Origin of the sequence: Marinobacter halodurans (genome assembly GCF_004327985.1) — a bacterium.
Lineage (GTDB): Bacteria > Pseudomonadota > Gammaproteobacteria > Pseudomonadales > Oleiphilaceae > Marinobacter_A > Marinobacter_A halodurans.
This window is the reverse complement of the sequence record NZ_SJDL01000008.1, coordinates 55,865-155,102: the sequence shown is the minus strand read 5'-3', so window position 1 is coordinate 155,102 and position 99,238 is coordinate 55,865. Positions and strand designations below refer to the sequence as shown.

General features: G+C 52.5%; 95 protein-coding genes (1 of these 95 only partly in view). 33 read left to right on the top strand and 62 right to left on the bottom strand.

What is annotated here, in order from left to right:
* Together EZI54_RS07495 and EZI54_RS07490 are read right to left on the bottom strand one after the other, a co-directional pair.
* A partial coding sequence (locus tag EZI54_RS07495) for a hypothetical protein (RefSeq protein WP_131480610.1) occupies positions 1-1,162 on the bottom strand: 1,162 nt, incomplete at its 3' end.
* A 99-nt stretch (positions 1,163-1,261) separates the two neighbouring features.
* Complete coding sequence (locus EZI54_RS07490) at positions 1,262-2,605, bottom strand: hypothetical protein (RefSeq protein ID WP_131480608.1); 1,344 nt, start codon at positions 2,603-2,605, stop codon at positions 1,262-1,264.
* Between the two features lie 205 nt (positions 2,606-2,810).
* Between EZI54_RS07490 and EZI54_RS07485 the strand changes: the two genes are divergently transcribed.
* Positions 2,811-3,044 (top strand): hypothetical protein, encoded by a 234-nt coding sequence (locus EZI54_RS07485; protein ID WP_131480606.1) that lies wholly within the window; start codon positions 2,811-2,813, stop codon positions 3,042-3,044.
* On the opposite strand, the gene EZI54_RS07480 is transcribed toward EZI54_RS07485, so the two are convergent.
* Positions 3,041-4,075 (bottom strand): hypothetical protein, encoded by a 1,035-nt coding sequence (locus tag EZI54_RS07480; protein ID WP_131480604.1) that lies wholly within the window; start codon positions 4,073-4,075, stop codon positions 3,041-3,043. The genes EZI54_RS07485 and EZI54_RS07480 overlap by 4 nt on opposite strands.
* Positions 4,076-4,294: 219 nt before the next feature.
* Between EZI54_RS07480 and EZI54_RS07475 the strand changes: the two genes are divergently transcribed.
* On the top strand, positions 4,295-4,597 hold the full coding sequence (locus tag EZI54_RS07475) for a hypothetical protein (RefSeq protein WP_131480602.1): 303 nt from the start codon (positions 4,295-4,297) through the stop codon (positions 4,595-4,597).
* 34 nt (positions 4,598-4,631) lie between these two features.
* Here the strand turns inward: EZI54_RS07475 and EZI54_RS07470 are convergent, their stop codons facing one another.
* Positions 4,632-6,398, bottom strand: a complete 1,767-nt coding sequence (locus EZI54_RS07470; protein WP_131480600.1) for a hypothetical protein — start codon at positions 6,396-6,398, stop codon at positions 4,632-4,634.
* A 1,143-nt stretch (positions 6,399-7,541) separates the two neighbouring features.
* On the opposite strand from EZI54_RS07470, the gene EZI54_RS07465 reads away from it, so the two are divergent.
* From EZI54_RS07465 to EZI54_RS07450, 4 genes are all read left to right on the top strand, one after another.
* A complete protein-coding gene (locus tag EZI54_RS07465) occupies positions 7,542-8,102 on the top strand; it encodes a hypothetical protein (RefSeq protein ID WP_131480598.1) in 561 nt (186 codons plus the stop codon).
* A gap of 543 nt (positions 8,103-8,645) precedes the next feature.
* Positions 8,646-9,863, top strand: coding sequence for an AAA family ATPase (locus tag EZI54_RS07460; RefSeq protein WP_131480596.1), 1,218 nt, complete (start codon positions 8,646-8,648; stop codon positions 9,861-9,863).
* The gene (locus EZI54_RS07455; protein ID WP_165495713.1) at positions 9,856-10,860 is read left to right on the top strand and encodes a ParB/RepB/Spo0J family partition protein; all 1,005 of its coding nucleotides are present in this window, start codon (positions 9,856-9,858) and stop codon (positions 10,858-10,860) included. The genes EZI54_RS07460 and EZI54_RS07455 overlap by 8 nt, the downstream gene beginning before the upstream one ends.
* Before the next feature lie 623 nt (positions 10,861-11,483).
* Positions 11,484-12,311, top strand: coding sequence for a hypothetical protein (locus EZI54_RS07450; RefSeq protein WP_131480592.1), 828 nt, complete (start codon positions 11,484-11,486; stop codon positions 12,309-12,311).
* Here the strand turns inward: EZI54_RS07450 and EZI54_RS07445 are convergent.
* A complete protein-coding gene (locus EZI54_RS07445) occupies positions 12,299-12,850 on the bottom strand; it encodes a hypothetical protein (RefSeq protein ID WP_131480590.1) in 552 nt (183 codons plus the stop codon). The genes EZI54_RS07450 and EZI54_RS07445 overlap by 13 nt on opposite strands.
* A gap of 206 nt (positions 12,851-13,056) precedes the next feature.
* On the opposite strand from EZI54_RS07445, the gene EZI54_RS07440 reads away from it, so the two are divergent.
* Positions 13,057-13,899, top strand: a complete 843-nt coding sequence (locus EZI54_RS07440) for a DNA-directed RNA polymerase subunit alpha C-terminal domain-containing protein (RefSeq protein ID WP_165495712.1) — start codon at positions 13,057-13,059, stop codon at positions 13,897-13,899.
* A 45-nt stretch (positions 13,900-13,944) separates the two neighbouring features.
* Here the strand turns inward: EZI54_RS07440 and EZI54_RS07435 are convergent, their stop codons facing one another.
* Positions 13,945-14,514 (bottom strand): porin family protein, encoded by a 570-nt coding sequence (locus EZI54_RS07435; protein WP_131480586.1) that lies wholly within the window; start codon positions 14,512-14,514, stop codon positions 13,945-13,947.
* A 166-nt stretch (positions 14,515-14,680) separates the two neighbouring features.
* Between EZI54_RS07435 and EZI54_RS07430 the strand changes: the two genes are divergently transcribed.
* Positions 14,681-15,406 (top strand): hypothetical protein, encoded by a 726-nt coding sequence (locus EZI54_RS07430; RefSeq protein ID WP_131480584.1) that lies wholly within the window; start codon positions 14,681-14,683, stop codon positions 15,404-15,406.
* A gap of 99 nt (positions 15,407-15,505) precedes the next feature.
* On the opposite strand, the gene EZI54_RS07425 is transcribed toward EZI54_RS07430, so the two are convergent.
* The 7 genes from EZI54_RS07425 to EZI54_RS07395 all read right to left on the bottom strand — a co-directional run bounded on the left by EZI54_RS07425 (position 15,506) and on the right by EZI54_RS07395 (position 21,970).
* Positions 15,506-16,282 carry a PRTRC system ThiF family protein gene (locus tag EZI54_RS07425; protein WP_131480583.1) on the bottom strand — a complete coding sequence of 259 codons (777 nt, stop codon included), beginning with the start codon at positions 16,280-16,282 and terminating at the stop codon, positions 15,506-15,508.
* The gene (locus EZI54_RS07420; protein WP_131480581.1) at positions 16,279-16,953 is read right to left on the bottom strand and encodes a PRTRC system protein B; all 675 of its coding nucleotides are present in this window, start codon (positions 16,951-16,953) and stop codon (positions 16,279-16,281) included. The genes EZI54_RS07425 and EZI54_RS07420 overlap by 4 nt, the downstream gene beginning before the upstream one ends.
* A gap of 65 nt (positions 16,954-17,018) precedes the next feature.
* Positions 17,019-18,470: a hypothetical protein gene (locus EZI54_RS07415; RefSeq protein ID WP_131480579.1), complete on the bottom strand. Its 1,452-nt coding sequence runs from the start codon at positions 18,468-18,470 to the stop codon at positions 17,019-17,021.
* 110 nt (positions 18,471-18,580) lie between these two features.
* Positions 18,581-18,787 (bottom strand): PRTRC system protein C, encoded by a 207-nt coding sequence (locus EZI54_RS07410; protein ID WP_131480577.1) that lies wholly within the window; start codon positions 18,785-18,787, stop codon positions 18,581-18,583.
* A gap of 12 nt (positions 18,788-18,799) precedes the next feature.
* Positions 18,800-19,213: a hypothetical protein gene (locus tag EZI54_RS07405; RefSeq protein WP_131480575.1), complete on the bottom strand. Its 414-nt coding sequence runs from the start codon at positions 19,211-19,213 to the stop codon at positions 18,800-18,802.
* 165 nt (positions 19,214-19,378) lie between these two features.
* Entirely contained in the window at positions 19,379-21,169 is a 1,791-nt protein-coding gene (locus tag EZI54_RS07400) for a PRTRC system ParB family protein (protein ID WP_131480573.1), read from the bottom strand.
* Positions 21,170-21,454: 285 nt separating this feature from the next.
* A complete protein-coding gene (locus tag EZI54_RS07395) occupies positions 21,455-21,970 on the bottom strand; it encodes a thermonuclease family protein (protein ID WP_131480571.1) in 516 nt (171 codons plus the stop codon).
* 188 nt (positions 21,971-22,158) lie between these two features.
* On the opposite strand from EZI54_RS07395, the gene EZI54_RS07390 reads away from it, so the two are divergent.
* A complete protein-coding gene (locus tag EZI54_RS07390) occupies positions 22,159-23,196 on the top strand; it encodes a helix-hairpin-helix domain-containing protein (RefSeq protein ID WP_131480569.1) in 1,038 nt (345 codons plus the stop codon).
* A 3-nt stretch (positions 23,197-23,199) separates the two neighbouring features.
* Here the strand turns inward: EZI54_RS07390 and EZI54_RS07385 are convergent, their stop codons facing one another.
* Positions 23,200-23,805 carry a hypothetical protein gene (locus tag EZI54_RS07385; protein ID WP_131480566.1) on the bottom strand — a complete coding sequence of 202 codons (606 nt, stop codon included), beginning with the start codon at positions 23,803-23,805 and terminating at the stop codon, positions 23,200-23,202.
* 186 nt (positions 23,806-23,991) lie between these two features.
* Here EZI54_RS07385 and EZI54_RS07380 point away from each other — a divergent pair, with 186 nt between their 5' ends.
* Entirely contained in the window at positions 23,992-25,395 is a 1,404-nt protein-coding gene (locus EZI54_RS07380) for a hypothetical protein (RefSeq protein ID WP_131480565.1), read from the top strand.
* A 13-nt stretch (positions 25,396-25,408) separates the two neighbouring features.
* Entirely contained in the window at positions 25,409-26,452 is a 1,044-nt protein-coding gene (locus tag EZI54_RS07375; RefSeq protein ID WP_131480563.1) for a hypothetical protein, read from the top strand.
* Positions 26,453-26,942: 490 nt separating this feature from the next.
* Here EZI54_RS07375 and EZI54_RS07370 read toward each other — a convergent pair whose 3' ends face one another.
* Complete coding sequence (locus EZI54_RS07370) at positions 26,943-28,340, bottom strand: DNA cytosine methyltransferase (RefSeq protein ID WP_165495710.1); 1,398 nt, start codon at positions 28,338-28,340, stop codon at positions 26,943-26,945.
* 267 nt (positions 28,341-28,607) lie between these two features.
* On the opposite strand from EZI54_RS07370, the gene EZI54_RS07365 reads away from it, so the two are divergent.
* Complete coding sequence (locus EZI54_RS07365; RefSeq protein ID WP_131480559.1) at positions 28,608-29,249, top strand: hypothetical protein; 642 nt, start codon at positions 28,608-28,610, stop codon at positions 29,247-29,249.
* Between the two features lie 154 nt (positions 29,250-29,403).
* On the opposite strand, the gene EZI54_RS07360 is transcribed toward EZI54_RS07365, so the two are convergent.
* The 6 genes from EZI54_RS07360 to EZI54_RS07335 all read right to left on the bottom strand — a co-directional run bounded on the left by EZI54_RS07360 (position 29,404) and on the right by EZI54_RS07335 (position 33,623).
* Complete coding sequence (locus EZI54_RS07360; protein WP_131480557.1) at positions 29,404-29,946, bottom strand: hypothetical protein; 543 nt, start codon at positions 29,944-29,946, stop codon at positions 29,404-29,406.
* Positions 29,947-30,022: 76 nt separating this feature from the next.
* The gene (locus EZI54_RS07355; protein ID WP_131480555.1) at positions 30,023-30,532 is read right to left on the bottom strand and encodes a JAB domain-containing protein; all 510 of its coding nucleotides are present in this window, start codon (positions 30,530-30,532) and stop codon (positions 30,023-30,025) included.
* 30 nt (positions 30,533-30,562) lie between these two features.
* Positions 30,563-30,742 carry a hypothetical protein gene (locus EZI54_RS07350; RefSeq protein ID WP_131480553.1) on the bottom strand — a complete coding sequence of 60 codons (180 nt, stop codon included), beginning with the start codon at positions 30,740-30,742 and terminating at the stop codon, positions 30,563-30,565.
* Between the two features lie 239 nt (positions 30,743-30,981).
* Positions 30,982-31,185, bottom strand: coding sequence for a helix-turn-helix domain-containing protein (locus tag EZI54_RS25410; RefSeq protein WP_207389176.1), 204 nt, complete (start codon positions 31,183-31,185; stop codon positions 30,982-30,984).
* 60 nt (positions 31,186-31,245) lie between these two features.
* The gene (locus EZI54_RS07340; protein WP_131480549.1) at positions 31,246-32,283 is read right to left on the bottom strand and encodes an adenine nucleotide alpha hydrolase family protein; all 1,038 of its coding nucleotides are present in this window, start codon (positions 32,281-32,283) and stop codon (positions 31,246-31,248) included.
* Positions 32,284-32,570: 287 nt separating this feature from the next.
* A complete protein-coding gene (locus EZI54_RS07335; protein WP_131480547.1) occupies positions 32,571-33,623 on the bottom strand; it encodes a phosphoadenosine phosphosulfate reductase domain-containing protein in 1,053 nt (350 codons plus the stop codon).
* A 408-nt stretch (positions 33,624-34,031) separates the two neighbouring features.
* Between EZI54_RS07335 and EZI54_RS07330 the strand changes: the two genes are divergently transcribed.
* Complete coding sequence (locus EZI54_RS07330; RefSeq protein WP_131480545.1) at positions 34,032-34,736, top strand: hypothetical protein; 705 nt, start codon at positions 34,032-34,034, stop codon at positions 34,734-34,736.
* Entirely contained in the window at positions 34,733-35,503 is a 771-nt protein-coding gene (locus EZI54_RS07325; RefSeq protein WP_131480543.1) for a YHYH domain-containing protein, read from the top strand. Before EZI54_RS07330 ends, EZI54_RS07325 begins: the two co-directional genes overlap by 4 nt.
* A 30-nt stretch (positions 35,504-35,533) precedes the next feature.
* Here the strand turns inward: EZI54_RS07325 and EZI54_RS07320 are convergent, their stop codons facing one another.
* From EZI54_RS07320 to EZI54_RS07310, 3 genes are all read right to left on the bottom strand, one after another.
* Positions 35,534-35,998: a hypothetical protein gene (locus EZI54_RS07320; RefSeq protein ID WP_131480541.1), complete on the bottom strand. Its 465-nt coding sequence runs from the start codon at positions 35,996-35,998 to the stop codon at positions 35,534-35,536.
* 61 nt (positions 35,999-36,059) lie between these two features.
* The gene (locus EZI54_RS07315; protein ID WP_131480539.1) at positions 36,060-36,458 is read right to left on the bottom strand and encodes a DUF805 domain-containing protein; all 399 of its coding nucleotides are present in this window, start codon (positions 36,456-36,458) and stop codon (positions 36,060-36,062) included.
* Between the two features lie 577 nt (positions 36,459-37,035).
* Positions 37,036-38,064, bottom strand: a complete 1,029-nt coding sequence (locus EZI54_RS07310) for a hypothetical protein (RefSeq protein ID WP_131480537.1) — start codon at positions 38,062-38,064, stop codon at positions 37,036-37,038.
* A gap of 479 nt (positions 38,065-38,543) precedes the next feature.
* Between EZI54_RS07310 and EZI54_RS07305 the strand changes: the two genes are divergently transcribed.
* The 5 genes from EZI54_RS07305 to EZI54_RS07280 all read left to right on the top strand — a co-directional run bounded on the left by EZI54_RS07305 (position 38,544) and on the right by EZI54_RS07280 (position 43,071).
* Complete coding sequence (locus tag EZI54_RS07305) at positions 38,544-39,047, top strand: DotD/TraH family lipoprotein (RefSeq protein WP_242674374.1); 504 nt, start codon at positions 38,544-38,546, stop codon at positions 39,045-39,047.
* 16 nt (positions 39,048-39,063) lie between these two features.
* The gene (locus EZI54_RS07300; protein WP_131480535.1) at positions 39,064-39,975 is read left to right on the top strand and encodes a type IV secretory system conjugative DNA transfer family protein; all 912 of its coding nucleotides are present in this window, start codon (positions 39,064-39,066) and stop codon (positions 39,973-39,975) included.
* 3 nt (positions 39,976-39,978) lie between these two features.
* Entirely contained in the window at positions 39,979-41,118 is a 1,140-nt protein-coding gene (locus tag EZI54_RS07295) for a type IV pilus twitching motility protein PilT (RefSeq protein WP_131480533.1), read from the top strand.
* 341 nt (positions 41,119-41,459) lie between these two features.
* The gene (gene parM, locus EZI54_RS07285; protein WP_131480529.1) at positions 41,460-42,524 is read left to right on the top strand and encodes a ParM/StbA family protein; all 1,065 of its coding nucleotides are present in this window, start codon (positions 41,460-41,462) and stop codon (positions 42,522-42,524) included.
* Between the two features lie 7 nt (positions 42,525-42,531).
* Positions 42,532-43,071, top strand: a complete 540-nt coding sequence (locus EZI54_RS07280) for a hypothetical protein (protein WP_131480527.1) — start codon at positions 42,532-42,534, stop codon at positions 43,069-43,071.
* Between the two features lie 94 nt (positions 43,072-43,165).
* On the opposite strand, the gene EZI54_RS07275 is transcribed toward EZI54_RS07280, so the two are convergent.
* The 3 genes from EZI54_RS07275 to EZI54_RS07265 all read right to left on the bottom strand — a co-directional run bounded on the left by EZI54_RS07275 (position 43,166) and on the right by EZI54_RS07265 (position 47,121).
* Entirely contained in the window at positions 43,166-43,831 is a 666-nt protein-coding gene (locus EZI54_RS07275) for a hypothetical protein (protein WP_131480526.1), read from the bottom strand.
* Positions 43,832-44,011: 180 nt separating this feature from the next.
* On the bottom strand, positions 44,012-46,588 hold the full coding sequence (locus EZI54_RS07270) for a DotA/TraY family protein (protein WP_131480524.1): 2,577 nt from the start codon (positions 46,586-46,588) through the stop codon (positions 44,012-44,014).
* Positions 46,585-47,121, bottom strand: a complete 537-nt coding sequence (locus EZI54_RS07265) for a hypothetical protein (RefSeq protein WP_131480522.1) — start codon at positions 47,119-47,121, stop codon at positions 46,585-46,587. The genes EZI54_RS07270 and EZI54_RS07265 overlap by 4 nt, the downstream gene beginning before the upstream one ends.
* Positions 47,122-47,246: 125 nt before the next feature.
* Between EZI54_RS07265 and EZI54_RS07260 the strand changes: the two genes are divergently transcribed.
* Genes EZI54_RS07260 through EZI54_RS07235 form a run of 6 tightly spaced genes read left to right on the top strand, consistent with a single transcriptional unit; the run spans position 47,247 to position 51,890 of the window.
* The gene (locus EZI54_RS07260) at positions 47,247-47,792 is read left to right on the top strand and encodes a type IVB secretion system protein IcmW (RefSeq protein ID WP_423226991.1); all 546 of its coding nucleotides are present in this window, start codon (positions 47,247-47,249) and stop codon (positions 47,790-47,792) included.
* A 22-nt stretch (positions 47,793-47,814) separates the two neighbouring features.
* Positions 47,815-48,336, top strand: a complete 522-nt coding sequence (locus EZI54_RS07255; RefSeq protein WP_131480518.1) for a hypothetical protein — start codon at positions 47,815-47,817, stop codon at positions 48,334-48,336.
* Positions 48,333-48,749 carry a hypothetical protein gene (locus tag EZI54_RS07250; protein ID WP_131480516.1) on the top strand — a complete coding sequence of 139 codons (417 nt, stop codon included), beginning with the start codon at positions 48,333-48,335 and terminating at the stop codon, positions 48,747-48,749. Before EZI54_RS07255 ends, EZI54_RS07250 begins: the two co-directional genes overlap by 4 nt.
* Before the next feature lie 11 nt (positions 48,750-48,760).
* Complete coding sequence (locus EZI54_RS07245) at positions 48,761-49,858, top strand: hypothetical protein (RefSeq protein ID WP_131480514.1); 1,098 nt, start codon at positions 48,761-48,763, stop codon at positions 49,856-49,858.
* Positions 49,855-51,144 carry a hypothetical protein gene (locus EZI54_RS07240; RefSeq protein ID WP_131480512.1) on the top strand — a complete coding sequence of 430 codons (1,290 nt, stop codon included), beginning with the start codon at positions 49,855-49,857 and terminating at the stop codon, positions 51,142-51,144. Before EZI54_RS07245 ends, EZI54_RS07240 begins: the two co-directional genes overlap by 4 nt.
* Before the next feature lie 14 nt (positions 51,145-51,158).
* Complete coding sequence (locus EZI54_RS07235) at positions 51,159-51,890, top strand: hypothetical protein (protein WP_131480510.1); 732 nt, start codon at positions 51,159-51,161, stop codon at positions 51,888-51,890.
* A 39-nt stretch (positions 51,891-51,929) separates the two neighbouring features.
* Here EZI54_RS07235 and EZI54_RS07230 read toward each other — a convergent pair whose 3' ends face one another.
* The 11 genes from EZI54_RS07230 to EZI54_RS07180 all read right to left on the bottom strand — a co-directional run bounded on the left by EZI54_RS07230 (position 51,930) and on the right by EZI54_RS07180 (position 70,269).
* Positions 51,930-52,514, bottom strand: coding sequence for a hypothetical protein (locus EZI54_RS07230; protein ID WP_131480508.1), 585 nt, complete (start codon positions 52,512-52,514; stop codon positions 51,930-51,932).
* Between the two features lie 23 nt (positions 52,515-52,537).
* A complete protein-coding gene (locus EZI54_RS07225; RefSeq protein ID WP_131480506.1) occupies positions 52,538-52,861 on the bottom strand; it encodes a hypothetical protein in 324 nt (107 codons plus the stop codon).
* Positions 52,862-52,981: 120 nt separating this feature from the next.
* Positions 52,982-54,427 (bottom strand): YqaJ viral recombinase family protein, encoded by a 1,446-nt coding sequence (locus EZI54_RS07220; protein ID WP_131480504.1) that lies wholly within the window; start codon positions 54,425-54,427, stop codon positions 52,982-52,984.
* Between the two features lie 110 nt (positions 54,428-54,537).
* Positions 54,538-57,276 carry a TraM recognition domain-containing protein gene (locus EZI54_RS07215; protein WP_131480502.1) on the bottom strand — a complete coding sequence of 913 codons (2,739 nt, stop codon included), beginning with the start codon at positions 57,274-57,276 and terminating at the stop codon, positions 54,538-54,540.
* Positions 57,273-58,133, bottom strand: coding sequence for a hypothetical protein (locus tag EZI54_RS07210; RefSeq protein ID WP_131480500.1), 861 nt, complete (start codon positions 58,131-58,133; stop codon positions 57,273-57,275). The genes EZI54_RS07215 and EZI54_RS07210 overlap by 4 nt, the downstream gene beginning before the upstream one ends.
* 30 nt (positions 58,134-58,163) lie before the next feature.
* Entirely contained in the window at positions 58,164-59,513 is a 1,350-nt protein-coding gene (locus EZI54_RS07205) for a secretion/conjugation apparatus DotM-related subunit (RefSeq protein WP_131480498.1), read from the bottom strand.
* Entirely contained in the window at positions 59,503-59,985 is a 483-nt protein-coding gene (locus EZI54_RS07200; protein WP_131480496.1) for a lytic transglycosylase domain-containing protein, read from the bottom strand. Before EZI54_RS07200 ends, EZI54_RS07205 begins: the two co-directional genes overlap by 11 nt.
* A gap of 85 nt (positions 59,986-60,070) precedes the next feature.
* Positions 60,071-61,075, bottom strand: a complete 1,005-nt coding sequence (locus EZI54_RS07195) for a hypothetical protein (protein WP_131480494.1) — start codon at positions 61,073-61,075, stop codon at positions 60,071-60,073.
* 2 nt (positions 61,076-61,077) lie between these two features.
* Complete coding sequence (locus EZI54_RS07190) at positions 61,078-61,761, bottom strand: hypothetical protein (RefSeq protein ID WP_131480492.1); 684 nt, start codon at positions 61,759-61,761, stop codon at positions 61,078-61,080.
* Between the two features lie 112 nt (positions 61,762-61,873).
* On the bottom strand, positions 61,874-68,695 hold the full coding sequence (locus EZI54_RS07185) for a helicase-related protein (RefSeq protein WP_131480490.1): 6,822 nt from the start codon (positions 68,693-68,695) through the stop codon (positions 61,874-61,876).
* 89 nt (positions 68,696-68,784) lie between these two features.
* The gene (locus tag EZI54_RS07180) at positions 68,785-70,269 is read right to left on the bottom strand and encodes a hypothetical protein (RefSeq protein WP_131480488.1); all 1,485 of its coding nucleotides are present in this window, start codon (positions 70,267-70,269) and stop codon (positions 68,785-68,787) included.
* Positions 70,270-70,442: 173 nt separating this feature from the next.
* Here EZI54_RS07180 and EZI54_RS07175 point away from each other — a divergent pair, with 173 nt between their 5' ends.
* Positions 70,443-70,985, top strand: coding sequence for a hypothetical protein (locus EZI54_RS07175; RefSeq protein ID WP_131480486.1), 543 nt, complete (start codon positions 70,443-70,445; stop codon positions 70,983-70,985).
* A gap of 271 nt (positions 70,986-71,256) precedes the next feature.
* On the opposite strand, the gene EZI54_RS07170 is transcribed toward EZI54_RS07175, so the two are convergent.
* From EZI54_RS07170 to EZI54_RS07150, 5 genes are all read right to left on the bottom strand, one after another.
* On the bottom strand, positions 71,257-71,652 hold the full coding sequence (locus EZI54_RS07170) for a hypothetical protein (RefSeq protein WP_131480484.1): 396 nt from the start codon (positions 71,650-71,652) through the stop codon (positions 71,257-71,259).
* The gene (locus tag EZI54_RS07165) at positions 71,649-72,038 is read right to left on the bottom strand and encodes a hypothetical protein (protein WP_131480482.1); all 390 of its coding nucleotides are present in this window, start codon (positions 72,036-72,038) and stop codon (positions 71,649-71,651) included. The genes EZI54_RS07170 and EZI54_RS07165 overlap by 4 nt, the downstream gene beginning before the upstream one ends.
* A 239-nt stretch (positions 72,039-72,277) precedes the next feature.
* Positions 72,278-75,361, bottom strand: a complete 3,084-nt coding sequence (locus EZI54_RS07160; protein WP_131480480.1) for a type IV secretion protein IcmB — start codon at positions 75,359-75,361, stop codon at positions 72,278-72,280.
* A gap of 3 nt (positions 75,362-75,364) precedes the next feature.
* Positions 75,365-76,279: a recombination-associated protein RdgC gene (gene rdgC, locus EZI54_RS07155; protein ID WP_165495709.1), complete on the bottom strand. Its 915-nt coding sequence runs from the start codon at positions 76,277-76,279 to the stop codon at positions 75,365-75,367.
* Between the two features lie 28 nt (positions 76,280-76,307).
* Complete coding sequence (locus EZI54_RS07150; RefSeq protein ID WP_131480476.1) at positions 76,308-78,401, bottom strand: ATP-dependent helicase; 2,094 nt, start codon at positions 78,399-78,401, stop codon at positions 76,308-76,310.
* A 94-nt stretch (positions 78,402-78,495) separates the two neighbouring features.
* Here EZI54_RS07150 and EZI54_RS07145 point away from each other — a divergent pair, with 94 nt between their 5' ends.
* Positions 78,496-80,259, top strand: coding sequence for a CHC2 zinc finger domain-containing protein (locus EZI54_RS07145; RefSeq protein WP_131480474.1), 1,764 nt, complete (start codon positions 78,496-78,498; stop codon positions 80,257-80,259).
* Here the strand turns inward: EZI54_RS07145 and EZI54_RS07140 are convergent.
* Together EZI54_RS07140 and EZI54_RS07135 are read right to left on the bottom strand one after the other, a co-directional pair.
* A complete protein-coding gene (locus tag EZI54_RS07140) occupies positions 80,248-80,976 on the bottom strand; it encodes a hypothetical protein (RefSeq protein WP_131480472.1) in 729 nt (242 codons plus the stop codon). The two genes, EZI54_RS07145 and EZI54_RS07140, sit on opposite strands and share 12 nt — an antisense overlap.
* Before the next feature lie 80 nt (positions 80,977-81,056).
* Positions 81,057-84,551 carry an AAA domain-containing protein gene (locus EZI54_RS07135; RefSeq protein ID WP_131480470.1) on the bottom strand — a complete coding sequence of 1,165 codons (3,495 nt, stop codon included), beginning with the start codon at positions 84,549-84,551 and terminating at the stop codon, positions 81,057-81,059.
* A 283-nt stretch (positions 84,552-84,834) separates the two neighbouring features.
* Here EZI54_RS07135 and EZI54_RS07130 point away from each other — a divergent pair, with 283 nt between their 5' ends.
* From EZI54_RS07130 to EZI54_RS07105, 6 genes are all read left to right on the top strand, one after another.
* Positions 84,835-85,377 (top strand): hypothetical protein, encoded by a 543-nt coding sequence (locus EZI54_RS07130; RefSeq protein WP_131480468.1) that lies wholly within the window; start codon positions 84,835-84,837, stop codon positions 85,375-85,377.
* 14 nt (positions 85,378-85,391) lie between these two features.
* A complete protein-coding gene (locus EZI54_RS07125) occupies positions 85,392-86,249 on the top strand; it encodes a hypothetical protein (RefSeq protein WP_131480466.1) in 858 nt (285 codons plus the stop codon).
* 17 nt (positions 86,250-86,266) lie between these two features.
* Positions 86,267-87,844 carry a hypothetical protein gene (locus EZI54_RS07120; RefSeq protein WP_131480464.1) on the top strand — a complete coding sequence of 526 codons (1,578 nt, stop codon included), beginning with the start codon at positions 86,267-86,269 and terminating at the stop codon, positions 87,842-87,844.
* A gap of 323 nt (positions 87,845-88,167) precedes the next feature.
* The gene (locus EZI54_RS07115; protein ID WP_131480462.1) at positions 88,168-88,446 is read left to right on the top strand and encodes a hypothetical protein; all 279 of its coding nucleotides are present in this window, start codon (positions 88,168-88,170) and stop codon (positions 88,444-88,446) included.
* An 8-nt stretch (positions 88,447-88,454) separates the two neighbouring features.
* Positions 88,455-89,693, top strand: coding sequence for a tyrosine-type recombinase/integrase (locus tag EZI54_RS07110; protein ID WP_131480460.1), 1,239 nt, complete (start codon positions 88,455-88,457; stop codon positions 89,691-89,693).
* A 29-nt stretch (positions 89,694-89,722) separates the two neighbouring features.
* Positions 89,723-90,634 carry a hypothetical protein gene (locus tag EZI54_RS07105; protein ID WP_131480458.1) on the top strand — a complete coding sequence of 304 codons (912 nt, stop codon included), beginning with the start codon at positions 89,723-89,725 and terminating at the stop codon, positions 90,632-90,634.
* A gap of 8 nt (positions 90,635-90,642) precedes the next feature.
* Here EZI54_RS07105 and EZI54_RS07100 read toward each other — a convergent pair whose 3' ends face one another.
* The 17 genes from EZI54_RS07100 to EZI54_RS07035 all read right to left on the bottom strand — a co-directional run.
* Positions 90,643-91,014, bottom strand: coding sequence for a hypothetical protein (locus EZI54_RS07100; protein WP_131480456.1), 372 nt, complete (start codon positions 91,012-91,014; stop codon positions 90,643-90,645).
* 48 nt (positions 91,015-91,062) lie between these two features.
* On the bottom strand, positions 91,063-91,491 hold the full coding sequence (locus EZI54_RS07095; protein WP_131480454.1) for a hypothetical protein: 429 nt from the start codon (positions 91,489-91,491) through the stop codon (positions 91,063-91,065).
* A gap of 464 nt (positions 91,492-91,955) precedes the next feature.
* Positions 91,956-92,300, bottom strand: coding sequence for a hypothetical protein (locus tag EZI54_RS07090; protein WP_131480452.1), 345 nt, complete (start codon positions 92,298-92,300; stop codon positions 91,956-91,958).
* Between the two features lie 14 nt (positions 92,301-92,314).
* Entirely contained in the window at positions 92,315-92,476 is a 162-nt protein-coding gene (locus EZI54_RS24400; RefSeq protein WP_165495707.1) for a hypothetical protein, read from the bottom strand.
* A 184-nt stretch (positions 92,477-92,660) separates the two neighbouring features.
* Positions 92,661-92,969, bottom strand: a complete 309-nt coding sequence (locus EZI54_RS07085) for a hypothetical protein (protein WP_131480450.1) — start codon at positions 92,967-92,969, stop codon at positions 92,661-92,663.
* 15 nt (positions 92,970-92,984) lie between these two features.
* Complete coding sequence (locus EZI54_RS07080; RefSeq protein WP_131480448.1) at positions 92,985-93,242, bottom strand: hypothetical protein; 258 nt, start codon at positions 93,240-93,242, stop codon at positions 92,985-92,987.
* Between the two features lie 576 nt (positions 93,243-93,818).
* Positions 93,819-94,241, bottom strand: coding sequence for a hypothetical protein (locus EZI54_RS07075; protein ID WP_131480446.1), 423 nt, complete (start codon positions 94,239-94,241; stop codon positions 93,819-93,821).
* A gap of 236 nt (positions 94,242-94,477) precedes the next feature.
* Positions 94,478-94,873 (bottom strand): hypothetical protein, encoded by a 396-nt coding sequence (locus EZI54_RS24395; protein WP_165495700.1) that lies wholly within the window; start codon positions 94,871-94,873, stop codon positions 94,478-94,480.
* 300 nt (positions 94,874-95,173) lie between these two features.
* Positions 95,174-95,488: a hypothetical protein gene (locus EZI54_RS07070; RefSeq protein WP_131480444.1), complete on the bottom strand. Its 315-nt coding sequence runs from the start codon at positions 95,486-95,488 to the stop codon at positions 95,174-95,176.
* Positions 95,489-95,899: 411 nt separating this feature from the next.
* Entirely contained in the window at positions 95,900-96,115 is a 216-nt protein-coding gene (locus EZI54_RS07065; RefSeq protein ID WP_131480442.1) for a hypothetical protein, read from the bottom strand.
* 505 nt (positions 96,116-96,620) lie between these two features.
* Positions 96,621-96,845: a hypothetical protein gene (locus tag EZI54_RS07060; protein WP_131480440.1), complete on the bottom strand. Its 225-nt coding sequence runs from the start codon at positions 96,843-96,845 to the stop codon at positions 96,621-96,623.
* A 14-nt stretch (positions 96,846-96,859) separates the two neighbouring features.
* A complete protein-coding gene (locus EZI54_RS07055) occupies positions 96,860-97,096 on the bottom strand; it encodes a hypothetical protein (RefSeq protein WP_131480438.1) in 237 nt (78 codons plus the stop codon).
* A gap of 12 nt (positions 97,097-97,108) precedes the next feature.
* On the bottom strand, positions 97,109-97,480 hold the full coding sequence (locus tag EZI54_RS07050) for a hypothetical protein (protein WP_131480436.1): 372 nt from the start codon (positions 97,478-97,480) through the stop codon (positions 97,109-97,111).
* A gap of 16 nt (positions 97,481-97,496) precedes the next feature.
* The gene (locus EZI54_RS07045) at positions 97,497-97,895 is read right to left on the bottom strand and encodes a hypothetical protein (RefSeq protein WP_131480434.1); all 399 of its coding nucleotides are present in this window, start codon (positions 97,893-97,895) and stop codon (positions 97,497-97,499) included.
* 18 nt (positions 97,896-97,913) lie between these two features.
* Positions 97,914-98,285 (bottom strand): hypothetical protein, encoded by a 372-nt coding sequence (locus tag EZI54_RS07040; RefSeq protein WP_131480432.1) that lies wholly within the window; start codon positions 98,283-98,285, stop codon positions 97,914-97,916.
* 259 nt (positions 98,286-98,544) lie between these two features.
* On the bottom strand, positions 98,545-98,775 hold the full coding sequence (locus tag EZI54_RS24390) for a hypothetical protein (RefSeq protein WP_207389175.1): 231 nt from the start codon (positions 98,773-98,775) through the stop codon (positions 98,545-98,547).
* A 238-nt stretch (positions 98,776-99,013) separates the two neighbouring features.
* Positions 99,014-99,238, bottom strand: partial view of a queuosine salvage family protein gene (locus tag EZI54_RS07035; protein ID WP_131480430.1) — the final stretch only. It continues 681 nt past the right edge of the window; 225 of the gene's 906 nt are visible here — the last part of the coding sequence; its start codon lies beyond the right edge, outside the window; its stop codon occupies positions 99,014-99,016.

The window sequence follows — 99,238 nt, the reverse complement described above, 5'->3', positions numbered from 1 at the left end:
TGCTGATCCCTGAGGACGACGCCTTGAAACTCAAAACAAGCTCGCCCTCATCTTCCATTTTGGAGACGAAGGGGGATAGCGGATGAATACCTCTAATATGCTGGCTGGCCAGGCCAACCCTCAGATAATTGCGAATCTTACTCGGTGGATACTCGTCGGACTCCATGTGCTGTAGCGCAGCGCATGGAATGTCGGTAGGCAGTATGTCAGAGCGCCCTTCCACTTTAGTTGCTTCACCGCCTTCTGAGGCGGCTTCAGACGGCTTAACCGGTTCCGGCCCGACGTGATCCAATAGTTGGCTGGGAAATACTCTTATCACTTGCGGCATTGTCAAGCCGGAAACATAGTGAGGTCGATCGGGCAGCACCCAGATCGCATCTTCGGTTTCTCCGCTGTGCCGCTTCACGACGCCTTTCTTGATCGTGTTGCTACCGTCATCCCTCCAGCGAACTCGCTGGCCTATTTTCGGCAGACTGGATGCAGCAAGCTGAGTCGCAAGATTCGCGGGGCGAGCCGGCACCTCGTTTACGACCTCTCCGCGGTACTTGGCAAGTGTTGCTCGCCAATCAGCCAATTCAGGAGAAATCTCATCGCCCTGCCCCACTCTATCGATGGCCCAGCTTAACCCCAGCCCCACGATTGGTTCTGTTACAGGTTCCAGCTCGCCATCAAGAGCTTGACTGACCCATTGCTTCAACCGGTCTGGGTTTCGCCACTGTCCTTCGGAATATTGGGTTGCAATAGCCCTGACACCTTCGTCAGAGCTGCCCTCCAGTGACATGCGCACTTCTTGTGCTAGGGCTTGGCGGTTGTGACGCCACCACCAGGCAATACCCTGACGAATCTCATCTGGTAGCGGGCTTTCAAAAGGAGCGCCTGATTCGAGGACCACTGTGTGCTCGGGTCTCAATACTTCCATGGCCCCGCCGAGAAGACGACAAACGCTTTCCATCATCTGGGGTTCCATGGGGCGCGGGTAGAACAAACGCCCCTGCTTGCCAGGAACGAACCCATTTGATATCAATTTTTGATACTGGGACTCAGAGACCGCATCGTTCCGCCAGTAAATTGCAGCAAACCATGATGCACCTGAAGATATCGGCGCAATACGAATGTCCGGGTTGCGGATCAGTGGGAAAAATGCCGGTAATCGCTGACTCATGACCGCCTCATCAATTTGTCACTTTGGGTACTTTATTCCACACATTGTAGAGAAAATTAGCCCCAAGATATGGCAGTGATGTCGGACTTTTCTGACAAGCTACTGGTCAGCGTTTACCCAATACCGAATCCAATTTGCCCACTTTTCAGATCTTGAAGGATCCGGTGTTTCACTCGGAACCCTCATATATCGATCACCTTGATAGCTGTTCCCCTGCAGCTCCCCGGCTCTTGGAATCTTGCCATAATCACCAAACGCAACCTGACGCAATCCATCCCAGGCGTCCGCCAGCAACTTTCGCCGCTGGTCGCTAGTCTGGCTTCGATTGAGGTAAGGCATTATCCAGTTCATGCGACTGGGGCGTGGAGAATAAAGACTCATCAAAAGTCGGAACCTACCCCACGGATTAAGCGTTGGTGCTGACTGACATGGCTCAGTTGCATGGGGAAATCTGGCCTTGAAAGCTTTATATGCGAAATCGTCGGCCAGCACCTCTTTGGAGAGGTCCATTATTATCCATGGATCAGGGGTCGATTTTGGCAACTGGGCTCCGTTCAAATTCGAACGGTCCTGTTCGACAACATTCAAGATCCTTCGCTTCTCCTGCTCGGTATAAACTACAGAAGGCTGATCCGCATACTGGTTATTGGTTGGTGTGTTGCAGCTGTCGAGACTCGATGATCTTGAATGGCCTTCATTGCCTCGCCGGACTCCAGAAGCGACCACGGGGCTGGCTTCACAATGCCCTACTTCGTGCCAGAAGCTCATGGCATCCCCGTTAGCTTCCAACCATGCAAAATCCTCATCGGGCAACGTTTGCTGGAGCTCGTTCGGGAGTCCCCTTAAAAACTGACTGAAGGGAGCAGAATCAATGCCGACGAGACAATGATTCGTTAATCCGACTGAGAAATCTCTGGGTTGATTCGCCCCACGCATCGCAGTGATTCGGATTCTGTTCTTCCGATCACGACGTGGGTAAGGGTTATCGGGTGTGCTGGCTGCGTAATGTTGATCCAGGAAGCCGGCGCCGCTATACCCAATATTCAGTTCATTGAGTCGATCGAATAGGGCTTTTCCTGACTGGGAGAGCATCGTCACTCTTTGTGACGAGACGGTGGTCTTGGGCTTGAAAATTACAATGACTGGTATCGTGGTTTCTGCACTTGCTGCCAGGGTCAAGCAAGCTTCTTTCGGTCTGAGCTTTCCTAGTCTGTCCACCATTCCGAAACTTATCAGTGTGGTAATGCCCTCTTTGATGGATGCCTCAGTTGGGCGATGCCCCCCCTGCCCCAGGCGATTCTTCACGTTCACCGATTGCCTGCAGAATTTCGTCCAAGCCTCAACGGATTTTTCAACACTGGATTCCTGATCAGCATGGGCTGTCATAGCCATTGCAGAAAAAAGGATTGCGAAAACGGCTTTGCCTTTCTTTGATTTCACCATAGAACTCGCAGACTGGATGAACACGAAATGACTTTGAACGGCAGTCAACAGGTAGACGATGCTTGCATTTTACAGGAGAGAGTGAGGATCAAACTGCTCGTGCATAGGTTGGCAAGAATTCATCGGTACGCAATAGGTGCAACGAGATAATCATGGAGCGTTTGATGGCACAATGAATCAAGGAACGATTTACCTGGAGGTATTTATGGCACTCTTCATCGTAACCCGGACTCATCAATATGTTGTCGAGACCAGTGACTCTGACACTGCGGAAAGCACCGTCATAGACAGGGAGGGAGAGTTGATTGGCAACGAGAGAGGTATTCACACTACGACCCAGCTGGAGCAGGTGAACAGTCTGCACCAGCTGGACACAGAACTGGCTGACAAAGAGCCGGTTAACGGTGACGAGGAGCGACCCGTCAAAAGCTATTTTTAACTCCCCATGGAGGGCCCTGAAATCTGCTCATCCGGGTCCTCCATCATTATTCGGTCGTTTTCTTTCAATTCATATCGAGCATCCATTACACGGTTGAGCCGGCCCATTGCTTCCTGGCCAGGTATATCCATGCTTTTGACCTGCTGCTGCCAGGCAGATTCAATGATTCCATGAATGACAGCGGTACGCTCGGCATGTGTTTCCCCGAATGACTTATCCCGTCCGGCGCGAGAGATCCAGTCAACTGCTTTCATCAATTCTTTACCGCTGACTCCCACCTCTTGCTCCCAGTATCCAGCTAATTTCTCATGGAAGTCATCGTTCAAATTTGCACAGTCGGCAAGTTGGGCCCTGATGCTCTCGCTGGGAAGTATCTGTTTATTGGCCAAAGTGTGAACAGCAATTCTAAAGGCTGTAGGTTCGATAGGGCCTTGAGACATCGTAATTACGGTTGTTTTTCTGCGTTCGATCAACTCTCTTGCTGCTTGTATCTCAAGCTCAAGCCTCGTTGATGCACGTTCAGCGGCCGAAATGAACTCTTCATTCAGCTGTGCTGACCAAACGCGGGGAATACCCACGCCGTGATCAGTGTCACCGAAGACATTTCTAGGAATATGAATCGCCCGGCAGAATTTGGTGTCACGGTTACCAGCGATTCCTTTTGCCTGCTCAATGTTGAATAAGATGGAATCTGAAAAAGCCAGTATGGGCTCTTTCGGTTCAGACAATGATTCATCATCTTCGGCAAAAAGTTCGTTCATCCTGGTTCCCGCGCCCCAATGAGCTAGAGCGCAATTGGCAGCCGTATCACACATGTCAGCCATGTCTTCGTAGAGGATATCTGACGTCCGATTTGCACGAAGGTCGTCGAGAAGCTGCTCAGCGCGTTCTTGAGCTCGAGATAGGGAAATTCGGTTTTCATACGGCAACAATTCAGTGCGCTTACAGATGGCGTCCATTCCACTCAAGTATGCACTAATGCCGATCAGGAAAGGCGTAAGGTCTATTGATGTGTTCTGGTCAAGGGCCATGTCAACTCACCTGCGTGTCGAATATGCCCTCTAGGGTATGGCGATTTTTTACCCAATAAATGCCGGCATCTCTGGTTGTACAGTTAATCCTACACTCACGATTTCGGCATCGTATGGCTTTAAGCGTTTCAGAAATATCGATACTTAACCTATTACGGGTTGCCGAGCACGGCGTTAAGCGTTAACCTTCTTGCATCACGTAACCGGCAGGAGAATTTTATGTCTAACGTCGAGAAGGATGTTAAGCAGAAGCGTTTTGAGGTTTTTAAAGGGTCACTTGACCGGGTTGAAAAGGTTTACGGTCGCAATGTAACTGGTTACTTGTTCGGAGTAGGCGGAAAGACAGCCAGGTTTGAAATCGATCGTAAGGTTCGAGACCCCAGCATGGCTTCGGCTCGATTGCCAGGTCGATCCGATATTCTGGCGATTCAGTTGTTGGAGCTGCTTATTCGGGATGGTTACAAATTGGATGAGTTTGAATTTGACGATCAGGAGAGACTGATTCGGGCTCCAAGAAACTGATCGGTTCGTTCCATTGCGAAGTCGAGGATACCGCTCAAAGTTGAACGGTATCCTCTGAGCTCTTCGCCAGCATACGATTGTGATGGCTGCTGTTTCCGGAAATTGGATCTGCCAGATCCCTTGTGATACGAACGTAAAGCTGACCGTTCTGATCTTCTTTCTTGTAGAGATCAAATTTGAAGCCAAACATGCGGACTCTGTTCATCTGGAGGGTTTCATCAAACTGCCCTTTCGGGGTATGGCGCCGCAGCAAATCGATGAATCGGGCTTCAAAGCTCGAAAACTTTCTTTCAGGCCAAATTGTTTTATGTAGTTTTTCAAGCGGGCGATGGAATACCCGCTCTTGTTTCCCACGAAGAGATTGATTGGTCCTGCCCAGAATCATGTTCATGTAGTTGTAGATCGATTGAGCTATTCCGGATGATTCTTCAAGGATTTCCTTGTGAGCCCTGAAGTAAGCACGTTGTTCAGGATCCATTAAGCGATTAAACAGCTCATCGTTGAGCTTCAAGCGCCAAATTCTGTTCTTTTGTAAAACATCAGGCCGCCAGGCATCGACCATGAATTCATCGGACTGTTCTTCGTCGGGCTGCTCTTTCCAGAGTTCCTCCAGGTCCCCTTGGTAAAAGGTGTTCTGATATTGTGAATTCATCTCTGTAATTAGCCGGTGTTCGGTCTCCATATCCTCCAGGTTCAGCGTCTCCATCAGCTGTCTTTTGGCCTTTTCGTCAGGACCGGCGATAACTATCCGAAATTTGGTCTCGTGAAGTCTGCGCAGAGCTTGGTTGATCAGAGAGCGCGTCTGACCGGAGCTGGGGCGCTTGTAACCCATTCTTTTAGCCAAGCGTGTCACATCGATGTAGAACTGGTTGTCGATAGTCTGCGAGTCATCTGACGGGTCGTCAGTATTATCTTCGATGTCTAGCTCTAGTCCAGGAAAGTCCTGGTATCTTTTCTTAGACTCAATGTATCGGAGCCTTTCCATTGGATTTGATTGTGAAGCCGGCTTTTTACTTGGGTAGTTGCCATTTAAATTTTTGCCAATTTTTGACTCAATCTTCCCAACAATCTCGGTTAGCAAAGCTCGGATGACCCGCTGGTCTGATAGCGCAGCTAACTGTGATGAGGCGCCGGTTTCTGTGGTCGCTTGAATTAACATCTTGGCGTTGAGGTGAGTGATTCCGACCACGATCCTATTGTTCGGTATCACCTCCCGTGTAGAGAACCGCATTACTCGGTCGCAGATACCTGTGAACAAGGTCTCGGTAATTGGCGGCCTTGTGCGATCGAAGTCTGAAATCAGCTGCATATTTGATTCGCGTATTTGATTAAGCAGTCGCTTGGAGCTGTAGATAGATCGCTTCCGGCCGGATGTTAGCTGATTGACCTGCTGTTCATCTACTGAGTTAATGCCTTCCTCAAGAGGGTTTAGATAGAGAACCTTAAACGGCTTACCGCCTCGCGAAGAGTTGACTAACACCTCTCGAACAAGTCCCACCGAGATTAGCTTATTGGCGCGGTACTGAACGGTACTTCGGTTTCCTGACCCTCCCGATTTTGATGCATATTCTTGGATATCACGGAAGGTCACGGGGTAATACGGGATTGCCTGAAATTTCTCTTCTTTTAGCTGTTCCTGGATGCGTAGGGCTAGATCCAGGACATGGTTGAGATATTTTTTCAGGCTCGATCGTAAGTCACCTGACGTCGAAATATTTGCTCGAGCTTTTTCGATATTGGTGAGGGTCGCGTTCGATACGAGGAAGTGGCTCTCTTGGATTTGAGTAGCGTCATAGACCATTGCGTTCTTCTCGTGTTTGGGTGCGAGGCTCTATGGTCTCTAACGATACCAGAATTTTTGGTATTGGCGACCCATGAATGTGTAAAAGTTGGTATTGGCGAGCTGCGGAATCGGGATTTTTGCTATTGGCAGGCGGCCTGACCGTGTATCTAGGTATTGGTAAGGGAGGGAAGTCCTGTCTCTGGGATTGGCCCAGGTAAATTCGTTCGTATTTCTTGGTTCAAATAATCTCTTTCTAAACAATAAACAAACATCTAAACAATAAAGGGTCTATAGATCGCTGATTCATAATGGTTTTTTTGTTCAAAATTCGATGCCAAGACCATTAATAACGCTGCCAAGACCATTTTTAAGCGATGCCAAGACCACCTATTCCGATGCCAAGACCTCTTTATACGGTGCCAAGACCAAAGGCATCGTTCTTTTCCACAGAAAGCTCGATGCCAAGACCATTATTTTTGGTTTCATTAAAATTGATCGAATAGATTGTTTTAAAAGGCATTTTCCTGAGCCCTTCAATGTTGAAACCAGTGCCAAGACCAATGTTCCGGTGCCAAGACCATTCTAGATTTTGTGTTTATCCACAATGACTTCGGTGCCAAGACCAAATAATTTGCTACCTCATATTAATCTGAGACTGTTGCTGCTGGTATCACTTTAGAATGCTGTTTTAATTGAATTTTATAGATTTGTTGAAGCTCCAGGGTATCCTTCTCTAGCGATCGGGCATGACTCTGGCGATCGATGCCAAGACCAAAGTTTCGATGCCAAGACCACATTTTCGATACCAAGACCATTACCGGTTATTTCTTGGTACGGATTTTTGATTCGAAAGCCTAAGTTATAGAAAAGACACGTTAAAACGATATGAAATTATAATATGGCATATATCCTGTGAATAATTCGCTGCTATTATCAAGGCGTTGTTCACTCTGCAGGCTTCCTGTCTAGCACATGACAGTACCGGTATTTTTGGTATTGCCTGTGTGTGGCATGTCTGAGCTATCTTTGTTTTTGCTTCCCTTTTGCGAACACCTTGTAACACGTTGACAAGGAAATCCAGTCAGCCCATGCACCGAGTCATTCTGGCGCCCTGCAGAACTTATACTGTACCGGTGAACTTTCTCATGTGGAGTTATCTGAATGATTGAGGTTGGGCGAGCTCGATTTCTAATCGGTGTGCTGTTGATGGCAAATGCTTCTGGTAGTGCCTTTGCCGGTGTTTCTGGACAAACCGCCCCACCCTCCCCTCCGGATTTATCCTCACAGGAAGAAGCCTTAATTGCTGAGGGTGAACAGCAGCAATGCCAGGCTTATGCTTCGCTCTTGAAAATGTGGTTTGGCGGAGGTGTTCAAGGGATCTATACCCGTAATAAGCTGGACAACCCAGGTGTTGGCCGAAACCAACGAATTCAGCAGGTACAGCAATACAATCCCTTTGCAGGGGTTCGCGATCCTGCTACTTCTGATTTCCTGTCTAAAGAATTTCGCCTAATACGGGGCGCCCATAATGATGGCGATCCATTGGATCTTGACGGTTTTTATCGGCGCTGCCTTCAGTTTGTGAGTCGGCCAACTCGTGTTACCGGGTCAAACAATCAATCTGAATCACATGGACCTATTCCTGGTTCATCCAAGCCTCGAGCCAAAAGCAGATCTGGAGAGATGACTGGCAGTTCAGATCCATATGCCAGTCGACGGTAGCGGCGTAGGACGCGTCAATCCTTTTGTGGTTTTGGGCTACATCAACATTGACGCTAAAATTGTCATCACTCCGAGGTCGATACTTGGGAATCGGCCTCTCCCCTTACCTGCTCTTGCTTGACCTTTATTCAATCCTAGCCAGTAAAGCATTCTGACTTAGCCATCGAGCGTTTTCGGAGCATATTTTCTGATGACATGCGAGAGACGCGACCAAGTATGAGTAATGGTCTCGTGATTTGTCTGACACAATGATAGCGAATCCCCGAACGGTTAATTTTTGAACCAGATGCTCTACGTTTTCAATCGCCAGCCCCGATCCACCCCTTCTCCAGTTCCCCGTGCAAACCTTGCGTTTCTATAGAAACATCAACGCTGTTTCTATAGAAACATCAACGCTGTTTCTATAGAAACAACCTCAAGATCGGTAACGATTTCGTTAATAGATACAAAAAAATTTGGTTCGTTCCCTTGCCGGTTTCCAGTCATGGTGTATATTGTGGGTACTGATTGATTTGGCACCAATAGGACCAATTTGGAGGAGTTATGCAAAGTAGCGGCAGGTGGTTAGGGCCCGGCGAACGTTCTTACGAATACTTCTCTTCTCTGAACCAGAAGGGTTTGTCTGAGCTTGATGACATTCGAGACGAGATCAATAAAGAATATGGTGATGGTCACCATCGGCGTTTAAGGACTTGGGGGGCGCAGCAGGCAGCCGAAATGGTTGGCCGATCTACCCAGTGGCTCCGAGATTTTGACCCAGACGTATACAAAAATGAAGCGGGTCACGGTCGCTGGACCCTTGAGCGTATAGATCAGATCCGGGAACAGGCCGGGACTAAATACATTCGGCCGAAAGGCAGTCAGCCAATAACGATTGCCATGTCGAAATTCAAAGGCGGTGTTGGCAATACGACCAATGCTTGTCACGTCATTCATGCATTGGCCATGAAAGGTCTGAAGGTCCTGGCTGTCGACTTTGAGCCCCAAGCATCACTTACACAGATACTTGGCGGGATTGTCCCAGACTTGCACCTCGAGGATGAGGATTTGCCTGTTGAGGCGCTGCTGAAAGATCCTGAGCTCATCCTGGATCCCGATAGTCGAGCCGTTAGAGGGACATATTTTCACAACGTTGATTTGATGCCGGCAAACAGTTCATTCCAGGACTTCGAAATCCAGTTATTAAGCCAGCATTTTGGCAATGATGATTCAAACACCGATGTGTCACCTCAAAACCGGTTAGCTGCTGTGCTTGATCTCATCAAGGATAATTACGATGTGATCATCATTGATTGCCCGCCATCGCTTGGCCTCTTAACCATGAATGGCTTAGCAGCGGCTGACGGCATTATCACATCGCTAAAACCAGAACTCCTGGATAGGGCTTCTCTCGTCGCATATACGGACGCGCTCGCTGGTTATACCAGCATGTCCGAGAAAGAGTTTAAGTATTTTAGGCTTCTTATCAGTCAATACCAGGACAGCTCTGGTCAGGATCGGGTAACAAGTGGGTCAGGTCATCGTCGCAATGAAATTGCGGTTCGCCGCGTCTACGGTGACGCCGTTATGGACAACATCATGTACCACAGTCGAGCAATTGCTGATGCATCCACAAGTCTTTCCACGGTACTCGGTCTTGAGAAGCCTGTTGGATCACGCGGGGCGTACAAGCGTGCTGTAGGTGTTATTGCTTCTGTTTGTGATGAGATTTTTCAGGATCTCAATGACATTTGGACCATGGAGGCGGATGGAGATGAGTGAAAAGAAGCATGGCAAGGGCCTTTTTAATCCCAGCGCACCAGCAATGTCGGATGAGGGCAAGAAGCGCACTTTCGCAAAGCCTGCAAATTCGAAGTCTGCGAGGTCAGCTGCCGTTACTGAACCAGTTCCGGAAGTCACAGACGAGTACATTGAAATTCCTTCTAAGCTGGTGCGTAACTGGCGGTTCAAAGACCGTACTGCCGTAGAGCTTGAGGATGATCCTGAGTATTCCGCACTTGTTGATGAGATTAGAGAGCAGGGCGTTATTTCTCCCATCACTGTGCGTCCCATTGAGGGAGCATCCGCCGACGGGTTTCAATATGAGGAGGTTGTTGGCTTTAAGCGGCTTTCCGCTTGTAAAGCCCTTGGGATCGATGTACCCGCGCATGTAAGAGAGCTCTCTGATCTTGAGGCAGCCAGGCTGCAGAAAAGTGAGAATACGGGTAGGTCAGCACCATCGGCCTGGTCATTGGGTCAGCACTATAAGACGCTTCTCGAACAAGGGATGGCTGAAACTCAAACCCAGCTTGCAGCCTCTCTAGGGATAGATCGGGTTACTCTTACTAATCTTCTTCGAATCGCAAATAACATTCCGGATGACATTTCAAAATCGATAAAGCTTCATCGCCTCGGTTCGACAGCTCTACTTAAAATGGTCTCGTTATTAGGGGAGAAGGCCGGCCGGTCCTCTGAGGCCATGGTTGATCGAATAGTCGAATTCGCTGATGAGTTTAATGAGAAGCCGGAAAAGTCTTCAACTATCCTGGCTAAAATTGAAGCATCTTTTGATAGTTCCACGCAGAAGAGCCTGTCTGGTTCGACCTTCCGCTCCCAGAAAGGTAAAGCTCTGAGTGTGAAACCGGGCAAAGATAAGCTCTCGGTAACAATGCATGCGGCAGCGCTTTCCGTTGCTAGTCCAGAAGAAATAACTGAGGCTCTTACCAAGTTTCTTGAAGCCAAAGGTCTAACATTGGAAGAAGCCAAAAACTCTAAATAGCGTGTATCCAAATCTAACAACAGAAAGCCATCAGCTGAGGTTGATGGCTTTTTTTTGGCTAGTGTTTCTATAGAAACATTCACGTGTGATCTGTGCAGGGCAGCATGGTGGGGCGCAGCGATGTTTCTATAGAAACATTCAGTCTTGGGAGGCAAGAATTCAGCAATAAATCATCACCCGAGAACATGCTACGGAACCATTTGCACTTGCTTGTTTACCACGGGGGATAAAAAGACGATAGGGTGGGGCGGTCATCTTCCTGGTGCGGGTGAATCTGGCTCCGCGAATAAGTGACTCATTCTGCAGAAGGAATGGTGCTTCTCAAAGTTGAGTCTGAGGTCGGAATACGCTGATCTACTGGCCAGCGATTCTATCGCCCCAATTCGATTATCAAGTACATCCTATGTCACGAGAATTCTGATCCTAAAGCGCGGCCAACTTGGGGCTCCAGCTCCAGCTCCAGCACTCCAGTATCTATTTCGTGTTTCAGAAGCGCTATGAAGAATGGCGCACACAAACATTAACAATCTGTAACGGCTTGTAACTTAGTTGCCGGCAGTTCATGAAGTAGACTTCAACAAGTTATAAAATCGAATAGCTTATCTTTACAAAGGGCGGACAGTATGAATGCGGTATTGGGGGCAGCTGCTTTAGGATCAGTCAGACGGAAGGCTATATCAGATATCCCGAGCAGTGAGCAGGGACACCTGTTGGTGAAATCGTCCGCTCTTTGGAATAGCTATTTATCGAATAGCGCAACATCTTCTGAATTAATCGAGCTGGTAAGTAAGGACCTGGAAGTAGATGCGGCCGTAATCCGGGGGTGGATCAACTTATACGGCTGGCGGCGCCCTGAAGACGAAGTAGAGGGGAGCGCGGACGAATCATTATTCAGCGTGAAATCAGATACTGTTTACCACGTAGATGGAATAGACCGCACGATGGATCAGAACGCTCTCCGCGACATGGCCGTTGATCCTCTTTGCCCATTCTGGTCCAAATTGCGAGAAAAGCATCGTAGACCGGCAATGACCTGGCTATCCACCCTGAGCTTTCTCGCTCCCATTCGAATCGATTTCTCTCTTTTCCAGAATATGTTGGATCGCTTCTTCGTCACGATTGAGGATCTGGCATGTGTTTTCTGTGTCGAGCCGGGGTTGCTGAGACGATACTGTGATGCCCATGGAATTAAGCAACAGCAATACGCCGGCGTAAGCGATGTATCCATCGCGAAACTGGTCACTGACAACGACTGTCTTCAGCAGGTTCTTGTGCACTACGCCCAACAGCTCTATCGCGAAAGGGCTATCCCTATTCGCCGTGTCAGTCAGAATGTTGGCTTGCAATGGCAGGACGTATGGGCGATGGGTGTTCGCCATAACGGCTGGCAGCTGCCAACAACTGAGACGCTTAGTGAAATCGAGCGATCTGTGAGTAATCACGAAATATAGAAAAGGTCACTCGGATCAATACCGGTTAACGAAAGAACCTCGTCAGGGGATAATTCGGGCCAATAGGTTTCCGATACATAATGAGCTAATCCCCGGGCTATGGTCCTGAATTCGTCATTATCGATATTGGAATACGATAAGCTGATAGGGATGTTTGCGTCTACTTCCACTGATTTCAGTAGTGGTTCCAGCTGATCCATCAAGTTCTCGCCCGCCAGCCCAAATTGTTCAACCATAGCTCGATCAATGGCATTGAGAATTGCCGGTCCTTTGATGCGACTTAATTCACACCCAACTCCCGAATCCCTTTGCAGCTTCTTGATGGCCTGATGTGCGTCCAGGGCCTCGAATCCGGGCAAGTGTTGACAACACAGCTGGCCGAAACGATGTGCGAGCCTGTGTAGTCGAGGATTGCGAGGGGTTTGTATGGTTGCCTCAACGATTGAGTTGCGCGTAAAGCGTGCCCGACGACATTTTTCTCTATCGATTTCATCATCAATTCGGAATCCCTTCTCGCATACAGTTAGCTGTAATCTCATGACGCACCTCTGGTGATCTTTGCTAACCATAATATAACGCGTAAAGCGTTCTTATCAATATCAGGCGTCCATTTTTTTTGACAAGCGAGGCTCGGCGCTGAACTAGATAATTATCACTTTAATATGTTCGTTACATTCAACCGACTACATGGGGGCGCCAAATGTCTCGCTTTCCTCGGTTCCATCTGTATCAATGGGATCGCAGCTTGCTTCGATTCGAGCTTCATGAGATTGCCGACAACACTGAAGATCTCAAAAGGTGTGAGGGGATTATGCGCCCGGGTGTGACCCTGATTCTCCTTGCGGAAAAGCCAGAGCGTTATTGGGTGGCACGCTCCAGTATCGGATCAAATTATTCTGTCTCGAGTGGTCATGTTGTGCTGATGTGCCCTGGATCCTATGAGCTTGTTCATCGTGCGGGTATCTTTAGCAAACAGTTTCTGGCGCAATGCAGGCTTTATTCCCCAAGTGGTGATCTGATGAGGCTTGGAGCGACCGAGCCTGGTAAATCAGCAGCGCTGGAGGATCCTGCGCGGCCACAAAAGGATCATTCGTTGATCCCATGTTCGAATGCGAGCGATGCCTTTGTCTGGAATGTCCTGCAGGTAGAGTCATTGGCAAATCGGCTCATCCAGCATGATGTCTCTACATGGGAGGAATTTTGTCGTCGATATTTCGAGTTCGGTATGCCCACTGCAGTCGAGGTAGCCGCTGCCGTGAAGCAATCAGTGCAGCAATATGTGATTGGCGAGTGTCGGAATGGGGCAAGCGTGACGGTTATCGCTGACGGAATCATTAAGCTTGCTCAGGCCATGCCACCGTGGAACGTTGGTGACATCTCGATCGCCAACGTGCGAGTGGCCAATGCTTTGCAGATCGGCCAAATCCGAACGATCAAAGATTTGCAGTGGTGTAATCCAGTCAACCTCATCAAGTTGCCAAACTTTGGTGAGCGGTCACTTCGCCAGCTCTTGGATATTCTTATAGGGGAGACTTCTGGAGTAAAGGCAACTTCAAGTGAGGGCGGGGCCCGCGCAGCTGCAGGTTGAATCTGGCGAGCCCACACTGAAAGCTCGCCATAACCAGGGTGGGCTTTAAAACAAGCTGAAGTGGGATTGAATGCCAATGCTGACCATATCGGCCTTAAAGCTATCCCCATCTACCAGCTCACTGTACTCGATGGCCAGGCTCATCTTTTCGGTTGGGTGAGCCGCCAGCCCGAATCCGTAACTGAATCCGTTTTCACTGGTGCTGTTTTCGCCGGCACTGTCATGGACGTTGATCGAAGCATCCGCAAATCCAGCCTTGGCGTAGACGCTGGACTTTTCGCCAAGGGGCAAGTGCCCAACCAAAGATGCGTTCACATAATGATCCATTTCCACTTCCGTTCCCGGAGAAATGTCATCCCGATTAAATCCGGTACCAACCTCTACTTCAGCGGCTACCTGGTCAATCAAGAATGTGCCGGCACGAAAAGCAACGTGGTTGGGTTCTGCTCGACGGTCAGCAGAGTCTTTCACCGTGAAGATGCCGCCATAAAGACCAACATAGCCCTGGCCCTGCTGAATGGTGGCAATATCGGATGCGGCACTGGCCAAACCTGCAGCACCCATACTGGCCACGGCAACTGCCGCGCGCATTGAATTCTTTGTTTTCCTCGCCATCTCTGGCCCTCCGTTGTTCGTAGATCCGCTCAAAATGCCGTACCACAATATCAAAGCGGGATGGCCGTAAACGGGAGGTGCATTGGTTATGCCAGACTTGTTCAGTGGCGTTTGCAGAGGCTATAAGTCGATACAATGAGGCTCATTCACACATCAGACGCAAGGCATGATCATGACGGATATGGCTCTAATCGAGCGGTGCAATATGGCTGAAAGTCCGATTAACTGGTGCTGGCAGTTTCATGCCGTTCTCTCACCAGGCACATCACTTCAGACCTTGTGTCGCCATGGCGAGCGGATCCTGCCGGCCGAGAATTTCCAGCCACCATTTGCAATGCCAGCAGACCACTCGCCAGTTAGGGAAGGATTTTGGAGTATCGTCGATATCAACGATTCACACGACAGCGATCCCTTTGATCCTACCAATGTCAGTTGCGATCTGATCGATGGAGCCCACTGCACGACCTACGAGCGATACTATGATTTTCTGAAGGGGTTCCGGACGATCATTGAATCCTGGGAGCTGACCAATAGCCAGAAGCGTAAGGCACTCCAGGATTGGTTCGCTGAACAAGAATACCCGGACGTCATCTATACCCTGGGTGGACCTGAGAACATTCTGGATCGTTACTTTCCCTCTTATCTGCTCACCCTGAATGATCAGGGGCTGTCCCTCAAATCGTTGCAAGCCCTACGCCTTGCCGGCATCGATAGCCCTTATGCTTTGGCGCGTATCAGCGATTCCGAGCTGGCGAATGTGAATCAATTTGTAGCCAATGAATGGGCGTTACTGACATCCATCCGCGATCAAGTAAGGCAGGCCCAAACATGGACAGGCGAGGCTTCGGTTTCAGATCAGCTCAAAGATCCGTACGTCCAACTGATCTACTAACCGGGAAAGGGGATAGGCTTTAGCCTATCCCAAAGACTCAAGCTTTTAACAGAGTGGGGGGGGCAGTGCGGCGTGGACAGACCGCACTGGTTGGTGAATTCAGGCGGATTCTTCTAAGGGCATGAAAGGGATTGCCTGGGTCAGTCCTGTCCCGAGATCGATCATGGCTCCGTTATACGGCAAGTGACCCTTTCGAATTGCTTTCCACAGGAGGTTGGTAGCGCTGGCCGCAACCTGCTGGTTAATCATCAAGTCCTGTCGTGATAGGGACTCAGCGGCGCCACAAGAGGGTGTTTGTGGTTGTGACTCGTTGGTCATCATCGACGGGAAAAGCGCCGCTGCGTTCGGTACACGGGATTTGGTGGTGTTTCCCGACAATTCCCCGATAACCACTTGTCCCTGGTCCTGATCGCATCCCATATCGCACCACAGCGTCCTGCAACCAACAAAGGCTTCGGTCCCTTCCGTAGCAACCCATTGGCGAACTGCCAGATTATCAACGGCCGTGATAATCAGGTCGATCTGATGTAGTGGGAGCTTTTTGATGTCTGCTTCAGCGAGGTAGGAAGCGTGGGAAGACCAACTGGTCCCCATCAGCATGTTCGCTCGATGTATCAGGGCATCGGATTTCATCATGCCGATTTCGTGTGGATAGAAACGCTGGCGGACGATGTTTGAAGGTTCCACTTCATCCCCGTCGGCTACGGTCACGTTCAATCCATGGCCACCCAGGGCAATCATTGCCTGATGGATCCGCATGAGGCCGTCGACCATTTCCGATCCATTTCCGCCAGCACCAATGAGCAGAACATTTAGCTCACGTGAGCTCGTCATCCAGGTTTCTGGTAGGGCTCGAGTAGAGGCAGTGTTGCTCATTTGGTGATCCTCCTGATCCATTGCATGAGGGATACGTGACGCTCATTGAGTGTGTCGAACGGATATTCAGCGACTCCCTCAAGTTCCAGAAAGGTCTCGACCCAGTTTTCGCCGGTAACGTGGTCTGGCATGACTCGGTTTCCAGACGGGTGCGTGAAAGGGCTTTCAAAGAACATCGTCTCGATGTCCTCGATGTCCTTGTTGCGTGGCTGCTCAGGAATTTGGTTGCCGCCAGTACACCAGTGCCCGGAATCATTGATGTTCGGCAGACCACTGTGGCTAATACCGTCCGAAGGCTCTGGTCGCTGATCGCTCTCGAGGGCGCTCACCCAAAGGCCACCACGGTGGGCCACGAAGACCAGGGAGGGCATGGGGATGGTCACCTCTTGGGAGTGCAGTCGGATCATTGTCTGCGCTGCTGGCCGATACCATACAAGGGTTTGCGGGCTTTGCATCAGGGTTCGGGCGTTGATAAACCCGGCGCTGTCGTCCTGGAGATCGTCGTTAAGGGTGGCAACGATGTCTGCTTTAGCTGAGGCGTTCAGCGGGCGGCCGGGGCCGAGGCGGGGAATGTCACTGGCGGTGTCGACATCATGGACCACTACAGAAAGGTGGCTTTCGTGATTGTTGTTAACCTCGTGGATCAAGATTGCGGTGCTTGTCAGTTCCATGCTCTGCTCCAGCTGGCGATGTTTCCGACATAATAACGCGTAACGCGTTATTGTTCAATCTTGAATTACAGCTTTGCGATCAGTTGTGCGCCCTCCAGGAATCGCAGGCGCAGCGCCAAAAGCTCAGCCAGCGGAAGGTTCCAGTCCAGTTCTAAACGTCTCTCATCGGGGTCTGACATGACCATCTCGCTGAACCCATCCAGGTTGTCGCGAATAGGTGCCATGATCTCGGTTTCTTCCTCGTCGCTGGGCAGGAGCACCAGTGTTTCAGCCAGTTGGTTCGGCATGTCTGTCACATCAAGGATGGTGTTGTCTGATCCGTTGTACGGAGCCAACACTTCGGCTGTTTCCGCCAGCCATTCGAGAATCTTAGCTTGGTCCTCGCCTTCAGCCCCCAGCTTCTTCAGTCCCCCAACTTTTCGGCAGAAGCGAGAGATTGCGTTGTTTCCGTTCAAGGTCGCAACTTCGGGGACGCTCCAGTAGTCTTTAGCAACCCGCATATCGTCGTATAGCGATTGATAGAACAGCGCTGTTTCGGCATCACAGCACATCATGTAGTCGCCAGATTTCTCTATAGCTTCCTCGAGCTTGTCGAAGTTGGCCGCCTCCAGGTCCGTGACGTCCAGTTCTTCGTGTAACTGTTCAATCTCGGCCTCGATCTCATCGAAAGAAAATGCGGCGAACTCCAGCAAGTCTACCGGTGTTGAGCAGGGGCGCAGATAGAGGTTGATCAATTCCAGTGCCTGAAGAAATGCTTCGCGCTGCGCCGTGGTCAATTTACCGGTTATCGGCGTCATGCAATACGCAGTCATATCGTTTGGCTGAACGTAGCCGAAAGCGGATCGACTACTGGCAACCGGGTCATCCCTTATGAACGATCCTGGCCAGCTGGAGTCGATCCCAAGCAGCGAGCGAAAATTCACATCCAACTGGTTTACAGCAGGGTCGTCTGCCCCCGGTCCCGTCAGATGCTTGCAAAGGCTCTCAGCAGTTGTCTCAACGTGTTTCAAGATGCGGCGGGGTGGAACCGTGCTGGCTTGCTTTTCAACCGCATAGAGGTCGCATACGGCGATGTGGGTCGTTGACCGATCGGTGTATCCGACTTCAGCAAGCTCAATCGCATGAGAGGCTATGGCTCTCAGAGGGATTGTGGTGGTCCAGTCGACGCTGAACTCTGCCAGGGAAACTCGCTGTCCCCAGGTTGAAAGGTCGCGACACGTGCGTTGCCAGACAACTATCTCCTTCAGGCCGTCCTCGATGATGTTGTTGACGTTCTGAGTCGAGGTTGCCCCCAAAGCATGGCTGACCATCAGGGTGTTGGCCAAGCTGGCCCGATCTGGTCGGAAATATCGAAAGAGGTCAGAGGTTGCGGAGATAAAATCACTGCCGCGCTCAAAGCGAGGCAGTGTCAGCATAGTTAGCGCGGGATGAGGCTGTGCCTGGGCAAAGAAGCGGGTGCCGTCTTGGCGTTGAGAGCGATCCCTTTGAGCGTTTGCATCTGGCGCTGTGACAAGCATGGCTCGGTTTCCTCTTCTGTCCCGCTTGGTTTGGGTTGTGTAGCGCGGGCTTCATTGGCCCACGCCTTGAGAGTGTTCCAGTCCGGTTGTTGGCTCATCAGTCCACCTGTTCAGCCGTTGGCTTTGAATTGAGCCTCTTTCAGCACGTACACCAACCGGTCCCCCTCGCTTCCGTGTTCTTCAACCTTGCCGTAGCGAAGCTGAGGGTATTGAGTTGCGTAGTGCTCCAGGACAGCGGCTGGCGCAGCGTTCGGATCAGGGTCTGGCAGGTCAGTAGCACCCAGGCGGAAGACGCGTTGCATTTCAATCGTTGCCATGATGTTCGCTCCTTAAAGGCTGTTCAGTTCTTCGAGGTCAGACGCATTGTCGTCGTCCTGGTCGCGTGTTTGCTCGGCAGCCGGGGCCGCCGATGGGGTGGTGGTTGTTTTGCTGGTGTCTGAAGCAGCGTTGGCTGCGGCTTCAATCTGGAGAGCCCGTTCGCTCCAGTCGTCTCGGGTCGGGGCGGCTTTGGTGATTTCGGCCACCAACTCGCGCTCGATGTTGTCAGGCTCTGCGATCACCTTGAATGGCATGGACAGACCTGCCATCAGGTGCTGAAGTTCTTCGCTGGCATTGGCCGGAACCGGTGTCGTGATGGGCTTGGCAATAACGATCAGTTGGGTGTCGTCTTTCGCGCTGACTTCCAGCGTAACGCGAGTGGTTTTGCTACCAAGCAATGGGCGGAGTGCTGCGATCAGGCTCATGCGTTTGTTCCCCTGTGTGAGTGTATGGTTATAGTAAGGCGTAACGCGTTACGCGTCAACCACAAAACCAATTAAATATTGCTCTTTAAGACTCGAAACCGGCTTTGCGCGTTAGCGCGGTATGAAGGGAGGGCAGGCGCGGTGGGTCCACGCCTGCAGGTGACGTTATTGTTTATCAGTGTCCGTTGAGTGATCGGCTAAGGCCATGTTGTCGGGCACGAATCCGCTGAAAGAAAAGTCGCTCTTTTCAACAATGTCCAGGATGTCCGATTTCTTTTCTTTCAGAAGCTTGGCAAAGCTCGACTGGCCGTTAGCCGTGTCGTAGTAATGGTCGAATCCACTGGCCTGTAAAAGCGTCTTGATGACAGGCTTGGTGTGCGCGTCCAGGTATTCCCGATCCATTGTGAAATGGGAGGTGAGGTCGGCTCCATTGGTTCTGGCCAGCTCCGCCGCCAGGGCTCCATATGGATCATTTTCGCGCGATCCCAGGCCCGACATTTGCCGTGTTGATTCTGCAACCGTTTTGGAGGCAACGCTGGCGATCATGTCATCGATCAATGTGTCACTGGCACCTGCGAGGGACTTAACGATCATCGTCCGGGTTTTGGTGTCGCTGTCATAGAACGACAGTTCCTTCGCAACAGAGGGGTCAAAACCTTCCGGGACTTGTTTGCTCTGGACCATGAGTTCCGCCAGCGCAATAGCTTTTGCCTGGGTCGGTCGTGTTCTCACGGTTTCCGCGGCCGCGTGGCGGTGAACGCTGTGAATCCGCTCTCGAATCTTTTGCGGGGTAGCCGGTGCGCTCGCCTCAGCCTTGGGCTTGGTGGTTTTGCCTTTCGAGCCTTTGACCTTTGCACTGGTCGATCCACCGGCGTTGCCGGGCAAGGAGGTTGACGCCCCGCTGTCTGTTGCAATCAGCTCCTGGTAGCTGCTCACTTTGACCTTGTGGCATTTGAGGTCGAAACAAACATGGGGCTGGACATTGCCCGCTTGCCCTGGGCGCGTCTTCACCAAAGCGCCGTAGTGACTGCATGATTGGCAGGCGGAAAACTGATCGCGGCCAACGCCATTTTGCCCGCTGGTAGCAATGATGGTGGTTGCCCCCTCTGCAATGTCCCGGTCGAGTTCAACCCGGTTGAACGACTCACGCTGCGTGTCGCGGGTTTCCTCGAGAAATTCATCGGTTTTCTGCTCAAAGCATTGCTTGTTGAGGCACCGGCCTTCGTTGATCCCGGTATCAAACAGGTTGCTCTGCAACGATGAGTTGTGGGGGCAATTCTGGCAGTCCGTTTTGTCGAACGGTGCAATGTTGAGCTTGAGCGAAAGCGCCTCAATTTTCTCGCGCAGCGCATCGTGATGTAGGTTGTTCTTGAGGGTGATTTCCAGTGCCTTGCGCTGAGTGTCCTCGCGCAGCGTCGACAGGATTTCGGCGTGATTGATTGTGATCCTGTTGTCGGTCAGCGCTTGGCCAACTTCATCACAGCAATGGGTCAACTGGATTCGGTTTCTCAGCTTGCTCATCGACCAGCCGAGTCGCTTGCAGACCTCATCGCGATCATTGTTGTTCTCAGCGAGAAGTTCTTTGGCCTCGATGCCTTCATCCATTGGTGACATATCGTCCCGGTGAATGTTCTCGCTGAGCGCAGCGTCACGCGCCTCCCTTTCGGTCAGATTTTTGATCCGAGCCGGGACGGATGGGATTGCCAGTTCCAGAACGATTTCCATTCGGGTGTAACCGGCGACCAGCAGAAAATAGCCTTCGCGTTCGGGGTGTGGGCGCACCAGGACAGATTGGAGGACGCCCTGCTGGCGGATTGACTCGCGACGAGCTTTGTAGACCTCTGCTGAACGGAAGCGACGCGGGTTTCGCTCAGGGTCAACGATAATCCTGTTGGTCGGCAGTTCCCGGGCACCATCTTCTGTTGTTTGTTCAACCGTTGCTACTGAGTTCATCATTCCGCCTCTCCAGTTATCAGCGTTTATCGATATGATAACAATATAAGGCGTAACGCCTTTTTAGTCAACTTCTACGGGGTATTTAAAGTAAAAAAGCACCCGCATGGGGTGCTAAACGTCTACCTTCAGGGAGGAAGGTTTAAAAACAGTTAATCATAGCCGCCATTACGGCAAGAAAGATTGCTAATACGGGTGAGAACCCGTTAATTGACAATATAGTTCCTAATACAACGTTGAAGCCGATCAAAAGCCCGCAGGACCAGCGGACAACCTTGACTTGAGCGCTCACTTTTCGCGGTCCAGCCGGGTATACAGTTCGTGCAGGTAGGGATCGCGTCCATATTGGTCAATGTAGTCCGACAGATCGAGCTGGATCAGCCAAGCGCCCAGGTCCTGGTTGTTCTGACTGATATGGCAGATCACTCGCTTGTAGTAGCCCAGGTCGTAGCACTTATAGCCAACCCTGGCTCCTTGAAGTTTGCTGGCAACAATTGCGCTGGCACGGCGACCCTCAGCTGTATTTTTGGAGGCATCAGGGTGTTTTGATTCGGCAGTGTCTATCGATCCGAGTCTGACACGGATTGATGAGGATTCAGGCTGCATATACTGGTGTTCATTTGCGCCAACGGATTGGTAGATCGCATTGAATTTCTGCTGGCTGTCCAGTTGCAGGTCATAGGTGTCGCCGTCAACAACGTTAATAACGGTTGCCGTTCCTGATACAGGGGCGCTTGGAGACAAAGCGAATGCTGGGACCGGGGTTATAATAAGTGCAATAAATAGTGTGATGATGTGCTTCATAATTTTCTCCAGATATAAACGCTTGATAGTTCGAATTACATAAAATAGATATTTTTATTGGCTCGTAATAAAGGTAACGCGTAACGCGTTTTTTGTCAATCATGAAGCGGAAGTTTTCGGTGCCGTGAAACCTGCCGTGCTGGTGGTTTTTTAACCGGTACAATGGCCTGAGTCATCGAGGATTGGATATGGTTGATATTAACAGTTGGAGACACCCTGAAACGGGAAGGTTGCGCCTCTACCTGGGGCGATCTCTGAAAGAGGAGATTATTGGTCAGGCCGGACTTGATCTGGATTCGTTGGCTTTGAGTGTTTGGCTCCAGGAGTCAAATAAAGGGCCGCATCAATGGTCCCTGCTTGCCTTCAGGAAGCAGGGCGCGTTGGCTGGCAGTGTCTATGCGTCTCTGAAGCGGGAAGTGTTGAAATGTCTTGGTGTGGAAGCGTCTTGGGATTGGGAATCTGTTTGCCGTCAGCTAGATCAAGCGGAGCCCGGTGACGATACCGCGCCCCGGCCAGCTGCGGGACGAAAGCCGCCCCGTATTGATGATCCTATCCGGGTTACGATTGGCCCGGCACTCCATAACGACATCGGTAAGGCGCTGTCGAGCCATGAGCGAGTAGAGGTTCGAGAGAATCCAGAGCTGAAGGTTGACCTGAGTTATTTCAATTCTCGTGGCGACGAGTTGGTAATCAGACGTCTGCTGGCGGTCCAGGATGGAAATGCTGACGATCTTATTGAAGGTCAGGGCCTGCTTTTTGAAGCGACGGAGGCATTGAATTTTCAGGCCGCGAACACCGACCACAGGGTGATGGCCGTTGTCCTGATCCAATGCAATGTGTACGACATGCTTTCTTCGCAGATGACCAGGCGCCAGATCGACGGCGCTATAAGCTTTGTCACCGCCGTTGATCAAGTGTCAGTGTTTCCATGTGAGTCGGACGAGCGCGCGGTAGAGCTTATTTGGCAATTACTTGGACATTTCCAGCGAAGTGCAATTGTCAGATCTGAAACCCGGCCGGTGATTACTTTGCTCGATGAAAAGTGCGCTCTCCTGCAGACCATTCCCGGTATTAGCCGGTCACTCGCCGAGGCGATCCTTTATCGGTTTGGAACGATACAGGCCCTGGCAAACGCGCTGCCTTCAGAGATTGAGACTGTTGACGGTATTGGGCGGAGGCGAGCCCGAGCTATTGCGAGGGTGCTGCAACATGGGCTGGCGCTCTAAGGGCTACTCCATGCCCGCCAGCTTGACTCGGGTGTCGAACATGGTAATTGGGGTGATCTCAACAATGGCGTCCGGATTGGTGACGACAGCGGCCTGAGTCCAGCCGGTGGTAGTCTGAATCGGAAAGCCGATGACATTGAGCTTGTTGTAAGGCTCAATTTTGATCAATTCATCGAGCAGCTCCATATGAGGCGATGCTTTTCGCGGGAAATCATCTTGCGGGAGCCCTCTAAGGGCAAGCAGACGTTTCCAGTGTTCCGCAATGTCGTCCAGGACAGCCTGTTTTGCCCGATCAGGCACTTTGAGGAAATGGAGCAGGTCAAAGGTGTCAAAGCTTTGCTTCCGGTTGACCCACTGCCCAACGTTCACTTTCACGTCGACAATGCAGAGTTCTTCATCGCGTTCATGAGCCTGCATCAAAGCGCGGCCAAGAACACCTTGCGTGCGCCGGGTTCCATATAACAAAGTCTGTCCGCAGGTAGGGAGCGTAGTGTTGCTGTCCAGAGAGAAATCGGCCTGAGAAATCACTACCTCTTCTGGTGGTCGCTGACCTTTATAGGTAAAAAAAGTCTTCAGCGCGACCAGCGACGCGGGCGGTTTTTGTTCCATTGTGTCGTTGACCAATCGGTATAAAAAGTTTTGCGTACTTTAGCACAACACGATCCGAGAGGGTCCCAATTAGATAATTTTTGACAAAATAACCGCGTGTTTAACCGCCTGTGCCTGTTACCCGCCATTCTGTCATCATATGCATCTGATAAACTCACCTCACCAGTCGGATAACGGGGCATAGCAATGGCCGAACACCATATTGTTTTACAGCCAATTGACGGGTCAATCATCCAAAGATTGTACGCGCGATTGGAGGAGCAGTTTGCCAGTGGCGAGGGCATTAGAGGGTCGATCAAAGGCGTTGACCTGGCGATGCTGATGAATGTGCCGCCGACTCGTTTGAGCAGTCTGAAAAAGGCACAACCAGGTGGACTCCCGGAAGATGAACAGGATTCGACTCGCAGAACGATTAAGCCGAGTCAGGCCGTGCTGACCCGTTTGTTATTGCGGTATCCCCATTATGCGCCGCTGATTCCTATGCCTGATGCGAGAGAGGTATGGCGGCATGTGAAACCACTGATATCGACTGAATATTTCCCGGAATCGCGACGTGAAGCCAGTCAGATCATGTTTGCCCCGCTGTTTGGCCGTTCCTATCCCGCCAGCTATAAGCTTCTCTCTGGTGATGATGAGTCTGCGGGGACCGCCAGCGATCCGCCCAGCAACGTCCTTCGCCTTTTCACGCTCGTTATGGAAAAGCTGGCGGTGGTGTTCCGGGAAAGCCTGTTGCAGTACCTGGAGGAACATGCACCCGCCTCAGTCACTGAACAAGCGCGGAGACGAATGCCGCGAAATTGGCTGGCACTCAATGAAGAAGAGGATTTGATTCGGGACCTGGTGCCGAGTGCCTATCAGCAGACTTTCCGTATGCAGGTGCATGAGCGGAAAAAGGGGTGGTTTGAGCTTTATTTACAGGTACTCAGCGATGAAGCCGTATCCCGGAATCTGATTGAGCGCGATGCGATCACCCGGGGAGGCTGGCGGAACAATGATGAGTTGGCGCCTGAAAGCCTGTTTGACTTCAATATTCGGCAGCGCCCAATTGTTGGGGGAAGCGAGGATATCTTTCAAAGCCTGCGCAATATGGGTGGTGTGGATCTACTCAATCCGGATGCTGACGTCTCAGACGAACCAATGACCTCTGCCGAGTTTTTCTGGCTGATCGGCTTGAATGCGAAAGCCTACTACAGCATGTTGAGCCACAAGAAACGGCGGATCGATCCTACCAGTTCAATCCTGATGCGCTATCTCTATCGATACCCGCGGGACATTTCGACGTTCATCTCGGCACCGCCGCTTGGGCGAAAAGTTCTTGAGCGAATTCGAGAAATAGACCCGTCATTTCGGACCTCGCACCTGGGGCCCTTATTCGGTGGATCCTATGTCAGTTCGTATCACTTCGCCAACTCAAACCACTGCCCCTACGACTTGCGGCGCCTGGTCGGCATTTTCATGGACCAGGTGGACAGTCACCCCGAGATTTATCAGCAGATCAAGCAATGCGCTGAGGAAGAAGCTTTTGCTCGCGGCGTAGACCGGCAAACGTTCTGGCGTGAAGCACGGTGGTATCCAAAAGAGGCTAAGTAGGGAGGAAGGGGCCGTGGATGATGCAGCACAAATGGTGTTGCCGTTGTCTGACCTGGTTTCGGACTGGCGGGACACGATCACTGATGCTCAGCGAGAAGACGACGACCTGCAAATGCACTGTAAGCGTTTGCTGGTAGATCTGGTGAGCGCTTTTCAGTCACTCCGGGAAGCGGGCGATCAGGCATATGCCTGCATACTCAACGATGAAGACCTGCCCGCCAAATACTTGGAGCCTCACCCCGTTGTAGGTTACGCGGCCCGCCTGCGGGCAGCCCAAGCGGTTACAGAATGGTATTTTCAACCTGGCCAAGCGGCGACTGAAACCACCATTCATATGGCGGCTATCGCGACAAGCGAACGCACGCGCCAGGCAATTGCCCAGCTTAATGAAGCGAAGTCCGCTTTTCAGGACGTGGTTGCCCAGCTTCGCCGGAGCATCCATGTTGAACGTCATGAGCGCGGAGAGCTATACCGGTTGCTGAGCTTCGCCCTCGAGCGTCGGCCCAAGGTTTTACGGGATAACGCGATAGGAGAAGTGGTGCGCGACATTCTACATCCGCGTTTGAGCTTGCGTCAGGCAGGTAGGGCTATCCCCCTTGTGGACAGATTGCCCACATCGATTCGCTGGCGTTGGGTCAGTGATCGAGCCAGCGACAGAATTACCCCGGCCCAAGCGCTGGCACTCCTGGAGAAGAAAGTCGACAACCCTTACGTTGAAAGGGATCGCCAGCAGTTATTGGCCCTGGATCCAGGCGAGCCGCTTTCCATCGTCAAGAATTCGGTCAGTCAATTGCGCATATCCTTGGTTATCTCTCCCAGAGCGGAAGATGACACCCCGTATCTGTATGTGAAAAGTCGAATGCCGCTGTTTTATGCCGGCGACGACCCGGGCGCATTTCGGTCAGCTCCTCAGTTAATCAAGGTTCCAGAAAATGCGCCGCGCTTTGAGAGGATCAAGAAGTTGGAAGATGAGCCATTCCTGAAGACGCTCCCGGTATATCGATATCGGTCGGTGGCTGACAGTGAAGATGGTATGACCCGGGAGGCAAAGTCTTGACCGGTCCCGGGCACGGCCCGCTTCCAGATCCAGTTGAGCACCTGAAGCATGCCCACCTTGCATCCGCCTCAGATCTGAAGCTGGCCTCATGGATTTGGTTGCGGCCAAGATGTTTGCGATGTCAGAACGACATCATGGCAACAGCCGTGCAAGTGAGCGTCCAAGAAGGTGAGATCGTAGCAAGCGTTTTCTGTGATCGTTGCCAACAAATATCGCTTTTCGCTTGCCGGTATACCGGGCGTGGCTGGCGGCTTGTGAGTTTTTGGCGTCCCCAGGGCAGGGCGCTACCTCGCTCGTGGCAATTCAAGGGGATCAGCGGAATTCTGCGTCTGTGGCTATGGCGTTCCCGCCAACAGTTTGAATGAGGGCGCTGTGGCGCCCTAAAGACAAAGCCTATACAGGGAGGGGTGTTTTTCCCGGTGCGGTGTGAATATAGAGACCGCCCGGCTGGAATGGCGCGGGCGGAGTGATACCGGGAAAGGCTGCGGCTCTAGGCCGCAGCAATGTAAGAAGGCTCAGGAACAGAGGTCGGGGCGGGGCAGGCGCGGTGAAGCGCCTGTGCAATGCTGAAGCCAACCGCTTCGAAAACTGGAAAGACAATGCTTTGGCCGAGGATTTCGTGAGCGATCGTCTTCGGCGTTCCGGTGGCCTCGATGTAACCGGCCGGTACCCCTTTGATGCGAGCGTGTTCAACTGGTGTGAACAGGCGGGACAGATCCGGGTTGCTCGGGTGGCGCAGGAAGGGATCGGTGCTTCGTCCTTTCTGGTACTGGCGGGTGATGGTAGGAACCGTTTCAGAATCACCTGTCACCAGCTGGCGGCGGAAACCCTTGCCAGCCTTGATGTCTCGCGCTTCTTTAGTTACCAAGTGTTCGTACTTGTCCCAGAGGTTGTCGTCTTCCCCAATGGGCTCCAGCGCCTCCGCCAGCGTGGCCGGCTTGACCTTCAGGGGGGCGACTTCAAAGCCGTCCATCAGCTCGTAAAGACCGCTGGACACCGCAACGACAACCAGACGATTTCTGTTCTCAAGTGCGCCATACTCGCAGCCGTTCAGGACCATTTCACACAGCTCGTATCCCCAGTTTTTGAGCATGGAGCGGATCACCGCCATGCTTGCAGTGTTCTGGTAGGCGGGGACATTCTCAAGGATGCTGATTGCAGGCTGAAGTCTCTGAATCCACTGGAGAGTAGCGAAGAACATTGCCCCGGCCGCTTCGTGTGACTCGGCGTGTTCCAGCTTGCCTTTGCTGCGGCCACTCAGGGACGCCCCGGTGCAGGGAATGCCCGCTTCCAAGATGTCTGCTGTGGCTTTCTCCGGCAGGTCTACGTCTTCCAGAGGACCAACTGCGAGGATCGTCCTCTCAGTGAATAGCTCCGGATTCGCGCTCAGGCTCGCATCGAGATAGCGCCCCTCCAGTTCAGAGGCAAAGACCGTCGTGGATTGGATGCCAGCGGCCGCCAGCCCCATGTGAATGGCCTTTGAGAGAATTCCGCCACCATGGAACAGGCTTGCGACGTTCAAGGGCTCACCGCGAAGCAGGCGGCCCAGAACCCGTGCTTCCCGCGCGTAAGTCTTAACGCTCTGGGTTGCGCGGCGGATCACGATCTTGCCGCGGCGGATGACGGCTTTAATCTTGGTGCCCACTTCGTACAGGTCACCAACCATTTTGTTGAGGATGTCGATCACCGGCTGTCCAGTGCGAGCCTTGCGGGAGACCCGGTGTGTCCCGGTATTGTGGTCAATGGTCAGGATGATCTTGCCATCCAGCGTGGAGCGCTTGTACTCCGTGTTAACCTCAAAGCCACCACGGGTGAGGTAGTCGCCTTGCAGCCAGATGCGGGCGGTATTCTTGTTGGCCCCGACTTGTGTTGCAACGATGATGGTCATGTAACTACTCCCTGAATATGTTTGGACATTTCTTATTGTTGGGTTCATATTAACGCGTAACGCCTTACGCGTCAAGCTATAAAGGACTGTATGTCACTAATTTCTAAGTTTTTTTCTGATATTTTCCCGTCCATTGAAAGTGTCCAGAGCTGGCATAGTCGGGCACTGGATTCTGTCCCGGTACCGGGCTGTCAGGAGTACGCTGTCTTGGCTGGAGTGAACTGGGCTGGGTGGTTGGCGGGTGCCCGGGTCGTACCGGTAGGCGGTATGGACGACGCGTTTTGGGAGAGTGTGAGGCGAGACCTTTCGGCGCTGGTGTTGCGCGATAAGGCGAGGCATGAACACGTGGCGCTGGCGGATGTCGTCAGCATGAGATCGTGCAAGACGACATGGGAAAAGACCTTCCGGTGGTCACTGCGGGATTTCGGCTCATCTCTGGTCTGTGACGGCTGGGTCACAGGCGATCGGGACACGATGATAGATTCGGTGACCCGACAAGAGCACCCGTCAATCACCAACGATGACTGGAGAGACGGTGTTCATTGGGAGAACGTCAACGGCGGCCATCGAATAGCCGCCAGCCGTTATCTTGAGGACCAGAGTGACCGTCCGCTGGCTTTTCCTGCAGATGTGGTGCATCGCACCTTATCGCGCACGGCCGCCAGCCGTCTGGGCGAAAAGGTGGCCATCGTTGTCAGTGACGATATCAATCAGCTGAAGTCGTTTGCGGTGAGGCTGGCGGGCGCCGGCATTGGGTGCGCACACGTTGAATCTAGCGAGCATGGGTATCTTCCGGTTATGGCGGCGGCCATTGCAGTCGATGTGCGCTCCCGTGCCGTGCATCTCTGGCTATCCCGGGCGCTGGGTCGTGATACTTCGCAGCTGATAATTGACGCTTCTGAGTTCTGAGGTGGGCTGGCTCGATACCGCTCATGGGCGTTGCGGCTAAGCGCCTCCTACAAGGCCGTGATGATTGGCTCCAGGATTGCCAAGACGCAGATTACGACCAGTGCTGTTGCCCGGATCCGCCATTGTTGGGATGTCAGCGTGAAGGGGAGCCGGTTCATTTGGTGGCTCCCGCCAACTTTGTTTGCCCTGCAGGGCTCCCCGGCTTTTTGATCGCCCTGTGGCTGGCCGTCATAGCTGCCGCTGCCGACAACCCGTGTTTGTCGACCTGGTTTACCAGGGCAATCATGAGAGCCATCTGGTGTCCATGGTCACCCGGGCGGTAGGCGCGCGGGATGAGCGGCCGCAGCCTGTCGAGAAAGTCGTAAACAGCTTCTGGACCCGAGTGTTCCAGCCGGGTGAACCACTGATCGATGGTTTCGTCTTTGTTCTTGCCCACCAGGTGGTGATCGGTGTCCACGATAATCGGCAGCAACACGTTTAAAGTTTGCTCCAGTGCGCTGGCGGTAAAGCCTTGCGCCAGGTTGCGCGCCCAGTCTCGACCAATGTGAGCGCTCGTGTTGTCGAGTAGTTGCGTTATGGCTTCCATATCCATTTTTCCATTCAGGGCAGCCCGTTCCCATTGAATGGCGAGTGAGACCAGTAAGTGCTGTCCTTCGCTCTGGCTTGTTTGGCCGAGGGCTGTTTTGGGGTGTGTCATAGCTTGATCCTGCGCAGTTTCTTGTGCCGGGAAAGTGATAGCGGAGGCCCGGTCATTGGCCGGGCCTTGTGACCGCTTAAACCTCACCTCTTGCGGCCATCGATGCGGTGTCACCATTTGCGGCAACGATGTGATCAATGACCTTTACGCCGACGGGGTTCAGAGCTTCTGCGAGAGTCTGTGTGATAACTCTGTCGGCACTTGATGGCGTTGGGTCACCGGCTGGGTGGTTGTGAAACAGAATGGCGGCGCCGGCGTTGAGGCTCAGGGCGCTTCGAACGACTTCGCGCGCATGGACTGAAGCGGAGTCAATTGTTCCAAAAAATAGTTCTTCGACCTCAATAACTCGATGGCGATTTGTCAGCCACAGGACGCCAAATACTTCCCGGTTGTAGTTGGCAGTTCTCGCGGCAACGTAGCGCCTTGCTGATTCGTACTCGGTGATCATTATCCCTTTGGTCTTCATGCGACGCTCCAGGATAGCGGTAGCCTTTTCGAGAATGCGGTTTTCCTCCGCTGTCTGCGGGTCAACTTGGCCAGTTGGATAGGCACTGGTGGAGACTGGCGTCTGGCGATATGCGGTCATTGTGATAACTCCCTCGATGCTGGGGTTGAGTTACTGGCTTTTGCTTGGGCGGTAAGGGGTCAGTTGGTCCCGGTGGACGACCCGTGAGCTACCGTCGAAGGCAGGGTTGCCCATGTCGATGACTACCTGGACGCGGTTGTCAGCCATCTCCTTCACGATCCGGACAATAAAGATGCCACCCATGCCGGAGCTTATTTTGTAGTAGGTCATAACGGGTTTCCTCGTTTATTAAGAAGTATCTATTCTATAAATAAGGATGGTAAGGCGTAAGGCGTAAGGCGTCAATACCAAGCGCAGAAATAAAGCTTTCTGGAGTGGCTGGTGACAGATTCGTGGGTTTGTGGCCGGTCTATTTCTTAGGTTTCCCGCAGCGGGTGACCGTTGCGGGGTTAGTCTTACGATAAATCCTGATGGCTATGAAGGGCGCCCTGTGTCGCCCTGGGCCGTATTCAGTCTTCAGGAAGGTGAGAGCCCGGGTCGCTTTCCAGGTACAGGCAGGCAAGCTTTGTACGGCGATCAACGTGGCATGGTTCTCCGGTGGCAAATCGCGTGCCTCGCTCCAGTTCCTGGTAGCCCTTTAGTGTCAGCCCCAGCTGGCGGGCTGCCTCACGTTGCGACCACTTCATCCTTGCCCGCCATTGTTTAATGTTCATCATTCCTCCAGTGTCTGTAAGGGGTCTGGCGGATCCCCTGCAGGGTAGCAGGGGGCCAGCTCAATACGCGGTGGCCACGCAATGGCCATGTGAGTATCGATATTCTGCGATCGCTGCATCCGTCCAGGACTCATGAAGTTTCCGTGCTTCGGCGATCTTTTCCGGCAGCGGTGTCGTTCCGAACACGCCGTAGTTCTTGTTCTTGGTCTTGGGCTGGCCGTTCCGGTCCAGCTTCACTTCTCCGTTACTGTCAGTGACGATGACGGCATTCTTATCGGCGTGTTTGGCCAGCTTTGCCGCTTCCAGGTCTACCCAGTCAGAAAGCGAAGCAGCGTCGAATCGACGAAGGTACTCCAGTTCGGTCAGGCTCAGGAATGGGCACGCCTTGCAGTTTGACGGGATTACCGTCATTCCTTTGTCGTGCAGCAATTTCTGGCACGCGGCGCGGTCCATACCCAAGTCCACAAGCGGGTAAACCGGTTGAATGGAGTCCCGGTACCAGCGGTGCTGGCTCTTTGCCGGGTCGGCCATTCGTGACTCTTCGCCGGCCGCGATGCCCAGAATCATTCGAATCCGTCCGTAGCGGGCGGCAAACTCTCTGAAGCCTCTTTTCTTGTGGCAGCGGACACCATAACGCTCCGCCAGCCAGTGCTCGAGGAACCGATAAATAGGCTGGAGCTTGAGCCGGTCGGTACAGGTCTTCGGGTAGGCCTTGCTGCCAATGGTGCCTTTGCTGCGGTAGAAATGGCGCAATGACTGCCAGCTATCGCTGTGGAAGCCACGATCGGCTGTTATGAACTGAAATTCAACACCAGCTTTATCGCAGCGAACTTGTACGTCGCGAACATGCTCATACGTTTTGTCGAATTCGTCCCCTGTATCGGACATAACGACAAGGAAGTCGTTCGGCGCATATTGCTCCCGAAATGCCGGGTCATCCAGGTAGAGCTCAAGGAGGGCTGAGCTATCCTGTCCGGCGCCAAAAGAGAGAACTGTCAGTTTCGCTTCCGCTTCCTCGTTTGGTGCAAAAAGATCAGTGGTCGTATGTGCCAGGTCGCTGGCGGCGAGGTTACTGTGTTGTTGGGTTGTCAGTGTCATCGCTCCCTCCGGGTGACTACCATAATAAGTCAATGGGGTTACGATACGCTGACTACCATAAGTAGTCAATAACGGCCGTGGGTTTATCTTGCCTGCTCGGCATTAGCCAGATGGTTTCGGGGTGTTCGCGGGGAGGGATAAAAAACCCCAGCCGGAGCTGGGGTTGAACATACCCAGGGAGCGGGTATTAACAAACCAACCTTTCCACGAGCAGGTTATCACAGCCATTGGGCTCATGATGCCGGTGGTCAGGTAGGCCCCGGCCCAGCCGGGGCATTCCAATTTTCTCAGGTTGGCCCGGCGTCCTCGCCGAATGCGCCTGCCGGGAGTTCCCAGTCAGCGGGATCGATGAGGATTGGGGCGTTGTACTCGGTGTTCATTGCCAGTGCCGCCAGCTCGTTCGTAATGGCGTTGTACGGCTTTCCAGCGGATGCTTGCTCGCGAACACTCATGGTGCGATGGATCGTGCAGTTGAATTCTTCCTCGTAGTTGGCGACGGCCTCAAAGCCTTCCTCGTCGATGAGCTGGATACTGGCCCACTGGTTCTTTGAACCGAAAATGCATCGCATACATGAAAGGCGACTCCACCCCATTCGGTACGCAGGGTGCGGGACCACGCCATGGCGCTGGATGATCGCCCAGACTTCTTCTTCGCTCCAGCCGTGCACAGGTCTGTAGTGATCCACGTGGCGGCCCAAGCGCTTGCTGTTTCTCCGATCGCACCGATGGGGTTCGAACTTGAGGTAGTTGGCGCGGTTCCCGGACTCCTGGGCCCGCTCGCCGGTGACGAACAGGGTGCGACTGTGGTGAAGGCGGTCCTGGTTGTTCAGGGCCATGCTGGCAACTTCTATCTTGGCTGCCCCGCTACACCAGCGAGTTTTCAGGTCAGCGGCCTGCTGGGGGAAGCGCCGGCGTGTTGAAATGGAACCGCGGATACCGCCGCCTGTTTTGAGTTCGATACCTTGTCCATCGTGTGATGGGCATTCGAACGAAATTGGCTTGGAGCGATCGTTTTCTTTCAGCATCTCGGTTTCCAGTCCGCCTTGGCGCCAGCTCATGTAGATGTTGATTCCAAAAGCCTTTGCCAACGCCTGCTCGTAGGCTTCAGTTACTGGCCAGTCAAACAGGGTGGAGCCCTCCCGGCCGTCCGGCAGGTGGTGCCAGAACTCGATTTTCTCGCGGGGAACTCCCATCTCAAGCAGGTGGAGAAAGCACGCTAGAGAGTCTTTGCCGGACATCGCAACGATGATGGTGTCGTAACTGAACAGATCAGGCAGGCCATGCTTGTCCCTGGGATCCGGTGCGTCAGTAATGTCGAAAAGGGCGATCTGGCTGTTCATGGCTCACTCCATTCAGGCGAGGTTGCTAACCGTTTATGGTGGAAATAATAACGCGTAACGCGTTATGCGTCAACCATGAGCCATGCTCAACAGTATGAAAAATAAAGGAAAATATTATTTGTCGGATTTGTGCGATTATTGCTTTGGGCCCCCACTGTTGTTTGTGACGTGAGCTGATATCCCTGGTTTTGCTGGTAGGATTGTGCTGCTGGCGGTGCCTTCCTGGTCGACGACCTTTCGGAGCGCGTTCGCCATATCGCCAGGCTTTTCGGCTATTCATATCTAGGCGACTCTGTTTATCTGGAGGCCAACAGGTTGTGAGGTGATATCTGCCTTCACAGGGGTACCTGTGCCGTTAAACTGGCGCGCCTTGTTAGATTTATTTATGCAGTAATCGGGAATTATTTAATGGGTATTCGTTTCTATAACAAAGGGGAGCACGCTGGCGGTTTTGTCGGGTTTCGTGTGTCCAGAAGCGTTGATGGGAAGCCTCGACAGGAATACTTCAAGGTCACTGACACGGATCCGGAGAGCATTAACTACAAGCGAGGCAAGCTTGAGGCCTATCGGTTAGCGCTGGCCTGGGAGGAGGAAGCCCAGGAAAAGGAGTATCAGCGCTTTGTTAATGAAGACAGCCCGCAAACTACCCCAGAGCGTGCTTCCGGCGTTCATAGGCTGACCCTCGGTTTCGTCCAGGATAAACGGAAAAACTGGGTGCCAGCATTTATTGTGACTGGCGGTAGCGACAGAGCAGTAGAAGGGCGTGTGCGCCGCATCTACCGGGTGTTCACTATGCAGAGTTCAGGTCTCAAGGAGGCCTGGTCCAAGGCAGTTCATTTCTGGGCTGAAGTCCACGACATTCACGAAGCCGATCGCCGGCGAGTTTTGATCAATTCGCCCGACCCAACAAAGTTTAAGGAGTTGCGACGCTTCGAATGCGAGGTTAACGGTAAGGATATCCCGGTGGAGGCAATTAGAGCCGCATTCAAAGAGCAGAGGGATGCGATCAGGATGGAGCGGTTAGCCACCAGCGCGCATAAAGCGATCGGGGAGAGGCCGTCGACAACCGCGGCGGATATATACGCCTGGTTCGAGCAGGAGTCTCGCTCGTGACTAACGTGTTCAACAAAAATGTGTGCAGCTCGATAGTCGCTGGATTTCTTTCGGCCGCTGTCTCGGCTGGCGCCTTAGCTCATGGAGGCGGCCTTGATAGCCATGGTTGCCATCGTGACTCTTCTGCCGGCAATTATCATTGCCACCATGGACCGCTGGCGGGGCAATCCTTTCCTTCCAAGGCTGTTGCCCTCAAGGTGTTGAGCGGCAGCGCCAATAAATCAGGGGCGACCCTAATATCAGGCGGTAATCAACCCAATAAAAAAGGGCTGCCCCATTCCTACGATCGAAGTCAGTATCTGAGTAGCTGGCTTGATACAGACGGCGACTGCAGGGACACCCGGGAGGAGGTGCTGGTCCGTCAAAGTCTTGTTCCGGTTACCTTCAAAACGAATCGAAAATGCGATGTGGTTCGTGGTGAATGGCGTGACCCATATTCCGGCAAAACGTTCACCAACCCATCGAGGCTTGATATCGACCATTTGGTACCGCTGGCGGAAGTAGATCGTTCTGGAGGCTCCGAATGGTCTACTCGGCGGAAACATGAATATGCCAATGATACGAGGCACCGCTGGACGCTGATCGCCGTCTACTTGGGGGAAAACCGATCAAAAGGTGGGAGCGATCCGGCTAACTGGATGCCCAGAAACTCGAAGTTTGCCTGCGAATACCTAGAGAGGTGGGTCACCGTTAAAAATCAATGGCATCTTTCAATGGATCAGAGGGAGCTGGAGTTTATTCAGGAAGGCCTTAGTAAATGTCCGTGACGTTTCGAAAGGAGGAAGCGGCAAGCCCGGCTATTGGTGGTCAAACATGGAGAGTTGGTCGCCCGCGCTGGCGGACTTGTTCACCCCCTCTTGGTACTCGATGACTTCAGAGCATGAAACGCCGGGACCGCTGGGCAGGCTACCGGTAATTTCAGGTTGATTATCAGCGAAAACTTCCTGGACGGCCGCAATCGGATAATCGTTGTCCGCTATGTCATTGCTGCCAACCGGCGATGCTGATTCATCCAATGGTGTGATCGTCAAAATGAGAGGGCCATGACTCTCATCGAAAGCATTGAGAACTTTGGCTCTCAGATCTTCTATGGCTGCTTCCTTCGATGGGCCGCTGCCGGTTGCCCCGAACCAGGTCATGGGTACTAATATCCACCAGTCGGCCGCCTCGATTACATTAACGACACCCGATTTAAAGGGGGCGTATCCGCCGTGTAGCTGTTCGGGATCTGCGCTGAAGAAGTGGACGACCAGCTGAGCCATCTATCCGGTTACCTTTCTATAATTCTGCCAACTCGATAATCCATCCGGCAGGCCGATTGAGTCAATGCGCCGGCCCATTTGCCACTGAACCGTAATCACCGCTTAGCGTCGACATATAGCGATCCCCTTCTAAGTGGTAAGGGCTATCCATGCGATGTCTGCGGAGGCAAAGAATAAGCACCAGGATGCCCCCAGCTATTGGAATCAGTGACAGGATCTGCCACCAACCGGATAGCCCTGAGTCATGAAGCCGGCGAGCGACGATCGCCATATGCGGTAGCAACATGAAGAGGGTGAATCCCGTGCTGACGATGATACCCGTTCCAGAAAGGTCATCAACTGTGCCGGCAGCAATGGACAGCCCAGCAAACTGAAGTATGTAACACCAGAAGCTCTTTCTGGATTCGCTGCCCTTGAAGTTGGCATAGTTTGAAATCGCTTTTCCGTAACTCTTGAACATGGCTTGCTCCAAAAACGGCGTTGTCCCCCCTGATGGGGTAATGGCTGGTTTCTATTCTACGGAAATGGGCTGGCGTTGAATGGCCGTGGCCACGTGGGGCGGCTGAAGATCTGCATAGGATGCCATCAAAAGGTGAAGGATGACGTGGGCATTTCCGGCAGACGAAAAAAAGCCCCAGGAGACCGGGGCTGAATGAGGTAATTAAAGCGTAAATATGGAGTTATCCACGTCCCAATAGTGGTCACGTATTATCATATTGTCAATACTAAGCTAAATAGAAACGCCCTTTCGCTTTATCTGGTAACCCTATCGGCTCATCAATGGCAACCTTTGCCCCTTGGGGGCGCGCTATCTCGATCCTGCCGTCAATCAGATCTATGAGTGGCCACGTTGCCTTAAAGGACAGCCTTCAACGTTCTGGATACCGCTGCATCCGCCTGTTGTGGGCAATCGATTATCGATCATCCTGGAAACTACGAAATCTCTATTTGATACCAGGAGCATGATATTGGCAGCCTTTTGTCTTTGAATGATGACTCTGCATCCGCCTTTATTCAGCAGCCAGCCGTTTTGATGGTTAGCCCGATTTTGGAGTTGGATCCGTCTGATTCAGAATGGCTTCCTGTTCCTGCTGGCGGCTTGCAAGAAACTCCTTCAGGTGCTCTTTGACCTTGCCCTCGTCGTCCTTGCTAATCCGGGCTAGGGGATAGCGCATCTTGCGTTCGCAATAAATATCGCCTTCAGAGTAATGACGAAGGTTGCCATCGGATGTATGCCCCAGGGCGCCGGCGACCTGCTTCTTGCTTCGGTTGTCCCGCAGAGCTTCTACGGCAAACAACTTTCGTGCTGAGGCCAGCTCAAGTTCTTCTAACAGGCTTTCCTCTTCCGGCCCCTCAACTGCATAAGCTGCGACTCGCCGAAGACCATTCGACAGATAACCCAACTGAACAGCTGACATGGGCCGTACCGTCTCAATGGCCATCTCAATCATTCCAAGCTGGGCCTGCTCGAAGTCTTCCAATATTAGGTTCCTCACGCGCGGTGTTTCGCCGGCCTTCACCTTGCCGGTTTGCACTCTGAGAGTAGGGTGGTCCGATTGTAGTTGGTCGTTCTCCCGCGGTCCGAATAGCTGGGTCTTCCACCATTCTGTGGGGCGAACCCCCGTCATGAGAGTGGCCGAAAATACAACGAAGCCATTCCTCATTGGTTCGGTGACTGAAGGCTGATCATTCAGGACGCTCTGCATCCGCCATATAAACCGTTCATCAATCATTCTACTGATCCCAACCTTCACAGACTTCTTGGCGACCCTATTCCTAGTGTCGATGATCTGCTTTTCCAGTTCTGCTTCGAGGACGCTCAGCTCCGGGTAGCTCCCGGCCATCTTGTGGAGCTTCTTCAGTTCATTCCGCAGCGTCTCTCTGCTGGCGTTGCTCTGTCGGCGAGCCATCCATCCCGCAAAATACCTTTGAACCTCGGGCTCCCGCATAAGACTCGCAACATACGTCTCTGCAACAAAGGACCTCAATAGTTGACCACAGCGAACGGTATCCCCCTCGTATTCGTCAGGTTGTGCGTCTGGGTTGGCCTCGATTTGGATTTTCATTTTGGGTGTTTCTCCCGAATGCTTCCCGTTTTAGCACTAGGTTTTTTTCTCCTAGTTGCTCAGGGGGTGTTGTATTTAAAAACGCGATAGATTGACGCTCTTCGAGCGTTAGGTTTTAAAAAATCTGAATGACTGATACTTTAACACCAAAATTTATCGTTTAAATATCGTTATCCCGAATAAGCTATTTTATGTTTCACCGGCTCGTTTCCTCTTCCATCCGGATGAGCAGTCTTGCTCAATTGGTCCGTTCGGAAAGCCCTTCGGGCCCCTGAAAACAACGCTTCCCAACAAAACATTAATGCCTTGCCATAGCGCCTCAGTGTCTTCACGCCGTTATGCCAAATAGCCACGACGGCAGCGTTGCCAGCCTGCCACAGTGGCTCTTTGGCTTTGTGGCGAGCTGTGCAGTGCCGTTCACCGCCTCTATCTATTGATAAAATCGCGTATGTGATCCCATACCTAAAAAGGAGTGTTGAGTGTCTAATCGTAAATCCAGCCGGCTTTCAGGTTTATTCCTGGCTGGCGCATGTGCAGCAGCGATGACCGGGTGCGCCTCTGAGCCCAAGACTGTGGTGAAGGTTGACCCTGGCATCGTGAAACTCTCCGAAGCAGCCGATCAAATTGCCGAGTCGTATCGAGTGCTTTCTTACGCTGAGTCAGCCAGAAACACGAAGAACGGTGCAGCTGACCCTGGACAACGTTATGACCCCGAGGATTTCCCGCCTGAATGGCGCAAGGAGTGGGTTCTGTCGGAACCCTACTACGGTGAGCTGGAGCCGTTTTTACGTGGCCTGTCTCGATTGGCGGGATATGACGAGCCACAGATTATCGGCAAGCGTCCGGTCAACCCGGTCATCATTTCGATGAACAAGTCTCGGCGCGCACTTGCAGACTTCCTGGTCGATGCCTCTTACCAATCACGAAACCGCGCAAACATTACGGTGAGTGAAGGCAACAACCGTCTCCGGATCGCCTACTAAAAAGGAGAGCGTTTCAATGGATGCCCCTAATTTGGACGTATGGATAGAGGCACAACAGCCTCCCGTGCTTCAGCAGATGGAAGCATTGAGAGCTGGTGATGACTTTATTCCAAGGCCTCCTGAAAAGCAGGGATCATCAGATGCGCCCCAAAATGATGGCGAAGCCTCCGGATCGGCAAATCTGACCGGTGGCCATATTCGATTCGATGCCATTCGGGAAGCGGCATTTTCCTATGCGGCCCAAACAGCACTGGCCTGGCGGTATGAGCAGCTTCGCAAGCTGACACAAAGTCAGGAGGGGACGATTGATGTGATCGCTTCATTTGCACCATTTGTCGTTGACGATCACATGCTTTTGCCTTCGATCACACGTGTGAAGAATCGATTCGACCTTTCCAGTGATAAGGATCAATTGAGGTCAGTTGATGTGCAGTATCAGGTAGCTGAAGAACCAAGGGCGATCACGCAGCCTCCAACATGGCGAGACTATCTATGGCGGGACTTCCCCTATCCAGATAAGCCGCACCCGGCTTTGATGCCGGAAACGGCCTCTGAGATCAAAATTTGGGAAAGCGCGATCGCGGCCGGATGGAAAGCCGGGTTGCGCCAGGCTGAGAACTCCTGGGAAAACAACCTGAATAAGTTGGTCCGCGATATCAGGGGGCGTATCACCTACCGAATCCTTGAGAGCCGCAATGTCGTGCGTCCTCCGCAAATGGTCGCTGGCATCCCTCAAATGACAACCGCGGACGGTGGGAAGATTCTGAATGCCGGCGAGGTAATCCACTCCATTACCGTGCCGATGAGCTTCAATGATCAATCCCAGTGGGGCGCGCTTTGGCTGCCGCCAGCCTCAGCTCAGCCGCAATTTGAAGATCCTGACAATCAAAGCCCTGTTGCTGGCGAGCCAGTTTTCAAGAAGGAATAATGCATGAGCGAAGAAGACGTTCCGCATATCGATGATTCACATCCGCTCACAAAGCCGAAGCTCACCAATATTTTGATCGCTCTCTATGAGTGGGGGATCGATGACGTCTTGATTCAGGACGACGAGTTTCTTGCAGTGAAGCGAAAGAACCGGCTAATCACGGTGGGATCACGCCCGCTCGAATTGGAAACGGTTCAGCAAGTTCTGGACACCATGCACCGTCCAACGTCATCAGCAACGATCCAGGAAGGCACCGATTTCGATTTCACGTATTCGGTGCAAAAGGATCGAGTAACGGCCTATCGCTTTCGGGTGAATGCTACCGGGGCGCTCGGGATGTATGGGAATCCAATTGGCCTGGATATCACCATGCGAAGAATAGCTCAGGTTCCGCCGACCCTGGATGCTCTCAATGTTCCAGCAGCTCTTGCAGACAACCTGTATCCGAATAGCGGGATTGTGATTATTGCTGGTGAGACCGGATCGGGTAAAACCACCAAGCTGGGCGCAATAATTCGAGAACTGCTTACCCAGGACGAGGGGAAGCGAATCGTCTCATACGAGAGTCCCATCGAGTTTGATTTTCGTGCCATACCCAATCGAACTGGGCGTATTGGCCAATCGGATCCGCACCAGCACATTAAAGGTTACCCACGTGCCGGTGCGAATGCGCTTCGGAGAAACCCGGACGTGATTTTGCTCGGTGAGGCTCGGGATTACGAGACAATCCAAGGTGCTGTTAACAATGCCGAAACAGGGCATTCGGTATACACCACAGTTCACGTCGGTTCCGTGGCAGAAACATTCACCCGAATGATCAACGTTTTTCCCGCTGATGAAAGGATGCGGGCTCTTTCCGGATTGATCGGGTCTACGCGAGTGTTGGTTTACCAGGAGCTGCTTTCAACGCTCGACGGCGGACGGGTGGCAGCCCGTGAATTTCTTGTCCTTAACGACAAGATGCGGACAAAACTCTACGCAACTCCAGAGGACCAGATAACGCCAGTATTGAAAGACATGGTGCGGAAGTACGGGCAGCCCATCATCGACGATATTAGATCCTATTATGAGCAGGGCTTGCTGCCAAAGCGTCTCCTTGATCAGTACGAGGCAGAATTTGGTGAGCAAGGGGAGGCTGCCTGATGCATCTTTCTCTCGTGACTGGCTCTCAGGGTGAGCCGATTGTTTGGGCTCATCGTTCACAGCCGGCGACGGTGTTGGGCGTGTTATCAGTTTTTGGTGTTGCTCCATTCCTATTCTGGCTCATGTTCCCCTATGGCAGCGTCTTTTTCATTCTCATGGCAAACCTGATTCTGGACGTTATCAAGATTCGGATGAGGGTGGTTCGGTGGACTGACTTGCTCCGTCGCATCCGATTCTTTGTTAACGCGGGTTATTGGAAGATCACGTCTCGAAACCGTCTTCGCCAGGCACGGCGCAGTGTCGCCACGTTCCCTGGTGATCCAATTTTGTAAGGAGTAATCATGAGCAATCAGAAAATCTTTAACTACGTCGATGACAATGGTTTCTACAATCACAAGATTGCGTTCTTTGATCGCAACAACAACATCCAGTGCCTGAAGTATCGCACTCAGATCGGCACCTCACAGGAAGCGCAGACCAGCATGGATGGCGAATTGGCCAATATGTATGAGGTCGAGGATGGCGCCCGGTTCGTCTGCGATGAGGCGGTTCAACGGCCGATCGATATCCGTTCGGCGGACTATGCCAAAAGTGTTGAAAATCGGGTCCTGGTGAACCACGGACTTGCCAAAGCTGGTTGTGACGGTACTAAAGTGCGGCTCTCAACTTCTTTGCCATTTCGCGATTATTTTCTGTCTGACGGAACGCGAAATCATGCGCTCATCGAAGCTCAGGCTGAGAATATGAAGCATTCGGTGTATCGGGCCCACAGCAAAGGCCGAGACGAGAAACCCATTGCAGAAGTTCATAGCTCTCGTGTTTTTTGTGAGGGAGTCTGCGCGATGATGGACTTCATCATTGGCGATGACGGTACTCCTGTTTACGAGGAAGACGAGATCATGGCGCCGATGGCTGTGCTGGATTTCGGTGGCAGTACATTCGACGTGGTGGGAATTTCGCAGACATTCAACATCCTCCAAGATAGTTCCGGCACTCTCGAGCGTGGAACGCTGGATATGCGAGAATCCTTGGCGAACAAGTTGGGCGAGTATTTTAAGAGCGAGGGTGTACCCATTGAAAAACCGCCCCACTGGATGATCGACCAGGCGATGGCAACGGATCAGGTGAAGACGTTTGTCCGCGGCGAGAAAAAGGTCTTCAATGTTCGGGAGATTCGCCGTGCAGCTGCAGAACCGGTTGTTGGTGAAATCAAACGCTTTGTGCGTGCGAAGCTCGGCGATCTGGGTAGCTATCAGTTTGTCCTTCTGGTGGGTGGTGGTGCTTTGTTGTGTCAGGATCTTTTTGAGGATTGGACCGAAGAGTTTGGCCTGATTGTCCGTGACGAGTTTGCCAATGCGCGCGGAATGTTGAAGCACGCAACTTATCTGGATTCAGTTGACGGATAATACAGTCATGGCGAAATCAGAAACGACTCGTAATCGCCTTCAATTGTATTGGGATCATTCGGACCCCACTCAGCACTACACCTGTATGGTGCTGGAGCATTTGAAGGCGTTGCCGGCCCGCCAGAAGAACGAGTGGCTTTGCGAGGCGGTGACGAACCAATTGGCTCGCTTCCTTGAAGATGATCCCAAAGGAATGTCCCCATCTCTTCAGTCAGCCCATCACTTTGCCAGGCTTCTGGCAAAGGATCTGGGAATATCGCTCTCGGCTAACGCTCAAGAAGTACCGGCGATTGAGTCTAGCCCCGCTCCACGTTCCGAGCCTGTTCGGCATGTTCGAGAGAATAAAGCTGGGGAGTCATCTGATAATAACAATTCCGATGCGCGCCGCTCTGAAGGGCCTCACCCTACTGAGGAATCGGAAGGGAATGATCAGCGCCCAGCCCGCGCTGATACAGAACAGAAAGAATCTTCTTCTAGCGCCGATGAGCAAGAGAGCGCCGTAAAGAACACGGCCCTGGGAGCCAAATTACGCGGCATGATGGCATAGAGTGTCACGGGGCGGGGCTCGCTCCGTGACACTGATCTGTGCAACGAAAAAAGGCACCCCTTGAGGTGCCTTAAAGATAGAGGGTTATGGTCAATCAGAGCTTGGGAGTCCCGTATTTGCTGACCATTTCCCAGTAGTAGTCTTGGTACTTCCGATCGTTGAACGTTCCGTTGTTGCTGTTGTAATAGTGGTTGTTCAAATCTTCCTTCCGAATTGAGACGCCCAGGCTAGAGCCCAGAATGAATTTTTTGAGCTCATCCCCTTGCAGGTTGCGGCGCTTGGCTTCGCGCAGCTGGCGGAACCAGTAACGGCGGCGTCCGAACTCGAAATACTTGCCTCGTTTGTCTCCCTTGGCGCGCAGAGCCAGAACCTTGATCACATGAACGATGCTCCGGATCAAGTAAATGGGATAGATCACCAGCAGTAAAATTGGCAGCAGAAAGAACCCCAGTACAGAATGCGCGTAGCCATTGTGCAGGTTGGGGTGGAGTTTACCCCACATCTGAGACCCCGGAGTGGTTGCGATCACCATGATCTGGTTGATGGACCAGAACCCTACCGTCACAGGCATAAAAAGTGCGTAGGGGACCATCAGGATGACCAGAAAAATCGCAATCAATTTAGAAATGAATTGTGTAGCCAGGGCAAGAGCCACCGGTACCGCGATCCAGACGAGAACTGCTTTGTGAGACTCAAAGGCTGTAACGTCGCCGTTTGAAGTGTACTGGGCCATGCCCTGGACTGATTTTGCGAATGCCATAATTACCTCCATCTTTTTTTATAGTATGGACGACCATGCGGCGAACGTCAATACCGATTCACATTTTCTGACAATCTGCAAGAGATGGTGGTAAGAAATCACTCGCATTATGGCGCAAACAAGTTTGTGCAGACCAAAAAAAACCGCCCGGGTAGGGCGGCTTTGGGTTTCAGTAGAGTATCATTGGTAGGAGTTATCGTCCTTGTTCTTCCTCCTATCGCTATCCTTCCGCTCCTGTTTATTCTCCTTTGTCTTGCCTTCACCCTTGTTGAGCACGCCGACAATACCCGAACGAGTTGCGTTCTCCGTCATGCCCTCTTGGTAGCTCTGGCGCTGGCCAATCCAGGAAATGGCGCGATCATTCAACTCCATCATGAGGCTGAAAATTCTCATCAGGATTTGATAAGTCGCGAATGCGACAAGCACGAGCCCAGCTACGGATGACACGATTCCAAAAGCGTATCCGTCTGTCGCATTAATAAACCCGATCATCAGGAAGTCGATCATGAACGTTGAGGTAATGTCTGTGACCTTCAGTCCTATGACGAACCCAATCACCATGAGCGCTGGGTAAAGAAGGATGCTTAGGAAATGCACAAAACCTTGTCGTGCGGTCTGAGGGGCAATGGCCTTCTGTCCCATATCACCAACGAACAACACGCCCCAAACGGGTACAACGATGACCGACTCGACTGTGTAGATCAGCCAGGAGACAAGTTGTGTCAGCCATTGAATCATGATGATTCCTGGCAAATAGAACGCGAGGAATAGCCCTGGAATGATCAGCAATGCCATGTAGCTGATAAGGTCTTTGGCGACTAACAACAGTGGATGCAGCATGTAGCTGCCCATAACAGTATGCATGATACCGCCCAGTGCAGTATCTGAGGCCATTTTCCCAGCCCAGCTTCCGCCCGACACTGCGAGCATCCCCGCATTAATTACACCGGACTCGATTGTGTCCATTACGCCGGCGTTCTGATTGTATTTCGCAGCCCCCATCAAACCTTCAAACGCTTTGTCGGCCATATAACCGACCTCACCCACATCGGTAATGAAATGACCGAGGTTGATTAGGCCGATCAAGGCGTTATCGCTGGTTTTGAGAGAGCCAACAATAAACGGAAAAACCTTGTCCCGGAAAAAGTTAATGAAAAAATTTGTGACTACGTTGCCGTCCGACGACTCTTCCGTACCAGCATTGCGCAATGTAGTGATTAGGTCGTCTTGAAAATCGTTCGTAGCCTGGTCAAAGGCAAGTTTCTTCTGCTCAAGATCATCGGCACCGGAATTGGGTACAAGAGGATCTTTGGCAATTTCGCGAGCAACAGCCTCGTGGTATCTGGCCATACGGTTGGCCAACCGATACCGCAAGGAGGGGTCGTCCATCATCATGTTGCTGATCGAGCTGGGTCGGCCTTGCGCAAGGACTGGCGTCATTTGGACGTCGACAGCCTCATTGACACGATTGGAGGTGTAGCTGAATTGCATCCAGTATAGCCCAACACCGGGCCAGCCCACCTTGTCTAAAGCGTCCGCCCAATTCTCGCCATCTTCGTCCCTCTGATTGTTCCGGGCACTTGCGTAATAGGAATACACCTGGCGTGCGGAGTCTTTGTAGAGCTGTACGGTCATCTTCGCTGCTTTGTTGATGTAGTTGTCTTCCTGTTTTTTGAGCAGCTCGGACAATGCTTTGATTTTTTCGGGGTCTGCCGATCGCGTTGCTTCGATATGCTGGCGTAAATCAAACAACAAGTTTTGAGCGATCGCTGTTGGGCCATTGTGATTGGTGGCCATTCGCTGCGCGTATCGACTCAGCTGGGCGTTGGCGCTGCTTGCGATGTCAAGGATCTGATTGTTGGTCCCGCTGTTATTAAAGTCATTCAGAGAGTCGAGCGACCATTCAGGCATTTCGGCATCGTTCCCTTGGAACAAACTGTCGACGGTTTGATCGCTTTGCTCTGTGTCACCTCTGTCGCTCGCTCCAAAGGCCGTTCTGTATGACACGGAAAGCCCCCCGCAAAAGGGCTTGTTTTCCCCGCCAGGCAAACTGTAGTTGTCACCAGGGTCACGGACATAATTCAGGACAGTCTGAGTATCAAATTCATCCAAGGGGAATACGGCGTAGGGGTTGTCGGCGGAACTGCCAAGGGATTTTGTGGTAACGGTTAACGGGGTGCCGCCCTCTGCTGCTACGGGCTCGCCCAGTTGCTCAATAGTCTCCCGACACAGGGCAGAGCTGATCAGAGCGTTTACAGCTGGCTTCATGCTCGGATTAGTAACCGGCGTGATGGAACCATTCGTTTTGAAGAAGTTGGTGAGCCTCTGAGCAACGATGTTCCCAAGCGTGTTGGATTGCTCCGCAACCCATATTGCTGCATGTTGCCCAGCGCTATAACCGGAAGGTGTGGGCATTATCAGAAACACAGCGAGAGCAATGTGAATAGGCGCCCATGTCATCGAAACAGGCGATTCATCAACATCTTTGGCCTGCGCGACCACGAGAAGGTGCTGCGTTGATTTGGTGATGATGAGTATGGCGGCAATGAGCATCGACATCATGCCAATTGGCTCGCTCACTGTGCCTATAAGACCTGGTTGGCTCGGCGGAGCTCCGATGGAGCCAGATTCAAATAGAGCCGCGATCAACCAAGCTCCAAAGCCTTGGGTGGGATCCTGAGTTGCAGAGAAGGCCGACCCAGAGAATGCGAGCAACAGTGGGACTGCTAGAAAACGGAGGTATTGATTCGACTTCATACTGAACCACTCCCTTTTCGGCGCCGGTTCAGGTACCGCTTGATTTGAATAAAGGCTATGGCGGTGTAGATGACAGAACAGATAACCAGCAGGCCAAATGTGAATGCCAGGCCAATGTGATTAACTGGACTCATGTCGGCCGGAAAAGGATTGCTTGAGATAAGAGTGGCTACGCCGGCCAGCAAAGCGACGCTAACGATGAAACTCCACACTGCATCCCATGGAAATCCTCGAGCACGCACCGACTTTTCGGAAAATAAAGCCTGTTTTAGACGCCGGCCACCTTCGGCACTAAAGAGCTGACGCCACACCTTGGGGTGACGCACCCTAATTCTTTTGCTGTCTTTTTTGATAACGTCGAAGGCACTGGCAACTGAAATGACCTTGATGGTCCCTTTCAAGAACCTTCCCGCCAACGATCGTTTTCGAGGCTGCTGATCCTCCCTGTTCGGGGAGGCGCTGGAATCAGCCTGGCTATTCGGTTGGCCTTCTTGCGTGGCGCTATCATCCGGGGTTTTTCTGGGTTCAGTCATGGGCTCAGCCTGTGCACCTTGTCTTTCTCCTATTTAGCTTGTGTTAGTCTAACCTATAATTTGAGCCCTCTGACGTGCGGTGTCAGGTCGTCCAATTTCTCCAACCATTTAAAAGCCCAGGCCCTATGTACCCTGTATTCAACACCGAACATAAAGCGCCCCCGTCAAAAGGGGATAAAGGAGCCCACCAGTATTGGTCAGCTGTTGACCCTGTGGTTGCGGATGTCGTCAAGGCTATGGACGAAGCGGATACCTGGCACTTGGAAGGCGACCTTCGGATTCGGGAAGCCCTTGATCGCTTGATTGAGAAGCTTCAGGAATCACCGGTGGTAGCGAGATTCAGTATCGACAATCCGGAACAGGTGGTGGAACTGTTGGGGTGGATGCGAACCAGCTCAGCTTTGATGCTTCTGCACTACTCAACCGACGATCGTCGAGAAGTGTTGGATTTGTTCGTCAACGCTTGCACCGAAATCTTGAAAACTCGACCGGACGACGAAAACACACAGCGGGCAGCTTCGGTAGCCATTGAGCGCTTCTTGGCGTTTGAACGAATCGCTCTGCTAGGCCGTCTCTTTTCTCCAGAGAGGGCACAAGTGATCGAAAAGGCGGTTGCCGATGCCGTGCGAATTGTGGACACAGAATCGTATGCGGGGAGGGAGAATGGTTAATCGATTGCCCCGGGACCACTTGGTGCCGCTGATCATTGTGTTTGCCTCGACTTTCTCGACGGCTGCCAGTGCAAGTGACGATGTAACTTGCTTGGTGTCCGATGTGAAGGAGGCATATGCGGAAGCCCAGAACGGAATTACGAAATCTGTCCGCGACGATATCGAAGAGAAAAGCCCTTCGGACGATCAGGATTTCACCGAGATGGGCTGCATTGATTCGTTCGGGATTTCAGCTGGATATTCATTGCCAGATATCGATCTATCAGACGAGATTTGTGAGGCAGCAAAAGACTATGTGAATGGCCAGCTAGGAGCGCTGAACGACGTAGTTAACTCGTATGAAATGCCCCCGGGAATGGATGCTGGTCTTGATATGAGTGTCAGCAATGAAAAGGGTGACGATGAAAGTGAGTTCAATAATAAATACTTGCAAAAGCTCGATGCCTATCGAAATAAGCTCCAGGAGTCCGCTGACAATATAACCAAAGATCGCAAGGGTGGAACGAGCTACACACCTGAAATGCCGTCTGAGGAAAGCCGATGAAACGCGCGCTCTTGTTGATTCTTATGGTTGCCCTGGGAAGTAATGCGGTGGCCGATGAGTGGGATCCTGTTAAATCCACTTCCGACCGGTTCAATGAGAAGTCGGATGGCATTAACGAAGATCTGAATGAGTCCCTTAATGACGCACTTCAAACAGCCAAAGATAACAACCCTTTGCAGGGCGTTTGTGGGATGGATTTTTCGCTGAGTGGCAATTTGGGGTTCGATCTGCCGGATCTTAGCTGTGAGAAGTTCTTGCCAGAGATTGGGTTCTCGCCGTCTCTTCAGTTTTCCCCTTCGGAACCAATGATGGACACCGTTCAAAACGGCTTTTCTGATGCCTCCGGTTCCGGTGACTACTTCAACAACCCCAGTGACGACCTCGATGGCACTGTAATTGAAGGCTTTGAGTAGGGTTTATTTCAATGTCGATTAGAAAACCACTATCCCAGTTTGTTTTTAGCGCATCACTTGCACTGCCGATAGCAATGGCGCCGACCGCAGCAAACGCCTGCGCGTGTTTGAGTCTGATTCCCCAGGCAACGTCCATGGCGGGTTTGGTCATGGCTGGAACAGAACAAGTGAGCATGGCCATGTACAACGGGTTTAATGACACAGCGGGTGCAACTGCTGACAGTACGGCTAAACAGACGAAGAGTCTTGTGGACGGACTGGAGGCTATGACAACAACGCTGGTCAATGAAATTCGGCAAGTACCGGTCACTGAAGAAGAAATTGAGCGCCGTAAGGCCCTTGCAGATCCAGCCGAGCAGGCGACAGCGCCGTGTCGATACTCCGATCGATCTGCCGATCTTGGCGGGACGGAAAAGCTCGCGGCCGCACAGTTGGCAAGCCTCGATAAAGCCAGCGCCGATTACAACGAGCTGCCGTCAGTCAACAACGATCCCGCCGTTCAATCAAGCAGCTCCCGGTTCTACGCGCGAGCAGCCAAAGCCCTAAAAGAGCGCGAGGGTATTGATACTGTTGGGGCGAAACTGCTTTCAGACCAAAACGGGCTCGGCAGCTTTTCTCAGAAAGATATCGAGAATGCTTCGCTATTCACCAACATGACGATCAATCCGGATCCGCCGGCGCGAATTGCCGAACCGAAAACGATTTCCGACATCAATTCGAACGTTGATGCCGATCTCTACAACCTGCGTATGTCGTTACCTCAAGCCGTAATGAACCAGCTTTATTCATACAAGGCCCCGGCACTTGAAGTGGCTGACGATTCTTGGGTTGCGCGACAGCTAAAAATGGCCGGAATCAGCCCGAATGCCAACGAAAACCCACTGAGCTATGACGATCTGCTCAAAGTGATGGCCACACATCGGGTTAACAGCATCGAATGGATCACCAACTTGTCGGCCAAATCGAAATCCGGTGCTCTCAAGGACATGGCCATGGTTCAAGCGGATTCAGCATTTATGGATTACGAGCTTTGGAAACAAGAGAAGTCCACTGCCATGCTGATGTCCCAACTTCTCGCGAGCAAGCTGCGGAAGGAGAAGGAAGAATGACAACTGTGCGCTCATGGGTAGCTGGCGGAGCAATGGTGATCGGGATATCCCTGTCTGGCACAAGTCCTGCCTACGCTATGGGTGGAGAGTTTGCGGCCGGATTTCAGGCCGGATGCCTCGCTTGCCTGCAAATCGGCATCCAGGCACAAAATATCATCAGACAATCAATTCAAGCGTCACAGAAAACCCTCTACAGTGCTACAGGAGAAAACACACCCGGTGGCCAGGTCGGATTCCCGATGCTCGAGCGCACGATTAAACAGGCATCCGAGAAGCAGACAGCCAATCTACGCGACGCTTTCGATACGGCTGGCCAGCGCATCAGTCAGGAATTACGACAAGTACCTTTCACAAAGGCAAAAATCGACTCAGAACAGTTGAACGGTGCGGCAGCTCCAAATTATGACCCGACAACGGAGCAGGAAGTGAAGAGAAGCGTCGGCCGGGATCCGGATCTACCTTCTGCTATGAGTGCCATCGAAAGTTTACTTCGGGGTGATAGGGCGCTTGCTCCGTTAAATGATGACGACTCAGCTTCAGAGGACGATAAATCTGACGAGAGAGGCAATATTAAGAATCTTGGCAACCCAGACGCTGCGAGGACCGCACAGATCCATTCACTTACAGAAGCCTTGCGTGAAAATGATGGGTCGACCTTTGCGGAGTTGAATGCAGGGCTCCTGGTTGAAGATCGAAATCGCATCCTCGGGGATAAAGCTGTCGGTGACGATGAATATTCCCAGCAGCAAAAGGCTGATTTGTATCTACAGCTCTTGGCAGGAAAAGAGACCTCATCCGCTCGAGCGACGCTGAACGGGGATAATCTCAAGTCACTCGCCGGCCTTCGATCCGCTGTAAATCAGAATATCAATGACATGGGTAAGCTGACTCTGATGCAGGTAATGGATCACTACGCTCAAATGCGACGGTTACATCCGAAGGGGTACGGCTTAGGCGCCTATATGCGCAAATCCATGCCAAACGCAGCAGTGGTTATGGGCAACACAGATCGCTTTGACGTCAACGGCGATGAGAAGAAAGCCGACTTAATGAGTGACGAAGCATTTATGGCACTGACCAGCGCATATCGGTCAAGGTCCCCATCCTGGATGGCCAAGGTTGCCGCTGATGGAGATTACGCAGCTCGGGAGGCAACTATGATTGCGGCTGAAAGGCTCTATGTGAAATATCAGCGCCTCAAGGCTAAGCGCGAGATCAACATGATGCTGGCCATGCTGCTTGGTAAGCAGCTCCAAACGGAAGAACCTGGCAACGTGAACCGGTAAGGGAGGCAGCAATCATGGCCCTGACACCTGAACAAGTCCGCAAAGCATACCGACTTATCCGAAATCGGATTGGACCAACTGTTGATGTGTCTGACGAACACTTCAAAGAACACTTCTCATCGGTGATGAAAGGGGAAATCCCCAGTAGTCCAGCCTATCGCCAGGACCTGCTCCGTGACGATCGATTTAAGACACTGGTTCAACGTGATTCTCGTTTCAATGCTCATGAGACGGCGAACCAGCTGATTGGTCGAGGCGATGCCATAGGATTGAGGGTTTTGAACAATAACTCGACCGTAGCGCCATCTACGGTACAGCTTAACAATCAGCTAAAGCAGGCTGTAAAAACCAAAGAGTGGAACTGTGCTTTTGAGCTTTGCCGTCAGGGTGCTGACAAAAGTCAGCTCAGTATGAAAGAGCGATCGGAAATGGAAGCAAACACTGGGGCAGCTGTCGACCACCCGCTTGAAGATTTGGCCGGGATGCACACTGCTGAACTGGCGGGTCGAGTTCAGGACAACGGATCGCTCACGACTAATGTCCAAAGGGTAGCAAGGGCGTTGCACGACCCCGCGGATATGAGCGGGTCAGTCGATGAGATAGCACAGACACTTCTTGGGTCACAACAATCGCACAAGCTTGATTTGCTGCAAGCGCAAGCCTCCAGTCCGATCGATGCATCCAAATCTGCACTACAGACTCAACGCAACTTGAAGGAAATCAGCAAAGAGATGGGAATGATTTAAGCCTGGCGCCAAGCACCAGGCTTAAAGGGCCGAAACGCTTTAGGAGAGGGAAGGGCCTGTTTCGGGCTCGGGATCATCAAAGTCCATGTCGTGGGAGCGGGCCGCGGACACAAGCCGGGCTGCGGCCTTCTCCGCAGGCTCGGTCTCGACAGCATTCAGGAACATTTCCCGTCCACTTTCTGTCTGAAGGATATTGATCACCTCAGCTCTAGCCGTTGGGTCCGACTCCATCGCTTTGAACAGCTCTCCCACTTTTTCCTTCAGCCTGCCCTCATCCGCGATCGAAGGTGAGCGTGTTACTGGTGAAGCACCAAACGCCTCTTCCTTCACCTTTGAAAGACGTGTGCCGACCAGTGCACCGACGCCGTAGACGCCGACTGCTTCTGCGACTAACAGGGCATTGTCGACGGTCTCTTTCCACTGAAAGTGTTCGCCAGCCTTGCTATGTGCGTATGCTGTGGCCACGCCCAGCGAAACCATTGTCATTGTGGCCGCAATATTGGCGCTTACTTCCCGGGAACGATTCGGAGCCGAGGCAATGTATTGGCCGTCCTCAACCCAGAACTGAGCTGTTTTCTTACCCAGATCCTTGAGTCTGTCACGCCAAGATGTTTTATCAGTCATATCGATATCCTTTGGCTCAGTAGCTATGCGGCAAGTTCTTCTTTGGCATCAACCAGGATGCCGGCGAACTGTTCGATGAGAATTTCAAGATTTCGAATGATCTTCAGATCTTTCGATTTCAAGTGTTTTTGGGTTTGCTCGTTGTCCGGATCAACATCGAATTTGCGACTGGCTTCGCTCAGCGATATACGAAGTATCTGAAACTGCTGCAGCAGATCCTCTATCCCCGGCAAGCGAGCCGTTTCCATGCTTTCCAATTCTGTTCCGAGAGACTTCAATTTCAGACGGCAAGCGTGATAGCGCTCCACCGCGTCATATAGGCTGACCTGGGTCTTGGTGGCTTCCATTTTGGTATCTTCCTCTGGTTCTGGTTATCCACAGTTTTTGTGCTCTTTTTTGTGGAAAGAAGGTTTATGCCACTGGTTTATTTGCTTTTTTATGGGTGGTTATAATTTGATCAGATTTGTTTAGCCAAGGCTGAGTGAGTGTTCCGGCTCTTCCTCAAGTTCTTCGTCCAGTCCGGAAAATTTCTTCAAATAATGGCTCATCGCATCTTTCTGCCTTTCGACAATGGCTTTTTCATCCTTCTTGGTGCTCAACCGAACAGAAAAACCGGGGGACTCAAACTGGTCTGCACTTGCGCTCTCTGACAGCTTGAGGTGACCTTTCACAGCGTTTCGGTCAAAAGGAAAGTCGTATGCAGGGGATGGATCTATACCGTTCTCATTGAGCAGCTGAAGCGCTCTGTCCGCATTAAGGGTCTTCTTCTCTTTGTCTACGAGAGCATTGGGGTCGATACCGTCCTGCGCGATCAGGTAACGGGCGGCACTTTGAAGATCTATGGAGCGATTTTGAGTTACGCTCATTGGCGCATGACACTCAGTGTCGAGAGGTGGCATCCCGGAGAGGTCGTATTCTTTACCAATTTCCCTCAACTCTTTCAGGAGGCGACTGGATTCTTCCCCCGCGGCTTTCTCGGCCAACCTGGCATCCGATAATTGCTCAGTAAGTCGACGCGCGTGATCCAATGTTTCAGGGGGCGCAGTCTTCAGATTGACCGGTTCATAGAATGGGTTACCGGTCAGTACATGGTCGTTCCAGAGCTTGCCGGCGATCGCCATGAGGTCGGCCGCCAGCTGAGGGTCATGGTCAAAAGCCGTAACGCGCATTCCGAAACCGCGGAAATTTGTCTCGGCAATCTGGTCCCCCATTCTTTCAATCAGGCTCTTCTGATCAGCTTCTGATAGATTTTGCTTATTCAGCTTCCAGTTCAGCCCATCGAGCATGGCATTGGGTACATCCAGTTCAGCGAGGCAGTAATGGGCGATTTTCTCAGGAGCGGCGAACTGAGCGGCATTGCTCATGTAGATCGAACCGTACCAGTGAAGTTGTGCCACGTAGTTCAGTTCAAGGTCTTCTGACCAATCCAAAGATGATCGGATCTTGAAATCTGGGATTATCACCCCGGCCGGCGACTCGTTGATGTCATCCGGATTTCCTACAGCAAAAGATGCCTCTCGGTGGGGGGCATTGAATACGGACGAATACGGCATTCGATCTTTTACAGACCTGCGACCTGTCAGCTTTTCATAAACGTACTGCGCCAGCGATTCGAATACGCGTCCCCGACGAATATGAGGGTTGTCCTGATCAGGAAGCTTCAGAAGGAGCTTTTCAGCAACAATGTCGCTGGGAGAAGAAAACTTGGGCTCCATCCCGAGGTGGTAGCGTAGAAGCTCACCCACCTCTGATCCACCAAAGCCTCGCAGACGCTCTGCGTGCCAGACCGCACGAGAAGGGTCCAGGGCGGCGATACCGTCTATCCAACGATCGGCAACGTGGTCAGGTATGACTGCTCGCTGAGGCAGAGCATCAATCACGGCGCGGACCTGGGCTTTGATCTGGTCACTCATCTTTGAGGCCTCAATTTCGAGCGTAATTCAGCATAGTGTTGTCTATGCTATAACCCTGTGCTGTGTGACGACACGGCATCAGGTGTTGTTGTCCAGATTTTCCAATGTTCCTACCAGCGGGGCGATTCATCGTCACTTTCGCTGTCAGCCGCATTCATCCAGTTCTGAAATATCTGGGCGGTTCGATCGACAACAGCCTTGCGTTCATTTTCATCTGTCAGCTCTGGCATACGAGCCCGGCTGTTCGAGGGGTAGTTCACATTGCGAGCAACCGCGTTTGCCGTGGTAATGCCAGTTGCATGAGACTGATCTTCCTCGGTACCGGCCGCCGCCTCGATGCGGGCAACAGCGTTTGCAGCGTTGGTGCTCAGTTCCTTCTCGCTATCACGCAGCGACCGGCCGGCAACATCGTCAATCAATGACGGATCCACAACCCATGGGGCATGAGTGAGAACGCGATTGGCGCTGCTGTTTTCAAGTGACTTCGGAAGTTCTGCTGCTGACTTTTCGGCAACTTTACTTCTTGTTTCGACAGCTGCCTGAGTATTGGTGCTGGGAGGCGCTGGCTCGGGCAGTTCGTCTTCCCAATCATCAGGTGCTGATTCACCCTCGAGGTCAGCAATCGATGCCGAATGGGATGACTCTATTTCCGGTTCGATACTCGGAGCCGGGCGAGTCGGGCGTTTTGCAGGGGGCGCTGAGCGATCACGTGCAGATGTGGCCATTGTCGATGATGCATCGTGAACCTCACCATCATGTTCTGGTTCAGGGTTCTGGGTGGGCTCTGCCTGCGTTGATGAGGTCGTTTCACTCTGGACCAGATAGCTGTCCAGCGAAGCCACGATGGAACCGTAGAACGTGCCGTCAGCGCTTTTTTGGGATTCCCCGTTAGCGAGGGCATCGCGCCTGCGATTCAAAGCATCGTGGAGGAAACCAAGATCGTCACCAAGAGCGATGTCATTGCTGGTAATGTTGGTTCCTCGCTTTACGGCTTGCCGTAAAGCGCTCTGTTCTTTGCTCTCATTGTGCAATCGATCGTAGCCGTAGCCACGAGTAGGTGGGTTGACACTCACAAGACGGTTAACCCGAAATTCCTTGATGATGCCTTTTTCTTCATCAAGGCCATGAAAGAACGAATTGAAAGGTACGATTTTGTCGCGCCACATCAGGATGCCTTCACCCTCGATCTGGGCCCGGGTATCCATGGTGTCGACACGTGATTGGCGTTCAAAGCTTGCGCTTTGGCTATCTGCGTAGGTGTTGCTCATAGCGCCGCCTTCACGCGAGAAGCCTTGTGTCGTCATCGCAATGCCTTCTCCGGCAACCTGTTTCACCAGGTCGGCAGTGGCGCCAAGCCCTTCGGAAGCCATGATGATCTTGATCTTTGTGTTCTCGGCAATCTGCTCGGCTTCCGCTTCGTCTTCGCGACGCATCCCCGCGTAATCCTGGCCGGCTATGATGAAGGCGCAGGAAAGCCCCCTGGCCTGAGCCATAAGGGTCCCGTAACCCGGAACCATCATAAAAGCGAACTCGTCGTTTATGATGCAATATGGGGAAGGAGCATTCGTTGGCAGGTTGTCCAGGATTTCTTCTTTACGCCCCTCTATATTTGGCGGCAAACCTGTCGAGACCGCATTCTTTTGAGCAGCAAGCACGATCTTGGAAAGGTTCTTCAACTCCTCTGGCGCATTCTCAAGCGCCGGTATCATGACCACACCGATACGGCGTCGGTAGACCATATCGAGGAAATTGATCTCGCCATGGCCCACCATGTAGATGTTGTCGTAGGTGTCGGACAGAGAAGCCAAGGCACGAGTAAAATACTGTTGAGCAAAGCCAAATTGCTTTCCAACTTCCTCGGGCTGGGATTTCTTTTGCTTTGTTCGCGGATCAATACCCGGATCCTCTTTGTATCCAGGCAATGACGCAAGGAAGGACCTCAGTGACTCGCGCGATTTCCTTGTAATACGGGGATGGCGCTTGAGCTTTTCCACCTCTTCCATTTCCAGGCTTTTTCGAATCACATTAGGTGTAATCAAAAAGCCTGCTCTGTCCCGCAGGTCGACGAGAGCTGGCATGATCGCGTGAATTAGGCCGATCGCTCGTTCACCGAATACCTTATTTTCCCCGCCGCTTGGAGGCATGATGGAGACAATGATTTGAGTGTTCGACTGCGCTGAGCCATAGGCGAACAAGTTAACGGTATTTGCTTGTCGCTCGGCCGGGTCAGGCTTTTCAGAAGTGTTCCCCTTGATGTAGTTCAGGACCCGAAAATCGTCTTCACGACCAAAGAACCGAGCAAGGGTGTATATCTGCCAGGCCAGTTTGGATACGGCCTTAGCATCCGAGTACATGGTCCCAGAGCCGGCCGCGATGTAGTTAGCCGCCATAGAGACCAAAGTCTCAGTCTTACCGGCCCCGGTTGAACCTATCACCAGTGAGTGCTGCAGAGCGTGAACGAATGCCAACCAAAGCTCGTGAGCTCGGCGAGTAAAACGGGTGTTCCCCAGAAAGATCCGGCCGCGAGCCTTAGAATCCATAATACGACCCGGCTTCGGATCGTGTGGATCCCGCATATTCGCTTCTGCTGGCAACACCAGAGGCAGCGTGCGATTTTTGTTTAGCGGATGGCTGGTTAACCACACAATCAGCGGTCCGACAAACAGCGCAAAGAGTGTGGGGGAATAGAAAAAGATCGGAATAAGAATGGTGCAGGCAATCTGAATAGTCGTCGGCGCTTCTGCCAGCGTGTCACCGACGATTTCTGATACCGTTCGAAATTCCCGTCGAAGCCGTTTGGCGTCAACTTCCTGATCCCGGGTCAAACCCCGCATTTGCGGTTTACTCATAGTGCAGCGGCCTCATCGCTCGAATCAGAATCTTCATTTCGACTGCCAACCAAGGACTGATTCAAGGCATTCAAGCTGGACGCATTAGCGCTGGCCACTGTGCATGGCGGTGACTGCTTTGCTTGATTCGGGCGTTTCAGAACCGGCAGCGGAAGCTCGCTGAGTGTTTTAGAAACATGCGCGATCTCTGGCTGGTCCCCGCCTGACTCTAGGGCAGATTTGGTTGAACTGTGCTCGGAAGCAGCGACACCGCTGATATGGAGTGTTGCGATAACCCCGGTACCGATAACACATCCCAGCATGACGGAGCGACGCAAGCGAGCACCGACAGTTTCATCACCACGCGAACGTGCTGCTCGTTGCAGAGGAATGACCTCAGCCTTCGTGGGTTTCGCCTGAGCGATATTCTGCCCCTGGGATATCGGAATCTGGGACTGACGCGAACCGGACGTGGACACCTCCGCTCTCTTTCTCTCAGGAGCGGTCTTGGGAGCTTGGCCAGTGCTGATCTTCTTGCTGTTCACAAAAAGTGCTCTGATTCCTTTGTAGGTCTCGTGAAGGTGGGCCAGCCCGGCTTTGTTGGGTTCAAAGGGAACCGTAAAGACCCCATACCGTGAACAGTGGAGCCGAAGAACCGGATATTTCTTCCCGTTCAACCTTTTAATCAGGATCTGAAACCGAATCTGAGTATCGTCCATAGGGATGCTCAAATAGGCGTGAAGGTTGTTGGCGCCGAGGAATGAGGACCATGCACTCAATCGATTTGATGAAGCACGAAGCACGGGCACCATAATGAAAAGGTCATACTCACCACGGCTTTTATCGGTCACTGTCTCGATGAAATACTGATACTTCATTTCGCTGCCTTTTTGATGAGATTGTCCGGGTTAAGAGCTTTTTTCCTGAACACGTTTGGCGTCTTCTATCGAAAGCCGCTCTTCGTATTCACTTTTGAGTTCACCGCTTTCACCCACGATCCACTCTTCGTCGTAAAGAGATTCCTCGATACCATCTGTTCCGCTTTCTACGCAGGGGATTTTGATGCCGTGACCGGCTTTGACTTCTTCCTGGTAGTGGGACCAGACACCGGCCGCTTCAGCAAATGGGCGGTCGCCACCAAACTGATTCAGGGCGAAGAAAAGCGTTCGATTGACCGGCTTGAGCCACAGAAATTCATTGGTGGTGAACACCCCTTTATTACCGGCTTCGTTAAGCAAGCCCACAAATACGGTGTTTTTGAATGAGTGGTATCCCAGAACGCGTTTAACCTTTGGGTGAACCCCGTATTTCTTGAGAGCTTTATCCACCCCAGTATCATCGAGTGTTGGGCGCTGCCGTTTCTTCCGGTCAAGCCGTTTCCAGCTATTACCCATTTGGAGTGCCAGCTTTCGTGCGGCGTTGGGCGAGCTCGCGATACAGGTCACCAGAATGGCTGCTACGCACTTTTCAAACCGGTCAAGTGATTCAAACCCTTTCCAAAGCCCCCCAAGTTGCACTGTGAGAAGGGCATCGGTTTTCGGTTTATTGAGCTGGCATTGCCAAGGGGAGGGCATTGCTCGACGGCGCTCTTTCGCCGACCAGCTCATTTTCCTCTCGCTCCATCCTTTGATGGTTTTAAGGCGTGCATTTTCGCTTTTAGGAGCGCCCAAGATTTCACTGATCTTGTCACCGATGTTTTTTGTTGAGCTGACCTGAACCAAGCCGTTCATCAGCGCATAATCAATAGGCGAACGGTTGACCGCCCATGGCCCCTTGTGAATGGGCGTGTTAAGCAAGTCTTCCTGCATGACAACGTTGATGCTGGGGTTAAAGCCAGCGTTGGCTTGTGCAAGCTTGTGAAGATCGAATCGGCGAACGTATTTCCGAATTCGCCGAGGCTTGTTGAGCCCCCAAATGCGAATAACGACCCAAGGAAGCAGGAAAAAAGAAACGGTCTGAAAAATGGTGTCAGCCATAACAATGGCTGCATCGGCTCCATATTGGCTAGGGTCAGCTGAGAGCAACGTCGTTGACCAGTTTGAAAGATTGCCGGCTATATGGTCGGGGTACATAAAGCTGATGTACTGTATCGCTTTGCTCAGAAAGCCGACCGTGATGAACAGAGCTCGGATTACGACCGTTTGCTGAAAATTCCAAATAGCCCACAGCAGCAAAATGATGGTGCCAAGAAAAATGAATGGTGCAATAAAGTCTTCAAGACCGGTATTTTGACCGTTAGCACTTTGGTTAGCTGCCATAGTTGTAAGCCTCAATCATTGCTTTGTAGCGCTCCATGAGCTTATTGGCGTAGACCTTGTTGTATTGCTCTGTTTTGCTGTGATAGCGAGCAATGGCCCGGAACCAGTCTTCAGCCGAATTCACTTGAATGCCGGCAGTGACTTCCCGCAAATACCAGGCGGCAACACTCAGGTTGAGGCAACCGTTGTTTTCGACCATCGCCCGGGTAATCCCGTTCTTTTTTAGTTCCTGCAGATGTATCGAGTTGATCTGCATAACGCCAAGGTCACTCGTTGCATTCGAGTTTTGCGCAACAGTTCCCGTTGACCCGCCCTCAACCTGGGCAACCAGAGACAGCACAAGCGGGTGAACCTGGTAATACGCCGAAACCCTGTCTACGCAATCTTGGGTAACCGGGCTGGGTTGCTCCATTTGCTTGATAATGGCTGGCGGTGTATCCGAGGGAATAACTGGAGGTGGGGGTAAATCCATGGCCACGGCTCGAATGAACAATTTTCTCCATTGTATCGAGCCGTGGCCGCTCTAAATGGCGGTGCACCGATAGGTTATGAATCCATCACATATTCATAGACGGTTCACTATCCATGACGGCAGACTCATCCATATCGATCCCACTGTGCTGCGTCAGGGCAATCAAGGTGGTTTGCTGAATCATCTGGAAGTGGGAAAGAAAATGAGCCTCGACATTGTTCAAGGGGTACCCCTGCGCCATAACGTCACGGCGTTCATCAGTAGGCATTTCACGGATTGTGTCGAGAGTTTCCCTAACCTGGCTGACCCAGCATTCTTGCAGTGTCCGGCCTGCGCGATACAGAAGGTTTCCGCGCAACGCCTGCTGATCCCTTTCAGACATATCATCGACCGCTGGATGCTGGCCGAGGGTTTCGTCCACCGTACTGGCTATGAGATCGGCCAGCCGCTGAATGGTCTCGTTACGGTCCGGTTGGAAGTAGTCGAAACGCTGGTATGCAGCAATTACGGGACTCATTGCATTAAGCAGGTGTTCAGCTTTAACCGCTTCAGGTGAACGATGTTCGTTGTGGTCCCTGTTCAAAGACGTTTGAGTCCAAATCCCCTCAATCTCATGAGCATTGGATAACTGCTCTGCGAGATCCATCGTGAAGACTTCTGGACCAACGTATCGGTAATACTGTCCGACGTAATCTGCGACTGTGCTGGTCAAACGGGCCTTGACCCACGGTTCGTCAATCTCAGCGACGGTGTTCGCGAGCCGGTCACGAAGTGATTTCGCTTGTTCACCGACAAAGGTGAGAAAGTCGCGCTGCCTCTCCTCTATCCGGCCAAGGAAAGCGGCATCGCTAACTGGCTCTTCCTCTTTTTGGCGTTCAAGTGAATGAAAAGCCAATACCGGTTCAAGAGAGCTGCCCATAATTTTCTGGGCGTTGAGTGTTGCGCCGGCCGTCCCGTGCAGCTCTTTGTGGTTTTCGACGGTTTGCCGTGCTTGGGCGAAAAGGTTGCTTGCCTGACCACCGCCACTGGAGGGTTCGGCCTTCGGCGCCGGCGACTTCGTATCTTCTCGGCGTTGATTGATTTGATACATAGTTACTCCTGGGACGGTTCCGGACCGGCTTTCTCAGACTCCGGTGTATTCAAGAGCTTCGCGCGCTCTCGTACCTTTTCAGGCAACAGGGCTCGCGGCGACACTTCGAGATTGGTGAGCATTTCAATCGTTGGGGTCAGATCGAGCGTATCAGGAGCGGATTCGCCTGAAAGCCGAATTTGGAATTCCTGACTCATTTGGTGAATATCCTCAATCGCCATGTCCAGCATGAGCCAGGTAACGGAGAGAGGAATACCGGAGTCAGTGCGGACGCAAGTGTGTGCATCCATCAATGCTCTGGGGTCCTTCTTATTATAGAGGGCAGGCCGGTTTACCTGATCGCGGACTGATTCGGCCAAATCGCTCAAGGTCCAAGGCTGATCCGAGGTCATCGAGCTGAGATATTGCTGGACCAGCTTTTCTTCGCGACCTGACTTAAACCGCCACTCCATGGCCGGGCTCAAAACATGAGTCAGGTAATCAGTGACAATCGGTAGAAGTCCGTCACAACGGAACGCCTGCTCTACGCTCAGTGATGCGTCACTGACATCGACCTGTTGAATACCCCGACCATAAGCCCTCATGGCCGCCACCCGCTCAGTAATAAGTTCCGAGCGGGCAGCGCCCCCGGCAGTAGGGAAGCCGTCAGGGAATTTCAGCAAAGTTTCGGGGCTATTTGAGAGCATGGCGCATCCTGATATAACAGTAGCGATTGGAATGAGGTAGAGCGAACTGCGGCTCTACCATACGAGGCACCAGTTTAGCGCCTCGAAAGGCGCGTAAACGGCGCTGAACGGCTTATGCCGTGCCGAGGTTCATTTGCACGTCCTCAGTTTCACTCGGGGCATAAATCGGACTGTTGATGGGCACCGGCAGATCAGTAGGCTCAATCGGTGTGTTGGTGTACTGATTGATTTGCCGGATGAAATCAATGATGGGCTCGGGATCCATCACCTTGTCGGCGTCCAATTCGCTGCCGACTTCAGCCAACAGGTCGGAATATTTTTCCTCGAGCTCATCCAGCTCCTGCTGGCGGGGGAAATCAGAACCGAAGTCGCTTTCCGCCGCAGCAAGGTCTTCCTTTTTGCTGGCGATCAGCATCTCTTGCCGTTCAAGCTCGGTGCCGCCAGCAATGCGCTGCAGCTCCCGGTTAAGCGCACGGGCTGCTTTTTCCCATGGATCCATTCTGTTTTCATCTTCCGCCAGCTCCAGGCTTTTCTGGTCCAGAGCGACATAGGCCACCTCGTCCATGCGGCCATTGAGGCGCATGATTTCGACTTTTGGGGATTCGGCCCGCAGATGGTTAAGGGTGACTTTGAGGCCCCCAAATACGCCCACGTCGCGCTTGGAGTATGCCCGAGTCAGCGCATATTGCTTCTCCAACACATTCTTGATGGCCTTAATGCCGCCGATATGGGAAGCAGAGCCTTCCTGCAGGCCTGGCTGGGCGCCTTCGATCTCGAAGTGGAGAGGGGCATTCTCATGCACCAGCTTGTACTCTTCTTCCATGTCCTTCTTGTTGTACTCCATGCGCTGGATCAAACTTTTCAGTTCCTCAATCCGGTTACCCAGATCGGCCTGTTCATCCTGATGGTTGTTGCGGAAGCGGCGGAGCTTATCCAGCGCTGAGCGTGTTTCCATGAAGGTCTTGATCTTGTCGTTGCCTGTTGTGACCTGCAGGACATCCTCAAACTGAATGGCAGAGTCATCCTCAATGGTCCGTTCGCATTTATCGGGATGGCTCATCGCGGTTGAGATCATCTTCTGCTTGCGCTTCAAGGTCTCCCAGATGAACAGATCAAAGCTGTCCTGGGTGGTGTAAGTGAAGTTGAACACCTCATCGAACAGGTTGCCCTGGCGGTCCATCCGGCCCAAACGCTGCTCAATGTCTGATGGTTTCCAGGGAGGATCCATTTGATGCATCGCGACGAGGCGCTTCTGCACGTTGGTGCCGACCCCCATCTTGTCCGTAGACCCCAGTAGGAATCGAATTTGGCCTTCCCGGGCCCTCTCGAACAGCTTTTCCTTTTCCTCGTCGGTTTTCGCATCGTGAATGTATGCGATTTCAGATTCGTCGACACCGCGATCAATCAGCTTCTGACGAATGTCGTCGTAAAGATTGAAGAGCCCGCTACCAGTCGGCGAAGAAAAGTCGCAGAAGATGAGCTGACAGGCCTTCTCAGCTTCGTAGTTCTGATACAGCTCGAACGCCTTGCCGATCATCAAATTGACTTTGCTGGCGGGGTCGTCAGGTAGCTGCGGGTGAAGCAGGCGAGGATCCAGGCTTGCCTTTCGGCCGTCTGTTGCGATCGTCAGCAGTATGTCTTCCGGAATTTCTTCGGGGCGATCGACGTTGCCGGCCTCGTCGATGAGTCGTTTGTCGTTTCGCCCATAAAGATGTTCACGAACAAATACAGCCAGTGCTTCGGCATCACTGGACGGCTCATCGTCGTGTGACCGGACATGGCGGGCTCGGCCTTCGATGTACTTCATGAACGCGGCCATGAGGTCGGTGGTGGGGGCCACGATCGTTTCATGAGTCACATTGGGGGAGGGAAGATTCAGGTCTTCCCGGGTTTTTACATCGACAAACTGGCGGAATAGTTTGACCAGTTCAGGCACATTCTTGAATTGGGAGAGTCGTGTCTTGTTCTGGTATCCGCCGCCCTCGGGTTTGATTTCCAGGCTGGTTACCGTTTCGGCAAAGAGGGACATCCAGTCGTTGAAGTTCTCAATATCCATTTCCTTCAACAGATCCGGCCGGAGCATCCGCGTGAAGGTGTAACATTCGATCAGCGAGTTGCTGATCGGTGTGCCGGTGGCCATCAGCACGCCATTGGGCGACCCGTGCAGGTCCTCCATATAGCGGCACTTCATGAACATATCCCATGCACGCACCGATTCGGTTGTCGACACCCCGGGGATGCTCTTCGCGGTGTCGGGAGCCAGGTTCTTGTAGTAATGCGCCTCATCGATTCCCATATGGTCAACCCCCATTTCCTGGAGGTTGAGGATATTGTCCTTCTGGCGCTTCTCGAGCTCGGCATTCTTTCGCTTCAGCTGTGCCTCAAGGTTCTTCAGCTTCTTCTCGATGTTCTTCTGAGAAGGCGGCTTCTTAGCGCTCTTGTTGTCGTTCTGCTCCTGGGCGAGAGCCTTGCTCAAACGGTCCTTTTCGTCCGCCAGCATCTTGGCTTCAAACTCGCCTGGCACGCCAATTCTGGAGAACGACGAGTGGGTGCATACGATCAGGTCCCAGTCGCCGGCCGCGGCCCGGGCCACGAAGTTCGCTCGTTTTGCCGGGGTAATGTCTTCTTTATCTAGGACCAGGATGCGTGCTGACGGGAAAATGGACTGGGCATCGCCGGCGAACTGCCGAAGCATGTGGTTGGGCACCACGCACATAGGCTTGTTCCAGCGCCCCATTTGCTTGCCGCGGATAGCAGTGCTGACCAGTTGGAACGTCTTGCCGGCGCCAACACAGTGGGCGGTCATGGTGTTGCGCCCAGACACTGCCCGCCAGACAAAGTTATTCTGATGAACTCGAGGCACCCACGAGTCCGCCATGCCCGGGTAGACCATGTGCGAACCATCCGGTTCAGTCAGCCGGAAGGTGTTGAATCGTTCGTTGTAGGTATCGGTGAGCCGTTTCGCGCGGGAAGGCTCTCGCATAACCCATTGCTTGAAAGCTTCCTCAATTTCCTCAAGTTTGCCTTGGGCCTTTAGGGTTTCCTCCTGGTTTACAACATACTCATCCGGATCAAACGAAATTTTGTCTCGTACAACCGGTTGAGTGTTGGTAAAGGCGTGGTTCAGAAGCCTGAAGGCATCACAGCGGGACGTCCCCCAGCGATGCATGGTGACCTGCTCCTGATTGCGAGCGAGTCCCGCAAGAGGTTTGTTTAGATTTCTCTGCTGAACGCGCCAGTGGCGGCTTTCCCGGTCGAATACTGGTGTAACGCCGTGGTCGCCGGACGTATTGAAGTCCAGTACGGACTTCATGAAATCTTCCAGGATTTCCTTTGGAATCCAGAAGGCGTCGACGCCGACCTGGATTTGCGAAGGCAGCAATGGTTCCGGCAGGCTTTCTTCCAGAGCTTTTACATTCCGCTCAAATTCTGGATCCGCGGCGGCGGCCTGCTTCGCCTTGTCGATTTTCGGCCGAAGGTTCCCGGAAAGGTAAGTGTCGACGGTTTCAGGCTCACCGGTACCGGGATTCAGAAATGCCAACTCCTGTTCTATCAAGGCGTTAACGACGCTCTCAGCGCTATCAAACGCATCGCCCAACAGATCCTTCATGTAATCCGGAGCGATCTTGCCGGTGTAGGTCAACGAGAGCGCCAAGGCATCTGTCAGCGATTCGGCTGAATCGGGGATTTGAACTGTCGGCGAAACGGTGCGCTTTTCAAAAATAGCGGTCTTGGAAATTTCGCCGGTGTCCGCGTTCTCATGCTCAAGCGCGTAAAGAAATGGCTCACGCACGTCATGCCGAAACAGTTTGCGATGAACCTTGGTGTTCAATGAGCCAAATTGGCGAGAGAAGTCATCGTATTGCGAGTTCAGGGTTTCACGCAGATCTGCTGCAACCTTCTCCGTTTGCGCGTCATTACCCTGGGCTTCAGTCTCCAGAAGCTTTTGCGTGGTCGCCATCAAACCAAGCATGGCCTTCATGGGTTTGACGTACTTCTTAGCGACCTTGATGGGTTGTTCCGAAAGAACCTTCTCGCCGCCAGCTTTTTCAACGTGATGGAAGGTCTGGGTATCTTCATTGAAGACGACTTCACCTGGTTGAGCGTCTGCGTTTTCAGACCGCAACACAGTCCGCTCAAATTGCTTTTTGAGGTCGCTGACGCTGGCGGATTGGTGTCGCCGCGGTTGGGTGATCGCCTCCGGGGTCAGCCTTTCAAGTCGATCCTTCAGAGCAGTGACCATGCCCTCAATATCGGTATCGCCCTCGACGGCCAGATCGAAACTATATTGAGAGGAAACAATCTGAGGATTGCCCAAATAGCGTTCGGGCTCTTCCGAGAAAAGCTGGTTCACACGGAAAGCCATCAGCTCACCGGGTTCATACTCGTTCCCCTCGCCATCTGAAATGGTGCGCGTAGCAGCTACCGGGTAGGGCGCCTTGATGGTTCCCTGAATATCCAGCGGAGTGTAATTAGGGGTGAAATCCCCCTTTTTCTGGACGATGACAATATCGGTAGTGACGTCAGTTTGGGTGTTTTCGCGGAACGTCCCCGAAGGCAGCCGGACGACATTCACCACATGGGCGTTGTCCATGACGTACTTGCGAATCGCATCATCCTTGGAATCCATGAAGTAGCGCGATACAACGAATGCGGAGATACCGCCGGGGCGAACAAGGTCCAGTTTTTTCTTGATGAAATAGTTATGGATGCTGTCTTTCCATTCCGGCCGGTTCTTGTCGAAAACCTTGTAGTCGCCGAAGGGGACGTTTGATATCGATAGATCGAAAAAGTCATTCGACAGATCGGCATCTTCAAGGCCCTGATTGAGCACCGTGGCCTCCGGATGAATCTTTGAGGCAATGCGGGATGTTACCGGGTCAATCTCGACACCGGTGACATGACGTGGTGCCGCCCCCTGCACTGGGGCATGACTGATGAAGTTCAGCGTGCCGCATGAAGGCTCAATCGTGCGGTCGGCTTTGATGCCCATCCGCTGCAGGGCTCCCCAGATGGGCCGAATAACGCCTTCATGTGTGTAGTGTGCATTCAGGATCGTGCTTCGAATCGAGTTGAGGTCATTTTGCGAAAACTCGATATCGGCATTGCGAGCCCAGCTCTGCAGGCGGTCCTCGCAAGCCGTTAAGTACGAAGGCTTGGTGGACGGGATGAACGAAAGAAACTGCGGGTGAATGCCACCCCAGCCGCTGTATTCGGCAAGAAGTGACTTTTCGTCGTCAGTTGGTGGGCGATTTTCAGCCTCTATCTCAAAGAGGCATTCCATGGCGGCCAGGTTGTCCTCAACCCGGGCCGCCACCTTTTTGCCGCCGAAATCGTGCCCGGCAGCAAACCTGAAACCATTGTTTAGCGGGGCAGGGGTTCCGGCTGGCTCAGCTGCTCGTGCATCTGATTCATGACCTGTTCCCGCGTCTGCATCCGGTAGGCGTTCGCCTGTTGCACTGCTGCCATCGGATCCTTGGGCGACCGCGGAATCATCGGTTCGTTCTGTTCCCGAATCCGCTCCTCCAGCTGGTCGTACTCTTCCTGAATCTCCGCCAGCTTCAGTCGCAGCGGCATCATCGTCAGTTTTGTCGGATCCTCCGGATCGCTCACCCACTTCATCACGGTTTTCGGATGATCGTCGATCAGACCCTCCAGAAAGCCCTGCTCGAACGGTCCCATCGGGCAGTCCAGAAAGCTCTTGCGAATCAACCGCAGCAGCTGCTCGGTGGTCGCCGGATCCCGTTCGTACAGTGCCGGCATCGGAGCCCGATTCGTCGCCGGCAGATTCAGAGACTTCACTTCCTCCGCCAGCGCCATCAGTTCTTGGCTCGCCACCGTTTGCGAGCCCCCCGTATCCAGGGCCGTTGCCTCGTTCTCCAGGGCTTTCTCGGCGTCCATCGACCCCTGGTTCCACATTGCCTCGACCGCGGCTGCCTTCTCGCGAAAGATTGGGAATGTCGTCATGTATTTGCTCCTTTTGAGAATCAGAGGATTCCTCTGGGTCCATCTTATCAGTGGAATCGGGGGTGCGAATGTGGGGTGCAACACTCGCATTGTTATCTGCGGCGAGCCTTTGATTTCGCAGATCAGTGATTGACAGGGCCGCTTGGTAGGCTGCCTCGGAGAGAGACATCAACGGGTCTCGAGGATCACCGCCGACCGTGCGGACGGCGCCGGTGTTATCACGCACCTGGGCGTAAAAATGCTCACCGTCCTTCCGTTGACCACGTTTTACGATCGCATGAAGGTGTTCTACGTCCTCAAAGAAGACCACCTTTGAGTCCGCCAGCTTTTGTTCGACGTAGGACAGCGGCGCCGCGCCGGTCAGGGTTGCAGCGAAACCATTGTCGTTGACTTCATACTCGTGTTGTACGTTCCCACTTTCACCCCCCGACAGCGGGTTCCTTTGTTCCGCGGTGGAGTCTTCACCCACTGAAGGAGTGGCCACCGTTTCTTGTTCGAGCTGTCCCTGTTCCTGGTCTTGATTCCCCTCCGGCTGCGCCGGCTGAGGGTTTTCCTGACCCATATGAGGCGTTCTGCTGCTGACTTTTTGAGCCAGCTGGCGTTGATACCGGTTAAACATCACCTGCTCTGGCGCCATCCAGACTAATCTGGCGTTCGCAAAACCACGGGACAACGACTGATAAAGAGCGTTAACCCGTTCGATGCCAGGCCCTGCCAACAAAAAACGGGCTCCATTGTTGAGGGGCTTACCAAATACTTCCTGTCCCGCCTCTCGGGTCAACACGGAACGAAGGTTGCCCCGATATTGACTCAAGCGGGCTCGAGTGATTTCAGCCGACTCTTCTGGATCAGCGGCCGCCAGAATAACAACCGGGCGACCCTCGCTTGGCGTTTTGTAGTAAAGCGCTCTCAAACCGTAGTCAGAAAGATCGGGCCAGGGGATCATTCCAGGGTTCGTTTCACTCATGGCAAACCTGCTAATCAAAAAGGGGGTGACTTCATATCGAAAGAAAGGAAACGGCACCGCAGAAAGCGGTGCCGGGATTACAGGATGGGTTAACCCATGCCCATGCCGGTCTGCTGTTCCAGATCGTCCAGGTCGTCTGGACTCGGCATCAGATCAAAGTCATCCGGCATGTCATCCGGCAGCTCATCGAGAGCCATATCGGCCTGTGCCGCCAGGGCGGCGTCAATCTGCTGATCGTGAGAAGCCTGTTCTGCACTGGCTGCCGGCGCTTGTGAGGACGGTTGCGGCTGTGCTGCGGCGTCATTCGCTTGATTGTTAGTGGCACCGTTATGAATGGGCGCTTGAGCTTCATACGAAGCCTGGTGGCCATCATTTGCAGGGGCTGCTGCAGCCGGTGCAGGCGCAGGCGCCTGAGATTGACGAAGTGCTGACCACTCGTGGGCATATGGGTTTTCAGTCACATGATTGGGATGGCCCACCGGTGAAGCCACGACGCCCGGCTGCACGCCCAATGACGTCAGGGTCGCATTGTTCCGTTGGCTGGGATTCCCCTTCGGATCCTTGAATGGAATCTCAATAGAGGTGATAGCCAGCTTGTATTCCTGGCGGCGCTCAACCTCGACGGGTTTACCCGCACTGTCCGGGCGAGTAATACGACGCTGCGTTTCTGAAATCATCTGCTCTACGGCCGATTTTTCCAGCGGTTGGCCCGTCTGGAAATCAACAGTTGTCCCAAACACACCAACTGTGAATCCATGGCCGGCATGGATAACCGTATCCATCTGATTGGATTCCAGGTTACGCAGGATCGCCTGCAGCATGTTGTTGTTGAAGAAAGCGTCCAGCTGCTGCTCGCGGGTTGCGTTAGCGTAATTACCGGTCTGTGGGTCCCGGATCTGGTTGGGCATAATGATTTCAGGGCCATCATTGATACCATCGATGCGCAAACGCACCATCGGAGACGTTTTATCCGGCGCCTTATCAATCGCTTGTTCAGCAGCTTTCTTTAGCTTCCCGTTAATGTCATCCGAGGCCACATTAATATCAATTTCGGACTGTTCTTCCGGAATGACGTAGGCCAAACCACGATGTTGGCGGCCATTATTGTTTGCATTGGCGAACTCTTTTGGACGGCCATCAGCTTGAAGCTGGCCAAACGGCCGAATCTTGACCCAGTTCTTGCCAATGCCAATTTTGGCTGTCTCCATGCGCTGGTCGATACGCGTCAAGGATTTGTCGATCGACAAACGCTTGAGGTGTCGCGCCATGATGTTGCCGTTGCCCCGCTCGATGGCACGGTCGACACGAATAAAGCCACCTACTTCGGTGTGGGTCAGCGAATTTCGATTGGCGAAATCCGAAACTCCCATGACATTGCCATCCGGGTTATTCACCATCACAGTGACTTTCTTGGGCGCACCTTTTTCATCCAAATTGTAGATGTCCGTACCTTCGATCTTCCATTGACCAGGATTCTCGTGAGGTAAGTAGCGATCTACCTGGATTACTCGAGTAGAAGGCCGATTGGCCTCGCGAACTTCATTTTTTGCCTGGGCGAATACGTTAAGAGTCATGCGGAATCTCCGTTGCTGGTAGCCGACGATATGTGATTCGGTATGACATAGAATAGTGCATTCGATAAACGGCAAAAATAGGTCAGACAACCCTTGTCCATTAAATCCGACATCCTGATTTACGAGTGTGTACCCCCGCGTTTATGGTTGTCTTGGTTTGGTAGGCTACCTACATGACTCAACGACAGCCCAATTCCGTAGATAACAAACCACCCCAAACACCGGCACCAAGTCTGGCAGAAGCATTTGGTGCTCGCTTTCGGGCGGCTTTGATGTATGCACGATTGACACCGGCCGGTCTGTATCGGCGGCTAGTCAACGATTATGGACTGTCGTTATCCAGAGCAAGCATCTATGACGCCTATGATGGCCGTGTGGCTCGCCCTAAATATGTTTATGAGGTGGCTGAAATCACCGGCGTTAATCTTCCCTGGCTGATCCAGGGGAGGGGAGTCATGGTCGATATTTCGGGTCGCGTTTCCAGTCGAGAAGAGGCTGATCGTTTGCTTCGGATAACTCTGCGACAGCACGTGATCCCCACAAACCGTAATGACTTAATTCGTGTGGCTGACCGGTTTCTCGATAAGCTGTACCACCATGATTTGTCAGCTACCCAGTCGGATTTGCTGGACCGGTTGCTCTTGGTTTTGAATAAAGCTGACTCTGATCAACTGGCAGGGCTCGCCGTATTCATGGACGAGCTGACCAGTTCATAATTGGTCAACCCTCCACAATTTTGTTACCCCTTTTCTTCCCCCTTTCTTTCACGGTTCTGCACTAATGCTGGCGGTATAGACAGAGGCCTCGGCTTGGTCCTCCGGGGTTCAAGTGGGAACGTACAAGATGCGCATTGTGTTATTTCCAATTCCCGGAATGGCGCCGCTCTTATGCGGCGAAACGAGGATAAAGCTTGGAGCGTAAGGCGGGCATAAAAAAACCCGGCGCGAAGGCCAGGTTTTTGTCGGTGCTGATAACCAGGTATTGATATTACATTGAAGGACCGCTGGACGGTGCTGGCGGATCCATCTCTTCCTCGTCCGAGGGCATCGAGCGTGCTGTGCCCTGCAGGTGGGATACCGCGTCTTGGGTCTGGGCGCTGTTTTGCTGGACGTAGAAGGCGACTTGCTCTGGGCTCAGGTGGCGATCGGCCACTTCAACCGATTGGCCATTGTCCAGGTCGAATGAGGACACGTAGCGGACGGTCGTCGCTGATTCGCTGCCGGCGATACCTAACCCGGTGTCATGGATGTGGTGATCACCCGGGCCCTGGAAGGATACAGCGACGTCTTCTCCGGCACGATCGGCTTCCTGGATGCGCAACTGCAGCGCTTCAATGATTCGGTCCGTGACATCAACAAAACGTGACTGTGAGTTATTCATCATGCAATCGCCGTCCTTTTTGCGTTTGCTTCCAGCCAATCCATCCGCGAATCGAAGACTCCGGAGGCGGCGAGTTTATGCTGGGTCTGATGGCCATCCTGGCAATGCTCGACGACGGTAACCTGACCACCACCAGCCATGTAGCTGCCGAACTCATCGATCGACATCCCTATTTCATGGGTCTCAATCGTCAGCATGAACTCCTGCCCCTGGTCGCTGACAGCGATCAACTCAGCTGGCAAGGGCAGCTTTTCATTCTTGAACAAGATGCTGTCCACCAGTTTTTCTCCTGGCTCAGAAAGCTCTCCCGTATCAATGCGAACCTCTGTCAGTTCGCCCTGCGGTCCCTGTTGTCGAAACTGAGACAGGTACAGTGGTGGTATCAGCACGCGACTTCTCCTGGTGTTTATCTGACTTCTGCAAGTATCTCTAAACTTTGATAAATTTCACGTTTTGGTGAGTTAATTGTTCAGTTCGGGCACGATACATGATAAGGCCCGTGCTCGTTGTGAAACGAGGTTAAAAATCCTTCTGGAAACCGCTCATTTTCTAAACGACACTTGATGTTACATTACCTTACTTAACATCGTCTTACACTCGATCCCACTATGGGAAAGGGAACCTTGAATTAAAGGCGAACGGTTCGACATTCATCCACCAGATCATCGATAAGCTTGTCGCCGGCACGACCGTCAATGTCGGCCTCTTCGTCGTTCATCGCAGCGAGCCGACTTTCAACTTCTTTCTTTATGCTGCCACCAGGAAACTTGGCCGCCAGGCGGCGCAAAGCCTCCCCTTTTGAATAGATCTCGTACATACGATTTCGGATATTCCTATCCGCCTGTTCGGTTGCAATCAACCACAGATAGATCGGACCATCCGAGATAAGGAATGAGTGCTTCTGCTCACCGTCTCGAGTACGGAAGATTCCGAAGCCCTGGGCACCTTTTGAACTTGGCGGCCGTATTGAACGAATAGCTTGAAGCTCGCTGTCGGACAGGCGGAACCGATCTTTGGTGTCCTTCGCCAATTGAGGGGACATATTGCCGGCGCCCAAGATGAGAATCGTGGTGGCCAGTTCAATAGACTGCTCTGTATGGTGCTCGAACAACTGACTCGCAATCTGGATATCAACGTTGTTTTTGCGGCCTTCGGCGATCAGTGAATCCACCTGTGACTGAGCCGAGGCGATGCGGGAGAAGCGTTGGCGCTCATCCATGGAGAACCGCTTGCGCGAAGTCTCAAGATGTTTGACTCGACGTTCGTGATACGCCCGATACAGCTTCGGTGACTGCTCCAAGTCATCGCGGTGGAAAAAGAATTCGTTTGTCAGGATGTTGTAGCCCAACAGGAATGCAATCGAAGCTTGCCACAGAGAAGGTTCACTGTGATCTTTCGGCACCATGTCTTCCAGGTCCAGTGAAATGACCTTGGCCTCCCCAAGCTCAAATCTCGTCTCGCCCTGCAGGATCTCGAACATATCACCGGCTTCCTTGATAGACCTTGCAAACAGGTCGAGCAAAGCCACCCCGTCGATCTCTTCTGGATATCGCTCACGCAAATCTGGCAACGATGCGATGCCGATCAGGTCTGTCAACACAGGCATTGCTTTCCGGTGAGCTATCAATGCTGCCCTTATTTCTCCGGCCTCCATCAGTCCATCACGGATTTCATGCCAGGATGAGCGGGCGTCGGTCTGAATGCCATGTTCATCGACCTTTTCTGTCACCAGGGAGTTGCCGTTCCGAGAGAAAACGCGGGCACGATCGCCACCGTTATCCATGCTGGCAAAACGCTTGTAGGCTTCATCGATAACTGATGTTACAAGGCCGGGCAGGCGGCCCTTAATCTTGTCATCCGACGACATGGTGTAACACACGGTCGACACCAGGTTTATCAGATAGGTTTTCAACGAAGGAATCGGGTATTCCATCCCGAGGGGTGTATCAAACGGGTTGATTTGATAGTCCCGAGTGTTCTGCAGGCGAATGTATTGAGCGATATGCTGTTGGTCAGTCCCGACTGAGCTTTTAACAGCGTCGACAACGGCCCGGGAAGACATGCCAACATCCAGAGAACGCAGATAAGGCACTTCCGATTCAGCTGAAGGGGTTAGCAGGTAATACAGATTCAGCGTGTTCAGAGTAGTTGATTTGGAGTAACCCATTGGGCCAACAAGCAGCGTTACCCAAGCATTCTGTCGAGACGACGTTTGCTGGTAATGCAGAAACCGGCCGGTCTCGGTTCTCAGAATGATGTTGCCGTCTTCCGGACCCCAGCTCGTTGTCTCACGGAACAGAGGGGACATGCCAATCGCATCAGGCATTGGGGGGGCCATTACGCGCCCCATTGGCTGATCGAATAGACCTGCCTGAGTCGCCAGTGTGCCTTCAATCGGAGCATTGAACGCGTCTGTTGTCTGGCACCCCCCCCAATTCTCAAGGATCCGTTTCAACTCAATGCCACGCTTCTGGAGCAAGGACAAATCGTAGTTGACCTCCCCACCAATCTTCCCGCTCGGCTTTAGCGGGGCCCAGGTGCAGGCGGTGATATACATGGCAGCAACGACGCCATCGCTGTTGTGCACGTAATCTTCCAAGGCCTGGTTCGCCACCTTGATTTTTTTGTTTGCGGTACTGGTCCAGGTGAAGGTTTTGGCCATTGCCGTGTTGAGGTAGTCGTAACCCAGGCCGTGGCTTTTCAGCGTCATGTTGATCCTGAAAGGCACACGCATTCCGCTCGCCGCGCTGACCAACTCATCGAAGGACTTCGGGTCCGTTGGCCCCATCGACATGGCGATCGGGTAGTAAGCACGATTGCCAAGAACGGCGTACTTGGTCCCAATGGTTTCAGGCTGTGACTCAAAAAGTTGGTGCGACAGGGGGGGCGGCATTTTGAAGTCTTGCGTGCGCCCTTTCAGGTCGGCCGGCGTTTCGGGGAGGCGGATATCGAACCCAGCATCGTCGGCCACACGTGGAGCCCAGTGATTAGATGTCCCGGGCTGAACCAACTGCTTGCACTGACGCAGGTAATCACGAACGGACAGATAGTCGAGAAGGATTCCCGAGTTTCCAAGGGCCTCAAGATACGCCAAATTATCTACCAAGCCGGTGACCGCGGCATTATGCTTGGTCCGAAGTTGAGGGAAGGCAAAATCACACAGCATCGCCTCCGCGGTCTCTGGCCAGTTGCGCAAGGATTCAGCTCGGGCTTTGCGTTCGGACGGCAGATCATGAGGATCGACAGCTTTAGGCGTTGTTGTGACCGCGAGATAGCAATTCTCAACTTGGCAGTAACCCGCCAGCTTGCGGGCTTTCTCTTCGAAAATGGCCTCTGTCAAATCACCAAAGCCCAGCGCTCGAGCTTTACGCTGGGTGCCTAGAAGAGAGCGCCGGGCATAGTTGTATGCTTCATCAGGATCGAATTCAAAGGTGATGCTGATATGGTGCTGGCCCGACTTAATGAGGTCGCGACCCAAGCACTCGGACAGCTCATGAATAACGTCACTCAGTTGCTTTTTATAGAGACGGCTGGTTATCCCGCGCACACGCAGTAATGTAATCAACGATCCGTCTCGGCCCACAAACGTCCAGTCGTCATCTGTAGTCAACAGATTGATAAAGTCCCGCGGATTGCTTTTGAAGATCGCGCCATGGGCGAACATCAGCAGCTTATCAATTCCATCTACAATGCGGTCGGTAAAGCTGAACATGGATTAAACGGCTCCACTTTGATCTGTGGTTTGGGTGTCACTTAATGGGGTGCCTTCAATGGCTCTACGCGTGGCCCGCAAGTAGGTCAGTGTTTCCCATAAGTCTTCGTAGAATTCGTCCGCCAGCGTCTCACCGCTCCCAGCGCCGGGGGTGAGCGTCTTTATCCCCTTGATCGCTCCACTTGAATGGAGCTTGAAAATAATATCTCTGGTGCACAGCTCGAGCTCTTCAACTTCGCGAGCGGCCGTAATACGCAACCATTCGTCGTCTTCAATCACCTCATGTTTGATGGCCACGGAGCTTTTCGTCTCGCCATCATCTGCAATCAGCTTGATAGCATCCCCAAGGTCAAGCTCTTCAGGGCGCGACTCCGACTCAAGGGCCCAGGTTTTGAGCTTCAAAGGGAGGTTTGTGGTATCAAAAGGGGTGACAGGCAATGATCCGAGACCAGATCTCATTTTGGACAAAGTGTCTTCGATCTTTCTCTCGGTGGTCTGGTCAATCCAGAGCTCACGCTGGTGAAGATCGATAATGACCTGTATCGGTTTGGATTTCTGAAGGGCCTTGGACAGAAGCTCGCTTCGCACATCAGCTCGAATTTTCCGCTTTTCAGCTCTACCCAGTGGCTCGCCTTGTTCTTTCTCAAATTTCTCAATGCGCTTGTTAGATTTCTCGTTGACCACAGAATCCGGAAGTATCCGCTCATGAAGCCGGAGACGGATATAGAACACCTGGTCCGCCTCCAAGGCATAGATCCGGCTTCCGTAATCCTTGAACGGCTTCTCAAAGCCCAGGTGTCGTTTCTCCTGGTACTGACACTCTCGAGCTGGCTCCTTGCTGGCCATCATTTCCAGGTCTTCAAGTGTCGGTTTAAAGCCCTCCGGCAGCTCAAAGGGTGTCAATTTTTTGAAAAGCATCCATCTCTCCTTTATCGAAGAGACGGTATTATCCCATACTAAGCCCCGCAAAAATCCTTCCGGCATCGTTCGCATGTTGGGCCGCAGGCTCAACCGATATTCCCATTTCGCGGACAAAACGGCTGGGCGCCAGCGTCACTGGATCATTGCCGGGGAAGCAGTATTCCTTCGCACAGGCCAGGTACACAGATTCCTGCCCTCGAGTCAGCGCGACATACCCCAACCGGCGTTCTTCTTCCGGCCGACCTCCGTCTTCAGACCCATCCCCATCCTCGTTCTGAAGGCTCATGCCCTCGCCACGAAGCGCCGATGGATCAAATGGGATCAGGCCGTCTGAAAAACCAGCAATAATGACGTGAGGGTATTCGAGCCCTTTGGACCGGTGAATAGTGGATAGCGTCAGCACATCTTTGTGCTCATCAGCCTGATAATCTGAAATCGGCGTCTCCAGCAGGTAATCGATGAAGTCCTTGGTACCGGACAGACGGACTTCATCAACCAGTTGCTCCAGGTTCTGGTGCCGGCGCCGGCGCATTACGTCATCCTTTTCGCGCTCGAGCAGTTGCATGGGGCCATCTTTGACCCACTCAATGAGTCGTCGGGTTAAATGATGGGGCTCCTTTTGAGCAGAATCGGCTAGTGTATTTTCCAAAAGGCCAGCCATAAAATCTCGAATTTTGGGGCCTGCCTTTCCAAATCTTTTTGCATGACTCTCGGATTCAAAAGTCAGGGACATAAGATCGGCTTTTTGCTGTTTCATAGCATGGACGAAATCGCTCATGCCTTTCTTGCCGACACCGTTTATGTACGGCTCAAGGCTTTTCAATGCCTGCCAATCATCAGGCTTTTCCGCCAGCCGAACGCAGCTAATGACCGCCTGGATTTCGTTACGCTCAAAGAAGGACATGCCCCCCACGACGGTATATGGGATTCCTGCCCGTTTTAAACTCGGCTCGAGGATTTGAGCCATCCGATTGGTTCGGTAAAGGATCGCGATATCGGTCAAAGGCGTCCCTTCTTCCAGTTTCTGCTCAATGTAAGAGGTAATATCCATGGCCATATCGCGGTCGGTCTCGCTCATGTTGACCACGGGGGGCTCACCTTGAGGCTTTTCAGAATAGGGGCGCTTGGAGAGACGCGCCTGGTTGTGCTGAATCAGACTATTCGCTGCATCAACAATCCCCGGGTGGGAGCGGAAATTTCGTTCAAGCCGCATAACAGTCGCTCCGAAGTCCCGCGCAAATCGCTTTACGTTGGCGACTCGGGCACCGCGGAACGCATATATTGACTGGTCGTCATCCCCAACCAGCATGATGTTCGTATGCGTCTTGGCGATCTCCCGGACCATCACGTATTGAACAAGATTGGTGTCCTGAGACTCATCTACCATGATAAATGGAGAGTTGGCGCCAATTTCCCAAGCGAGTTCCGCGTTACGCTTCAGCATTCGGGCCGGGTGGAGCAGCAGGTCATCGAAATCCAGGTAACGTTCTTCCACTTTCTGCTTTTCGTAGTCGAGAAGAACCTGGGCGTTAATCTCCGTCATAGCGCTGACCTGTTCTGCCGGTGTGCCCCCGCGACTAACACCTTCGTTTTCAAGCATCGTAATGTGGTCGATTGCCTTGTCGCGCCGAGTAGGGCAAACCCCATCCTGTTTGAGTCGCGACCACAGCTTGAACATCTTGGTCAGCTCTTTCCTCAGGCGCTTCCGATCCAACTGGTAATCATCCGCGGCACTGTGGCACAACTCCGTCATCATTCGCTTTTGATCACTCTCGGAGAGAATCGCCCAGCGCTCATTGTCCTTGAGCCCGAACATCACCTTGTTCTCTCGCATAAACTGATAACCAAAGCCGTGGAAGGTCTCGACGCGGACACCATCCGCCTCCCACTCCTGAAGGCGATCTTTCAACCGGGTCCGCATCTCACGAGCTGCTTTTCGAGAAAAGGTGATCAGCAGGAGATCGCTAGGGACAGCCTTACCTGATTCGATAAGTTGGGCAGCGCGCTCCACTAAAACCGCGGTCTTACCACTCCCAGCACCTGCTAAAACCAGAACCGGCCCTTCCGCATGATTTATGATGGAGGTTTGATCTTCCGTGAAGCTCATGTGTCCGGCCATGATTTTACCCTTCGTTGCTTTGGTATTATCTCTGCAGGCTCAACCCTGCACGCTTGGTTGTATTTTACCCTCTTAAACACCGGCAAAAGTTGGAATGTCCAGACAAGTTCTATCCTTTCGAGAGAAAGCAGACAGCCTCAAAGAACGTGTTTCTCTCTCTGATGTCATTCGGGGCTCAGGAATACACCTGAAACCTAGCCGGAATGAATGGCTCGGGCTCTGCCCGTTCCATGACGACACTAAGCCGTCGTTGAACATAAACGACAAAAAGGGCGTGTATCTCTGCCGGGCTTGTTCAGCTACTGGTGATCATGTTGCCTTTGTCAGCCACCAGCTGGGCCTAACGCCCGGTGAGGCTCTGAACCAGCTTTGCGAACAGTTCGCACCGGATCTAATCACCAGAAGGAATGCCGCCCCCAATTCGAACGAAGCCTTTGAGCATCGTGCTGGACTGGCTTTTCTGGAAGCAGCGGGGCTTTTTTTCCAGAGCGAGCTGGGAAGCTCAACCGCCGATGACTATATCCGGCGCCGCGGATTTTCCAGCGACACCATCGAACACTTCCGAATCGGATATGCGCCTCGCAAGTACCATTTGGTCCACGCTGTCATGGAATACCTTGAGCCCCCTTGGCGTGAATCGATTGATCGCGACACAGCTCAGCGTCTGGCGCTCGCGACTGGATTGCTCGCGCAGTCCCCGCGTGATCCTGGAAGGTACTATGCCTTTTTCCGCAACCGTCTCATTTTTCCTATTCTCGACCGTAGCGGTGGCATCGTAGGCTTTGCCGGGCGTGTGCTCGACGAGCAGGACAGCAGCGCCAAATACATCAACAGCTGTGACTCTCCCTGGTTTCGCAAAGCCGCCAGCATATTCAGCTCACCACCACCAAGTGAAGGGGACCCTGGTTTCGTTGTGGAGGGCTACACCGATGTCATGGCTTGCTACCAACAAGGGTGCCCGGCTATCGCTACAATGGGCACCGCCTTCAACGAAACACACGCAGAACTCGTTACTCGTTGGGCAGGCAATACCATTGTCGTCGCAATGGATCCGGACCCCAGCGGTCAACGCGCTAACGTCAATGTTATCGATACCCTGGCAACGCGCATCAAAGATGGTCAGAGTCTGCTTCGATTCACCTGGCCAGACGAAAAGGATGCCGGCGAATGGCTTAGCCAGGGACGCGGTGACGAGCTATATGCTGCGATGACTCTCCCGGCTGCCAGTGAGGATGCTATTGAATGGCGCATCCGTGAAATTGCAGCTTCCGCACCAATAAAGCCGAACACGTTGCAGCGCCGCGTATATCTGGAGCAGCACGCTCAGATCTGGCACGGCCGCCTCAAAGAAAGAGCTCCAGTCACTGCGAGGGTGGTAAGAGAGAGTATCCGGGCCGGACTGAGCATTGCACAGACCGACTGGCATACAGATGAGACTGGATTCCAGTGGCTCTACGGTGACCTCCAGCATCTGTTCAGAAATCCTTCGCTAATCCGGCCAATAAAGAACCGTATCGATCAATTCATGACCTCCAACGAATTGGACATCATGATGCAAACGCTCGCGCTTTCGCCAGAGCGGGTGACTCCGGCACTTGCGGTCATTGTGCTGACCGCTCACTGCGTCAATGACCGCGCGCTGGAGAGTGCAAGCGGCTGGTCCGTTCTGAGCGTCCTCTTGTCAAAAGGGGTTCCGGAGCACCTTGTTCTGTTCTGGCGTTCGGTCGCGGAAATGGCAACAAAAAAACCCGACCTTACGGCCGGGTTTGATGATCAAGCTGCTGGAATGTTACTTGGCTTGGCGGCGGCACAGTGGCGGTGCCGCCCAATATGGCAAAGCGCCGACTTAACCGGGTGACATACCGTGTGATCCGCTCATACGCTGCGCCTCGGACAACATTTCAGGCGTGACTTCCATGTGCCCAACGATTTCATCCCCTACGCGGACCGCCAGGTTGATCGATTCGTCAGGGGCGTCCGGCATCTGGATTTCAAGCGTGCTGTACTGGTTGATTTTCAGGGTGTGTTCCTCACCGTCCAATGGCACAAGTTCAGTTACCCCATCTTCGTGCTGGATCCACTTCGGGATTTCACTGTCCGGCAGGGGCGGCGGAAAAACTCGCAACAACTCACGACTTTCAGAATCCATCTGTTCGACAAAATCAGTCAGCGCCTCTTTGTAGCTGCCGGCATAGATCGTCTGTTCACTGCTAATCGGCCCCAGGTGCGGGTCCATTTCCGTGAACTTGATTTCGTGACCGTATGTGATCTGGGCCTGATCATTGATCTTGCCCGCTTGCTGACGAAACTCTTGCGAGGCCACTTTTCGAGGCTCATCCTCGCCCGCCTGATACTGCGTAACCGAAGCCACATGCTCTACTTGCTCTTCCTCGGTCAGCTTGGCGTCGCCTTCTTCGATGGATCCCATGAGGTAAACCTGCTGGGCCTCCGGATCATCCTTCAGGGCCTCGAACTGTTCCGCCTGCTCTGGCGTCAATTCAACTTCATAGTGACGCGTAACACGGGTCACTTCCTCTGTCTGAAAGGCAATTTTGGTAGGTGCGGTATTACTCATGAGATCCTCATTGCTTGGTGCTTGTGTATGTATTCAGTATCGCAGAGACGATTCTATAAACCATGCGTTCTTGTCTGATTTTATGGACAAGGTGCAGCGTGCGCGGCTCGCGTTATGGATACCGCCAGCCGTTTCACCTGGTGCTGTGCGCTCTCTCCTTGGACAATCACCGTCTTGGGTGAACGGCGCTGGATTCCCCAGTCACGATGTTCTGGCATTGCTGACAGCCAGTCTCCATCTGTTACGGCCACTCGCTTGTCATCAATAATCACGGCGCTTCCTTCAAACCACTCAACAATTTCGACATGAACGCCCGCGAGTTTGAAGTTCTCTATCAGCTCGAGGCAGGCTCTGTCATAGCCGTTCACCAGCGTATGCTGGCGACTGATGAACAAGCGAACATCACGACCTGTGGAAGCCGCACGGATCAAACGTGACCCGTGCTTTTGAGCCGCCAGCAATCCCAATACCGGTGTCGCTATCCACAACCGATTCCATTGGCCCGCTGAAACCAGCTCTTGAAGCCATTGATCGTGCGCGTCACGACCTACTATCGATCCAAGCATTTCACCGTGCTCACGACTCCACGCATCTTCCTGGAACACAGGAAGCTCTGACGGCTCGCCATATTGGCCAAGATGATCCAGCAATAGCTTCGAAGGCTGGTCACCGTGGTGCAGGGCGTTCATGTCACCAAATACGATTAGGGCATCCTGGGCCCGGGAAACAGCGACGTTCAGCATCTGAGGTTCAAGATCGAAGAACAGTGCTTGATGGGGCAGTTGGGAATAGGTTAGTGACAGGATAATGACCGGGCGCTCGGCTCCCTGCAGTGAATGGACGGTGCCCACTGTCATTTCATCCTGGTTGATATTCTGTGTCGCGAGCGCAGCCCTGATGCACTGGGCCTGCTGATGAAAGGGCGTGACGATCCCCACAATGTCACCCACGGCCTTGCCCGGGTACTGCTGTTTCAGAATGTCCATGTTCTCTGCCAGCCACGCTGCGATCACGCTCGCTTCCGCAGGATTCAGGCGGCTTCCTCGATACCGGTGCGCAATTCCACCAACGTGTAACCAGTCGACGCCTTCAATAGAAAGCCCGCGGGCTTCGCGCACAGGCTTGAGCTTTCCCTGATACGCCAATCGGTTGCAGAATTCGATTATTGAGGGTACCGATCTCCGGTGCACTGTAAGGTGGGCGCCGTTCTCTGTCTCCATTGGGTTGTGAAAAACGGAAAGCGATCGCACAGAACGTAGAAGACTAGCGTCATGGCAAACCTTGTGGTGCTGTATCAATGGCTCAACCGCCGCTTCAAGCTCACGGCTATCATTGACGGATGGGATAACGCCGGTCGCAATCAGGTTGGCCAAATCTATCGGCCGGGCCACACGTCGAACCGGATCCAGCTGTTCGGTATCACCGATGATGATCCCTTTACGTGCCAGCGCCAAAGTGGGCACCGCCACTTCTATCCCTGCCTGGCCAGCTTCATCGACGATGAGATAGTCTGCCCGATCCGTCAGGGCCATTTCCCGTTGTTCAATAGCATCCCAAAAAGTCATCTGGCGGGGCAGGGTGTAAAAGGTGCCGACCAGAACCGGGGCCAGCATCGCCCGCCGATTCAGCGCCTGATCCACATTATGAAATGAGCGACCTGATCGCTGCTTTTCATGCAGCACATCTCTCATCTGATACAACCATTGGCATTCATGCCAGTGCACAGCCATTTCAAAAAGCTGCCGGCGACAAGTTTGGTCCAGGGCCCGGTCAAGATGATCAATCAGCCAGTCCCATTCAGGCGAAACCGAAATTGACCGGATTGCCCTACGCCTTTCACCGATATCTCCGTTTGGCGCAATGTTGAAAACAATGTCGCGCCAGTTCTCTGCCGCCGCTGCGTATATGCCTGGCACGAGTAGGGGTAAGCATTTTTGCCAAAGGACCGTAGACGAGCGAGACCATTGCAATGCGAAATGCGGCAACCGGCTGTTCAACTGCCGCTGGTACCGGGAAATATGGTCATGATGTCTTGCCGCCCGTTGGATTTCCTTCAGATGATGGGCCGCCAGCTCACACCACTTTTCAAGCTGATCAATTGCACTGGGGGCACGATTCGCAGTGTGAACCTTGAGCTTCGCTATGATCGCCCGAACTTTCTTCAGATCCCGCGAAGTTTTCAGCGAACTAAACCGGGACCGCAGCTGCCGTGCAAAATTGAGAATGCTTGCGTGCCCCTGCAGGCGGGACATCAACAGTTTCTCGGCCTGATCCAAAGTTTCTATGGACTGGCCAAAATGCTGGCTTGCTTTGGACAGGAAGTAGGTTTCACCGCGGGAAGATTCGAAGTCGCGTTCAAACGCCTTCACCATTTCCACAGTCGTATACCCTTCCGTGCTCGCCTGTTGTTCACGTGAATACGCGGGGGCATACATGCCGAAGCCTTGCCATCCTTCAATCCATCGCTCGATTGGCCGAGTACCGCTCATCCGGGAGAACACATCCAGGACATTCGTCACTGCCTGGTTATTGTTGCTGCTCAGCAAAATAAGGGGTGGAGAGGTCCTTTTAATTGCTGCCTGGGCAAACAGGGTGGCCACGATATCTTTGACCACTGCCGTTTTACCGGTACCGGGCGGGCCATTGATACTCTGTAACTGGCCATCCGATATGAGAACGGCGCTCGCGAGTGCCTGCTTTTGGTCATCGCTTAAAGCCGTACCTTCCATGCTTGCTGTGCGGGTGGTGATAGAACGTTCAACCGTTGGCGCGGCACGGCCGGAGAATTCAAACTCCTGGAGGCGTGCCGGCAGCACCGCTGATTCAGGTCTGTGGATCAGCGTGTCATAGAGTGTCAGCAGAGGCCGAATGGCACCTTCACCTATACGCCCCTTATGTATCAGGGCATTGGGCAGCTCCATATAGCGAGGGCCATCGGCGCCCATCGGCTGTCGCAAATCGACGCGACCCATCGCCTGCAGCATCGACTGGCAATAATCAATCACCTCTCGCAAAGACCACCGTGAGTCGAGAGGATCCTGCCACTCCGGGAAAGGATATTGGTCAAAAAACGCATCCAGATCGTCAATGCCACCGATAACAAAGGGGCGGGCACCGTTCGAAGGATCCAGCAGTTCTCGGGGAACACCCGGGCGCCCTTCGGGATAGAGGCTACCGTCTTCATATAAGCGCACGGTAAAGGAAATTGGGGCGACCATCTGTGGCACAAATTGTTGGCGTGCCTGCCCTCGCTGATGTCGCTGCTCAAGCAGAAAAACAAAGGGGTACACAATGGCCTGCACCCAGCGTCCGCGCTGATCAGTCACCACAAAACTTGAATCGCCCTCAAACCAATCCTTAGCCGCGGCCATGGTTAGAACATCATGTTCACCACCTTGTCCCATCCAATCACCGATAGGCGTCAACTTCTGCTCATCAATTCGATCCTGTGGCAGTACACCGGCTTGAAGGGATTGCATTTGACGTGCAGTAAAGACGCCTCGACCAAGCTCCATATCGGCCAGAGATACCTTCCAGTAAGCCAGCCATTTTTTGGGATCAGATGTGACTGTCATGCGATTATATTTCGCCTTGTTTAGTCTTTGTGATAAATTCAAATGACCGTTACACGCGAACGGTACTTCTGGTTAAGGCTTTCATCCAAAGCTGGTATCACTTCAGGCCCACCAATTTGGTGGGCCTTTTTTATCGTATTCAGGATATCACCGACGCGGGTTCTATAAACTTCAGGGCACCGCCAGCGCACTACCCCTATCAGCTTGTCCGGTTTCTCCAAATTTTGCCCCCCACTTTTATTGATAGAATTGCATCTACTATCTTGAATTACCGGAGAAGCCAATGGCCTTAAAGAGTTTTGTCTGCGCACTTAGTGGGGAGCCAATCCCCACATCTTTGCTCGATCCGCAGCACGGCTCGGTATCTGTGTTCCTCAGCGACACCACCGGGCTTCGCGGAAGTTACTCGGGTTTCGGCATTCTGATGGATGCCATAGGCCTGAAGCGTGATCAGGAAGGAGTCTGGCGCGAAACGCCAGAGCTACCACTTCAATGCCTAAACACAAACGGTGAAGTCGATGTTTTTCGGGCCTGGGTGAGTGTCGGGACGGGTGCTGACTATGATTCGATGGAAATGAAAGGAGAGCAGCCAGAACACGCTGCGCTGCGTGAGGCAGTCGTCGTGAAGAATATTCACATGGGCCCTGACTCCCAGTTAACACCTAGCACAATTACCCCCGGCGGTGTTGATCCGCACGACGGTCTTTTCTACGACTCCCCCCTCGACTACCAGCGGCCCATCGACGGCTGGACCGCGCCTGAAAGTGCCTTCTTGCCGACAGAAGAAAGCGCACCAACTACCCACGATTCACCCTCAATGGGTTAAACAGGAGGCTTACCATGAGTGGTCCACGCCATCTCACATTCACACTCCACGACTATGCGGCCGAAGACGCCACCTATGTCGCCTCGCTCACGGATGACGCGACCGGGGATACCATTCTGCAATTCAACAATCTGGACATTTTGAGCGAACCAGTTCGTGAAGCCCTGGCAGAGCCATATAAAAATCACAAAAGCGCAGCACAGGACGCCCCCTTTCTGCAGGGTGTTGTGAATCTTCTGGACCCACGCGAGATCATTGGAGGGCTCCAATCACGCGAAATCGTGGGGCCTGGTGATCATGTGCGGGTGAGCGATGGTCGGTTCGGCTATTTTATCAACCTGGATGAGCGGGGTGCGTTTTCAGCCGATGTTCGCGACCTGTCAGGCTATACCGTGTTCAGTTACGACTCGATGGAGCAGGTTGCTGAAGACATCGATGCCGGTTTCATCAAGCACGCCAAGGACCTTTCGGGCATCGGCGAAATGCTTGTCAGTCATGGGTTGATCCCTGAATCAGCTGAACTGTTATCGATGACTGACCAAGAGAGCAGGGAAGCCGAATTGCGCCAGGAAGGAAACACTCTTTTCGAAGTCGCATCGATGCGCAATTTCATATTCGGACAGGCTGACAATTTCGATAACGAGAGCCTGCGTCTGGAAATCGATGAGGCAGCCCCCACCATTATCATTGAGGACGAGCTGGATCCTGACCAGTCAGTTGTCCTGGAAGGGGAGGATGCTGCAGCTTTCATGGCTCATGCTGACTGTGATGCGCTACACGCCGTCATTGATCGAATGGCCTCCTATAAATCTCATGCGATCGATGTTCTTGCCGATCACCTTTCGCACAATCCGTCCCCAACCATGGGTTAATTCAAGGAGTATTGCTCATGATCGATGCTGAGTTAGGTGACCGGCTTCAGGTTGTCTTCGAAGGCGTGTTCTTTTTTTCAGATGAAGACCCCAAGAATACATCGCCGTGCCAAGTTCGGGTTCATCTTCCTTCTGACCTTTTGAATCCGACCTCGAGGACGGTTTTGCAGGAGCTGGATCAGCCCCTGATAGAGATTACACGCCTTCACACCAACAGCCGATTGTCCATCTATGCACATATGGAAAAGCTGCGGAAGGCTGGCAACGATGATCCTGATTCCCCGGGCCGTGTCGCCGTGCGCGATTCCCGCTCCAACTCCTTCCGTTCCGTCGTCACTGCCTTTAAAGCAAGCGCCGCTCACCTGTTCGGGCAAGCACCCCAGGTGCGTAAAGCAGTCGACTTGTCTCAATCCGGGGGTTCTGTCGACCGAGATTTCGATGTCGCCGTCGAGAGTCAGCTTCAGAGCTATTTTGACCAAGGTGTACCAACGGTTGTCGACATGCAGGCAACACCTGGTGCCATAAAAAAAGGTCTGGAGTTGTCGGCCGAATATGCTCAGCAATACAGGTTGTTGGCAGGGGAAGAGCCGGCGGCGCGCGCTTTAATGGCCGCGGTTAACACTGTTGGCAAGGCTATTGTCGAACCTGCTGTAGAACAGTTCTCAGATGCCTCAGCATTTGGGGGGCAGGGCCGCGAACAATGGCACTTCCAGAAGGCACAAAAGGAATACCTGGAGACAGCTTTTTCTGCCCCGGGGGTTCTGCTCAAAGAATACAACTACCACGATCCTGAGTTTAAGCATAAATCGAACTCCGGTGTTTTACAGGACCTGAACCCCGATGAGCATGGCCTGACTATCGCCTACCTTCCTGCCGGGAAGTTTGATGGCGGCGTTGTTCATATCGCCAAGGAGGCGTTGAACGAAACGGCGTTTGCCGCTACACGCGATGGCCTCGAAAAATCGCAGGCCAACGCTTGGGCAATGCTCTACGGGTGTCCGGATAAGTCGCTGGAATGGAATAGGGCGTACCGGTTCATTCGCCAGGAGCTGAATCTGGATGCAATCTCAGACGTGGACGGCCACCCGCTTCCGGGCTATATCCTTGAGGGTGAAGCATCGCCAGTGTTCACGCTTAGACCGAGCAAACAGGGCGCCAACGAATTACCACCGGCGGAGGGGCACATCACCAGTCTTGACCAGCCCGCTTGGATTGTGTGCTCACCACACCCTGAGCATGATGACCCTATCGCTATTTCAGTGGATACCGCCGATCAGGCCGCAAAAATGCTGAGAAGCCTCGCACTGCGAAATATCTTGCTGAATGAAGGGGCAAGCTTGCTGGAAAGCGCTGAAGGATCAGATAATCCCGCAGCACGCGAAATTCGTTCTTACATGCCCCGGGACTGGAGTGCAGGCCATGCCTCATCAGTTGAAGCGCTTGAAGAGTTAATCGGTACCACCGATGGGGAAAAAGCCTCGTTCTTCCTTGACTCCTTCAACCTTTCAGCGAGCGATATCGTCTTGTCGGGAAACTGGGCAGACTTGTATACCTGGCAGCTGGACATGAACTCAGAGTCGCCTGAATTGTCTTGACCCTTCCTTCCTTTTCGCGGCCGCAATCACTGCGGCCGCACACATTCTTCACCTTTCTCCGCACGTAAACACCGCCGGCCACCAACACGAACATCCGAATAGCACCAACTGATGTCAGATGTGTTCCATTTTTGGAGCAGGTGGGATTTTTGCCCTATGATGTCGTATAATTAAGAGTATACGACAATACAGCTCATATTTTTGTGGTGGGGCGGCTATGCCCTTCTTAAAATGGAAAATTGGAGGTTCGGTATTTCGGCGGGTGTTAAATCAGTATACGCCAAAGATCTATCCAGCCCAACACAAACACAGCGAGAACGTCGATGGAAAATATTGAGATGCCGGAGGTGGTGACCTTCGACTCGGGTGGACAGGAATGCAAAGCTTTCGTGGTCTTTGGCCAAACATTTGGGCTGAACATGCGAGTCTGCCAACTGATGTTTGAAGAAGCTCCCAGTGTAGCGATCGAATATATACCCGGCGCCGCCCGAGTCCGTCTTAATAACGGTTTGGTTTGGTTCGACACCGACGGCGACAGCGCGGCCGCTATCGAAGCCCTGTTTCAAACTGGAAAGGCTCCCTATCCTCACAACAAACGTTGAGGTGCGGCATGAACATTCATCCGTTATTCGATACACCGCGGCAGCTGCTGGATTGTGGCCTCACCCTGGACAATCACCCTTCCCTGGCTGCATACATCAACGAGGCTCACAGTGAAGCCTATGAGGACTGGCGTGTCACGGCCGCTTTCCTGATGGACTATGCCGCCAGCATGGGCACCTATACTCGCTTCCGTGGCGAGGTCCAACGCTTCCTGTTGTTTCTATGGAACATTTCAAAGCGCTCTCTTCGTGAGTGCACCGAAGACGACATCAACCGCTACATGCGCTTTCTGAAAAAACCGCCTAAAGCATGGGTAGGCGAGAAGCCGCTGCACGCCTTCGAGTCTTCTGATGGAGAACGGGTCGCAATTGCCGGTTGGCGCCCATTCTTCGCTACTAAAAAAGTAATAATGCGGCAGACCACCCTTGATGCTGCCACACGCTCCCTCAAGACCTTTTTTCGAACGCTGGTCTCACGTGGATATATCAGTCGATCCCCTATGGCTCACGCCAGGCGGGCAGAACAAAAAGCCTCCCGGGAGAGCTTTGATGAAGAACACGACCACGATCTTGCACCACGACTGACGGATGAACAGTGGCACTATCTGAAGGAGGGAGTCGAGACGGCCGCCGATCAAGACGAAAAATACGAGCGGCATCTTTTCGTCGTGATCACCATGAAAACCCTCTACCTCCGGGTTTCCGAGTTGGCACCCCAGAAAAACGAACTCACGGATGAAATATACAACCCAACCATGGCGGCTTTCGGTCAGAAGATCGTCGACGGCAAGAAATACTGGCACCTCAAGGTCTTTGGCAAGGGTAGCAAGACTCGCTATGTACCGTTGCCGGCAGCATACCTGCCCTACCTCAAGAGATTTCGACGCTGGCGGGCATTACCTCAGCTTCCTGAGCGCGGTGAAAAGTCGCCCATGATCCCGCGACGAAACGGTTCCGGCCAGGTTGGCAAGCGAACGCTCGAGAGGCTGGTCCGGGAGTCATTTTTAATTGCCGCAGAGAGAATGGAGAACGATGGAAAGAAGGACGCCGCGGCTGAAATGGAGCAAATTGCCAATCATAGCCACTACCTGCGGCACACAGGCGCTTCAATGGATATTGACGCAGGCAGACCAATCCGTCACGTGTCAGAGGACTTGGGGCACACTTCGGTTGCCTTTACTGAAGCCATCTACATAAGCGCCAGTAAGACCGAGCGATATACCACCGGTCTAAAGCGAGCAATTTGACCTCCAGTACCGGATCCGGAGAAACTTACTTGGCCAAAATACTATCCCGCCCGCCTATCAGCGCTCTTCACAAAGCCATGCTATTCCTGATTGTAGCGGGCCTCGCCCTGGGTGTCCTGGATATCCAAACCGGTCTACGAGTTAGCGCGCACGGCACGGTGGAAGCGCTAACCAAAACAATCCTTCAGCCAGACTGGTTTGCTGGAGCAATGCTTCTTAGCGTTGCCGGCATCACGGCATTTATTGTTGTGGCCAAAAGTGTTCGTAGAGGGATCCCGGTCAACTCATTCGTGGCCCGTCGCTGCCCCTGGTTGATGGCGATCGCCTGGTGGATTTGCGCAATAACGTTTCCAGTTCTTGTGCTGGGCTTCATTCTCGCAGCGAACCTCATAGTTAACTTGGTGGCCGTGGACCTATTCAACGCTGATACAGTAGCAGTACCGGTGAGCATATTTCTAACTAACGAGGTTCCAGAGCAACTTCAATTCGGAGGCGTCGTCCTATTTACCATCGTTGCCCTCTCATGGATGTCTGGCGGCGATTATATGGCAGTATTCTCAATGGACTACCCGCATACCAGAATCCGACTACTCGATCACGGACGGACGTGGAAAATCCACATTCACCCGGCTAAATCTGATGAAAAACTGACCTTGAGGGGTGCCGCAAAGGCTTTCGAAGATGGGCTGCTTGCGGTCTCGAAAGAAGGCATTGCGCCGGGAAGGATAGAAATGAAATCGCACCTTCTTGGCGGGAATAAGCTGAAAGCAGAGAGGCTGCTGAAACGAGTAGCCCTCAGGTCGGGGTATGAACTGGAAATCGGCGGCCGACTACCTACTCCGTGGATCCGCCAAATTATGCTCCGAATTCTTTATCCGGATGCGATTCAAAGCCATAGAGCTGAGTTTGAGCGCGAAGCCATATTAACCCGAAAATTCTGAATCTATTGCTACTTCAAGTCTTCTTTGATTGCATCACGAAGAACAGATTTAAACTGCTCATCTTGGTGTTCCAGATTAAATCCCATAACGATGGTGTCACTTCCAAATCCACAGAGAACCTGGATTCGGCCTGACGCATCGTACCGAATGGGAACAACGGGAAGCTCTGTGTCCGGACAAATGCCAGCGTAGTCTCGAGAAATAATGGGGCCGCCCTTTGGGATTACCAGATTCCCAATTAATCCCCAGTCGATTACTTGCTTTTCATCTGGGTTGTAAAGATCGCCCCAAAAATCAATGGCCGCACTTTTGTAGGCTCGAGCCTGCATATAAAAAGATATCAGAATTAGAGAGATGCCGATAAAAATTACTGCGCCCATAATTTGAATTGACCTTTTCATTAATAATACTTCGCCTGAATGAATAATTTAAACGAACAAGTCCATCTGGTCCTGATCCTCAGCCCTCGGATTGTCAGTCTCTTTTTGGGCGTTGACCAGTATGTTATCCACCGGATATGCGACTTCGCAATCATGCGCGCTTATATGATGCGCCTGATGGGTAGTTAAGGTACCAACGTCAAAACCAGCTTCTACGTTGAAGGCAGGCACACAGGTCGTGTAGATCGTCGTATCATCGATAATACCCATTGCATCTCGGAACTTTCCAACCAATGCAAACGTAGCTGTCAGATAGTCATCATCTTCGCAGCGAAGGTTGAGTTCAGGACAGGCTGCAATGCAAGGTGCATTTTCACGCTTTATCAGGATGACGTTTTGTGGGGGAAGCCCAGGAACAGACCATTGCTTATAAGGTCGGTACAATGAATCGATAAGTTCGTCAGCAGAGACAATCATTTTGATTCCGTATCGACTCGCTGCTCTCTGGTCAGGATAGCCTCACATTTTCTCATAAGCTACCTCGCCGGCACAAACACCAATCATAAATGGTTACCTATTTTTATTTTTCTAGTTCTCTTGCATACATGAACGCCGAGAATGATTTAAAACTTGATCTCCTGAAATCTATGTATGCCTTAGCCATAATCGCAGCAAAGATAAACCACATAAACCCTAAGATCACGTAAATAGGTATAGCTTCGCGAAAGCCTAATATTGCCCCTGGGACAACAATCGTAATACCAAACAAGATAGAGACCCAAAGGTTTAATTGTGAAATTTGGTTCATTATTATGACTCTCTGTTTTCTAATGGTCTTTTACAATTGCCGCCGTGAAAGCTTGCTTAATCATGCTTTTTGTATCCACTGATGGGAAAAGCAATTAAAGTCCAATCACCTTGTATCGATTTCCAATGTTCGTTTAGACGGCTCGGGCCGGGAATGTGTGGCCACATGAGCTGCATTCCGCTGTGAACGAGGCGCCCGATTTACATTCATCCTCTTCGGCGGTTAACTCATCACCACACTTGGGACATTCAATCTTCCAGACGGTTACCGGGTAGGCTGCAACCTCTGGCTCAGTGGACGTAGCAGTCACGCCGTACTTGCGCCCACTTCGCACCAGGTCGTTGAGATCTTGGTCTTTCATGGTGTCCACCTCAGACTGTTGGCCTCCTCGGGCCATATTCAATACTCTGGTTAACTCCGGGGAGCCCTCGGTCATCAAATCATCCGAAAAATGCGGAACCTTCTTGTCGTCACTCATACTCCGATTTCCCACTATCCCAACGACGGCGACGATGATTGATTCTCTGCGTCTGCAATTATCCCTTCCAGCTCCGCGTCTGTGGTCTCAGCTAAGTTGTCGCACAGTTCGTAGTAGTCATCAGCCGAGACGGCTTCTAACGCTTCTTGTTCCAGTTGTTCTCTATCAGTGCTCATAGCGGTTTCCCATTAATCGTAATCGTGGCCACATGCAGGACAGCGGCCGCCAAAATAGCTCGGGTCCTCTTCATTTCCGCACGCAGGACAGCCTTCAGGCTCGACACATTCGCAATCGTTTTCTCCGCATTGTTTGCATCGAGCAAAGGCAGAATCGTATGCCATACCGGCTTCCCATGAATAATCAGTGTTGGTAATGGCCAGATTTCCATCGTGAAACGTAGTTCTCGCCCTCTCTGATCCAAGCAGTAGAACCTTGCCCTACCGCGGCTTTTCGAATTTCCTGAATTTCAGCTTCCGTGAGCGGGAGAAGAACAACGCTAATAAGTCGATCGGTACCAGGGAGATAAGCCCTATCGATAACTTTGTTGGGATACGGAAAGGCAGATTCTGATAATCCAACAGGGTCCACATTCGGATTATCGAACCAAATGACAACGCGCTCGCCGCCAAAGGGGAAGCTTGACCCCGTTTCGCTTTTGTTACGCTTCATATTCCCGATTTCCCATCAATCTGTGAGCACTTCATTGGCAACGGTGAATGCTCGAAACTGCTGCCGATATAGGCCTCGGTAAATGAAAAGATTTCCCAGACGCCGGTTGTTGTCCTTTGCGTCGAACTTGGCAGCCATGCCGGCGTCATCGAGTGCCACGTAGAGCCCAGACTTAAACTCGGAGCCCTGGATAAACTTACCGTCCTTCAAGGCCTCCAGAGCTGAATAAAAATCAAGCTCAAACTGGTTTTTGCTGGCTCTTTTTTCGGTCATGATTCGCGGTTTCCTATAATAGGTCTGTCAACTACTCGATTGCAGTCGGCCAACCACTGCGTCCGCCTCAATGATCGCGTCTCTTGCATCAGCTGAGTACGCCGTATCAAAGCCACCATTCATGTCCATGGCCTCTCTACAAAGTGCCAACTCATGCCGCAGTTTTTTCACGACGGCGATCAGAGATTCAATGGTTTCATCATCACCTAGATTATTCGATCACCTAGATTATTCGAACGCACAGAGTTCTCACTATTACTCATGGGCCTTCTATCCATCATGCCGCTTTGCATTTCGGTTTTTTCGGTTTTCGGCAGAAGATTCGGTCCGCCAGCATTTCCATTAGTCCACCAAATAGTGCCCAGGCCCCCAGGGCTGCACTGGCGCCATACCATGCAAAATGGCCAGGCCACCAAATGATCCGTGCTGCCGGCTCCTGAAATAAATAACCGGCCGCGGCAACACCTCATTGGGCACCCCAGAAGATCAGGAATGGTGCGGCGACGAGGACAAGAAAAATTTTCAGGTGTTTGCTCAATGTTGACTCCGTGGCTCTGGCCCTGAGTATGCCGTCCATCAGGAAAGTGCCGACCGTGTGTCACCGGTTACGGCTTCACTCCAGCCCGGGCACTTGTGATTCAGAGCGCTTCGCAGTACACGTCGTTCATCAGCAGAAAGCTCAGGGTAGTGCTCCGCCATTCTCAAGAGAGATTTAGGCTCCATGTCAATTAACGCTTTACGGTATTTCCTCTCCGGATCGAACATGACACCCTGCAATCCTTTTGCCATCACCCAAACCGAGGCGGCGAAAGCCACCACCATGCTGAGCAAAACAGCAATCCAAACGGGGTCGCTCATTGAAAAGACTGGCAATACACCACCTTCAAATGTGGGCACAAAGACCGTGTACGCCAGTAGCCCCAACCACAGCAAATACCTGCTAAAGCGAACAGGTTTTCTATAGTGGCTCAATCGTGGAATCCCTTCTTCGGTGGCCATCGTACTCATAACACTACCCTCTGATAATCTTCCTAAAGCTACTCGATATTGGATTTGGAACAGCGCACTAACAGTACGGAATGCGCGATTGATGCGACCGCCGATACAGCGATGACAGTGAAGAACAGCCACCAAGGCATTGGCACTGAGCTCAAAAATTGGACGCCCAAAAAGATGGTAAGTCCAATGATCGTAATGCCAATGTCGACACTCTTCGTTCGCATACCCTGCTCCTGTCACTTCGCTTCAGCGTCAGCTGAATCTTTATAGAGCACTTCCACACCAGGTCCCTGCAGATCCGCAATTCTTTGTGCCACGGCTCGGTAAAATGAAGCCGGGTCCATATTACCAAAGAGATCGCCGTCACAATCCCGGGGTTGCCGATCGGCCGGTGTTTGCTCTTTAAGGGTCAAGCGCCCCGAAGGGTGGTGGTTGACTGTCAAATTTACCCTCATAGTTCCTCCCGATTGAGAATCCTCAAGCCTGTTTGGTAATCCGCGGACAGCATCCAGATCCTTCCTTGAGGGCCGGTTAGCAACCCTGCTCATTTGCCGCTCGCTGATTCCCCATAGTTTTCCGATTTCGGCCAGTCTCCAGCCTTTGCCGCGTGCGATCGTATGAAATGGCGTCATTCATTTTCCTGTCATATCTGTCTACCCAAGACTAGCAAATCAGCCATATATGTCTACTTTTTTATGGAAACGCGTTCAATGACGCCATGCGATAATATCCTTCCCGAGTCAAAAGGACCGTGTACTTGCAGTTCCGGAATGATGCCAATAGCCATTGGCGACAGTGATACGCCGGATAATAAATGAGGGATGGTGAGGGAGGGGTTTCGCTAGTTGGTAGTCAGAGCTGAGTAAAAATCATACTCTAACTGGCTTTTGCTGGTTTGCTTTTCGGTCACGGTTTCGCTTTCCCGCATTAAGCTATTCGGCAGCCGGAACCGGATCAATCCACTCAAGGTTGCAGCCCTTGCACGTCTTCTCGAACACATCCTGTTCTGTTCCTTCTTCCTTCATGAAGGGCCAGACATTTCCATATCCGGTACCGCGAGCAGAAATCATGATCTCGTAATCTCCGGATCTTCTAACCTCGCAAATGTCGCGATACGGGGTTCCATCGGCATCCTTCATGCTGAACGTATCGGCCCATGCAGCAATCCGGTGGCCACCACAGATCAAGCGGAACAACTTTCCGTAATCCCTGGATAGGTTATAGATGCTGTTTTTACTCTCACTCATGACTGACATTCTGGATTCCAATTACTGGTGTGGGTTTAAAGCGCTGGTTTGCTCCGCACTCGTTCAAGCTCCGCAATGGCATCAGGATCGCCACACGCAGCCATGCACATCAGGCAATCCCCTCCGAGGTTTCGATGCTCGGGAGCCGAATCGAGGACGCTCCTGCAAATAGCACATCGTACCGCGTCGTAACCTGCCTCTGTTTCTTTGCTCATTGGCGAATTCCAATCAGTTGTTACGCCAAAGATCGATGCAGGTCTCAGCCAACTCGTGCTGAACATCTCGACCAGAAAGCCAACTAGTGGCTAGCAGTGGTAGAAAACCGGTAACCAAGACTGCCCCCAGGATCACTGCCGCAAATCTGTTCCGGTACATATTCACTCTCCAAACGGCGTCACATTGTAGTCTGTTTCATCTCGTAGTTTGATCAGGGGACTCTCCAGTTTCGGTAGCAGGTACCTCAACTTTAAAGCCCATCTCTCGAAGTTGGATGGCTACTGCGATAGCCGCATTCTGCGCAACCGTGTTTTCGTCCATACTTGATAGCGAGCCTGCGTTGTCGATCTTTAGACTCACTCCGGCTTCGCCGCCAGGTAAATCGGTTATGCTCAGGTTTAATTTCGCCATTTTGACTGACTCCCGATCTTCACTGTGTTCAGGCCCTAAGTACGCTCACCTTCTTTCTGTATTGCAAGATTCAAATGCTCTTGGTCGTACTCTTCGGCTACTGAAAGTAAGAGCTGAAAACCTCCTGCTTGCGCTACTATTTGTTCGTATTCGGTAGACTTGGGATCTAGCATCGACAAAGCGAACAATATCCCACGGAGGTACGCGTCTTCTTCCTTACTAGTCATAGATCCTGAATACCCATCTAGTTTCTGCCGGCTTTCTTCAACAGTTTTGCTGCATCCCAGTTCAGGGCATCGAACCACTGTTCGTTATCAACGTACTTCTGACGGGCCGGCACAGCATGTTCTGCCGAGTTGTCGTCAACTTATGCGTGAAACACAAAACCGCGAGAGATGATTTCAATAAGATCTCCATGAGCAATGGCATTGCCGTCATGATCAACTTCGGGTCGAACGTCTTCTTAATCTACAAACGGGTGTGTCATTGACTCTCTCCCGGGCTTCTATGAGTCGTTCGAGATTTTTGGCCATGCGCCTGCCATGTCAATGATTTCAAGGTCAGAATCATCACAACCGGCCTTAACGGCCAAGGCTCTTGATACCCCAGCAGACACGAGCAGGTCTTTGGCATCGCCAGGCTGATCAAACTGGCTAACGATGATTCCAGCTGAATAAACCACTCCCTGATGGAAGCCCTTAGAGCTGGCTGTCATTCGCTTTGACGCCATTTTTCGGTTTCCAACTATTCTTTGCTTTCAATTTCAGCGACGGGCATGACCACATTAAAGCCAAGGTCCTGAAGCTGCTGTGCAATTGCAATGGCCGCGTTCTGGGTGAGAGAGTTCTCGGCCATGTTGGACAACGTTCCTGCGTCGTCGATCGTCAGCCTGACTCCGGCTTCACCGCCAGGAAGATCCTCTATGCTCAGATCGAATTTCTCCCTCGTGATCCATCTTTCGTCATGCCTGAACAAGGCCATACGCCACGCCCATCAGTGTTTGTCGATGAAGCGCTGTGTCGAGGTGTCACGAACGCTTTCTGGTATTCGTTTGAGAGCATCTACCATCATCGCAATAAACTGGCCCCTATTTTGGTCTCCAGCCCACTTTCCCAATTCAATGGCTCGATCGGCTGCTATCACCGCGACTTCTCCCAGTCGTCTAACCAGATTGGAGGAAAGATCTGATTGCCCTTCGATTCTGCCGCCGGCTTTGCCCCGGGCGTACTTTCCTGTGACCGCCTTCGCAAACTCTTCCGGTGACAGCAAGGCCTCTTGGGTTCCCTCCGGAGTTTCGATTCGGATCATATATTCGCCCTGGGTGGTTTGCGAAATCAGCACGCCAGTATCAAGATTCGTAGACATCTATCGGTTTCCAATGTCAGTTTTCGATGATCGGGTGCAGATGCGTATGGCCGTTTAACCGAGTGATCAAAAGGTATTGGCTCAAGGCACCCGTTTCTGGATCTCTTGCAGTGACCAATTGTGTGACCTGGGGCAAGCCCCGGTGGAAATAGTGGAATTTCGTGGTGCCCATCGAGCACTCGGCCAAGGGTATTTCAATCTTCCCCAGGTTGATTATCTCGCCCTCGATGTTGTCTTCATGCTTGCGAAGCAGGCTTGGCTTGAGTTTGTTCGGGAGCCACCACGCCATGCAGATCACAAATACCGCGAGCAGGAGAAAGCTCTCCATCACTGCGCCGAGGAACCCAGAAACCATTCCAGCAAGCAGAACGGGGTGGGGCTTCTCGGGCTTATAAATTGCTGGTCCTGTATTCATATCCGGTTTCCAATCTTGTTAATTGTGCGGCCCAGGGTTACGAATGAGATAGCCATTCGGTCGAGCAAGGGTGTAGCGGTCGTTGTCTCTGGTGACAGCCCAGGTTTCTCGCAGCTTTCTTCCATCAACAAGAAGGGTTACCTGAACCTGGTCGTTGCCTGTAAGCAGGGTGCAGCCAGGCACATCATCGCTAGGGTCGTCATCGCCGAATCCCGTTTCACATAAGTCAGGGCCGAAAACTTTTGCGGTTTGGTTGTCGCCAACCTGAACCTCGATCCCGGCGCCTAGCATCACATTCGGCTTCGGCTGTTTCGCCATGACGTCCTGCACCTGGTCGCACCCGGCGAGCATTGTTATAAAAACTGCCAGAAAGCACTTCATCCGCATCATTTTTTTCCCCGTTCCGGGTTCCAATATCACTGATCACTCTCATTGCGGAGGGCGTCGATAAAGAAACGGGAGCTATCTCTGAATCCGATGAAAATTGAGCCCCCAACCAATATGACGCCTAACACGAAGCATGAGGCCCGGACCCAGGGATCGTCTGCTAGGGCAAACACGCCCACCAGGATGGTGCCCACCAAAAGATAAAGAAGCGTTGATTTGAAAAGCTGTGTAAACATACGTCTCCCCGGATTCCAATAATCAGTTACGCATCCGGTGAACCAACTAGGGCCCGTTCTGGACAGATCATACGCTTGCCCTTCGAGGCACCTCTGGTCCGCTCAACAACCCAGTCACCTTGACCCGATCGCTCGACTAGGCGTACTTCGTTGCCGCTTTTGATGAAGATCTTTTTCTCGCCTGCTTTCATGCCGGTTTCCCATGAATCAAATGGACGTTTTGCGGGCGATACCGCGAGGAAGAGTCGTGTTTTCATCACGCTTGATGATCGCCATGCACCACTCGGCCATTGCCGGTCTTTTCACGCGCAAAGCGGAGCGCCTGATTTGGTCCATGCGGAGCAATCCCAGGCTTCCGTACCCTCGACTGGATGCGGATGCCGCCGCAAGTGCCTTCGTGTCCTCGTGAGTAAGAACTGGATTAGTACCGTCAACTATTAGCATTTCACTCACCTTCCTCGGATTCCAACCAGCTTTTGTGTCATTTTCACCAAGTCAGTAACAGGTGGTCTCAGTCAGATGGAAGCACTCATCCCCGGCCACTTCCTGTGAGGACCACAGCAGGTTGTCGATAACCTCCGAAGAGAGGTTTGCCCTCTGGCTGATCTGCTCGACAGCGAGAACCGTGGCCGCCCGGATGGCATTCTCTTCCTCGCTACCAGCATCAATGAGCTGGTGCCGGGACACTTTATCGGCCAGGTCAGCGCTGTATTGCAGTAC

Coding starts and splice junctions, on each gene's coding strand:
- EZI54_RS07140 (WP_131480472.1), bottom strand. CDS start 80,976: ATGAGTAATACCGCACCTACCAAAATTGCCTTTCAGACAGAGGAAGTG.
- EZI54_RS07175 (WP_131480486.1), top strand. CDS start 70,443: ATGACTCAACGACAGCCCAATTCCGTAGATAACAAACCACCCCAAACA.
- EZI54_RS07125 (WP_131480466.1), top strand. CDS start 85,392: ATGAGTGGTCCACGCCATCTCACATTCACACTCCACGACTATGCGGCC.
- EZI54_RS07455 (WP_165495713.1), top strand. CDS start 9,856: ATGAGTGAAAAGAAGCATGGCAAGGGCCTTTTTAATCCCAGCGCACCA.
- EZI54_RS07145 (WP_131480474.1), top strand. CDS start 78,496: ATGTCCAGACAAGTTCTATCCTTTCGAGAGAAAGCAGACAGCCTCAAA.
- EZI54_RS07240 (WP_131480512.1), top strand. CDS start 49,855: ATGACAACTGTGCGCTCATGGGTAGCTGGCGGAGCAATGGTGATCGGG.
- EZI54_RS07070 (WP_131480444.1), bottom strand. CDS start 95,488: ATGAGTGAGAGTAAAAACAGCATCTATAACCTATCCAGGGATTACGGA.
- EZI54_RS07250 (WP_131480516.1), top strand. CDS start 48,333: ATGAAACGCGCGCTCTTGTTGATTCTTATGGTTGCCCTGGGAAGTAAT.
- EZI54_RS07260 (WP_423226991.1), top strand. CDS start 47,247: ATGTACCCTGTATTCAACACCGAACATAAAGCGCCCCCGTCAAAAGGG.
- EZI54_RS07120 (WP_131480464.1), top strand. CDS start 86,267: ATGATCGATGCTGAGTTAGGTGACCGGCTTCAGGTTGTCTTCGAAGGC.
- EZI54_RS07040 (WP_131480432.1), bottom strand. CDS start 98,285: ATGATGCGGATGAAGTGCTTTCTGGCAGTTTTTATAACAATGCTCGCC.
- EZI54_RS07065 (WP_131480442.1), bottom strand. CDS start 96,115: ATGGCGAAATTAAACCTGAGCATAACCGATTTACCTGGCGGCGAAGCC.
- EZI54_RS07410 (WP_131480577.1), bottom strand. CDS start 18,787: ATGGCAACGATTGAAATGCAACGCGTCTTCCGCCTGGGTGCTACTGAC.
- EZI54_RS07460 (WP_131480596.1), top strand. CDS start 8,646: ATGCAAAGTAGCGGCAGGTGGTTAGGGCCCGGCGAACGTTCTTACGAA.
- EZI54_RS07185 (WP_131480490.1), bottom strand. CDS start 68,695: ATGAGTGAAACGAACCCTGGAATGATCCCCTGGCCCGATCTTTCTGAC.
- EZI54_RS07200 (WP_131480496.1), bottom strand. CDS start 59,985: ATGGATTTACCCCCACCTCCAGTTATTCCCTCGGATACACCGCCAGCC.
- EZI54_RS07485 (WP_131480606.1), top strand. CDS start 2,811: ATGGCACTCTTCATCGTAACCCGGACTCATCAATATGTTGTCGAGACC.
- EZI54_RS07210 (WP_131480500.1), bottom strand. CDS start 58,133: ATGAAGTATCAGTATTTCATCGAGACAGTGACCGATAAAAGCCGTGGT.
- EZI54_RS07275 (WP_131480526.1), bottom strand. CDS start 43,831: ATGGCATTCGCAAAATCAGTCCAGGGCATGGCCCAGTACACTTCAAAC.
- EZI54_RS07490 (WP_131480608.1), bottom strand. CDS start 2,605: ATGGTGAAATCAAAGAAAGGCAAAGCCGTTTTCGCAATCCTTTTTTCT.
- EZI54_RS07300 (WP_131480535.1), top strand. CDS start 39,064: ATGGATGCCCCTAATTTGGACGTATGGATAGAGGCACAACAGCCTCCC.
- EZI54_RS07480 (WP_131480604.1), bottom strand. CDS start 4,075: ATGGCCCTTGACCAGAACACATCAATAGACCTTACGCCTTTCCTGATC.
- EZI54_RS07415 (WP_131480579.1), bottom strand. CDS start 18,470: ATGCTTGTCACAGCGCCAGATGCAAACGCTCAAAGGGATCGCTCTCAA.
- EZI54_RS07220 (WP_131480504.1), bottom strand. CDS start 54,427: ATGAGTGACCAGATCAAAGCCCAGGTCCGCGCCGTGATTGATGCTCTG.
- EZI54_RS07095 (WP_131480454.1), bottom strand. CDS start 91,491: ATGATTGTCTCTGCTGACGAACTTATCGATTCATTGTACCGACCTTAT.
- EZI54_RS07115 (WP_131480462.1), top strand. CDS start 88,168: ATGGAAAATATTGAGATGCCGGAGGTGGTGACCTTCGACTCGGGTGGA.
- EZI54_RS07395 (WP_131480571.1), bottom strand. CDS start 21,970: ATGAAGCACATCATCACACTATTTATTGCACTTATTATAACCCCGGTC.
- EZI54_RS07230 (WP_131480508.1), bottom strand. CDS start 52,514: ATGACTGATAAAACATCTTGGCGTGACAGACTCAAGGATCTGGGTAAG.
- EZI54_RS07160 (WP_131480480.1), bottom strand. CDS start 75,361: ATGTTCAGCTTTACCGACCGCATTGTAGATGGAATTGATAAGCTGCTG.
- EZI54_RS07180 (WP_131480488.1), bottom strand. CDS start 70,269: ATGACTCTTAACGTATTCGCCCAGGCAAAAAATGAAGTTCGCGAGGCC.
- EZI54_RS07215 (WP_131480502.1), bottom strand. CDS start 57,276: ATGAGTAAACCGCAAATGCGGGGTTTGACCCGGGATCAGGAAGTTGAC.
- EZI54_RS07360 (WP_131480557.1), bottom strand. CDS start 29,946: ATGACACACCCCAAAACAGCCCTCGGCCAAACAAGCCAGAGCGAAGGA.
- EZI54_RS07390 (WP_131480569.1), top strand. CDS start 22,159: ATGGTTGATATTAACAGTTGGAGACACCCTGAAACGGGAAGGTTGCGC.
- EZI54_RS07295 (WP_131480533.1), top strand. CDS start 39,979: ATGAGCGAAGAAGACGTTCCGCATATCGATGATTCACATCCGCTCACA.
- EZI54_RS07170 (WP_131480484.1), bottom strand. CDS start 71,652: ATGATGAATAACTCACAGTCACGTTTTGTTGATGTCACGGACCGAATC.
- EZI54_RS07355 (WP_131480555.1), bottom strand. CDS start 30,532: ATGACCGCATATCGCCAGACGCCAGTCTCCACCAGTGCCTATCCAACT.
- EZI54_RS07435 (WP_131480586.1), bottom strand. CDS start 14,514: ATGGCGAGGAAAACAAAGAATTCAATGCGCGCGGCAGTTGCCGTGGCC.
- EZI54_RS07445 (WP_131480590.1), bottom strand. CDS start 12,850: ATGAGATTACAGCTAACTGTATGCGAGAAGGGATTCCGAATTGATGAT.
- EZI54_RS07235 (WP_131480510.1), top strand. CDS start 51,159: ATGGCCCTGACACCTGAACAAGTCCGCAAAGCATACCGACTTATCCGA.
- EZI54_RS07315 (WP_131480539.1), bottom strand. CDS start 36,458: ATGTTCAAGAGTTACGGAAAAGCGATTTCAAACTATGCCAACTTCAAG.
- EZI54_RS07380 (WP_131480565.1), top strand. CDS start 23,992: ATGGCCGAACACCATATTGTTTTACAGCCAATTGACGGGTCAATCATC.
- EZI54_RS24400 (WP_165495707.1), bottom strand. CDS start 92,476: ATGAGCACTGATAGAGAACAACTGGAACAAGAAGCGTTAGAAGCCGTC.
- EZI54_RS07050 (WP_131480436.1), bottom strand. CDS start 97,480: ATGTCTACGAATCTTGATACTGGCGTGCTGATTTCGCAAACCACCCAG.
- EZI54_RS07280 (WP_131480527.1), top strand. CDS start 42,532: ATGGCGAAATCAGAAACGACTCGTAATCGCCTTCAATTGTATTGGGAT.
- EZI54_RS07085 (WP_131480450.1), bottom strand. CDS start 92,969: ATGAAGCGTAACAAAAGCGAAACGGGGTCAAGCTTCCCCTTTGGCGGC.
- EZI54_RS07350 (WP_131480553.1), bottom strand. CDS start 30,742: ATGACCTACTACAAAATAAGCTCCGGCATGGGTGGCATCTTTATTGTC.
- EZI54_RS07270 (WP_131480524.1), bottom strand. CDS start 46,588: ATGAAGTCGAATCAATACCTCCGTTTTCTAGCAGTCCCACTGTTGCTC.
- EZI54_RS07310 (WP_131480537.1), bottom strand. CDS start 38,064: ATGAAAATCCAAATCGAGGCCAACCCAGACGCACAACCTGACGAATAC.
- EZI54_RS07405 (WP_131480575.1), bottom strand. CDS start 19,213: ATGAGCCTGATCGCAGCACTCCGCCCATTGCTTGGTAGCAAAACCACT.
- EZI54_RS07265 (WP_131480522.1), bottom strand. CDS start 47,121: ATGACTGAACCCAGAAAAACCCCGGATGATAGCGCCACGCAAGAAGGC.
- EZI54_RS07370 (WP_165495710.1), bottom strand. CDS start 28,340: ATGACCATCATCGTTGCAACACAAGTCGGGGCCAACAAGAATACCGCC.
- EZI54_RS07060 (WP_131480440.1), bottom strand. CDS start 96,845: ATGGCGTCAAAGCGAATGACAGCCAGCTCTAAGGGCTTCCATCAGGGA.
- EZI54_RS07045 (WP_131480434.1), bottom strand. CDS start 97,895: ATGAATACAGGACCAGCAATTTATAAGCCCGAGAAGCCCCACCCCGTT.
- rdgC (WP_165495709.1), bottom strand. CDS start 76,279: ATGCTTTTCAAAAAATTGACACCCTTTGAGCTGCCGGAGGGCTTTAAA.
- EZI54_RS07205 (WP_131480498.1), bottom strand. CDS start 59,513: ATGGCAGCTAACCAAAGTGCTAACGGTCAAAATACCGGTCTTGAAGAC.
- EZI54_RS07400 (WP_131480573.1), bottom strand. CDS start 21,169: ATGATGAACTCAGTAGCAACGGTTGAACAAACAACAGAAGATGGTGCC.
- EZI54_RS07130 (WP_131480468.1), top strand. CDS start 84,835: ATGGCCTTAAAGAGTTTTGTCTGCGCACTTAGTGGGGAGCCAATCCCC.
- EZI54_RS07465 (WP_131480598.1), top strand. CDS start 7,542: ATGATTGAGGTTGGGCGAGCTCGATTTCTAATCGGTGTGCTGTTGATG.
- EZI54_RS07425 (WP_131480583.1), bottom strand. CDS start 16,282: ATGAGCAACACTGCCTCTACTCGAGCCCTACCAGAAACCTGGATGACG.
- EZI54_RS07385 (WP_131480566.1), bottom strand. CDS start 23,805: ATGGAACAAAAACCGCCCGCGTCGCTGGTCGCGCTGAAGACTTTTTTT.
- EZI54_RS07450 (WP_131480592.1), top strand. CDS start 11,484: ATGAATGCGGTATTGGGGGCAGCTGCTTTAGGATCAGTCAGACGGAAG.
- EZI54_RS07055 (WP_131480438.1), bottom strand. CDS start 97,096: ATGGCCTTGTTCAGGCATGACGAAAGATGGATCACGAGGGAGAAATTC.
- EZI54_RS07335 (WP_131480547.1), bottom strand. CDS start 33,623: ATGAACAGCCAGATCGCCCTTTTCGACATTACTGACGCACCGGATCCC.
- EZI54_RS24390 (WP_207389175.1), bottom strand. CDS start 98,775: ATGAAAACACGACTCTTCCTCGCGGTATCGCCCGCAAAACGTCCATTT.
- EZI54_RS07225 (WP_131480506.1), bottom strand. CDS start 52,861: ATGGAAGCCACCAAGACCCAGGTCAGCCTATATGACGCGGTGGAGCGC.
- EZI54_RS07365 (WP_131480559.1), top strand. CDS start 28,608: ATGGACGACGCGTTTTGGGAGAGTGTGAGGCGAGACCTTTCGGCGCTG.
- EZI54_RS07475 (WP_131480602.1), top strand. CDS start 4,295: ATGTCTAACGTCGAGAAGGATGTTAAGCAGAAGCGTTTTGAGGTTTTT.
- EZI54_RS07330 (WP_131480545.1), top strand. CDS start 34,032: ATGGGTATTCGTTTCTATAACAAAGGGGAGCACGCTGGCGGTTTTGTC.
- EZI54_RS07195 (WP_131480494.1), bottom strand. CDS start 61,075: ATGTATCAAATCAATCAACGCCGAGAAGATACGAAGTCGCCGGCGCCG.
- EZI54_RS07110 (WP_131480460.1), top strand. CDS start 88,455: ATGAACATTCATCCGTTATTCGATACACCGCGGCAGCTGCTGGATTGT.
- EZI54_RS07150 (WP_131480476.1), bottom strand. CDS start 78,401: ATGGCCGGACACATGAGCTTCACGGAAGATCAAACCTCCATCATAAAT.
- parM (WP_131480529.1), top strand. CDS start 41,460: ATGAGCAATCAGAAAATCTTTAACTACGTCGATGACAATGGTTTCTAC.
- EZI54_RS07470 (WP_131480600.1), bottom strand. CDS start 6,398: ATGGTCTATGACGCTACTCAAATCCAAGAGAGCCACTTCCTCGTATCG.
- EZI54_RS07245 (WP_131480514.1), top strand. CDS start 48,761: ATGTCGATTAGAAAACCACTATCCCAGTTTGTTTTTAGCGCATCACTT.
- EZI54_RS07420 (WP_131480581.1), bottom strand. CDS start 16,953: ATGGAACTGACAAGCACCGCAATCTTGATCCACGAGGTTAACAACAAT.
- EZI54_RS25410 (WP_207389176.1), bottom strand. CDS start 31,185: ATGAACATTAAACAATGGCGGGCAAGGATGAAGTGGTCGCAACGTGAG.
- EZI54_RS24395 (WP_165495700.1), bottom strand. CDS start 94,873: ATGACGCCATTTCATACGATCGCACGCGGCAAAGGCTGGAGACTGGCC.
- EZI54_RS07320 (WP_131480541.1), bottom strand. CDS start 35,998: ATGGCTCAGCTGGTCGTCCACTTCTTCAGCGCAGATCCCGAACAGCTA.
- EZI54_RS07190 (WP_131480492.1), bottom strand. CDS start 61,761: ATGCTCTCAAATAGCCCCGAAACTTTGCTGAAATTCCCTGACGGCTTC.
- EZI54_RS07100 (WP_131480456.1), bottom strand. CDS start 91,014: ATGGGCGCAGTAATTTTTATCGGCATCTCTCTAATTCTGATATCTTTT.
- EZI54_RS07090 (WP_131480452.1), bottom strand. CDS start 92,300: ATGAGTGACGACAAGAAGGTTCCGCATTTTTCGGATGATTTGATGACC.
- EZI54_RS07135 (WP_131480470.1), bottom strand. CDS start 84,551: ATGACAGTCACATCTGATCCCAAAAAATGGCTGGCTTACTGGAAGGTA.
- EZI54_RS07340 (WP_131480549.1), bottom strand. CDS start 32,283: ATGACACTGACAACCCAACAACACAGTAACCTCGCCGCCAGCGACCTG.
- EZI54_RS07430 (WP_131480584.1), top strand. CDS start 14,681: ATGATCATGACGGATATGGCTCTAATCGAGCGGTGCAATATGGCTGAA.
- EZI54_RS07075 (WP_131480446.1), bottom strand. CDS start 94,241: ATGGCCACCGAAGAAGGGATTCCACGATTGAGCCACTATAGAAAACCT.
- EZI54_RS07080 (WP_131480448.1), bottom strand. CDS start 93,242: ATGACCGAAAAAAGAGCCAGCAAAAACCAGTTTGAGCTTGATTTTTAT.